Source organism: Pseudomonas sp., from assembly GCF_050739775.1.
Lineage (GTDB): Bacteria > Pseudomonadota > Gammaproteobacteria > Pseudomonadales > Pseudomonadaceae > Aquipseudomonas.
In genome coordinates this window covers 172,053-253,586 of the sequence record NZ_JBOICA010000002.1, presented here as the reverse complement: position 1 = coordinate 253,586, position 81,534 = coordinate 172,053, and the positions used below count along the sequence as shown (strand labels likewise).

Sequence of the window (81,534 nt, the reverse complement as noted above, 5' to 3'; positions counted from 1 at the left end):
TTTATTTTGAAGTTTTTCGTTCAAATTCAACTGCTTGACTCGCTACGATCTCTCGTCAGCGGGAGGCGAATTCTACAGCGTTTCAATCCGCTGTCAACCACCTTTTTCACCGCTGCCGATCTTTCGACCGAAGCCCCTCCGGCACCACCTGGAACATCTAACTCATTGAATCTCAAGGAGTTTTCCGTTCCGACTACGCCGGAAGTGGGGCGAATTATAGAGAGATCTGCAGGGGCGTCAAGGACTTATTTCAATAAAACTGCCATAAAGGTCAAAGTCCCCCTAAAACAAAAGGGGAGGCCTGCCGGCCTCCCCCTTCTTTACCGGCCTTACAGGCTAGGGAACGCGAACTGCGAAGCCTCATGGCTGGCACGCTGCGGCCAACGCTGAGTGATCGCCTTGCGGCGGGTGTAGAAACGCACACCGTCCGGACCGTATGCATGCAGGTCACCGAACAGCGAACGCTTCCAGCCGCCGAAGCTGTGGTAAGCCACTGGCACTGGCAACGGCACGTTGACGCCGACCATGCCCACTTCGATCTCGTCGCAGAACAACCGCGCCGCTTCGCCGTCACGGGTAAAGATGCAGGTACCGTTACCGTATTCGTGCTCGTTGATCAGGCGCATGGCTTCTTCCAGGCTATCCACGCGAACCACGCACAGCACCGGGCCGAAGATCTCTTCTTTATAGATGCGCATGTCCGTGGTCACGCGGTCGAACAACGTACCACCGACAAAGTAGCCATCTTCATTGCCGGCAACGCGGTAGCCACGGCCGTCCACCACCAGCTGTGCACCGGCAGCAACGCCGTCGTCGATGTAACCCACCACTTTGTCACGGGCTGCGGCAGTAACCAGAGGCCCCATGTCCAGGCCACAGGAAGTACCGGCACCGATCTTCAACGCCTTGATTTGCGGTTCCAGCTTGGCAATCAGAGCATCGGCGACCTGGTCACCCACACAGACGGCCACGGAGATGGCCATGCAGCGCTCGCCACAGGAACCATAAGCCGCGCCCATCAGTGCGCTCACTGCGTTGTCCAGGTCGGCGTCGGGCATCAGCACAGCGTGGTTCTTCGCGCCACCCAGTGCCTGGACGCGCTTGCCGCGCTTGGTACCTTCGGCATAGATGTATTCGGCAATCGGCGTCGAGCCGACGAAGCTCAGGGCCTTGACCTCTGGCGCATCGATCAGCGCATCCACGGCTTCCTTGTCACCGTGCACGACGTTCAGCACGCCTTTGGGCAGGCCGGCTTCGTGCAGCAGCTGGGCGATCAGCAGGGTCGAGCTCGGATCACGCTCCGAAGGCTTGAGGATGAAGCAGTTGCCACAGGCAATGGCCAGCGGGTACATCCACAGCGGCACCATGGCCGGGAAGTTGAACGGGGTGATACCGGCAACCACGCCCAGCGGCTGGAAGTCGGACCAGGCATCAATGTTCGGGCCGACGTTACGGCTGTACTCACCCTTGAGTACTTCAGGCGCTGCACAGGCGAACTCGACGTTTTCGATACCGCGCTTGAGCTCACCGGCAGCGTCTTCAACGGTCTTGCCGTGTTCTTCGCTGATCAGTTGGGAGATACGCGCTTCATTCTGTTCCAGCAGTTGCTTGAAACGGAACATCACCTGGGCACGCTTGGCTGGCGGTGTATTACGCCAGGCCGGGAAAGCAGCCTTGGCCGAATCAATGGCCTGTTGCACAGTTTGCTTGCTGGCCAGCGCGACCTTGTGGATAGCCTGGCCAGTAGAGGGGTTGAAGACATCAGCGGTGCGCTCGTCAGCAGCAACCAACTCGCCATTGATCAGATGTTGAACAGTGCTCATGCAAAACTCCAGAAAGGGGGCGTATCTGGACGCGAGCGCACTCGCGTCCTCTTCTTATATATAGGTGTGTAAATCAGCTGACCTGGTTGATTGCCTCACCGACCGCGTCGAACAGACGATCCAGTTCCTGCGGCTGGCTGTTGAAGGTCGGGCCGAACTGCAGCGTGTCGCCACCAAAGCGCACGTAGAAGCCGGCTTGCCACAGCTTCATGGCGATCTCGTACGGACGCACGATGGCATCACCGTCACGGGCGGCAATCTGGATGGCGCCAGCCAGGCCGTAGTTACGGATGTCGATGATGTTCTTCGCACCCTTGACGCCGTGCAGCACTTTCTCGAAATGCGGCGACAGTTCAGCAGCAGACTGCACCAGGTTTTCCTTCTCCAGCAGATCCAGGGCGGCGATACCGGCAGCGCAAGCAACCGGGTGCGCCGAGTAGGTATAGCCGTGCGGGAATTCCACAGCGTACTCCGGCGTCGGCTGGCTCATGAAGGTTTGATAGATCTCGCTGCTGGCAATCACCGCGCCCATTGGAATAGCACCGTTGGTGACTTGCTTGGCGATGCACATCAGGTCCGGGGTGACACCAAAGGCGTCGGCACCGAACATCGAACCCATACGGCCGAAGCCGGTGATGACTTCGTCGAAGATCAGCAGGATGTTGTGCTGGTCGCAAATTTCCCGCAGACGTTTCAAGTAGCCCTTAGGCGGCGGCAGGACACCGGCGGAACCGGCCAGTGGCTCGACGATCAGTGCGGCGATGTTCGAAGCATCATGCAGTTCGATCAGCTTGAGCATTTCATCGGCCAGGGCGATACCGCCCTCTTCCGGCATGCCCTTGGTAAAGGCGTTGCTGGCCAACAGGGTGTGCGGAATATGGTCAACGTCGAGCAACTGACCGAACAACTTGCGGTTGCCGTTGACGCCGCCCAGGCTGGTGCCAGCGATGTTCACACCGTGGTAACCGCGGGCACGACCGATCAGTTTGGTCTTGGTGGCCTGGCCTTTGAGGCGCCAGTAGGCACGCACCATCTTCACCGCAGTATCGGCACACTCGGAGCCGGAGTTGGTATAGAAGACGTGATTAAGGTTGCCTGGGGTCAGGTCGGTGATCTTCTCGGCCAGCTGGAACGACAGCGGGTGACCGAACTGGAAGGCTGGCGAGTAATCGAGCACACCCAACTGGCGCGACACCGCTTCCTGAATCTGCTTGCGGGTGTGACCGGCACCGCAGGTCCACAGGCCCGACAGCGAGTCATAGATCTTGCGGCCCTTGTCGTCGGTCAGGTAGCTGCCTTCGGCGGCAACGATCAGCCGTGGATCGCGCTGAAAATTGCGGTTGGCGGTGTAGGGCATCCAGTGGGCGTCCAGCTTGAGCTGGCTGGCCAGACCGACAGGAGCGTTTTCAGGCAGATTCATCGGGCAAGTCCTCGCAAGGCAATTGGGCAGCGATAAGTGTTGTTGCGACTAAGTTGTCACGGGGATAAAGTCTGGAAAACCCAACTTTTCTAATCTTCAGATAGACGACCACTAAACTATGAGCCGCCGCCCCGATCCCCTCGCGCAAGTCAGCGACTTTGATATCCGTCTACTGAAGATCTACCGCAGCGTAGTCGAGTGTGGCGGCTTTTCCGCGGCAGAGAACGTCCTCGGCATTGGCCGCTCGGCCATCAGTCAGCAGATGAGCGATCTGGAGCAGCGCCTGGGATTACGCCTGTGCCAGCGCGGGCGCGCCGGCTTTTCTCTGACCGAGGAAGGCCGCGAGGTGTATCAGTCGGCCCTGCAACTGCTCAGTGCCCTGGAGAGTTTTCGCACCGAGGTCAACGGCCTGCACCAGCACCTGCGCGGAGAATTGAACATCGGCCTGACCGACAACCTGGTGACCTTGCCGCACATGCGCATCACCCACGCCCTGGCCCAGCTCAAGGACCGTGGCCCGGATGTGCGCATCCAGATCCGCATGATCGCTCCCAGCCAGGTTGAACAGGGCGTGCTCGACGGTAGCTTGCATGTCGGTGTAGTACCGCAAACCAGCCCGCTGTCGGGCCTGGAGTATCAGCCGCTGTACAGCGAGCGCTCGTTGCTCTATTGCGCAGTTGGCCATCCGCTGTTTTATGCCGACGACCGTCAGCTGGACGACGAACGTCTGAATGCTCAGGACGCCATCGCCCCAACCTTCCGCTTGCCGGCCGATATCCAGGCGCACTACCAGGCACTTAACTGCACTGCCAGTGCCTCGGACCGCGAAGGCATGGCCTTTCTGATCCTCACCGGCCGCTACATCGGCTACCTGCCGGATCACTACGCCAGCTTCTGGGTGCAACAAGGAAGGCTGCGCGCGCTCAAGCCGGCGCAGCGTTTCTATGACCTGAGCCTGTGCTGGGTGACGCGCAAGGGGCGGCGCCCGCATCTGGTCCTGGAAAGCTTTCTGGAAAGCCTGGCGGCTACTCGCTGACGGCTAATGCTGGTAGGTTAGCCGATCAAAAGTGATACCCATTGCCTTGTCTGGAACCGCCCATGTCCTTCGAAGTCCCTGCGCATCGTGTCACCGCCCCGGGCAAGCCCGCCGGCCGCATTCGTCAGAAGAACGAGCAAGCCATCATCCAGGCTGCCGAAGACGAGTTTGCCCGTCACGGCTTCAAGGGCACCAGCATGAACACCATCGCCCTCAAGGCCGGGCTGCCCAAAGCGAACCTGCACTACTACTTCACCAATAAGCTCAGCCTGTATGTGGCGGTGCTGAGCAACATCATCGAGTTGTGGGACAGCACCTTCAATGCCCTGAGCGTCGAGGACGACCCGGCCCAGGCGCTGAGTACCTACATCCGTACCAAGATGGAGTTTTCCCGGCGCAACCCCCAGGCTTCGCGGATTTTCGCCATGGAGATCATCAGTGGCGGCCAGTGCCTGAGCGACTATTTCAGCCAGGACTACCGGGATTGGTTCAAGGGCCGTGCCGCCGTGTTCCAGGCCTGGATCGACGCCGGCAAGATGGATCCGGTCGATCCTGTGCACCTGATTTTCCTGCTCTGGGGCAGCACCCAGCATTATGCCGATTTCGCCACCCAGATCTGCCAGGTCACCGGCCGTAGCCGCCTGACCAAGCAAGATATGGAAGATGCCAGCAACAATCTTATCCACATCATTCTCAAAGGCTGTGGCCTGAAACTCCCCGACTGAACCTGCATTTATGCCTTTTACCCTGCTCGACACCTGCGAGTTTCGCGAAGAGATTCGCAAGAGCCGCTTCATTACCCTGGCAGCGCCGATCAGCAGTGCCGCCGAGGCCATGGACTTCATTGAACAACACAGCGACCTGGCCGCCACTCACAACTGCTGGGCCTGGAAGTTGGCTGCGCAGTATCGCAGCAGCGACGACGGCGAACCCGGCGGTACTGCTGGTCGTCCGATCCTGGCGGCCATCGAAGCCCAGGACTGTGATCAGGTCGTGGTGCTGGTGATCCGCTGGTACGGCGGTATTCAGCTGGGCACCGGTGGTCTTGCCCGTGCTTACGGCGGCGGCGCCAATAAATGCCTGCAGCAGGCAGAAAAGCGTCTGCTCGTCAGCCGCAGCGAAGTCAGTTGCAGCTGCAGTTTCAGCGAGCTGGCGCTGCTCAAGTTGCGCGTGGCCGAAGCAGACGGTTTGGTACTGGAGGAACACTTCACGGCCAATGGCGTCGACCTGCTGCTGGCCCTGGGTGAAGAACAGATCGAAGCGCTGCAACGCCAGTTGGCAGACCTGAGCCGGGGCCGGATCCTGCTGCAGCGACGCTGAACAATTGCCCACATTCACTGTGGGCCCGACTGTGGATAACCTCTGGGCATTCGTCTGCGTCCCTTGAGTTACGTGGCCTTCAGGCAAACGATCATATTTTGATCAAGATTTGATAACAGCACTTCAATCGTCGCAAAATCAGACAGTTACCCCCATTTATTACCCTCGGAAGGAAGCCTGCAGGCGCTTATATCCGCCTCTTGCGCTTGCTCACAGATCCTGTGGAGCAAGCTGTGGATAAGCCGTGTAACCCTTCACCAATAGCCTGCTCGGCCACGGTTTGACTAGACTGGTTATTCTTTGATCAACGACCAATCCATTGAAAGGAGTTCCTTCATGCCCTCGAACAAAACCGCGCTGATAATCGGTGCCTCGCGCGGCCTCGGACTGGGTCTGGTGCAACGCCTGGTGGAAGACGGCTGGAATGTTGTCGCCACGGTGCGCGACCCGGCCAAAGCCGAGACCCTCAGCACCCTGCCCCGAGTCCGGATCGAAACCCTGGAAATGAACAACATCCACCAGCTCGATACCTTGCAGGAACGCCTTGGCATGCAGACCTTCGACCTGCTGTTCGTCAACGCCGGAATCAAGGGACCGGACGACCAGAACCCGGAAAACGCCAGGCTTGCCGATATCGGCGAGCTGTTCATGACCAACAGCGTCGCGCCCATCCGCGTCGCCCAGCGCTTCGCCCCGCAGGTGCGCAGGAACACCGGGGTGATCGCCTTCATGAGCTCGGCACTGGGCAGCGTGAGCATCCCCAATGAGCCGGAGCTGTCCCTCTACAAAGCCAGCAAGGCAGCCCTGAACTCGATGATCAACAGCTTCGTGATGCGACTGGAAGACGTCCCGCTCACCGTTCTGGCCATGCACCCGGGCTGGGTAAAAACTGACATGGGCGGCGAAGGTGCCGACATTGACGTACAGACCAGTACGCGTGGCATGCTCGACCAGGTCAACGCCTGGAGCGGCAAAGGTGGCCTGCACTTTACCAACTACAAGGGCGACAGCCTGATCTGGTGAAATCGCTTGCGGTGGGTGTAAACTCGGCACCGCGCCCACCGTGGCGAACCTGGATCAGCAGACAGGGCAACACTGAGCTGGCTAACCTGAACCCACTTTCAGAGGAGCCGGCACCATGCCTGCGACCCGTATCTGGTTGAAAAACCCGCTTGCCATCTTCACCGCCAACAGCCTCGATGCCCGTGGCGGCCTGGTCCTTGAAGACGGCCGTATCACTGAAGTCCTGGCCCTCGGCGAAACGCCGTCCAGCCCCTGTGGACAAGTCTTCGACGCCCGCGAGCACGTGGTCCTGCCAGGACTTATCAACACCCACCACCACTTCTACCAGACCCTGACCCGCGCCTGGGCGCCGGTGGTCAATCAGCCGCTGTTTCCCTGGCTCAAGACCCTCTACCCGGTCTGGGCCCGGCTGACCCCAGCCAAGCTGGAGCTGGCCACCCGCGTGGCCCTGGCTGAATTGCTGCTGTCCGGCTGCACCACGGCGGCCGATCACCATTACCTGTTCCCGGATGGCCTGGAAAACGCCATCGACGTACAGGTCGAGGCCGTGCGCAAGCTGGGTATGCGCGCCATGCTCACCCGCGGCTCGATGAGCCTGGGCGAAGCCGACGGCGGTCTACCGCCACAGCAGACCGTGCAGCAGGGTGAAGTGATCCTGGCCGACAGCCAGCGACTTATCCACAGCTTCCACCAGCGTGGTGAAGGTGCACAAATCCAGATCGCCCTGGCCCCCTGCTCGCCGTTCTCGGTCACCCCGGAGATCATGCGCGCCAGTGCAAGCCTTGCCGAAGATCTGGATGTGCGCCTGCACACCCACCTGGCTGAAACCCTCGATGAAGAAGACTTCTGCCTGCAACGCTTCGGACTGCGTACCGTGGATTACCTGGACAGTGTCGGCTGGCTTGGCCCACGTACCTGGCTGGCCCACGGCATTCACTTCAACCCGGACGAAATTGCCCGCCTGGGCGCTGCCGGTACCGGCATCTGCCATTGCCCGAGTTCGAACATGCGCCTGGCCTCGGGTATCTGCCCGACCGTTGACCTGACCAATGCCGGCGCCCCGGTTGGCCTGGGTGTCGACGGTTCAGCCTCCAACGATGCCTCCAACATGATCCTCGAAGCGCGCCAGGCCCTGTACCTGCAGCGCCTGCGTTACGGCGCCGAAGCGATCACCCCGGAACTCGCCCTGGGCTGGGCTACCCGTGGGTCGGCGCAGCTGCTTGGGCGTACCGACATCGGTGAGCTGGCGGTGGGTAAACAGGCTGACCTGGCCCTGTTCAAACTCGACGAATTGCGTTTCTCCGGCAGCCACGATCCGCTTTCGGCGCTGTTGCTGTGCGGCGCCGACCGCGCCGACCGGGTCATGGTCGCCGGCCAGTGGCGGGTGATTGACGGCCAGATCGAAGGCCTGGACGTCCAGGGCCTGATCGCCGATCACCGCCAGGCTGCCGCGCAACTGATTGCCGGCTGAGGTTTCAGCGGCCAGGAAACGCCAGCATGATAACGGTGGCGAACAGCACGAAGTGGGTCATGCCTTCGATCGTGTTGGTTTCGCCATCGTTGATGGTTGATGGTTGATGGTTGATGGTTGATGGTTGATGGTTGATCGCGTCACTGTAGAAGCTTTACCGGATTTACCACCTGGTCAGCTTTCTCGGCCAGCAGCGGCCATCCCCTGTAGAATGCTACCAACCGCACCTGATGAGAAACAGACTTTATGTACGACTGGCTTAACGCGCTGCCCAAGGCAGAATTGCACCTGCACCTGGAAGGATCGCTGGAGCCCGAGTTGCTGTTCGCCCTGGCCGAACGCAACAAAATCGCCCTGCCCTGGAACGACGTCGAAGCCTTGCGCTCGGCCTACGCGTTCAACAACCTACAGGAATTTCTCGACCTCTACTACCAGGGCGCCGACGTGCTGCGCACCGAGCAGGACTTCTACGACCTGACCTGGGCGTACCTGTTGCGCTGCAAGGCGCAGAACGTGATCCACACCGAGCCGTTCTTCGACCCGCAAACCCATACCGATCGTGGTATTCCCTTCGAAGTGGTGCTCAATGGCATCAGCGGCGCGCTCAAGGATGGCCAGCAGCAGCTGGGCATCAGCAGCGGCCTGATCCTGAGTTTCCTGCGCCATCTGAGCGAAGAAGAAGCGCACAAAACCCTCGACCAGGCCCTGCCGTTTCGCGATGCCTTTATCGCCGTTGGCCTGGACAGCTCGGAAATGGGCCACCCGCCGAGCAAGTTCCAGCGCGTCTTCGACCGCGCCCGCAGTGAAGGTTTCCTGACCGTTGCCCACGCCGGTGAAGAAGGTCCGCCCGAGTACATCTGGGAAGCCATCGACCTGCTCAAGATCCAGCGTATCGACCATGGCGTGCGCGCCATTGAAGACGAGCGCCTGATGCAGCGGATCATCGACGAGCAGATCCCGCTGACCGTCTGCCCGCTGTCCAACACCAAGCTGTGCGTGTTCGACCACATGACCCAGCACAACATCCTCGACATGCTCGAGCGTGGCGTGAAGGTCACGGTGAACTCGGATGATCCGGCGTACTTCGGTGGTTATGTCACCGAAAACTTTCATGCGCTGCATACCCACCTGGGGATGACCCAGGATCAGGCTCGGCGCCTGGCGCAGAACAGCCTGGATGCGCGATTGGTCAAGCCGTAGAAATCATTGGCAGCATCGTGGGACAAGCCCGCTCCTTGGAGCGGGCTTGTTGTTTCTGGTCTCTAGCCCACGGACTTCAGTGCCATCGGTTGAGCAATCCGGTTGATTTGATGCAAACCTGCCGCGCTGATCTGCAACCTGCGTGAAGTTTCACTCTCGCAGATCCAGCCAGACTGCATGAATAGTTTCAGCAAGCTGCTGCCCAACGCTCCGCCCAAGTGCGGACGATGCTCACTCCACTCGCTGCAGCAGCGACAACTGCTGAAACTTCTGTGTTGATGCCGGGCCAGGGACTCAATGAAGATGCCATAGCGGGCAAACTGCAGCCGTCCCTCCTGGGTCACCGTGATTTGCTGCTCCATGCCCTCCAGCCAACCGGCGTCGAACAGGCGCTGATAAAGATCCGCAGCCAGCTCACCACCCAGGTGATCACCGCACAGGCGGGCTCGGCGCATGGACAATGGAATGCCGACATCCTCTCGGTCCTCCTCCACTTCCCGGGTAGTGACCTGAACACTGGCCAATGCTTCGACAGCAGCACCGACCTCAGGTCCGGCAAGCCTGAAATAACGCTTTCTCCCACGCGGCTCAAGTTTGAGCAAGCCACTGGCCGAAAGCCTTGCCAGGTGTGCGCAGGCAGAGGAAGGCGTCAGGCCGGCCATGTCTGCCAGCTCATCAGAGGGGCGTGCCACGCCGTCGATCAACGCCCAAAGCATCGCGCTACGCTTGGGGTCGGCAAGCAGGCTGGCAATCTGGCTGATACTTGTTACAGGTTTCATATCTCAACTCCCTGCGAGAACACATCTGAAATCGATTGAATAACCATGTCAGCAGCATTTACTGCGAGGTTCCCGATGCCAGAGCGGCTGGAAGTTTTAGTGATGACTCACCGGCAGTCAGCCCGCACTACGAACCAGGCAAAGTTAGTGTGAGAGCGATACTTGCCGGCCGTTGACATGGAAATTTCTCTCGCTGGAAACGACTGCTGGAATGATTATAAGCCGCCTCGGGGAAACAATTTCCAAGCCAGTATGTAGGCAATTTGGCAAAACAACCCAGCTCAGCAAAACCATGGCCATGACTCGCCCGGATAACTCGTAGGTTAACTTTCGATACGATTGTTGTAGAACCGCAGTCCATACCTGTTCGCTTCAAGTCACAAATAAATAGCGCTAAAAAAAACAGAAATTAAACCTACAACTAGCGTAATAAAAAGCCACAAATAAATCGGCAAGCTCTCAAATACCAAAACATGTTCTACGGGCTCACGCCCTTCAATTGCTCGAGCAGGGCCTGACAACGTTCCCTGAGCAGATTACGCAGCAATTGCACCGGTTTGCTCAACTGCGCTCGGTGTGTGCACATCAGGTTCAGCGGCGCGGACTCTCCCTCCAGGTGCCCCAACAGCACCTTCAAGTGCCCGGCCTGCACATCGAACGCCACATCCAGCCAGGACTTGTAGGCAATTCCGAGGCCTGCCAGCGCCCAGCGGCGAACCACATCGGCGTCGTCGCAGAAGCGGTCACCACTGACGGTCACACCCACTTCACTCGCCCCCCGGCCAAATCGCCAATGATCGTGAACGCGGCTGCCCAACTGATAGAGCAGGCAATTGTGCTGGGCCAGGTGGGCGATTTCCTTTGGCTCGCCATGACGGGCCAGATACGCTGGCGAGGCACACAGTACGCGCCGATTGTCCACACACAGCGGTAGCGCCACCAGGCTCGAATCTTCCGGCGTGCCATAGCGCAGGGCAATGTCCGCTGCCTGACGAAACAGGTCGGCGTTGCGGTCCCCCAACAACAGGCGTACGGATAATTTTGGGTGCTCGCGCTGCAGCTCATCCAGCCAGGGCAACAGGACATTGCGCCCGAAGTCCGATGGCGCCGACAACTGCAAGATGCCGCTGATGTCATCCTGCCCCTGCGCCAGCTGGCGCCGCCCTTCATCCAGGCTGGCCAGTGCACTGCGGGCGTGCAACAAAAAGCCTTCTCCTTCGGCTGTCAAGCGCAGGTTGCGGGTAGATCGGGCAAGCAATCGCGCACCCAACTGCTGCTCCAGGCGTTTCAGCGCGGCACTGGCCACCGCGGGGGAAAGGTCGAGCAGCCGCGCAGCAGCTGACAGGCTACCCAGTTCCGCTGTACGAACGAACAGCTGCAAGTCATCGAATCGCACAGGAGGGCCTCATCATTATCAAAAAAACATTGAAAGTATCTGTCGTTCTAGCGCCTTTTAACATGAAGTGAAAGCGCCAATCATGGCGGCCAACGATTTCCCCTTGAGGACGACCCACATGAAAGCCATCGCCTATTACCACTCCCTGGCCATTACCGACCCAGACGCCCTACAGGACGTCGAATTGCCAGCCCCCGAGCCGGGGCCACGGGACCTGCTGGTAGAAGTACGGGCCATTTCGGTGAATCCGGTGGATACCAAGGTCCGCCAGAACGTGCAGCCTGAAGCAGGTGCCGCCAAGGTACTGGGTTGGGATGTGGCCGGTGTGGTCAAGGCGGTGGGCAGTGAGGTCAGCCTGTTTCAACCAGGCGACAAGGTCTATTACGCGGGCTCTATCGCCCGTGCCGGGGGTAACAGTGAGCTGCATGTGGTGGACGAACGAATCGTTGGTCATATGCCCAAAACCCTGGGCTTTGCTGAAGCCGCAGCCCTGCCGCTGACGGCAATCACGGCCTGGGAACTGCTGTTCGAACGTCTCCAGGTTCCCGAAGGGCAGGACGACCTGGGTCAACGCCTGTTGATCGTCGGTGCCGCCGGTGGTGTGGGCTCGATCCTGACCCAATTGGCCAGCCAGTTGACCGGGCTCACTGTAATCGGCACAGCTTCCCGTCCACACACCCAGGATTGGGTCCGTGAACTGGGCGCCGACCAGGTGGTCGACCATAGCCAGCCGCTCGCCACCGTGCTCAAGGCGCAAGGCATCGAGCACGTCACCCATGTCGCCAGCCTGACCCAGACCGACCAGCATCTGGCGCAACTGGTCGAAGCCCTGGCGCCCCAAGGCAAACTGGCGTTGATCGACGACCCCAAGCAACTGGATGTCGGCCTGCTCAAGCGCAAGAGCCTGTCGTTGCACTGGGAGTTCATGTACACCCGCTCGCTGTTCGAAACCGCCGACATGATCGAGCAGCACAAACTGCTCAACCGGGTCGCCGAGCTGATCGATGCCGGCACCCTCAAGACCACCTTGGGCGAGCACTACGGCACCATCAACGCGGCCAATCTGCGTCGCGCCCACGCCTTGCTGGAAAGCGGTGCGGCCAAGGGCAAGATCGTTCTCGAAGGTTTTTGAGGCAAGGCGCCCACCCCGGTATCGGGGTGGGCATGACCGTCAGTCCGAGAACTGACCCAGGTCATTTCCCTGCCGTGAGGCAGCGCTACAATTCTTCAGCCAACGCTAAACGCAGGTATGCCACGATGATTATTCAAGTCAGTGCATCAGCCCAGAATCCCGGGTGCCCCTGGCAGGTTCGACTGGACCAGCACGTGGTGAGTTTTCGCAGCGAAGCTGAAGCCCGCGCCTTCGTCAGCACCTTGCAGGCCCGCTTGCAGGCACCGCACCCACTCAAACGGGTCGGCTAAGCTGTAAGCGACGCGTGTTCATCGACATCGCTACTGCTGCCAAGCCACATAAGCTGATGACCAGGGCCATGGGCACTGCACTGCCATCGTGCAAAACGCCCACCAATGCCGCTGCACCCGCTGCGACGCTGAACTGCAGGCAACCGAGCAGCGCCGAGGCGCTCCCGGCCCGTGCGCCTTGCCCGCTCATCGCACAGGCCGAGGCATTGGGGATGATGCAACCCAGGCTGGCAATACAGACAAACAACGGGATCAGCAGCGGCCATAGCTTGGCCGGATGCAAGGCGCTGATCGCCAGCAACGTCAACCCTGCCGCCAGGTACACCCACACTGCCCGTACCAGCAAAAACGCCGGCCCGCGCTTGGCCAGCAAGCGCGCATTGACCTGCGCCACCAGGATGAAACCTGCCGCGTTGCTGCCGAACAACCAGCCATAGTGCTCGGCGGGCACGCCATAGAGTTTGATGAAGACAAAGGGTGAACCAGCGATATAGGAAAACATCCCGGCAATAGCGATGCCACCGGTCAGGGCGTGACCAATGAAAACCCGATCCTTGATCAGGCGCCCGTACTGACGCAAGGCACCGGAGAGTGGCTGGCGTGGCTGGTTGGCCGACAGGCTTTCCGGCAAGCCCAAGGCAACAGCCAGGGCACACAGGGCACACAGGGCACACAGGGCACACAGGGCACTGAACAGGGTCAGGGCAACAAAGATCGATTGCCAGCCATACAGGTTGACCATCACCCCACCAAGCATCGGCGCCAGGATCGGCGCCAGGCCCATCACCAGCATCAACTGGGAAAACACCTTGGCCGAGGCCACCGCATCGCATTTGTCACTGACAATTGCCCGCGACAGCACCATGCCGGCACAACCTCCCAGGGCCTGGACGAACCGCGCCAGGATCAACGCATCCAGGTTGGGGGCAAAGGCACAGGCAAGGGATGCCAGGGTAAACAGGCAGACACCGACCAACAGCGGAATCCTGCGGCCAAAGCGGTCAGCCACCGGCCCATAGGCCAGTTGACCAATGGACAAACCAAGGAAGTAGGCGGCCAGGGTGGTCTGGATGTGTTTTTCGTCCGTACCGAAAGCCAGTGCCATCGCCGGAAAGCCCGGCAGGTAAAAGTCGATCGCCAGGGGCCCGAACGCACTCAGGGCGCCCAGAATCAGGATGGTTCGCAGGTTCATCGGAGATCCATAGCAGGCTAAGCAAGTCTGCTAGTCTAACCGCCCTGCCGGGGTTGCGCTGCGAAGAGTTGTGGCCGCGCCGTGAATCTTTGTATCCACAGCACGGCCCGCCAGGCTCAGAGCGCTTCGGCCTGGTAACCCTCTTCACGGATCAGCTGAAGAATCTCTGGGGCTTGCAACGAACTTTGCACTTTCACTTGTTTCTCGCCCAGATCGACTTCGATGACGGCCGCCGCATCCTGAGCCTGAACCGCGCGGGTCACGGCCTTGACGCAATGGCCGCAGGTCATTCCTTGAACGTTGAACACTTGCATGGGGACTGCCTCCTGTGGGGTTTTAGCCAGTCTCAAGCTTGCCATCGAGGCAAGGTCAAGTTCCTCTTCACGCTGCCGGGGTGGAAATCATCGTCCGGGTCGGCCAAGCTGCGAGCCTGACGATTGACGATGCAGGAGTTTCATTTCATGCGCAGGGCAGCTTTCGGCCTCTTCGGCCTGCTGGGTATTTTCGGCGTGCTTCCCCAGGCCAGCGCCGAGGGGCCAAGCGACTACAGCATTCTGATCATCTCCCGCGAACGCCTGGAAGTGGCGACCTCATGCGAGATCGGCGTATACATCAACGATCAACTGGCCGGACGGGTGTTCCAGGAACAATCAACCTCATTCAATCTGCCAGCCGGCGAACTCGATGTGCGTCTGCGCTACCTGCCAGGGCAGGCACCAGGTTGCCAGCCAGGCATCGAGAACCAACGCAGCACCCGACTGAAGCTGCAGGCCGGCCAGATCAATAAATACCGGGTTGCTGCCGATCAGAATGGCCTGAAGTTGATCAGAGCCGGCCTGGGCTATTGACCTTACCCAAATGGCAAGGTTGATGCTGGTGGCCTGTCCAAGGAGGAGTGCCCATGTCTGCATCTACCACTTTCGATCTGCCGATTGCCGGCATGACCTGTGCCAGCTGTGCTGGCCGGGTCGAGCGTGCCCTGCGCAAAGTCAGCGGCGCCGAGCAGGTCAGCGTCAATCTCGCCACCGAACAGGCGCGGATTCAAGCACCGGTCGATAGTCTGCCCGCCTTGGTCGAGGCGGTCGAACAAGCCGGCTACCACGTGCCGAGCCAGACGCTGGAGTTGCAAATTGGCGGCATGACCTGCGCCTCCTGTACCGGCAGGGTCGAACGCGCCCTGGCCAAGGTGCCCGGCGTCCAACAGGTCAGCGTCAATCTGGCCAACGAGCGAGCCCACATCCGAATACTCGGCCAGATCGACAGCACCCTGTTGATCGATGCCGTCATCCACGCCGGCTACTCGGCTAGCCTGCCGCAGAGCACCCAGGCCAATCAGGCCGATGCCGAACGCCGCCTGCACAAGGAGCGTTGGTCGGTGGCACTGGCCGTGCTGCTGGCCCTGCCCCTGGTGCTGCCGATGCTGTTGCAGCCCTTCGACGTGCACTGGATGCTGCCGGTCTGGGCCCAGTTCGCCCTGGCCACGCCCGTGCAGTTCATTCTCGGCGCTCGTTTCTATGTCGCCGCCTGGAAAGCCGTGCGCGCCGGCGCTGGCAACATGGACTTGCTGGTCGCCATCGGCACCAGCGCCGGGTACGGCCTGAGCCTTTATGAGTGGGCCCAGGCCAGCCCCGGGGTGATGCCACACCTGTACTTTGAAGCCTCCGCTGTGGTGATTGCCCTGGTGCTACTCGGCAAGTACCTGGAAAGCCGTGCCAAACGCCAGACCGCCAGTGCCATCCGCGCCCTCGAAGCCTTGCGCCCGGAGCGGGCGTTGCTTCTGGCCGATGGCCAGGAACGCGACGTGGCGATCAGCGAACTGCGCCTGCACGACCTGGTCGCGGTCAAGCCTGGCGAACGCTTTCCGGTGGATGGTGAGGTGATCGAAGGCCAGAGCCACGCCGATGAGGCACTGATCAGTGGCGAAAGCCTGCCGGTGCCAAAACAGCCGGGCGACAGGGTCACCGGTGGCGCAATCAACGGCGAAGGCCGCTTGATCGTGCGCACCCTGGCCCTGGGTACCGAAACGGTACTGGCGCGCATCATTCGCCTGGTCGAAGACGCGCAGGCGGCCAAGGCACCGATCCAGAAACTGGTGGACCGGGTCAGCCAGGTGTTCGTACCGGCCGTGCTGGTGCTGGCGCTGATTACCCTGGTCGGCTGGTGGCTGGCCGGCGCGCCGATTGAAACCGCCTTGATCAATGCCGTCGCCGTGCTGGTCATTGCCTGCCCCTGCGCACTAGGACTGGCCACACCAACGGCGATCATGGCCGGTACCGGTGTCGCCGCTCGCCACGGCATTCTGATCAAGGACGCCGAAGCCCTGGAGCGTGCCTATGCGGTCAACCGAGTGGTGTTCGACAAGACCGGCACCTTGACCTCCGGTAGCCCGCGCATCGTCCACAGCAAGGCTGCGCTCGGTGAGCAAGCCCACCTGCTGCAACTGGCCGGCGCCCTGCAACGCGGCAGCGAGCACCCGCTGGCCAAGGCCGTGCTCGATGCCTGTGAAGAACAAGGCCTGGCCGTCGCTGATATCAGCAACAGCCAGTCCCTGACCGGACGCGGTATCGCCGGTAGCCTGGACGGCCGCGAGCTGGCGCTGGGCAACCGCCGCCTGCTCGACGAGAGCGGTCTGCAAGCGGGTGACCTGCAAACCAGTGCCAAGGAGTGGGAGGCCGAAGGCCGGACCCTGTCCTGGCTGATCGAACGCAGCCCGCAGTTGCGTGTGCTGGGCCTGTTCGCCTTCGGTGACAGCCTCAAGCCTGGCGCCGGACAAGCCGTGCAGCAACTGGCCGACAAGGACATCAGCAGCCACCTGCTCACCGGTGACAACCGTGGCAGCGCCAAAGTCGTCGCCCAGGCGCTGGGCATCACCGACGTGCACGCCGAAGTGCTACCAGGCGACAAGGCCGCCCACGTCGCAGCGCTCAAGCAGTCGGGGGTGGTGGCAATGGTCGGTGACGGCATCAACGATGCCCCGGCCCTGGCCGCAGCCGACATTGGCATCGCCATGGGCGGTGGCACTGACGTGGCCATGCAGGCTGCGGGCATCACCCTGATGCGCGGTGATCCACGCCTGGTGCCGGCCGCTCTGGAAATCAGCCGCAAGACCTATGCGAAGATTCGCCAGAACCTGTTCTGGGCCTTCATCTACAACCTGATCGGGATTCCGCTGGCAGCCTTCGGCATGCTCAACCCGGTGCTGGCAGGCGCGGCGATGGCCCTGTCGAGTGTCAGCGTGGTCAGCAACGCGCTCTGGCTGAAAACCTGGAAGCCCGAAACCCCACCACAGGAGCACGCCCAATGAACATCGGCCAAGCTGCTCGCCGCTCCGGGTTGAGTGCCAAGATGATCCGTTACTACGAGTCCATCGGCCTGCTCCAGCCAGCCCTGCGCAGCGACAGCGGTTATCGCTTGTACCAGCAGGAAGACTTGCACCGCCTAGCGTTCATCAAGCGCTCGCGAGACCTGGGATTCTCCCTGGAGGAAGTCGCCCGTCTGCTGACCTTGTGGCAAGACCGCCAGCGCGCCAGTGCCGACGTCAAGGCCCTGGCCAGCCAGCATATCGATGACCTGAACCGGCGCATCGAAGAACTGGTAAGCCTGCGCGATACCTTGAGCGAGCTGGTTGCCCATTGCCAGGGCGATGATCGTCCCGACTGCCCGATCCTCAAGGACCTGGCAGCCGGCAGCAGCAGCTGTCACTAATGCTTTATTGCAGCCAGGGCGGTGCGGGCTCTTCTTCCTTGCTCAAACCCCGTTCGGCGTCCTCCCTGATGGCGCGCCGACGGGCTTCGTCGAAGCGCGCCGCATCGATCTCGCGCATGACCCCGGCGACATCGGCGCTGTGCTCGTCTAGCGCGAACTGACCGGTGAGTTCGCTTTCCGGCAACAGCTCGCCGGCTTGGTACAGGGCCCACATCTCCTGAGCATAACGGGTGTGCCTGAGCTCCGGGGCAAAACGCCCGAAATAGGCAGCCATGTTGCCGACATCGCGCTCAAGCATGCTGAAAGCGTGGTTGTTGCCCGCCGCGTCCACCGCCTGTGGCAGGTCGATGATCACCGGGCCCTCGGGCCCGAGCAGCACATTGAATTCCGACAAGTCGCCATGCACAAGGCCGGTGCATAACATCAGAACGATCTGGCGGATCACGAACGCGTGGTACTCACGCGCTTGCTCAGCTTCCAGGTACACATCGTTGAGCCGTGGGGCGGCATCACCATACTCGTCAGCTACCAGTTCCATCAGCAGCACGCCGTCGAGAAAGTCGTAGGGCCGCGGCACCCGCACGCCGGCATTGGCCAGACGGAACAGGGCCGCCACCTCGGCGTTCTGCCAGGCGTCCTCGGCCTCCTTGCGCCCGTATTTGGAACCTTTGGCCATGGCCCGGGCCTGGCGGCTGTTGCGCACCTTGCGCCCTTCCTGATACTCGGCCGCCTGGCGGAAGCTGCGCTTGTTAGCTTCCTTGTAGACCTTGGCACAGCGCAATTGCTGTCCGCAGCGCACCACGTACACAGCGGCCTCCTTGCCACTCATCAATGGTCGAAGTACTTCATCGACCAGTCCATCTTCAACCAGTGGTTCAATGCGTTTTGGAGTCTTCATCGGCTTTTGTCGGGGGTCCTGTTCTGCCAGACACGTGTTTTTTCTAGGTCACCGGTGCTGCACCGGCTTGTCGCTATAGCAAGACCGCACTGCGTTGTAACGGCAATCCGTCTGACTTGCCATAGTTTTTGTAAATGTTGGTGCACAATCGTTCACAAAAATCATCAGTATTCTTTACCGAACAAGCCCTTGAAGGCGGCAATCCAGGCCGAGGCGGAATCGTAACCGCAGCCCAGCGCGGCTTCGCTGACGCGGGTCAGCGCTCGATGATCGCCGTCACGCCTTGACCACCGGCGGCGCAGATCGAAATCAGGCCACGGCCCTTGCCGGCCGTAGCCAGCAGCTTGGCCATGTTGGCCAGGATACGCCCACCGGTGGCGGCAAACGGATGTCCGGCCGCCAGTGAGCTGCCCTTGACGTTGAGCTTGCGGCGATCGATCGCACCCAGCGGCTCGCTCAGCCCCAGCCGGCGCTGACAGTAGTCGGGATCTTCCCAGGCCTTGAGGGTGCACAGCACCTGGGCGGCAAAGGCTTCGTGAATCTCGTAGTAATCGAAGTCCTGCAGACTCAGACTGTTGCGGGCCAACAAGCGCGGCACCGCGTAGGCCGGTGCCATCAGCAGCCCTTCCTGGCCTTTGACGAAGTCCACGGCCGCGGTTTCGCCGTCGACCAGATAGGCCAGCACCTCAAGATTGTGTTCACGCGCCCAGTCTTCACTGCCGAGCAAGACCACCGAGGCGCCATCGGTCAGCGGTGTGGAGTTGCCAGCGGAGAGAGTGCCCTTTTCGCTACGTTCGAACACAGGCTTGAGGCTGGCGAGTTTCTCGAGGGTCAGGTCGGCGCGCAGGTTGTTGTCGCGGGTCAGGCCGAGGAAAGGTGTGAGCAGATCGTCATGCCAGCCCTCGGCATAGGCCGCCGCCATATGCTGGTGACTGAGCAAGGCCAGTTCGTCCTGATCCTTTCGTGGAATCTGCCAGGTCTGCGCCATCAGCTCGCAATGTTGCCCCATGGACAGCCCAGTGCGCGGCTCACCGTTGCGTGGCAGTTCCGGGATCAGATGCCCCGGGCGCAGCTTGAGAAACGCCTTGAATTTGTCCGCCGTGGTCTTGCCGCGGTTGGCCTGCAGCAGGATGCGGCGCAAGCCTTCATTGACCGCGATAGGGGCATCGGACGTGGTGTCGACGCCACCGGCAATGCCGCTGTCGATCTGCCCCAGGGCGATTTTGTTGGCCACCAGCAAGGCCGCCTCAAGGCCCGTGCCGCAGGCTTGCTGCAGGTCGTAGGCCGGGGTCTGCGCCGACAGGCGCGAACCGAGCACACATTCGCGGGTCAGGTTCATGTCCCATGAATGCTTGAGCACCGCCCCGGCGGCTACCTCGCCCAGTTGCAGGCCATGCAGCCGAAAACGCTCGATCAGCCCTTCAAGCGCGGCAGTGAGCATCGCCTGGTTGCTGGCCGTGGCATAGGCGCCGTTGGAGCGGGCGAAGGGAATACGGTTGCCGCCAATGATCGCGACCCGGCGCAATGAACGCATGCGTGACGTCCTCTCTCTACGAAGCATTGCGCTACAGCGTAGGTGTTTTTTCAGCGTTCGAACGACCAACGGCCAAAGATGGTCCACACTTTGAAGCTTATTTCAGGGAGAGCCGCACATGAGCGACCGCTATATCGACTTCGCCAACTCCAACCTTGGCCGCCGTCTGGTCGGCGCCGTCGGCTTGCCCAGCCCCGCTCGCCTGGAACGTTGGCAAGCCGGGCGCCTGCGGCCGGTCGAAGGCGCCCTGCTGCTCGGCGGCGGGCCCCTGGCAAACAAGATCGAGACGTTTGCCCAACGCCTGACCGATGATGTCTACAGCTTCGCCAGCCCCGACCTGAGCGCCACGCAATGGGTCGCAGGCCTTGGCCCCAAGCTCAAGGCGGTGGTCTTCGATGCCAGCGAACTGGACGACAGCGACCAGCTCAAGCAACTGCGCGAATTCTTCCAGCCGCTGCTGCGCAGCCTGGCGCCCTGCGCTCATGTGGTGATTCTCGGGCGCACGCCGGAGCAGCTCGATGATCCACTGGCGCAAGTCACTCAACGTGCCCTGGAAGGCTTCAGTCGCTCGCTGGCCAAGGAACTGCGCACCGGTGGCACCCTGCAATTGCTGTACGTCAGCGATAGCGCCGAAGACCAGCTCGAAGGGGTCTTGCGCTTTTTCCTCTCGCCCAAGAGCGCCTTTGTCTCTGGCCAGGTCCTGCGCCTGGAGGCCTGCGCCACTCAAGTTCAGGACTGGACCCGGCCACTGGCCGGGCGCAAGGCCCTGGTCACCGGAGCCGCCCGCGGTATCGGCGCGGCCATTGCCGAAACCCTGGCCCGCGACGGCGCCGAGGTCGTGCTGCTCGATGTACCCCAGGCCAAGACCGACCTTGAGGCCCTGGCCGAACGCCTCGGCGGACGCAGCCTGACCCTGGACATCTGCGCAGCCGACGCTGCGGCACAACTGATTGAAGGGCTCCCGGAAGGCATCGACATCGTTGTGCATAACGCCGGCATCACCCGCGACAAGACCCTGGCCAACATGACCCCGGAATACTGGGACTCGGTGCTGGCGGTCAATCTCAAGGCTCCGCAGCTGTTGACCCAGGCCTTGTTCGACAGCGGCGCCCTGCACGACAACGCACGCGTCGTGCTGCTGGCATCGATCAGCGGTATCGCTGGCAACCGTGGCCAATCCAACTACGCCGCCAGCAAGGCCGGGCTGATCGGCCTGGCCCAGGCCTGGGCGCCGAAACTGGCTGCGCGCGGGGGCAGTATCAATGCTGTGGCCCCCGGTTTCATCGAAACCCGCATGACCGCCGCCATTCCTTTCGCCCTACGCGAAGCCGGGCGGCGCATGAGTTCCCTGGGCCAAGGCGGCCTGCCCCAGGATGTTGCCGAAGCCATCGCCTGGCTGGTGCAACCTGGCAGCGGCGCGGTCAACGGCCAGGTGCTGCGCGTCTGCGGCCAAGCCGTGATGGGGGCCTGAGCATGACTCGACACTGGCAGGACCTGAGCAACACAGCGGCACTTTCCAGCCTCTACCTGCGCGCCGCACGCAAGCGCAAGATCAGCGGCGACACCTTGCCCGACATGGGTTTGCGCTGTTACCTGGAGGTCCAGCCGCGGCGGCTTGAGGCCTATCGCAAGCTCTGCCATTTCAGCGACGATGGACGCTTGCCGCCGACCTTCCCCCACGTGATGGCCTTCGCCCTGCAATTGCAATTGCTGACTGCCAAGGACTTCCCGTTCCCCTTGCTGGGCATGGTCCACCTGCACAATAGCATCCGCGTAGTACGTCCACTGGGCGGCATCAGCCAGCTGCGCTTCTGCGTGCATGTGGATAACCTGCAAGCGCACGAAAAAGGCGCCACCTGCGACCTGATCACTGAGGCCGAAGACGGCCTGGGCCTGCTCTGGTCCGAAACCAGCCGCATGCTCTGTCGCGGCGTGAAGCTGAGCCGGGAGCCCGCAGTCACTGAAGAGCCTGTCGGCGACCCCCTGGATGAACTGACCCGCTGGTACGCCGACAGCGATATCGGCCGCCGTTACGCCAAGACCTGCGGCGACTACAACCCGATCCACCTGAGCGCCACCAGCGCCAAGCTGTTCGGCTTCCCCACCGCCATTGCCCACGGCATGTGGAATAAGGCCATGACACTGGCAGCCTTGCGCGGCCATTTGCCCGTCAGTGGTTACCAGATTGCGGTGGACTTTCTCAAACCCGTGCGCCTGCCCAGCGAAGTAATCCTCAACGCTAGCCCCACCGCCGACCAGGGCCAGCTGCGCCTGGACGGTCATGGTGAGCTGGTGCACATGCGCGGAGCCTGGCGGCCACTGGACTGAAACGGCCCTCTTGCGTTGCGCAGGCGCCCGCTTGAAGCTATGCGCCTTGAGGAGAGCCTTGATGAACCTGCACGAACTGACCCAACGCCTGCACCGCATCCGTGACAACAACGACTGGCGCGGCTTCCACAGCCCGAAAAACCTGGCCATGGCCGCCAGTGTTGAAATGGCCGAACTGGTGGAGATTTTCCAGTGGCTGAGCGAAGACCAGTCGCGCCAGCTGGCACCTGAGCAACTGCAGCATGCCGGACAGGAGGTCGGCGATGTGGTGCTGTACCTGTTGCTGCTGTGCAGCGAACTGGGCCTGGACATGGAACAGGTGGTGCGCGCCAAACTGGCCGACAGCGAAAGGCGTTTTGCGCGATGAAAGACCGACATTTCGATGCCCTGGCCACCCGCTTTGCCGAGAAAATCTACGGCGGTGCCAAAGGTGCGATCCGCCTCGCGGTGCTGCAGGCCGACCTTGCCGAAACCCTGCCCGAACGTCCCTTGCGCGTGCTGGATATCGGTGCCGGCCTGGGTCACATGGCCCTGTGGCTAGTCGAACGCGGCCACCAGGTCACCCTGGCCGAGCCCGCCGCGCCCATGCTCGAAGGCGCTCGCGTGCGGTTTGCCGAAGCCGGCAAGCAAGCAACCTTCATCCAGGCGCCCTGGCAGGACCTGCTCGGACAACTGACCGAACCCTACGATCTGGTGCTGTGCCATGCGGTACTGGAATGGCTGGCGGAACCTGAAACCATCCTGCCGGTCCTGCACCAGCTGACCCGCAGCGATGGCCTGCTGTCGCTGGCGTTCTACAACCGCGATGCGCTGGTCTATCGCAACCTGCTCAAGGGCCATTTCCGCAAACTGCGACGCGATGACATGGCCGGTGAAAAGCAAAGCCTGACCCCGCAGAAACCACTTGATCCGCGCACACTCAAGGTGCAACTTGAAGATCTGTGGCAGGTCGAAACAGAAAGCGGTGTACGGGTGTTTCACGACTACATGCCCAGTGAATTCCAGGCCAAGGCCGAGTTGCTCGACCTGCTGGAAATGGAACTGGCCCATCGACGTCATCCAGCCTTTGCCGGGTTGGGGCGCTACCTGCACTGGATCTGTAGACCACGCTGAATCACGCCGGGAGGGTGACATGCCGTACCGTTTGACCCTGGGCCTACTATGCCTGGCCCTGGCAGGCTGCCAGAGCAGCAACCCCTATGTCGCCAGCTCCCGCCCACTGCCACCAGCCCCGCCTCAGGCGGCCACTACCTTCGATGCCAGCGCTTATCCTGCGTCACCACGGGATTTTGCCCGCTACCGCAGCTGGGCCTGGCGCAACGGCCAGTTGCCGGTCGGCGGCGCCCTGGCTGAACCCGCGCAACTGGCCGATACGGTCAGCAACGCCCTGGACCAGCGCGGCCTGCGTCCGGCGCGCAATGGCCAGGCCGGCGATCTGCTGGTCAGCGCCAACGTGCACCTGGAGCGCCGCCTGCGTCAGGCGCGCGAAGACTACTACCCCTACGATGCCTACCCCTACGGCGGTTATGGCAGCTATGGCCGTTACCGTAACGGCTATGGGGTCTATGGCAGCGTGCCGTTGGTACGCACCTACGAAGTCGAAGTGATGGTAGTCCGTATCGATCTTTATGACGCCCGCGATGGGCAGGCCGTCTGGAGCGCCAGCGCCGAGACCGCCAGCCAGGGTTCCCAGGGTGAACGCGAGGATGCCCTGCGTGAATCCGTAAAAAAGGCCCTCAACGGCTATCCTCCCAGCTAAAGGCAATTGGAGATTCATCATGTTGCGCCGTCTCGCTTTACTCTCGTTAGTGGTGTTGCTGGGCGCCTGCCAAAGCAGCAACGTAACTCAGGACTTCGATGCCAGCCGCAACTTTGCCGCTTACCGCAGTTGGGTCTGGCAGGAACCGGCGCTGCAGTACCGCCCCGACGATCCGCGGATCAAGAGCGACCTGACCGAACAACGCATCCGCCAGGCCGTCGCCGGCCAGCTTGATCAGCGTGGTTTGCGCCCGGCCCAGGGCAGCAGCAAGGGCGATCTGAAAGTGCAGACCTACCTGATCGTCGAGAACCGCCAGCAGCAGATCACCACCAACTATGGCGGCGCCTGGGGTGGCTACTGGGGGAACTACTGGGGCGGGCCGATGTACAACGAAACCCGCAGCGTTGACTACAAGGTGGCGACCATCCAGATCGACCTGTTCGACGGTAAGGATGGCAAGCTGGTGTGGCGCGGCAGCGCCGAACAGATCATGAACAGTTACCCGCCGGGCCCCGAAGAACGTAGCAGCGCGATCCAGAAGACCGTGACCAGTGCCTTGTCAAACTATCCGCCGCGCTGAAGGCGAATAGCCATTACCAGGACTACACTTCTGCTACATGGGTGTGAGTCTTGTCCCGCGATTGACGGCCTTGCCCGGCAAAGGAGTGCGCGTGTCCTCTCGCTTCCCCACACGACAACGCGGCGCTATAGGCCTGATGGCGGCCTTGACCCTGGGCATGGGGCTGGTGTTCATGCTGATGGTGGTCGACAGCAGCAGGCTCTACCTGGAGCAGCGCCGTTTGCAGCGGGTCGCCGACATGGCCGCGCTGGAGGCCGCAGGACAGAGTGCAGTCTGCTCGGGTAGCGGCCCACGGGCCGACGCCTTGGCCCGTACCGGCGCTCTTCGCAACGGCTTCGAGCTGGGTGCCGGGCAAACGCTGGACACCGCCTGTGGCACTCTACAGACCGGGGCCAACAGCTTGCGTCGCTTCAGTGTCGATGCCGCACGCAACGAAGCAATCCGCGTAATCGCCACGACCCAGGCCACCACTAGTGTCGCCGCAGGGGTGTGGGCCCTGGCCAGCGGCAACAGCGTGCCTGACACCACGACCTTGCGCGCCAGCGCAATCGCGGCAACGCCCAAGCCGCCCCAGGCCATGCTGCGTATTCGCAGCACACTGGCAACGGTCGATACGCGCCAGTCAGCACTGCTTAACGCATTGGTCGACCCCCTTGGCGGCCACGTCCAGCTCGACCTTCTAAGCTGGCAAGGCCTGGCCGACACCCAGATCAACCTGCTCAAATACCTGGACCAGTTGGCCATCAGCGTCGGCGTGAGCGCGGGCGACTACCAGCAGTTGCTGCGCGCCGACGCCACAGCGACCCAACTGATCGACGCCGCCGCCAAGGTCCTGCAAACAGGCGGCGCCGCTGTCGAGGTAGTGAGCAACCTGGGCAAGATTGCCGTCGGTTCCGACAACACCCGCTTGCTGCATCTGGGTGACATACTCGACCTGCAAAGCGGCACGACCAAAGCGGGTCTGGACGCCAGCCTGCAAGTGCTGGACCTGGTGCAAAGTGTTATCCTGCTGTCGACCAAGGACAGCGCGGCAACCGTTGAAATGCCGATCAGCCTGTTGGGGCTGGTCAATGGCAAGATTCGCCTCAAGGTCATCGAGCCGCAGCAGATTTCGGCCATCGGCAACCCGCAAACCGACGAGATAAAGGTGCACACCGCACAGGTTCTGGCGTTGATTTCCCTTGACCTGCCGGTGCTGTCCACCGTCGTCGGCCTGGTCAACGCCGTGCTGGACCTTGCCTCGCCCTTGACCAATATCCTCAATAACCTGCTTGGCCTTAACCTATTGGGGACCCTGGAGTCCTTGACCTGTGCCCTGGGTATTCCGTGCAAGGTCAGCGACATCCAGCTACTGCCAGGCACTGTCAGCCTGGATGTGGGTATCCAGGTGGCAAAAGCCACCAGCCAGGTCAGTGACTACAGCTGCGCCCCGGAAAAAACCTTGACCGCCGACACCCAGAGTTCGGCAGTGGACCTGGCGGTGGGCCAATTCAAGAATCGGGATGATTTCTTCAGTACGGGCGTGGCGGCGGTGACCCCGCTGCCGCTGATTGATATCGGCACCAATATCTGCAGCCGCCTACTGTTTCTTCCAGGCATCTGCGGCACCCGTGTGCCGTTTGCCGGTGGCGGTATCGGCCTGAAGATCAACACCTCCTTGCTGGCTAGCAACTCCACTGAGCTGAAATTTTCGCCCCCAGACCATACTCCGCCCGATATCGATCAGCCACCGGCATATCTAAGTACCACCGCCAGCAACATCATCAGCAGCCTGAACACCACCATCGCCGGCATTGAGCTCGAGGCCTACAAACCACTCAATGGCAACATTCTGGGCAGCATACTGACGTTGACGGCCGGCCTGCTGGACGACGTCAAGGCCATCCTTGAACCGCTGATCAAAGGCCTGCTCAGTCCCCTGGTCGATCCCCTGGTCGATGCCTTGCTGAAAACCTTGGGCATCGACCTGGTGAAGGTCGAGGTCGGTGCCAACCTGACCTGCTCCAGCAGCCGCACTCAGCTTGTACTGTGAGTGGGCAATTCGATACAGAACCGCGCCCCGTCGGCGCCGTTATCCACACTCAGGCAGCCGCCCATGGCATCAATGATCCCATAGCTGACCGACAACCCCAGCCCGGTACCGACACCCACCGGCTTGGTGGTGAAGAACGGTTCGAAAATGCGTTCGAGCAGACGCGGCTCGATCCCGCCACCGTTGTCCTCGACCAATAGACGCACCTGGTGCTCATCCATTTCCATGCGCAGGGCGATCCACGGCTGTAGCTCGCGATGCTGTTCGCGCTGGGCCAGCAACGCATCGCGGGCATTGACCAGCAGGTTGATCAACACCTGCTCCAGCTGGTCCTGATGACCACTGACCGCGCTCTGCTGTTGCGGGGTATCGACTCGCAACTCCACGCCTTTGCCACTCAAACCGTCGGCGAGCAGCGACAAGGCGCCTTCCACCGCCTGCCAAGGATCGAACAGTTGCTGCTCGAGCGCCGAGCGGCGCCCGAACACACGCATGTGATCCACCACCCGCGAGGCACGCAGCACCTGGGCGTCGATACGCTTGAGTTTGTCTTGCAGGTAATCGACCTGCACATCGCCGCTTTCCAAGCGCTTGAGGGCGTTGACCACCGCCATGCGCATCACGTTCAACGGCTGGTTGATCTCGTGGGCAAGGCCGGTGGCCATTTCGCCGAGCGTGGCCATCTTCGCGCTTTGCAACAGCTGCTGGTGGGTGCGCCGGACCTGGGTGTTGTCGCGGCCCACCGCCTGAATTTCCAGCAGCCGCCCCTGCTCGTCAAACAGGCCTCGATCTGCCCACACCCACCAGGCATGCTCGCGCCCCGGCAGTTCCAGGCAGATTTCCGCAGTGCTCACCGGCTGCTCCACAGTCAGCCCGGCCAGGCGTTCGACGAAAGCCTGACGCTGAGTTGCCGACAGCCACTGCCCCAGGTTCATTCCGGCCAGTTGCGCGGTCGAGCATTCCAGGTAGTCGGCCAAGGGCTGGTTACCGAACACCAGGTTCAACTCAGGTGTATAGCGACAGATCATTGCCGGTGAGTCCTCCACCAGCACCCGGTAGCGTTCCTCGCTTGCACGCATCCGCTCGGCGGCCTCGGTGGCCTCGGTGACGTCCAGCCAGATTCCCACCACCTCCACCGGCAGGCCGAGGTCATCACGCAGCAGGCGCGCCTCATCGAGCACCCAGTGATAACCACCGTGTCGGTCACACAAGCGATAACGGCTGCGCGCCTGCCCCTCGCGCAACAAGGTGCGGGTGCGCGCCAGCCACAGTGCCTGGTCCTCAGGGTGGACCCATTGGCCGGGCTGCAGGGGCGCTTCCCCCGTCTGCTCCCAGCCAAGCATTGGCTGCAGGCTGGCGCTGAAGAATTCCGCCTGCAGGGCACCCTCGGCATAACGCTGGATGTAGATTACCGCCGGCGAGCTGGCAATGAGGTTTTCCAGGCGCGCTTGGGCGGCGCTGGCCTGCAGCTGCTGGCACTTGATATCACTGATATCGAGCATGAAACCTTGCAGACGGCGTTGCTGGCCACTGCCGCGCACTTGCCCGCACAAGCGATACCAGCGCGGGTTGGCCGCCAGGTTGTTGTCGAGCAGACGCAGGCTCAGGTGCAAGGCACAGCCCTCGCGCTGCAGCTCGCCAAGGGCCAGCTGTGCCGCTTCCCGATCGGCCGGGTGTACGCGGCTTAGCCACTGGCTGATGGTCAACTGCATCGGCATCCCCAGGCTGGTCGCCAACCCGGGGGCCAATTGCAGGACTGCCTCGTTCAAACGCCACTGCCACCAACCGGCGCCCAGTTGCAGTTGCAAGCTGTCCAGGCGCTCGCTTTGCTGTTGCAGGTCGAACGCAGCCAAGCGGCTGACCAGCGGTTCGGCATAGGCGGCACAAGCATTGAGCGCATCTGCCGCAACCAGTGCTTCAAGTGGGCCGACACAAATCAACCAGGCCTGGACAATATGCCCCTGCGCATAGGGCAACAGGTACGTGTCGGCCTGCGGCAGCAGCAATTGTAAGCCTGCGTGCGTGGTGCTTGAGACCATCTGTCCAGGTGCCAGCCGATCCAACAGCGGCCCCATCATTTCATCGCTGGGCCAATGCAGCGGGTCACTGCTGCTGGCATAGGTTTGCCAGCCCTGCTCCCCTCGCAGCAGGATCCGTCCAGCATTGGCTCGCCAATGACGGACCAGCCATTGCAATTGCTCCTGGGCCACCGGCCCAAGGCGCTCGATGCTGCAATCGCGCAATTCGGCTGCCAGATGACTGCTCAGGTGGCGCTGGCGTTCTGCGCCCAGCGACTGCTGGCGGTGTTGCAACAGGTCGCCGATGTCGAACAACTGCAACAACCAACTGCCGGGCTGGCCCAACAACCAGCCGCGGGTATGCAAGGTGCCGCCACCGGCCGCCTTGAAATCCAGATCCAGGGGGTGCGCCTGCCAGTCCATTGGCTCACCTTCGAGCACCAACAGGCTGTAGGGCTGCACATAGTCCTGCAAACGCACGTTGCTATGCGCAGGCAAGGCCAATGCCGAACGCAACGGGCCGTCCAGGCGCTGCACCCTGGCCTCATCGTCAAGCCACAGCTGCAACCCTACGGCGGGCACACTGGGCGGCTGCTCAGGCTCCACAGCGACCGGTGTGGAAGGCCCACGCCAACGCCCGAACAACCGTTGTCCGCTATTCACAGTTGCAGGCTCGCTTCGGCCTTGAGGCTCGGGGGTAGCCGCGGCACTTCACCGATCACCGGCAGGTCAAGCACCGGCAGCACAGCGGTCAACTTGGCTTTGGCATAGTCGATCTTGACGGTCAACAGGTTGTCCGGCGTCAGGGTGACGCTGGCATCACTGGCCAGTTGGAAATCCAACGAGCCGGGCATCCACGCCAACTGTTCGCCGAGCACGTCCTTGGCCAGTTTGTCGACATCGCTGCGATAGGTTTCGCTGCCGGGATCCAGTGCCACGCAACGACGCACCGCTTCGCTGCTGGCCTGATTGAACGATTGCAGCATGAGCATGGGCAGGCCGTAGCTGACCACGCCATAGAACACCGCAAAAAAGATCACGAATACTGCCACGAACTCCAGCGCCGCAGCACCTTTTTGCCGTCTGACCAAGCTTGCTTTCATGATCGCGTCTACCCTGACAGTGACACCTGACTGACAGCATAGAATCATTCACCACAAAGGGATGCATTTCGCCAATGCAAAGCATTGTCCTGCTGTTGTGGCTTGCCTTGTGCGCTGAACAAGACATGCGTGAACGCCAGATCGCCAACACCCTGACCCTTGGCGCGGCGGCATGCGCCCTGGGCTATCTGTTCATTACCGGACACACCTGGATCGGTGCCGACGCCAGCGAAGGGGGCTGGGCGTTGGCCATCGTCATGCTCCTGACCCTGCCCGGCTACATGCTCGGCCGCTTCGGCGCCGGTGATGTGAAATTGCTCGCCGCCCTGGCCCTGGCCACCGATCGCATGTATGTCCTGGGCACCTTCATCGGTGCCGGGATTGCGGTGCTGATCTGGTTGTCCAGTCGCCGCTGGCTATGGTCTCTTTTAAGTCAAAAGGTTAAGAACCGACTCAAACAACTGACCGAAGAGTCGTCAAAAAAACAACCTTTTGCACCTTTCATTCTGGCTGGCTTTTTACTGGCTTGCGTATGGATTCGCTAGTCATCCTCGCGTGTATCTACGCCGTACAACGCTTGTACATATTCGCAAAGTACGACTACTTTCTACAGAGTCAGCAGCCGATTGCAAGACCCCAGGCTCCGGGAGAGAGGGGCTTATGAGCAGGCAGGGAGTAGCGTGTGGACAAGACCGTCAGTGAAGTGAAGGTGTTGGTGGTTGATGACCAGCCCTCGATCGTCGAAGAGTTGTGTGAATTTCTCGACAGCAGCGGCTACCGCTGCGTGCCCTGCCACTCCAGCACCCAGGCTATCGAAAGCTTTGCCGCCGACGCCTCTATTGCCCTGGTGCTGTGCGACCTGCACATGCCGCAGTGTAATGGCATCGAGCTGCTCAGGGCACTCAAGGTCATTGCCGGGCAACAGCGGATTTTCGAGGCCATCATGCTTACTGGCCGAGCCGACAAACAGGATGTGATCAAGGCCTTGCGCGAAGGTTTTGCCGACTACTACCAGAAGCCCGCCGACCTGAACGAACTGCTCGAAGGCGTTCAACGCCAGGAAGCCGCGATACAAGAGCGGCAGAAAAGCTTCCAGCACCTGGTTAAGCTGAACCAGAAGCTGCAGTTCCTGGCCGATTCGATCGACGACCTCTACCAGGACCTGGACAAGGCCCGTGGCCTGGGCGCACAACGTCGCGCCAGCGACGTCGAGAGCGAGCCGGACAACGAAAACCTTCCGGCCATCTTCGAGCAACTGTCACCGCGTCAACTGGAAGTGGCGCGCCTGGTCAGCAAGGGCAAGACCAACTACCAGATCGCCTGCGAACTGGGCATCACCGAAAACACCGTCAAACTCTATGTCTCCCAAGTGCTGCGTCTGACCCATATGCACAACCGCACGCAGCTGGCGCTGGCCCTGGCACCGGGCAATTCGCCGCTGCGTCTGCGGGTAACGGCGCACTAGGGCGCCGTTCCTGCCAATCATCCGTCTACCTGTCGGATGAGCCGACCTTCTCCCAGCGGTAGAAGTCCGGGATCACATACTTGTAGCTGTCCAGCCAGCGCTGCATGCTCTGCTCGCGCTCCTTGGGCGTGGCCGACTGCGGGATCTTCGAGGCCTGCATGTTACGGGCTTGCAGTTGCAACCAGGCTTCAGTGGTCTGTTGCGCCTTGGACGAGGGCCCCGCCTCCATCGCGAAGATTGTCAATGGCAGTGAACTCAAGGTAAGCAGTAGTAAACATGCGGGCTTCATAAAGACCTCACGGTTGCCTGAGTGTAGGGGCGGGCTCTTGCACCGCCGCGACCTGGTCGGCGCGTGCCGGCGCCGATTTGCCCGGTTTCTTCAACAGCTCGGCACGTGACCTGGCCTCGCTGAACTGGGTGGGACTGAGGTTGAAGCGCGACACCAGATCGGCCGCCTGCTGCCACTTGTCCTGATACAACAGCAAGCTGACCAGATTGACTGCCGCCAGGGCGTTGTTGTCTTTAAGCTCAATCGCGGTCAGAAACTCGAAACGCGCCTGTTCGACATTGCCAAGGTTGAGGTAAACCACGCCGAGGTCATTGCGTACTTTCTCGTCAGTAGGGGCCAGGCGAACCGCCCGCAACAGATGGCGCTGGGCCTGGAGATTGTCGCCACGTGCCGCCGACAACTGGCCCAGGCCATGCTCAGCCTCGGACGCCAGACAGCCGCCGAGCAGACTGCGGTACAAGGGTTCGGCATCGCTGCGCCCGAGCAGGCGTAGCACCTTGGCCTTGCGCAAGCGCACCTGGGCCAGGTCTGCCGGCAACGCCTCCAGGTGCGCCAGACTGGCATGCGGACGCCCTTCGCCAAGCATCTCGTCAGCCATGCTCAGGGCCAGTTCCTGACTTGAGTCAGGCTTGGCACAACTGGCGTTGCTGCCCTGTAGCGCCAGCCACGGCGCACCACCGTCAGTGGCACAACCGCCAAGCAACACCAGGCTCATGACTACCATGACTGCTTTCATCCATGCTCCTCCGTTCACGAGCCCATCGCCTTGGCCAATGCCGTGAAGCCGGGACCGGCGAGCACGATCAGCAAGGCGGGAAACAGAAACACCATCATCACCATCGACATCTTTGCCGACATTTTCGATATCCGCTCCTGCATCCGCGTCAGGCGCCGGTCATCAAGTAGCTGCTTGAGCGCCAACAGCGATTTCATCGCCCCACCACCCTGGGCGAGCAACTGCTGAAGGATCACGCAGGTATCGCTGAACTCGTCCACTGCCAGCAGCTGCGCGGTTTTCTCAAGCTCTGGCGCCAGGGCCAGGCCAGAATCGACCCGCAGCAAAATCATCCGCAACTCGTCGCTGAGCGCCGGCAGCAGCTGACGCGACTCCTGGCTCAACACCCGCAAGCCCTGCTCCACCGCCAGCCCCGACTCGAAAAGAATGCGCAGCAACGGAATGAAGGTTGAAACTTCGCGCACGATCTGTTGCTGACGCCGTGCCGCCGCCAGCGCCAGCAGGCGTTTAGGCAGCAGGTAGCCAATCCCCAGCGCACACATCGGCACCACCAGCCAGGCGGTCGGACTGTCGCGGTAGAAGGTCTCCTCAACCAGTACGCCAACACCCAAGGCCAGCAATGGCACACCGACCTGACAAGCCGCAAACAAGGCACGCTGACGGCTGCGCCGCCAACCGACACGATCGAGCAGCAGACGGCTTTCACCGTCGAGGTTCAGCAAGCGCTGGGCCACAGGGCTGTCACCGACTTGCTGCAACCAGTTGCGCAGGCGATTGTCGCTGGTCAACTGCCCTTGCAGGCGCTGGGCCACCAAGCGTTGCCTGCGCAGCTGGCGCAGGAACTGGCCCAGCAACAACACAAAGGCGGCGAAGAACAGAACGGCGCTGAGCATCAAGACCATTTCAGATACTCCGCAACATGCGCCACAGCGCCAGACAACCGACCACCTGCAAGCCGAAAGCGCCGAGTAACATAAATTGGCCGTGACTGTCGTGCCACATGGCTAGCAGGTACTTGGGATTACTGAACAGGAAATAACTGGCCATGCCCACCGGCAGCAAGCCCAGGACAATGGCCGTCATCCGCGTCTCACCGGTCATGGCGCGCAATTGCCGGGCGCCCTGCTCGCGCTCGCGGATAAGTTTGATCAGGTTCTCCAGCAATTCACTGGCATTGCCACCGTAGCGATGATTGATGCGCAAACCCAAGGCGAACAGCCGCAGTTCGTCCTGATCATAGAGTTCAGCCAGCTCCTGCATGGCATCGTCCAGGCCGATGCCCATCTGCACGTTGCGACGCACTCGTTGCATGGCGCCGTGCAACGGCTCGCGGGAGGCATCAATGGCACCCAGCACCGCATCGCTCAAGGTCCGGCCGGACTTGAGGCTGCGCACGCTGTGATCGAGCAGCACTGGCAATTGCTCGATCATGCGCTGCAAACGACGGCGGTAGCGCCAGCCCAGGTACAGGCGAAACAGCAGCGGACCGGCCAACAACAGGGCGGCCCCGACCAGCCAACCCAGCGCAAGAGCAGCCGGTAGCGACAGTAGCGTCCAAACGGCGAACCACGACAACAGGCGGTCATTGCGTCGTTCCAGACCCGCACGTTGCAACAGCCGGTCCAGCCAGTCGCGACCACTGGGCACCACTGGCGAAACGTCCTGCACCCGACCGAGCCGGTCCAGGGCACGTTCGGTTCCAGCCTTGCGCATGGCGCTATAGAACAACCGCAGGGATAAGCCCAGCAACCCCAGGCAGACAAGCCCAAGCAGCACGGCGATCATGGCTGCGGCTCGGAAAATACCCGGCGTAGTTTGTCTCCCGCCGGGTTCTGCGCTTCACGCAAAAAGCTCTCGCCGTTGCGTCGGTCGAGGCGGAACAAGGTGTTGGTGACATAGACATCATCACGCACCCCAACCACTTCCAACACTTCACTGACACAACGCCGGCCGTCGGCCAGGCGGGTCAGTTGGATCACCACATCGAGGGCGGCACAGATCATCTGGCGCAAGGTCTTTTCCGCCACCTGGCGCCCGGTCAGTCCGACCAGGGTTTCCAGGCGCAGCAAGGCATCCTGGGCAGTGTTGGCGTGCACAGTGCTCATGGAGCCGTCGTGCCCGGTGTTCATCGCAGTCAGCACATCGAGCACTTCCACACCACGAATCTCGCCCAGCAGGATACGGTCAGGACGCATACGCAGGGCGTTGCGAATCAGCTCACTGGACTTGATTTCGCCATGACCCTCGGCATTTGGCGGCCGGGTTTCCAGGCGCACCACATGGGGGTGGTCCAGTTGCAGTTCAGCGACATCCTCGATGCTCACCAAGCGCTCATGGGGGGTGATCAACTGGCTGAGGATGTTGAGCAAGGTGGTCTTGCCGGTACCGGTACCGCCACTGACCAGGATGTTGCAGCGCCGAGCCACCGCCAGTTGGAGAAAGTCGAGAATGGGCTGATCGATGGTGCGCGTGGCCAGCAGGTCGGCGCTCTTGAGCATGTCCTTGCGGAACTTGCGGATCGACAGGCAGGGGCCGTCCAGCGCAACCGGCGGGATGATCGCATTGACCCGGCTGCCATCGGGCATGCGCGCATCGACCATCGGCGAGGACTCGTCCAGACGCCTGCCCAAGGGTGCGAGTATGCGTTGCATGACCCGTTCCACATGGTGGGTATCGATAAAGCGCAGGTCGGTCTGTTGCAGCAACCCGCCCCGCTCCACGAACACTCGATGCGGGCCGTTGACCAGAATCTCGGTGACGCTGGTATCGCGCAGCAGCACTTCCAGCGGCCCGAAGCCGGTCAACTCATCGACGATCTCTTCGGCCAGGCGCTCCATCTCATAACGCGACAAGGCCAGGTGCAGACGGGAAATGTAGTCGCCCACCTGCTCCATCACAAACTGCGCCAGCGCCGGGCGCGACCCCTCCAGCAGGTTACGTCCGCTGTCTTCGATGGCATCGATGATATAGCGGTGCAATGCGCGCTTGAGTGCCTGGGGGTCGTTGCCCAGGTTGTGCCGCTGGCCACCGAACAGTTCGTCGACGCTGCTCATTTGTGCCTCCAGAGCCGGTTGAGCCAGTTGCCAGTGACAGGCGTGCTGTTCTCCGAGCGCCGGGCCAAGCGCTCACCCAGAGCCTTGAGGTGATGGGTGAGGTTTTCCCGTGGGGCCAGTTCGAACAGAGTCAAGCCCTGGTTCTTGGCATTCAGGCGTGCTTCAGGGCTGTAGGGCAGTACCACCAACAGCGGCAGGCCATAGCGTTTGGCCAGGGCTTCGGCATCGGGCGCCACGCCCTTGAGGAAACGATCAACCAGAAGGCTGGCATGCTCCAGCTTCATGCCCTTTTCCCGCCACATGGCCAGTACTTCGAGATTGCGCCGACAGTCCAGGATGTTCTGGTCGGTGTACCAGATCAGCTTGTCGCAATGACTGACAAAGGTGCGCAAGGCTTCACTGTCTGCCTGCCCGGTGAGGTTCACCACGATATGCTGGAAATGCTGGCGCAAGGCGCTGAGCAGCATGTACAACTCGGCGGCACTGGTGCGCTCCAGCGGCTCGTCGCCTTCGGCATAGGCCAGCAGGCGCAGGCCGGAGCTCTCACGGCTGAAGGCACTGTCGATCAAGGTGTTGTCCAAGCGGCGCAAGTGACGCAGGGCATCGCCAAAATGAAAGGATGCCTCAAGGCCCAGCAGGGCCAGGCTATCGCCGCGGGGCAAACCCAGGTCGAGCAGCAGGGTCTGCTGACCGCTGTTCTGTACCACCCGTGCCAGATGGGTGGTGAGCAAGGCGCCATCGGCCGCGCATTGGGCGCCGTACAGCACAGTCAGGCCTCCCAGGTTCGGGTTGTTGGTAACCGGTGGCAGACGTTTGCTCAGGCGTCGCACCAACCCGGCCACCTCGCTCGACCGCGAGCCATAGGCGACGAAATCACGGGCACCGGCGCGCATGGCGTTGAGCACCAGCTGGTTGTCCATGCCATCGCCCAGGGCGACGATCGCCAGCATCGGCTTGGCTTCCAGTACACCTTCGATCAGCGCGCATTGGTTGACCACGTGCTCACGGTCCAGGCCGACGAAGACCAGGCTGGCGAACGTCACATCAACCAGCGCCAGCAACTCGTCGAGGCTGCCACTGCCAGCGCCGACCACCTGCCCCAAAGGCGCCAGGGCGCCTTGCAGCCATTGCAGGTCAATACTGTTGCGGGTGATGGCAAGAAAGGTCTGGCTCAGGCTTTCGCTCATTGAGATAACCCGCTGCGACTTTCAAAATCGCCGTTTTCGAGAAAGAACAGCCGCCCCCAGCTCGGATCATAGTTGCGCAACCCCTCACCCGGCAGCGACGGCAGCTGGGCGTTGGCGGCCAGTGGCTGGACCAGGTGCGGGGTGACGATCATCAACAGTTCGGTTTCATCGCGCATGAGCCGCGACTGACGGAAAAACGCACCAATGATCGGAATGTTGCCAAGCCCCGGAAACTTGTCCACCGCAGAGCGCGTGGTGCTGCTGATCAGGCCACTGATGACGAAGCTTTCGCCATCGGCCAGGGAAATGCTGGTGTCGGTGCGCCGTACGGTCAGCCCCGGCACCAGGGTACCGGCGATGTTCACTGCGTTGACGAAGTCCAGTTCACTGACTTCCGGTGCGACCTTGAGGGTGATGCGATCACGGCTGACCACCGTTGGCGACAGGGCCAGGCGAATACCGAACTCCTTGTATTCGATCGACACGCTGTCGCTGCCGCTGCTGGGCACAGGAATGGGAATCTCGCCACCGGCCAGGAAGCTGGCGGTCAAGCCACTGAGCACCACCAGGCTGGGACGCGCCAGGGTGTAGGCAAAGCCGCTGTTCTCCAAAGCGTTGATGGCGGCCAGGAAGCGACTGCTGCCGCCGCCCCAGACGATGTTGAACACATCGTTGTCCAGCGGAACACCCCCTATCACATCTGCCACCCGACCAGGCCTGGCCAGGGTATTGAACGTTGTACCAGGCGAGCCGATCAGGGAGTTGTTCGAGCCTTTGAAGAACAGCCGCGCACCGGCCTCCTTGAACTTGGTGCGGTTGACCTCGACAAAGCGGATATCGGCCTGCACCTGACTGGGTAGCGACGGGTCCTGGGACGGAGGCAAAGCACTCTCGGCCAAGTCAGCGGTGGCCACGCCTTTGACGAACAGCATGGACTGCAACGGGGTCTTGGAACAGGCCGTCCAGAGCATCAGGCTGGTGGCGCCAGGGCTCATTGCCGTGAGCAATACCGCGTCGTCACCGCTGGCGAACACGTCGACAATTTTCGCATCACCCACCGCCACACGGGTGATGGGCACCTGCGCACGCAACTCCTGCTGCAGCCCCTGATCGATCTCGATCACCGCCGGCACTTGAGCCAGTCCAGCGCAACCACCTCCGGCCGCCTGGGCCACGGGCAGCGCAGGCCCGCCGCACAGCAGGGCGCACAGCACTTGTTTGATTACCCGCACGGAACGACTGCTCATTTAAGGGCATCCTTGCTTGGTCAGGGAGTTGGCTGGCTAGACTGATTACCGCGGATAATTTCCATGCCACGATGTGGCGTTGTACTGACGACAGACGGAGCGGCCGGTGTCTGGGCCAGCTGACTGAAGCGATAGAGTTCGCGGTTGGCGTTGTCCACCTCGCGGGCGCTGCTTTGCGGGTCGGCCCAGTAGCGGGCCAGGCGTTTCTCTTCGGCACTGCGCACAGCCAGGCGCAGACTGCCAGCCTGGGCAGCCAGTAACAGCCGGCTCGCCAGGGCTTCGGGCACCGCCAGCACCACGGTACGGGCAGCATTGCGCTGCTGTTCCTGGCGGGCTTTCTCATCCAGCCCTGGCTCTACCGGCTGACCATCATTGCCCAGGCCCAATTGCTTGCCGACACTGAGCAGACGCAGAGCCGGCAACAGCACTTGGGCGGTGGCCTGCGGGTTGTTGTTTTCCTCCCGCAGGTAAAGCAATACGTCCACGTAGTCGCCAGGGCTCAACTGCCCTGCCGCACCGACCACATCGTCAACCGCAAGGGCCAGGGCACGCTCATGAGGATGGATCATGCGTGCCAGCGGACCACCAGCCTCGAAGCTACTCGCCTGCAGCCAGGTACCGGCACTGAGCGCGCGCCAGCTGCTGCGGCCAAGCACTTGCTCCAGGGTCTGGAAGCTGCCGGAAGGCGCCACCTGCAAACGCTCCACCAGCAGATCATCGGCCGTCAGCGCAGTGTTGGGGGCAACATCCCGGCGCAGGACTACCACCGGCTGGCGCACCTCATCGGCAGCCTTTTCGACCACCTGCACAGCAGCGGGTGCAGGCGTTAGCGCTGCGGGAACGGCAACCGGCTCGGCGGGAGGGCGACTCAATAGCAAGCCCCAATAGCCGGCCAGCAAGGCGCCAATCAGAAAAAAGCCAGCGAGGATGATGGTAATGCGACTGCTCATGCCGGCACTTCCTCTACCCTTGTTCGTCCTTTGCATCCACCGGTGCTGTGAAGCAGCGCACAGCGTTGTCATGGGAAGTAACTATTTCGCTATTTGACGGTAGCTCAGCTAGGTCAAAATGCCATTACCCGTCAGTTTATTTTCCGTCGCAAAGCCGACATCCCCTGAATACAACGGGTTATTGGCGTCAGCCAGGCGCTATCACTTTCGGATTAATACCTTCTTACATTTGCCGGATATTCAGCCTTTGGCGATGCTGTGGTGGCAAAGGGGAATCACTGAGCAGTCCCCTGCCATCTGCGCCTTGCGCGCAAGGAGAAGTACCATGCGTGTTTCCCGAATTCTCAAGAGCTGCAAGGAATTCTTCTACCGCAAGGACGCGGCTTCAGGTATCGAGTACGCCATTGCCGCGGCGATGGTGGCGGCGGTGCTAAGCGGGTTTACTGGGCCCATTTCCGAAAATGTCACTACGATCTTTGAAAAGGTCAAGACCTCCATGGTAAACGCAGGCACCACTGGTGACCCCCAGTGACTTCCTAGACTGGAGCTTCATGGGCCGCGTTGCCTGACCTTTGACCTGTAACAGGAACACACCATGCCGACCTCTTCCCTGCGTCAACAGATTCTCCTGGTGGATGATGAAGAGGACGCCTTGCTGGAACTTGCCGAACTGCTTGAGGGCGAGGGTTTCTGCTGCCACACGGCCACCTCGGTAAAGCTCGCCCTGCAACAGCTCACCCGCCACCCGGACGTGGCCCTGGTGATCACCGACCTGCGCATGCCGGAAGAAAGTGGCATTTCACTGATCAAGCGCCTGCGCGAGCACACTGCCCGCCAGCACTTGCCGGTGATCGTCACCTCCGGTCATGCCGACATGGACGACATCAGTGACCTGCTGCGCCTGCAGGTGCTGGACCTGTTTCGCAAGCCGATCTTTCACACCCGCCTGCTGGAAACCCTGGACAACCTCTTTCCCAAGCCTCGTTTGCATCTGGTGAACTGATTGACCGCGGGGCAGCTACAGCTGGTAGCTGAAACTCAAGGTAAAGCGCGGCCGCCGGTTGAGGCTGTCCAGTGCGATGTCCGACATCGGCTTGGCAGCTTCGAGGGAGATGTTGAAGTAGCGCATATCGCCAAAGCGCAGGCCCAGTGCAGCCGAGGACAGGCGTGAATCACGCACCTCCAGTTCGTTGAACCAACTGCGAGCCGCGTCCACGACCACATAAGGCTGCACCACCTTGAACCAGTCGCTGGCACGCTTGAAGCTGTAGTTCAACTCATAGCCTGCTCCCCAGCCCTTGTCACCCGAGGCCTGGTCGCTGGGGTATCCACGGCCAAAGGTCTGGCCACCAAACACCGCCCGCTCGCTGTCAGGCAAGCTGTCGTTGCTCCAGTACAAAACCGCCGAAACCACGCCCTGCCAATTGTCGAAGTAGCGATCGCTCTGTAACCCGGACAAACGCAGGCGCAGAAAGTCCAGGTCGATATCGCTGTCGGTTTTCGCCCCCAGGTAGTCCAGGCCTTGATAGGCACCGGCACTGATGATGCGCAATTGCCGGGTATCGCTCTGACGCCAGTCACCTTCGAATGCCACAGCACGCAGGTCAGTCCGACTACTGATGCTGAGGGGCAAACCGACGGCTTCGTAATCGGTATTGTCATTCACCGCATAGAGGCGTCCGGCAATGCTCAGCCACTCGTTGGGTGCAGCAGTCAGCGTCTGGCTCAGGCCAATCGAATAGCGGTCGTTCTCACGATGCTGCCTGAGGTCGGTGCCATTGTTCAGGCGCACCAGCGCGCTTGGGTCACTGCGGTAGCGCGCGGCTGAAAGGTTCAGCTGGGTGCCTTCACCATCCACGTACTGGGCGTAGTCCAGGCGGTAGTAGTGCGCGTGGTCGTCACTGGGTGGAAATAGCGCACTGAAACTCACCTGCTCGGCCAGCGAAGTCTGGGCATTGCTGCTGCCCCCCAGAAGCGCCTGGATATCAGCCCAGCTGCCGTCGCTCAGGTTCAGCGTCGCGCTAACGGGTTTGCGCGAGGCCTGGGCGATCAATGTACTCGCGCCGTCGACGGTACCAGGCAGCACCTGCGCCTGGAACGTGACCCCGGGCACGCGGCTCATCAGTGCGGTGTAGCGTTCCAAAGTCTTGCGCGTCAGCGGACGCTCGGCTTTGAGCTTGGTAACCAACCGGTCCAGATAAGCTGACGCAGGTCCGATATCACCTTGCAGTTCATAGTCACGAATGTAGCCTTCGACCAGCACCACCTGCACCCGCCCGTCGGCAAAGTCCTGTGGCGGCAAGTATGCGTAGGACAACAGGTAACCGTCCTGCTGATAACGCCGGGTCAGGCGCTGGGTTGCCTCGATCAACTCGCCCAGGGTGATTTCGCGATTGACCAGGTCCTGATAATTGTCCCGCAGATCGCTCAGGGGGTAGATAGTGCCGCCCTCAAAGCGCACCTTGTGCAGCAAGATCCGGGTACTCGACATTAATTGCGGCGACTGAGGCGCTGGCGTTGCTACGTATAAGGCTAACGTGGTGGGTCGAAAGCTATCGGCGGGCAGGTTTGGCGCGGGTAGGCTGCGCTCGACTTCATTGCTATTGAGAAAACTTGGCAGAAGTTCGGCGCTCAGCCCGCTTGCCCATGAAAGACTGAGAATCGCGACGGCCAACGGACGCATTTGACGCTCCATGATCCCTACAGATACAAGAGCACCAAGACGGTTCCCTCGTCAGGTTCAAGCGTAGGTGGTGCCCGCCCTACCGTCTAATCAGAATTGGGGCAACTACTGAGCCCCATTCACTCACTAATCTGAAACTCGACCCGCGCGGTTTGACCGCTTTCATCCAGCGCGCTCAATTCCACGCGCCCGGTCTGTTCGAATCGGGCGCTCAAGTGCTCCTGACCCTGCGACTCACCCAACGGCGCGCCATTGAGGAACCACCAACGCCGACCACTGCCGCCCAATGCAGAAACCTCAAGGCGCAACGGCTCGCTGCTGGTGGCCGGACGGCGCAACTGATCGCCCTGTCGCACACCGTCGATGGATAACGGCGGGGCACTGGCCGGTACTTGTGGTGGGCAGTCCGGATCAACCTTGGGTAGCCGCGCTTCACGACGTTCCAGGCGCGGCAACCACGGCTCCAGCGGCGCTGGCCACAAGGCGATCTCCCGGGCCTGAGCACCTGGACAACTGGCATCGACCCGCTGCCCTCGGGTATTGACCCAAACCGTTTCGCGCAAGCCGACGCTCAAGGGTTGGTCGGCCGCCTGCAAGGTAGGCGGCGTGGTACCGTCCAGGGTCCAGGCAAAGCGCTGGCGCCGGCAATTGCTGTCCTGCCGGGCCAGGGGTTGGCCCAGCGGCCAGCAGATCGCGGCCACGCCGACATTATCCGGGACCGCCGCCACAGGCACGGCGATGCCGCGCTGGCTGTCACGGTTGCTCAGCACATCATGCACCTGCAGCATCAACGGCGCCGCCGACGCCAGGCCGAACTGCCCGGGCACCGGCGTGCCATCGGGCCGACCAATCCAGATGCCGATCAGATAACGCGGCCCGACGCCGATCGACCAGGCATCCCGGAAGCCATAACTGGTGCCCGTCTTCCAGGCCAGCAGCGGACGCTGCACCAGTTCAGCATGGGGATCACGGTCTGGACGCGCCTGGCCACTGAGAATGCGCCGGATGATCCAGGCGCTGCCTGGCGACAGCAGACGCCGTTCAAGCAGCGGCGCATCTGGCTGCAAGCGCATGGGAGCACTCAAGCCACCGCGAGACAGCGCACCATAACCTGCCACCAGGTCTTCCAGGCGACTGCCGGCGCCGCCCAGAATCAACGACAGGTTCGGCTCGGCCAGCGGCGGCAGGGTCAGCGGCACGCCACCATTGCGCATTTGCGCGGCAAAACGCTTAGGGCCATAGGCTTCGAGCAACTGCACTGCAGGCAGATTCAATGACAGCGCCAGGGCGGAGCTGGCCGCCACCGGACCGCTGAAGCCCATGGAGAAGTTTCCGGGCCGATAGTCGCCGTAGCGCCTTGGCACATCCTGCAGCAAGGACTCGGAATGAATCAGGCCATCGTCCATGGCCATGCCATAGAGAAACGGCTTGAGGGTCGAACCGGGGGAGCGTAGCGCAGTGATCATGTCGACATGCCCGAAGCGACGCTCATCGCTCAGATCGACCGACCCAAGGTAAGCGCGCACCGCCATGCTCTGTGCCTCCACCACCAGGATCGCCGCCGAAGTACGTTCGGGCAGCCGGGCGCGCCAGCCCAGCAGCAAGTCTTCCAGGCGACGCTGCAGCGCGGCATCGAGGGTGGTACGGATCAGCGGCGGACTGTGCGGCCGGTTCAAGCGCCGCGCCAGCAAAGGCGCCAAGGCCGGTTCCTGGCGTGGAGCCAGTAACAGCGGCTCCTCCATGGCCTCGACGATCCGCTGTTGTGGCCATATCTGATACTCAGCCAGGCGTTTGAGCACTTTGTCACGGGCCACCTGAGCGCGTGCCGGGTGACGGTCCGGGCGCAAGCGGCTCGGCGCCTGGGGCAATACCGCGAGCATTGCCGCCTCAGACGGCGTCAGGTGTTGGGGAGACTTGCCCAAGTAGGCCCAACTGGCCGCGGCCACGCCCTGCAAGGTGCCACCGAAGGGCGCACGATTGAGGTAGATCTCTAGAATCTGTGCCTTGGACAGGTGCCACTCCAATTGAGCGGTACGCAACAATTGGCGCAGCTTGCCAGGCACGGTGCGCGAATGCGGATCGAGCAGGCGGGCCACCTGCATCGACAGGGTACTACCGCCCGACAACACCCGACCATCACGCAGGTTCTGCCAGGCTGCACGGCCCAGGGCCAGCGGGTTGACCCCTGGGTGGTGATAGAACCAGCGATCCTCGTAGGTCAGCAGCGCCTGCAAATAAAAGGGCGAGACCTGATCGGCGCTGACTGGATAACGCCAGACGCCCTCGGCATCGGCGAAACGCCACAATGGCGTGCCGTCCTCGGCCAGCACCACCCGCGCCAGGTCGTCGGCCGGCAGCGGCAAAGGCCACAGGCGGTCGGCAACCCACAGCAGCGCGCAGCACAACAGCACGACAGCCGATACGACACTCAGGCGTTTAGCTAAGATGGGCATCAGGCCTCCGTGTCGCTGGCGGTGGACAGGGAACTGAGCAGGCCAATACACGGCCAAAGGTTTGGCAACGGCAGACTCGCCGACACGATCATCAGGAAGCAACTATGCATGTAGAAGGTTTTTTCGAGTGGCTCGGCCAGGCCTTGGGGGCACTGATCCGTTTTATCGTCGATGGTTTGAGCGGGTTGTTCAACCTGCTGGCCAACGCCGGTGGCAACTTCATCGATGGCCTGGCACGCACGCTGGGCATGGACACCTCGCTGGTCAGCATCATCGCCCTGATCATCGGCCTGATGCTGCTGTACTCGGCCATCCGTGCCTTCATGCGAGCCTCGATCATACTCGGCATCATCTGGCTGCTGCTGGGGTTGTGGGTGCTGAGCTGGATCATTCACTGACTAGCCCAACACCCACCTGCGCAATGGTTCAGCGGCCCTTGATCACCATCTCACCTGCCGACTCACCCACCGACTGCAAATTCGGCCGGTACATCGACTCCACCTGCGGCGGCGGCACACGGTAGGTACCGGGTGTCACCGCCCGCGCCAGGTACAACAAATGAGTGGTGCCATAGCTGTCCACAGGCAGCGCCGCCACATAGCGATCGTCGCGGAACTCCTGGTGCACGACGTTGGCGTTCTGCATCGACTCACGCCACTGCTTGACCGCGCTGCTGGCGTTTTCCAGGCTGGCCGCGCTCTGCGCCAGGTTCTGGTTTTCCAGCTCAAGGCCCGCGGGCAGCAAATCAACCACCAAAGCATCCGGCACTCGGGACGTAGCAGTCACGGCCAGGTGCACCAGCACCAGGTCGCCACTCTTGAGCGCCTGAATATCCAAGGCCTGGCCGTTCATCCCCAGGTACTCGCGGCGAATGCTCATACCTGTGTTGCTCGCCGCCGGGGCCTGGCGTGGATAGCCGGACAGGGTCAATTGCTGGTACAGCGTGTCGCTGCCTTGATTCTGCACGGTCAACGGTGAGGCCAGCAGCGACCCTTCAAGCTTCAGGCCTGACTGTGTACTATCCAGATCACGCAGTTCACCGGCACTGTCCAGACGCGCCGACCACTTGCCCTCCGGCTTGCTCAGCAGACCGCGACCGGCGAGGAACAAGGCGTTGCGTTCCTGGGTCGACAACCATTGGTTGGCCGCGACCTGATCGGACAGTTGGAACAGCCGTTGATCAAGAGTATTGCTGGCCAGGTTGTTTTCTTCGAGCAAGGCCAGGATCAATGCCTGGTCGCGCACCGGGCTGCCGTAGTCGCCGAGCCAGTCTTTAGCATCACGACTGACAGCCAAGCCCGCCTGCAAAGCTTGCTCGGCACGTGGTTTGTCACCCATTTTTTCCAGAGCAATGGCCAACTGCACCAACGGCAAGCCGGAGCGGGCATCGCTGCGCCGCTCGAACAGGCTGCGCAGCGCCCCCAGCGGCGCTTGCTGAGTACGGGCAAGCACCAGCGCGGCATAAGCCTGCACGGCAAAACGGCTGTGCTCGGCATTGTTGCTATAGTTGACTTCGATCAGGTTACGCTCCTGCAGATAACGCAGAAGACGCTCGCTGGCCTTCTTCAAGGCATCGGCAGGCACGGCATAGCCCTGCTCGCGAGCACGCAGGAGGAAGTCGGTGACATAGGCGGTCAGCCAGTACTCCTCTTCGGAATCCGAACTCCACAGGCCGAAGCTGCCGTTGTAGCGCTGCATGCCCAACAAGTGTTCGATGCCCATCTCGATCTTGCGCTTGCGCACCTCGGCCTGCTCGCCAGTGATGCCCAGACGCTTGAGGGTTGCGGCGTCGGCATACAGCGATGGGTACAGACCACTGGTGGTCTGCTCCAGGCAACCATAGGGGTAGGCTTCCAGGGCGCGGATCTGCTCGGCCAGGTTCAGCGGCGGACGGCTGGACAAGGCCAGCATTGCCTCCAGACCGGCCGGTTCGAACTCGGCCAGATCAGCCTCCGGCAGGCTCCACGGTTGATCGCTGAGTGCCACCCGGTAGTGCTTGAGCATGGCCGGATAGGCCGGGCGGATGCCCAGAGTCCATTCACGGCTGAAGGCCGTGGCCGTCTCCCCTGGCAGTTGCAGCCCCAGTACCTCGACTTTGACCTTGCCCTGGCCCAGACCACCGCTGGCCTGCACCGGCACCTGCAGGGTGACACGCTTGCCCTGGGTCAGATCCAGGGTTTGCTCGGCCGCACGCATCAGGCTCAATTGGCCTTCAGTGCTCAGCTGTACAGTGAGCTTTTGCGCCTGCCCGGAGAGGTTCGAGACATCCAGCGCCAGGGTGGTGCGATCACCTCCTGCGAGAAAGCGCGGCGCCGACAGCTCGGCGATCAATGGCGCGGCGACCACGGTCTTGCCTTCAGCCACGCCGTAGCGTTCGTCGGTCCAGGCTTGAGCCATCAAGCGCAGCTCACCGTTGAAGTCGGGAATATCGACGCTGGCCTCGCCTTCGCCGTTCTCGTTGAGGGTCACCGGCGCACTCTGCTGGGCGACGATGGTGACGCTGGTATTAGGTCGCTTGCCGCCCTTGGCCATGGCCGCATCACCACCGAAGGCCAGGCTAGCCAGACGGCCCTGACCGGCTTCGATCAACTGGCCATAGATGTCCAGTTGGTCGGCACCGTAAGCCTTGCGTCCGAACATGCCGGTGAAAGGGTCCGGGGTCGGGTAGTCGGTGATGTTGAGAATGCCCACGTCTACCGCGGCCAGCAACACGTGCACCTGTTTGGGCACACTGCCGTCGGCATTGCGGGCCTGGACCTTGACTGTCAACGGCTGTTTGGGACGCATCTTTTCCGGCGCGCTGAGGGTCACGTCCAGCTTGCGTTCGGCACGGTCCAGCGGCAGGTGCAGGACACCGACCGCACGTTTGGGCGTGGCGTTGACCTTGCGCTCGCCCGGACGAATCACCAGGGCGCTGACATACAAGTCATGCCGGGCCCATTTGCGCTCGAGGTTGATGGCGAACGTCTTGCCTTCGGCGGGCACGTCGATCTCCTGCCACCACAGCGGACCTTCACTGGACTCGACCATCAGGTAACCGTTACCGGCCGCAGGTGGCGTGACGGTGACATTGACGGTAGCGCCATCGGCGTAGGACGGTTTGTCCAGGGCAAGCTTGACCTGGTCCGGACGCACAGCACCGCCGTCGGCATTGTCCTGGGCACGATAGCCGGCCCAGAAGCGCTCGCTGGAAACCAGGCCGGTCTGCGGGTCTTCGACCTCGACGCGATACGGGCCCCATTCAACCTGGAAGTTGAGCCTAGCGGTGGAGCCGGCCTTGATGTTGACCGTCTCTTCGCTCTGGGTGAGGAATTTTTCGTTGAAGTTGTAGCTCCAGCCGTCACTCTGCGAGTAGTTCCAGTAGTAGTCACGACGCTCGCGAATCAAGCGCACCTTGAGGTCGTTGGCGGCCAGCTTATTGCCGTCGCGGTCGGCAACCAGCACTTCGAACTCCACGGGGCCATCGCTGTCGGTTTCTTCACCGTCGAACAACCCGCGCAGCCCCGGCAAGCGTTCGGCGGGCCAGATCGGCTGCTGCAGGCGCCGGGTGATCGGCCGACCACCAGACTCCTGCAAACTGGCCTGCACAGTCAGCTGCAGCGGCGAACGGGCCTCCGACCATTTGCTTTCGATGCTTATGGTCGTCTTGCCGTTGGCGTCCAGAGTAACTTCATCCAGCTCCAGGTCCTGGCTCAGCTCCGGCTCGGTGATCGAGCCGAACTGATAGCCCGGCAATGCCGGTACCGCTTCGCGCAGCGGGCGTACATAGGCCTGGCCGCTCAAGCGGTTGCCGGAGGCCGGGGCGCCGTACAGATAGCGGCCATTGACGTCGATCTCGGCGCTCTGCTCAGGACTCAGGGGCACATCGCTGCCTTTGAGTTCCAGGGCCAGGCGTTCAGGCAGGAAGTCTTCAACAAGAAACTCATAGATCTGCTTCTTGCCGCCGCCCAGGTCAAACAACAACTGCCAGCGCCCGGTCGGGGCTTCAGTGGCCAGTTGCAGCTGGTATTGGTAGAGGCCACTGCTGCCAGGCTCCCAGACAAACTTGCGGCTGACCTGTTCATCGGGCCGACGCACTTCCACCGTCACCGGCTGGGGCTTGAGCGGGCGACCATCCTGGTCGCGCAATAAGCCATTGAGCAGCACAGTCTCGCCTGGCCGGTACAAGTCGCGTGGACCGAACACGAAAAACTGCAGGGGGTTGGCCTGCGGGCCGGTAATGTCGAACTCCGCCAGGTCTAGCGCGGCACTGTTCAGGCGCAGCATGGTGGTATGCACGCCCTGGTGAGCCAGCAGGGTTTCAGCCTTCGGCGGCATCGGCAGTTGGGCATGGCCATCGCTGTCGGTCTTGCCTTGGCCCAGCACTCGGCCTTCGGCGTCGAGCAACTCAAGGGTGACGCCGCTCAGGGCCTGGCCACCTTCCAGCCCCTGGGTGAACACGTCCATGCGGTTCTGGTAACGGTGGGCCGAAACGCCGATATCGCTGAGCGTGAACAGGGTCGCCGGTTGCGAGTAGTCGTAGGTGCCCGAGGCGCGCATTACCGCCAGGTACACGCCTGGCTCCTGCAGCGGCTTGATCCCGGCGATCGGCAGCAACACGGTTTCACGGGTGTTGCGCGCCGGATTGAGGTCGAAACGACCGCTGTAGACCAGCTCGGCCATGTCCAGGGTTTCTTTCGACTGGTAGTAGTACAGGCTGCTGTTGCGGCCCCAGGCACTGAGAAAAGGCGAGAGCGATTCAGGCTTGATGCGGAAGAACTCGACATCGACCTTGTTGACGTTCAACGCGATCACCGGCAGCCCTTCGGCCAGGCGTGTCGGCAGCAGCGAACCACGGCTGGCGAAGCCGATGGTGGCCTGCATGTCGCGGGTCTCCAGGCGGCTTACCGACTCGGCAGCCAGACGCTCGCCATTGACAGCCTGCAGGCCAGCATCGATGGTCAGCACCAACTTGCGTTGCGGCTCCAGGTGGCGCAGGCGCAGCTCCATACCGTTGTCGGAGAGCTCCCAGGCACCATCCACCTTGCCTTTGACGGTATCGACCAAGTGTATCCGGTCGGCAAGATTCTGCTGCGCATCCAGAGGCACCGAGAAAGTCAGGGACAGGGCACTGGCACCATCGACTTGAACTTCCGAGACATCTACCACGCTCAGTTCGCGACCGGCATAACGCTTGGCCAGGGTTGCGGCGTCCTCACGGGCAGGCTTGGCCGTTTCCTGAGTCTGCGCGGGCGTGGTTGCCGGGGCCGGCTTGTCTGGTACAGACGAGTCGCAGGCACTGAGCAAGGCCAGCGCGCAGGCCAGCAACAATCCTTTGTTGAGCATGGAGGTAACTCTTTGGCAGCAGGTTCTGAGGGAAGAACTATATATCAACAACGTCGTCACCGTGCGCTGGCGCTACAATGTCCGGCTTGCCTGGAGCCGACATGTCCCGATTGCTGACCGACTGGCGCGACCGCCCGACCCACCGCAAGGTCTGGGCATTGGCCGCGCCGATGATTCTCTCGAATATCTCCGTGCCCCTGGTGGCGCTGGTCGATAGCGCCGTGATTGGCCACCTGCCCCACGCTCACCAGCTTGGCGCTGTGGCCGTCGGTGCCAGCCTGTACACCTTCCTGGCCTGGGTGATGGGTTTTCTGCGCATGGGCTCCACCGGTTTTGCCGCCCAGGCTGCCGGGCGCGCCGATGGTGCGGCCTTGCGTCAGGTATTGGTGCAAGGCCTGTTGCTGGCGCTGCTGTTCGCGCTGTTGCTGGGTTTGCTGGCCCTGCCCTTAAGTCACCTGGCTCTGCAATTGATGCAGCCGTCGGCGGCACTGGAACAATCGACTCAGGACTTCTTCCAGACTCGTCTGCTCGGTCTGCCTGCCGCCCTGGCGAGCTTCGCATTGGTCGGCTGGTTCCTCGGTACCCAGAACGCCAGGGCGCCCCTGGCGATTCTGCTGACCACCAACCTGCTCAACATCGCCCTCAATCTGTGGTTCGTGCTGGGTCTGGACTGGGGCGTGCTGGGTTCGGCACGCGCCTCGGTGATTGCCGAGTGGAGTGCCGCCCTGCTCGGCCTGGCCCTGACCCGGCCGGCCTTGCGCGCCTACCCTGGGGGGATCGCCTGGGCGCTACTCGCCCGCTGGCAAAGCTGGCGGCCACTGCTGGCCGTCAACCGCGACATCTTCATTCGCAGCCTGGCCTTGCAGGCGGTGTTCTTTCTGATCACCGTGCAGGGTGCACGTTTGGGTGAGGCCACCGTCGCCGCCAATGCCCTGCTGCTCAATGGTTTGCTGCTCACTGCCTACGCCCTCGATGGTCTGGCCCATGCGGTCGAGGCCTTGTGCGGCCACGCCATCGGCGCCGGTGATCGTCAGGCCTTGCGTCGTTCGCTGACCGTGGCCTGCGGCTGGTCGTTGCTGGCCAGTAGCGGCTTTGCCGTGCTGTTCCTGTTTGGCGGGCACCTGTTTATCAACATGCAGACGGACATCGAAAGCGTGCGTGCAACGGCGTACCAGTACTTGCCCTATCTGGCGTTATTGCCACTGGTGGCAGTCTGGAGCTATTTGCTGGATGGTCTGTTCATTGGTGCGACAAGGGCGCGGGAGATGCGCAACGGTATGCTGACCAGTGTGGCGCTGGCTTTGCCGGTGGCCTATGCCGCTCGGGATTTGGGCAACCACGGCTTGTGGCTGGGCTTTCTGCTGTTCATGGCCTTGCGCGGGGTGACCTTGGGGGTGATGGGCTGGCGCTTGCAGCGGCGGGATGGGTGGTTCGTTCGTCGCTAAAAGCATCGCGGGGCAAGCCAGCCCCCACAAACTCGGTGGGAGCGGCGGTGCAACGACTCGACTTGCCCCGCGATAGCGTCAGCTCGACAGGTAAGACGAACGCGTCAGCCCCAGACGCAAGGCATCGAGGAACTGGGTCTTCTCACGCGCGGTGATCTTGGCGCTGGCGCACTTGTCACGGTAGTGAGTCATCAACTCCTCCGGCGACAGGTGCACGTAGCGCAGCATGTCTTCGATGGTGTCATGGGTCTCGATACCGGCGTGGTACACGCTGCCGTTGGGGTTCTGGTAGATGTTCACCGAGTCGGTGTCACCAAACAGGTTGTGCATGTCACCGAGAATCTCCTGGTAGGCACCGACCAGGAAAATCCCCAACAGGTAGTCCTCACCCTCGTTGATCCCGTGTACCGGCAGGCTGGTCTCGATGCTCTGCTCGTCAACGTACTGATTGATCTTGCCATCGGAGTCGCAGGTCAGGTCCTGCAGCACCGCACGGCGCATCGGCTCTTCGTCGAGGCGATGCAGCGGCAGGATAGGCAGCACCTGGCCGATGGCCCAAGTGTCCGGCAAACTCTGGAACACCGAGAAGTTGCAGATGTACTTGTCGGCGAGTTTGTCGTTGAGTTCGTCCAGCACCTGACGGTGCGAGCGCTGACGGGCCTTGAGCGAGTTGTGCAGGCGACGGCACACGGCGAAGTAGCACTGCTCGGCCAGGGCTTTCTCGGCCAGGGTGATTTTGCCGTCGGCGTACTGTGCGGCGACGTCGCTCATGTAGTGCGTCGCACGCCAGTAAGTCTCGGTGACCATCTCGATATCGGTCGGGCCCAGCAGGTCGGCCAGCCATTGCACGGTCTCTGGCAGGCTTTCCTTATTCTCGATCTCCGGCACTTCGTCGTTGTGCTTCTCGACGTCGGTGACCTGCACCACCAGCACGGCGTGGTGGGCCGTCAGCGAACGGCCGCTCTCGGAGAAGATGTGCGGATGCGGCAGACCCTGGGCATCACAGAACTCCTTGAGCATACCGACCACGACACCGGCGTAATCGTCCATGTCGTAGTTGATCGAGCTGGCGTTGCGCGAATGGGTACCGTCATAGTCGACACCCAGACCGCCGCCGACGTCGATGTGATCGACCGGCAGGTTCAGGGCGCGCAGCTCGCCGTAGTAACGAATCGCTTCCTTGAAACCATGCTGGTAGTCAGCCAGGTTGGCGATTTGCGAGCCCATGTGGAAGTGCAGCAGGCGGATACCCTGGTCCAGGCCCGCATCGCGGAAGCGCTGGACCACCGAGATCAACTGCGCGGCCGACAAGCCGAACTTGGATTTCTCGCCACCGGTATCCGCCCATTTGCTCGACGCCAGCGACGACAGGCGCACGCGCAGACCGATCTGCGGCTTGACCTTGAGCTCGGCCGCTTCTTCGATCACCAGCGCCACTTCCGACTCTTTCTCGATGACGATGAACACGTTGTGGCCAAGCTTCTGGCCCATCAGCGCCAGACGAATGAACTCGCGGTCCTTGTAACCGTTGCAGACAATGGTGCCGCCTTTTGGCGCCAGGGCCAGTACCGCCAGCAGCTCAGGCTTGGAACCGGCCTCAAGACCGATGGACACGTTCTGGGTGGCGATGATGTTTTCCACCACCGCCTCCTGCTGGTTGACCTTGATCGGGTACAGCGCGGTGTACTGGCTCTGGTACTCCAGGCGCGCGATGTTGGCATCGAAGGCACCGGTCAGCTGGCGCACGCGGTCTTGCAGGATGTCGGGAAAGCGTACCAGCAACGGCAGCGACAGGCCGCTCTTGCGCAGCTCGTCGACCTCTTCGAACAGATCGATTGGCGCGCTGCCAGGCCCGTTAGGGCGAACTTCGACGCGGCCGGCCTCGTTGATTGCGAAGTAACCGGCCCCCCAATGGCGAATCCCGTAAACACTGCGGCTGTCCGCAACTGTCCATTGGCTGCCATCATCTTTGCGTGTGCGTCGTACGGACATTGAAGTCCCCTATATAAAAAGTCGAATAACACCGGCCCACGGACGGCGGGCGCAGTGTAAAACCTGGAAATGACGATTTTCCGTGTTCAGGGATAGACCCTTCCTACGGGAACGAGTTTAGAAAGCGAATTGCAAAAAATCGCGATGCGGTCTTCAACCGCCGGACTTTTTCGCTTTGAAGCCTTGTTTGATCAGCTCTGCCAACAACAGCTCGACGTGATCGCCCTGGATTTCGATGACCCCGTCTTTCAACGCGCCGCCGGTTCCGCAGCGGCGCTTGAGCGTGCTGGCGAGGTCCTTGAGCTGTTCCAGGGGCAGCGGTACACCGCTGATAGTCGTCACCGTCTTGCCGCCACGGCCTTTGCTTTCGCGGCGCACGCGAGCAATGCCATCGCCTTCGGGGATGAGCGTCTGTTTGCAGATGCAGGCATCTATGGGTTTGCTGCAGTCCGGACAATGCCGACCTGCATCGGTGGAGAACACCAGGCCACCAAGGGCGGCGAATGATGCGGCTTTTTTGGCCACTTTTGATCCTCGTACGGTGAGGACAAAAACTGGTCGATGCCCCGGGCAGGGTACCGACCGCGAAGCCCCACTCTGGCAGGGGCAGCGCAACTGCCGCACCCAGGGTACGGCAGCCTTAAAAGGCCGCGCAGTGTAACGATAAAATCCGCGGATGCTAAGTACAAAACTGCGCCATTTTACATGGGATTCGCGACGTCAGGCCCGACGGTCGATGTAACGTTGCAAAGCGGCCAGCGAATCGGGGCAGTAAGGCTGCAGCCGACTGTCGGCCAGGGCCTGTCCGAGCGGCAGGAAGCGGGCTTCGCTGACCTCCTCGGGCTGCAGGCGCAAAGGCCCGTCCCAGACCGCTGAAAACACCGCGCACCAGAGCCGGTTGCCAGGTTGATCGAAGAAAAAGCGTTCGTGGGCGGTCAACTCGACGCCGCTTACGCCAAGTTCTTCTTCCAGTTCGCGGGCGGCTGACTCGGCAAAGCTTTCATCGGCCTGGACCATGCCACCGGCGGCTACGTCCCAGTAACCCGGATAAATCGCCTTGCTCTCGGTGCGCCGGTGCACGCACAGCTCGCCGGCCGAGTTGAACAGCAGGATATAGGTACCGCGCCCGATCAGGCCCTTTTCACGCAACTCGGCGCGGGGCAAAGCCCCAAGGAGCTGATCATTCTCGTCTACCCAGGCGATCAGCTCGGCATCGGAGGCAGCGCGGTGCGCCGCCTCCTGCTTGGAAATAGCCACCGATCAGCCTTGCGACAGCAGCTGGCGCAGGTCGATCACCGCCGCGTTGGCGCGGGAGATGTAGTTGGCCATGACCAGCGAGTGGTTGGCCCACATGCCGAAGCCGCTGCCATTGAGCACCATCGGGCTCCACAGTGGCTCCTGGGAGGCCTCCAGCTCACGGATGATCTGACGCACGCTGACGGTGGCGTTCTTCTTCGCCAGTACGTCGGCGAAGTCCACTTCGATGGCGCGCAGCAGGTGCGACAGCGCCCAGGCCTGACCACGGGCTTCATAGAAGACGTTATCGATCTGCAGCCACGGGGTTTCGACCACTTCTTCATCCAGCTGCGGCGCTTGCCCTGCGGCGACGGTCTCGGTCTTCAGGGTGCTGTTGAGCTTGACCCGGCCGACGCTGGCCGAGAGCCGCTGCGACAGCGAGCCCAGGCGGGTGGCAACGTCGCCCAGCCAGTTGTTGAGGTTGTCAGCACGGGTGTAGAACAGCGCGCCCTGCTGATCCGGCGAGGCCAGGCGTTTCTGGTAACGGGTCAGGGAGTTGATGCCTTCCTGGAACTCCGACTCGCTCGAAGGCAGGATCCAGCTCTTGTTGTCAAAGTTGAAGCGCGGCTCGGCCTTGGCCAGATCTGCATCTTCAGCGGACTGCGACTGCGAACGGGCGAAGTCCTTGCGCAGCGCCCGGCTCAGGTCGCGGACCTGGACCAGCACGCCGTATTCCCAACTAGGCATGTTGTCCATCCACAAGCCAGGTGGAAAGCGGTCGTTGGAAATGTAGCCGCCCGATTTGTGGAGCAAGGTGCCAGCAACCGTCTTGAGGGTTTCTACCGTGGTATAGCCAACGACCATCTGCTGACCGGTCTTCTCGGCGGCAGCCTGGGCATTCTGCTGGACCGGGAACAGCTCCGGCTCAGCGCTCCAGTACCAACCCAGACCGATGCACACCAACAGGTACAGGCCAATCAGCGTGCCCAGGGCGCGACTAAAAAACAATCCGCCGAAGTAGCTGCGGGTAGCGGCACTGCGGGGCTCGATCCGCTCGCGCGTTTCGGCTTTGCCTGTACGGTTTTTCCAGTCCAGCATGGCGTTGTCCTTTCTGTCACGTCGGTTCAAGGGGTTCGACCGCAACCCCCGGGCTTCGTGCCAGCGCTGTGCAGTATTCCACTGAGCACTGCCTGCCGGGGTCGGCAAGTATCACAGCACTATAAATCAAGCGCGTCGGTTCGCATAAGCGACTATCGAGTCAGCAATTGAATAAAGAGACTTGTACAGTAAATTGATACAAGACACTCGATTGTCCGAAAAGTGGTGCTAGCATAGAGCCATCACTCGAACTGCCTCACCCCTTATAAGTAGTCAGGACATGACCGAGCCAGAAGACCCCAATCGTGAGCGCCTCAAGCAACATTTTGCCCAGCGGGTGATTCACCAGGCTCGGCAGATACTCGAGATCTGGCAGCGCCTGCAGCGCAGCGAGTGGTCGACTGGCGATCTGGGCGAACTGTGCGAGGCCAACCTGCGCCTGCAGCGCTACGCCACGCGCTTCGAACAACCGGAGCACAGCGAGCTGGCCGAGGCCATCGGCCAAACCCTGGACGCCGTCGAGGCCAACAGCGCCCGCTTGAGCAGTCACCTGATCAGCGAGCTCAACCGCCTGATGCAGCGCCTGTCGCGCACTGGCCTGCGCCAGGGTGACCAGCTCGAACAGGTGCCCTTGCCGCCCTTGCGCAAGCCAGTCTATATCATGCTCCAGGACCATGACCGGGCTGAGCGCCTGGCCCAGCAACTGGAGTTCTTCGGCCTTGGTGTACAAGCCTTGTACAGCGCCGATGCGTTTCGTGCCTCGATGAACGAACGGTTGCCAGCAGCCATCGTCATGGATGTCGACTTCACCGGCAGCGGTATCGGCCTGCAACTGGCTGCCCAGGCTCAACAAGGCCTGGAGCAGCGGGTGCCATTGCTGTTCTTCAGCCTGGATGAAACCGACACGCCAACGCGCCTTGCCGCAGTGCGCGCCGGTGGCCAGGAGTTTCTCACCGGCACCCTGGAAGCCTCGAGCCTGCTGGAAAAGGTCGAATTGCTCACCAGCGTCACCCAGTACGAACCCTTCAAGGTGCTGATCATCGACGACTCCCGGGCCCAGGCCATGCACACCGAGCGCCTGCTCAACAGTGCCGGCATCGTCACCCGGACCTTGACCGAGCCGATCCGCACCATGGCGGAGCTTGCCGATTTCCAGCCCGACCTGATCATCCTCGACATGTACATGCCCGATTGCACGGGCACTGAGCTGGCCAAGGTGATTCGTCACAATGACCGCTACGTCAGCGTGCCGATCATCTACCTGTCAGCCGAGGACGACCTGGACAAGCAGCTCGACGCCATGAGCGAAGGTGGCGATGATTTCCTGACCAAGCCAATCCGCTCGCGCCACCTGATCACCACCGTGCGCAACCGTGCCGCCCGCGCGCGCAACCTCAAGGCGCGGATGGTCCGCGACAGCCTGACTGGCCTGTACAACCACACCCATATCCTGCAACTGCTCGAAGACTGCAGCTTCCGCGCCCGCCGCGAAGAGCAGCCACTGAGCTTTGCCATGCTCGACATCGACCACTTCAAGAAGGTCAATGACAGCCATGGCCACCCCATGGGCGACCGGGTGATCAAGAGCCTGGCGCTGTTTCTCAAACAGCGCCTGCGCAAGACCGACTTCATCGGACGCTATGGCGGTGAAGAGTTCGCCATCGTCATGCCCAATACCGATCTGGCGGCCGCCCATAAAGTCCTGGATGAAATCCGCCGACGCTTCGCCGAGATCCACTACCCCGCCCAACCACGGGATCTGTCCTGTACCTTCAGCGCCGGGGTGGTGCAACTGAGTGATGGGCTCGATGCCTTGAGTATGGCTACCGCCGCCGACGAAGCCCTGTACCGGGCCAAAGGGGCCGGGCGCAACCGGGTGCAACGCGTCGACGATCCTAGGCAAAGTGCCACTTTTTTAGCTTCATACCCGACCTCGTCATAACACGGTCACAAAAACGCAATAACTTCAGTGACTTACCATTCGGCCGTTGGTAGACCCTGGACATGCGCCTGAAGCTGCTCACCAATTTCAACACCCTGTTGCTGGTCACCGTCTGTATCGCCCTGGGCGCCACCCTGTGGTGGTCGCAGCGCGCCCTGGAACGCCCCTATCAGATCATGGAACGCTACCTGTCGCTGTCGCAGCAGTTCCAGAACCAGGCGGCACGCAACATTCTCGACTACCTCAATAGCGGCGACGCCTTGCGCCACGCCACTGCGGTTCAGGCGACCAGCGCCCTGCAGGAGCAGTTGGAACAACTGCCGCCAGCGCTGGCAGCCTCTCTGCGTCCAAGCCTGGACAACCTGCAAGGCTTTACTGGCAACGAGTTGTTGGCTGCCGGTAAATTGGCCGGTGACCCTCAGGCCTTGTTGCTACAAGCTGAACGCGAGTTGGGGGCGAGCCTCGATCAACTGGCCAGCTACGCCCAGAGCAGCACCAGCAGCGATGCCGGGCGATATGCTGCGCCGCTGTTCCGGGCATCACTGTTCCTCTCTCGGCTGTCACTTGCCCGCGACAAGCTGGTCAGCAGTGGCCATAGCGAGCTGGCTGACGAGGTGGAGCGCGAGCTTCAGCAAATCGTCGCCCAGGCCCGGACGCTTGATGAACTGCCGCTGCTCGGCGTCACTACCGCCCGCGAATCGAACGCCGATGACTTTGCTGCCCTGATGGGCCTGGAGACGCAAAGCAACAGCAAAACCGAAGACAGCGGCGTCGTGCTCAAACGGGAATTGAACAGTCTGCTCAACCGCTACCCTGGCGAACTGCAACGCACCCGCGCACAGATCGAGCGCCGCAGTGAACTGGCCAACAGCACCCATCAGCAGATTGACGCGGTGCAACAGGCGATTGCCGCCCTTGAACCGCTAGTGCGCAGCCAGCACGCCACGATCCAGGGCGAAGTGCGGCTGATCCAGGGCTTGATGATTGGCCTGATCCTGTTGATCGCCTTGCTCATCGATACCTTGCAGCGGCGCCTGGCGCGGGTGCTGACCAATCTGGCGCCCGCCCTTTCACGCTGGACCGAGGGTGACTTCGGCCAGGCCATTGCCTTGGGCAAAAGCAACCGCGAAATGCATGACATCCAGGAGTCCCTCAACCGCCTGCGCCTGTACCTGGTGGAACTGGTCGGGACCATCCGCAGCAATGCTGAACAGGTGGCTGGCAGCAGTCATGCCCTGGCCGGCATGAGCAGTGCCCTGCATGAAGGTGCCGAGCGCCAGGCCGGTGACACCGCACAAATCCGCGATGCCCTGGGCGAACTGGAAGCCACCATCCTGCAAGTAGCCGGCGATGCCAGCCAGGCCGCCGACGCCAGCCGCGATGCCGGACGCGCGGTGGAGCAAGGCCAGGCAGTCATTGGTCAGAGCCTGACCGGCCTGCGCGCCCTGGTCGATGAAGTGCAAGGCAATGCACAAATGATCGAACAACTGGCCGAAGAGTCGGCCACCATCGGTGGTGTGCTCACGGTCATTCGCTCGATTGCCGAACAGACCAACCTGCTGGCCCTGAACGCCGCGATTGAAGCTGCACGCGCCGGGGAAATGGGCCGTGGTTTTGCCGTAGTGGCCGAAGAAGTACGCTCCCTGGCCCAACGTACCACGGGTGCTACCGGCGAGATCCAAGCCCTTATTGGCCGCCTGCAGCAAGCCGCCCGCGAGTCAGTGCAAGGCATGCGCGCCCAACTCGAACATGCCGAAGCCACCGCAGACCAGGCCCAGGCCGCCGACGGTGCCTTGGATGAAATCGTCGCGGCGATCCAGACCATCTCTGCCACTGCGGTGCGGATTGCCGACGTCACGGCACAACAGAGCGGCGCGGTGAGCGAGATTCGCGACCACAGCGAGCGGATTCATGGCCTGGGTGAAGACAACTTGCAACGTATTGGTGAAGGGCGTGAGCAGGGCGAGCACTTGCTCAGGCTAGGGGGCGAGTTGAACACGGCGGTGCGAGCGTTTCGGGTCTGAGTGCGCGATTGGGGTTATAGGGTCAGAAAGTCCGTTATCATGCAGGCACTTCTGTACTGCGAGACCGCCATGCGCCGCCTGCTTTGCCTCCTTTTCCTGCTCCTGGCCTTGCCCGCCGTTGGCGCCGGCCTGCTCGACAACCGTCCCAGCGCTACCCTGGGTGCGCCGTCGCTGAACAACAGCGCCGACTTCCTGCCGGTACACGAAGCGTTCAAGCTGAGCCTGGTGCAAAGCGATGCGCAAACCCTCAAGCTGCGCTTCGTCGCCGCCGATGGCTATTACCTGTATCGCCATCGCTTCCAGTTTCGTGCCGAGCCTGCCGACATCACCTTGGGCGCTGCACGGATCCCGCCCGGCGAAGCCAAGCACGACGAGTTCTTCGGCGATGTTGAGGTCTACCACGGCATCCTCGATATCGACATCCCACGCCCGGCCAACGACCAGCGCGCCTTCACCCTGCTGGTGGGCTACCAGGGCTGCGCCGACAAGGGCCTGTGCTACCCACCGGAAACCGAACGCCTGAGTATCGATGGCAGCGCTGTCGCGCCAGCAACCAGCGCAGCGGGGGCAAATGCAAAGGTCTGGACCTGGAAAGAACTGCTGCTGTTCTTCCTCGCCGGGGTTGGCCTGACCTTCACCCCCTGTGTACTGCCGATGCTGCCAATCCTCTCCGGCGTGGTCTTGCGTGGCCAGGTCGGTGGTCTGCGCGGTCTCAGCCTGTCGCTGGCCTACGTGCTGCCGATGGCCGCCTGCTTCGCCCTGCTCGGCGCCCTGATGGGCCTGTTCGGCGCGGGTATGAACCTGCAGGCACGCCTGCAGTCAGCCTGGGTGCTGGTGCCGTTCTCGCTGTTTTTCGTCCTGTTCGCCCTGGCCATGTTCGGCCTGTTCGAACTGAAGCTGCCGCACGCCATCAGCCATCGCCTGGAGCGCCTGGTCGGCCAGACCAAAGGCGGTTCGCTGCTCGGCGCGGCAATTCTCGGGGTGTTCTCAAGCTTGCTGGTATCGCCCTGCGTGTCGGCGCCGCTAGCCGGTGCGCTGCTGTATATCAGCGCCAGTGGCGACGCGCTGGGTGGCGCATTGAAACTGTTTGCCCTGGGCCTGGGCATGGGGGCCCCCTTGCTGCTGGTGGCCACTGGTGGCGCGGCCTGGCTGCCAAAGAGCGGCCCTTGGCTGGGCACGGTGAAGAATGCCATTGGCGTGCTGTTGCTGGGCTTGGCCATCGGCCTGCTCAGCCGAGTATTGCCCGGCCAGGTCACCCTGCTGCTGCTGGGTCTGTTGAGTGCTGGTGTCGCCGTATTCCTCGGCACCCTGGAATTCACGGTGAAAACCACGCTGCAGCGTCTGGCGCAATTGCTCGGCCTGTTGCTGTTGGTCTACGCCCTGGCTTGCTGGTATGGCGCACTGAGTGGCCAGACCGACCCGCTGCGCCCACTGCCTCAGGCCACCGTCTCCGACAGCGCTGCCAACGCCCAGGCCATAGCCCAAAACGACTGGCAGACCGTGACCACCCGCGCAGCCCTCGACAGCGCCCTGGCCCAGGCCAAGGCCGCCGCAAAGCCGGTGGTACTGGACTGGTACGCTGACTGGTGTATCAGTTGCAAGGTCATTGAGCGCGAGGTCCTGACCGCCCCCGCGGTCAAGCGCCAGCTCCAGGGCTACACACTACTGCGCTTCGATATCACTGAAAGCAACGCCGAACAGCGCGCCCTGCTCGACCGCTACCAACTGTTCGGGCCGCCAGCGCTGTTGTTCTTTGCTGCGAACGGCAGCGAAAAAACCGACGCTCGGGTGGTAGGTGAGACAAACGCCGGCGAATTTGCCGAGCATCTGACGCGCATTCGCGCCGATCTGGGTCTATAACTTCTTCTGGCTGCTGAAAAGCCATCATCGATGACCAAAATTAATAAATTAGTCATATATTTGGCGTGAATCTCGGTCATCGTGCTGGCTATTGCTGGTAACTAGACACTGCCCGGCGGTTTACGGCATAGTCGCCGCGCAACGTTTGTGCCTAACGATAAAAGGAACCACAGATGGCAACGCTACTGGTGCTGCACGGCCCCAACCTGAACCTGCTTGGCACTCGCGAACCAGGCGTCTACGGCGCCGTTACCCTGGCCCAGATCAACCAGGACCTGGAGCAGCGCGCCCGCGCCGCCGGCCATCACCTGCAGTACCTGCAAAGCAATGCCGAGTACGAATTGATCGACCGCATCCATGCCGCACGCGGCGAAGGCGTCGACTTCATCCTGATCAATCCGGCGGCTTTCACACATACAAGTGTCGCATTACGTGACGCATTGCTAGCAGTGAGCATCCCATTCATCGAAGTGCATCTATCCAACGTGCACAAGCGTGAACCTTTTCGCCATCACTCCTACTTTTCTGATGTCGCTGTAGGCGTGATCTGCGGCCTGGGCGCCAGCGGTTATCGGCTGGCCCTGGAGTCTGCCCTGGAACACCTGGCTGCTAACGCAAAGCCCTGATGACGAGAACCTGGCCTATAGGCCGGGGCTCACAAGAAACGTTTGCTAACACGTTTTTATATTTACGCCCCTGACCGAACCTTGGGAGTTGATGATTAATGGATATCCGTAAAGTCAAGAAACTGATCGAACTGCTGGAAGAGTCTGGCATCGACGAGCTGGAGATCAAGGAAGGCGAGGAATCCGTACGGATCAGCCGTCACAGCAAGACCCCGGCCCAGCAGTACTACGCACCGGCGCCAGTTGCCGCTGCCGCACCAGTCGCCGCTCCTGCTGCTGCCACAGCGCCAGCCGCCGAAGCACCAGCCGCGCCAAAACTGAACGGCAGCGTTGCCCGCTCGCCAATGGTCGGCACCTTCTACCGCAAAGCCTCGCCTAGTTCGCCAGCCTTCGTTGAAGTCGGCCAGAGCGTGAAGAAAGGCGACACCCTGTGCATCGTCGAAGCCATGAAGATGATGAACCACATCGAAGCTGAAGCCAGCGGTGTGATCGAGTCCATCCTGGTAGAAGACGGTCAGCCGGTTGAGTTCGACCAGCCGCTGTTCACCATCGTTTGAACCGCGGAGAGCCAACGATGTCTGCGAAGCTGGAAAAAGTCCTGATTGCCAACCGTGGGGAAATTGCCCTGCGGATCCTGCGTGCCTGCAAAGAGCTGGGCATCAAGACCGTCGCCGTACACTCCACGGCTGACCGCGAACTGATGCACCTGGGCCTGGCAGACGAGTCGGTCTGCATCGGTCCGGCTTCGGCCAGCCAGTCCTACCTGCACATCCCGGCGATCATTGCCGCTGCCGAAGTGACCGGCGCTACCGCCATTCACCCGGGCTACGGCTTCCTCGCGGAAAACGCCGACTTCGCCGAGCAGGTCGAGAACTCCGGTTTTGCCTTCATCGGCCCGAAAGCCGACACCATTCGCCTGATGGGCGACAAGGTATCGGCCAAGGACGCGATGAAGCGTGCTGGCGTTCCAACCGTACCGGGCTCCGACGGCCCGCTGCCGGAAGACGAAGAGACCGCACTGGCCATCGGCCGTGAAGTCGGCTACCCGGTGATCATCAAGGCCGCCGGTGGCGGCGGTGGTCGCGGCATGCGCGTAGTGCACAAGGAAGAAGACCTGATCGCCTCGGCCAAGCTGACCCGTAGCGAAGCCGGTGCCGCGTTCGGCAACCCGATGGTCTACCTCGAGAAATTCCTGACCAACCCACGTCACGTGGAAGTCCAGGTGCTCTCCGACGGCCAGGGTCACGCCATCCATCTGGGTGACCGCGACTGCTCGCTGCAGCGCCGCCACCAGAAGGTTCTGGAAGAAGCGCCAGCCCCGGGCATCGACGAGAAAGCCCGCCAGGAAGTCTTCGAGCGCTGCGTCCAGGCGTGCATCGAGATCGGCTACCGTGGCGCCGGCACCTTCGAGTTCCTCTACGAAAACGGTCATTTCTACTTCATCGAAATGAACACCCGTGTGCAGGTGGAGCACCCGGTTTCGGAGATGGTCACCGGTATCGACATCGTCAAGGAGATGCTCAGCATCGCCGCTGGCAACAAGCTGTCGTTCACCCAGGATGACGTGGTGATTCGTGGTCACTCCCTGGAGTGCCGGATCAACGCCGAAGACCCGAGGAAGTTCATCCCCAGCCCTGGTACCGTCAAGCACTTCCACGCCCCAGGCGGCAACGGCGTTCGCGTCGATTCGCACCTGTACAGTGGCTATGCGGTTCCGCCGAACTACGACTCGCTGATCGGCAAGCTGATCACCTACGGCAAAGACCGTGACGAAGCCATGGCGCGCATGCGCAATGCCCTGGACGAGATCGTCGTCGACGGTATCAAGACCAACATCCCGCTGCACCGCGACCTGGTGCGCGATGAAGGTTTCTGCAAAGGTGGCGTCAACATTCACTATCTGGAACACAAACTGGCTAACCAGGAGTGATCGCAGTGTAAGGTGAAAGAACCCCGGCCTGGTGCCGGGGTTTTTTATTGGATCAGCAGCTGAAACCCTCAATTCACTGCAGCGCCCCTGAAAACCTGCAGTGCCAGAGCTTGCGCTGTCGCCGGATGCCCTATCGAGTCCACCACGACACCGTCTGCGCGCTGGACCAAAGGCTCGCCCCGGACGCGCCGCAAGACCGCGTGCGCCTTACCCGGTATGCCGACGGCATTGAAGCTGAAGACCATCCACTGGCAGGACATCGCAGACTTCCAGCTCACCACCCTGCTCCACCCAACTGGCCCCCAGCAGGTCTGCGCTGGCAGTGCTCAGATGGCAGGCAGCGCTGCCATCGCCTGGCGCAGGTTATCGGTGCTCCAGCCGGTCAGCGCCTGATTAAAGGTCGCCTCGCATACCCCCCCCGGACACACCGCTGATCCGTCGCCTCAAGACGGTGTCAAGCAGGCCATTGATGAAGGACGGCGAAAACTCACCTTCCCTGAAGTAGGTCCGCAACTCCACCAGGAGATTGTCTTCAAGCACCTCCAGCCAAGTAGACTGGCCACGCAGATGAACATCGAAAGTTTCGGCCCAGGCGGTGAGCCTGAGCAAGGTCACGGCGGCGCTTTCGGCAGGTGGCAGTGCGAGTGGGTTGTAGTCCATTAGATGACCTCCTTGATTGAAGAGATCACTATGGCAGCGGCCGCAGAACCGGAGACGATACATAATGCTGGCCGGGGTTGCGGCGATTTATCCACTTTGTCGCCGTGCTGGCGTAAACTGCGCGTCTTCTGCAGCCTCAGGCTGCCCCTGTCGATTTACCAAAGGTGCCCGCCATGCCCTGGCTGCAAGTACGCCTGGCCATCAGCCCGGAACAAGCCGAAACCTACGAAGACGCCCTGCTTGAAGTCGGCGCGGTTTCCGTGACGTTCATGGATGCCGAAGACCAGCCGATCTTCGAACCGGACCTCAACACCACCCCGCTGTGGTCGCACACCCACCTGTTGGCGTTGTTCGAAGCCGATACCGACGCTGCTGCGGTGTTCGCTCACCTGCAACTGCTGACCGGCGCCGCACTACCGGAACACCAGACCGAAGTCATCGAAGACCAGGACTGGGAACGCAGCTGGATGGACAACTTCCAGCCAATGCGCTTCGGCCAACGCCTGTGGATCGTGCCGAGCTGGCACGCCGCACCAGAGCCTGAGGCAGTCAACTTGCTGCTCGATCCGGGTCTGGCGTTCGGCACCGGCACCCACCCGACCACCGCCCTGTGCCTGGAATGGCTCGACGGTCAGGACCTCAAAGACAAGCAAGTACTCGATTTCGGCTGCGGCTCGGGGATTCTGGCCATTGCCGCCCTGCTGCTCGGTGCCCGCGAAGCGGTCGGCACCGATATCGACGTCCAAGCCCTGGAAGCCTCCCGCGACAACGCTGGGCGCAATGGCATCGCCGACGAGCAGTTCGCCCTGTACCTGCCTGAACACATGCCGGCGATGCAGGCCGACGTGCTGGTAGCCAACATCCTGGCTGGCCCTCTGGTTTCACTGGTTCCACAACTGTCTGGGCTTGTGCGCCCGGGTGGTCTGTTGGCGCTGTCGGGGATCCTCGCCGAACAGGGCGAAGAGGTTGCAGTTGCCTACGCCAAGGACTTCGACCTGGACCCCATTACCGTTCGTGACGGCTGGGTACGCATCAGTGGTCGCCGCCGTTAAGTGCGCCTAGAATAACTATCTGTATAACCCGGACCGCCGCATGACCGACAGTTTCGTCACCCAGTGCCCGCATTGCCAGACCAGCTTTCGCGTCAGCCACAATCAGTTGAGCGTGGCCCGCGGCGTGGTGCGTTGCGGCGCCTGCCTACAGGTGTTCAACGCCGCCAAACAGCTGCTGGAACAAAGTGCAGCGCAACAGCCTGCGGCCGAACCTACGACCACTGAGCCCGCGCCTCCTGTGCCAGTGACGCCGGTCAGTCAGCACCAGTGGAGCGCCACCGAGCTGGACCTCGACCAGCTCGACCTGGACCAGGAATTGGCGCGTCTGGAGCAACGTGAAATCCAGCCGACCACCGAGTTCAAGGCCCGCGCCCCTCGTGAAGACAACCTCAGTGCCCACCGTGACGGGCCGGAAAGCGACGACCCGCAATGGCCCGACAGCCTGTTCAGCACCCCGGCCAGCGAACGTGAAACACAGACCGAGGCGCTCGATGAGTCACAGCCGCCGCTGATTGAACAAGAACCGCTGGACCTTGCTCCAGCGCCAGGCGAGCGCACCGAACCTTCGCTGTCTCTGGACCTGGACGTGCTGCACGACGACCTGGACGCCAAGCCCGATCACCGTCACCCAGTAGCGGCAGAAAGTGACGAACCGCCTGTCGAACACCTGTCGGCAAGGGAGCCGGAGGACGACCTCGACACCCCCGAGCCTGACCTCGACGAGCGCCGCGAGCCTGGCCTGGGTCCGGTCTCCAACCGCCCCACACGCAAGGAGCCGCTACTCGACCTGGTCGACGACCCGTTGCAGCTGGACTGGCAAAAGCCCAAGACCCACTGGGGTAAGCGCCTGCTGTGGATCTTCCTGGTCCTGCTGGCCGCCGCCGCCCTGGCGGGCCAGTACATCTGGTATCACTTCGACGAACTGGCCCGTCAGGACCAGTATCGCCCCTGGTTCCAGCAGATCTGCCCGCAGGTTGGCTGCAAGGTGCCTTCGCGCGTCGATATCGCCCGGATCAAGAGCAGCAACCTGGTGGTGCGCAGCCACCCGGACTTCAACGGTGCGCTGATCGTCGATGCGATTATCTACAACCGCGCGCCATTCACCCAGCCATTCCCGCTGCTGGAGCTGCGGTTTGCCGACCTCAATGGCCAACTGATCGCCAGTCGGCGCTTCAAGCCCGTCGAGTACCTCAGCGGTGAACTGGCCGGCAAGGGCGAAATGCCCAGCCAGGTACCGATCCACATCGCCCTGGATATCCTCGACCCAGGGCCCAAGGCGGTCAATTACAGCCTGAGCTTTCGCTCGCCGGAATGAGGCAGCTGCAAGCTGCAAGCCAAAGCTGCAAGACTGCAGCTGTTCAGATTTTATCCAAATCGATCTTTATCCGGTCACCGAGAGCGGGTATCATGCCCACCCTTTTTCGAACTCTAATGATCCGGCCCCACAACAGGGAACTCCTATGTCGGCGGTACGCATCGGCCCATACACACTGCAGAACAACCTGATCCTCGCCCCGATGGCCGGGGTCACGGACCAGCCATTTCGTCAGCTATGCCGACGAATGGGGGCAGGCCTGGTGGTGTCGGAGATGGTCAGCAGCGACATGAGCCTGTGGAACAGCCGCAAGTCGCGCCTGCGCATGATTCACCAAGGTGATCCCGAGCCACGCTCGGTACAGATCGCCGGTGGTGACGCACAGATGCTCGCAGCTGCAGCCCGGGCCAATGTCGAGGCAGGCGCGCAGATCATCGATATCAACATGGGCTGCCCGGCAAAAAAAGTCTGCAACAAGGCTGCAGGCTCTGCTTTATTGAAAGATGAAGCCTTGGTCAGTGAGATCCTCCACGCGGTAGTTGCCGCAGTGGATGTACCGGTCACGCTGAAGATCCGCACGGGCTGGGACCAGGCGAACAAAAACGGCCTGACCGTGGCAAAGATTGCCGAACAGGCCGGCATTCAGGCGCTGGCGGTACATGGCCGCACCCGTGCCGACCTCTACACCGGCGATGCCGAGTACGACACCATCGCTGCAATCAAGCAGGCGGTGTCGATCCCGGTTTTTGCCAATGGCGATATCACTTCGCCAGAAAAGGCTCGGGCCGTGCTTCAGGCGACCGGCGCCGATGGCTTGTTGATTGGCCGGGCCGCCCAGGGGCGACCGTGGATCTTTCGCGAGATCGAGCATTACCTGCGCACCGGCGAACACTCGCCGGTGCCGCAGCTGGAAGAAGTGGAACGTATTCTGCTGGAGCACCTGGCCGCGCTGCACGCCTTCTATGGCGAGGTGATGGGCGTACGCATCGCCCGCAAGCATGTCGGCTGGTACTTGGCAACGCTTCCAGGCGCCAGGGAGTTTCGCGCCCAGTTCAATCGTTTGGAAGATACACAAGCGCAATGCGCCAACGTTCGCGGTTTTTTCCGCGAGCGTGAACAGAGCCTTGAGACAGAGGACGGACAAGGGGTGGCCGCATGACGATGATGACCGAGACTTTAGTGAGTGGAACAACGCCCGTGAGCGACAACGTCAACCTGAAACAGCACCTGAATACACCGAGCGAAGAGGGCCAGACCCTTCGCGGCAGTGTGGAAAAGGCGCTGCACAACTATTTCGCCCATCTCGAGGGCGCGGCCGTCACGGACGTGTACAACCTGGTGCTCTCGGAAGTCGAGGCGCCGTTGCTCGAAAGCGTGATGAATTACGTCAAGGGCAACCAGACCAAGGCCAGCGAGCTGCTCGGACTCAACCGCGGCACCTTGCGCAAAAAGCTTAAGCAGTACGATTTATTGTAAGCAAGCATCCAAACCAGGAAAGGCGGCTCCCATTCGATGAGGTCGCCTTTTTTGCTGACTCCACCGCGTTATGGAATCTGAAATGACCGACCAGACTACCCGCCTGCCGATCCGCCGCGCCTTGATCAGTGTCTCCGACAAGACCGGGATCCTTGAGTTTGCCCGTGAGCTGGAACAGCTCGGCGTCGAGATCCTGTCCACCGGCGGCACCTTCAAGCTGCTCCAGGACAATGGCGTTACCGCGGTGGAAGTTGCCGACTACACCGGTTTTGCCGAAATGATGGATGGCCGGGTCAAGACCCTGCATCCGAAAATCCACGGCGGCATCCTTGGTCGTCGCGGCACCGACGACGCGATCATGGCCGAACACGGGATCAAGCCGATCGACCTGGTCGCGGTCAACCTCTACCCGTTCGAAGCCACCATCTCCAAGCCTGGCTGCGACCTGCCGACCGCCATCGAGAACATCGACATCGGCGGCCCGACCATGGTTCGCTCGGCAGCCAAGAACCACAAAGACGTCGCCATCGTGGTCAATGCCAGCGACTACGGTCAGGTTGTGCAAAGTCTCAAGGCCGGTGGCCTGACCTACGCCCAGCGTTTCGACCTGATGCTCAAGGCGTTCGAACACACCGCCGCCTACGACGGCATGATCGCCAACTACATGGGTACGGTTAACCAGGCTGCTGAAACCCTGTCGACCTCCGATCGCAGCGAATTCCCGCGCACCTTCAACAGCCAGTTCATCAAAGCCCAGGAAATGCGCTACGGCGAGAACCCGCACCAGAGCGCGGCGTTCTATGTCGAGGGCAAACCTGCCGAAGCCGGCATCGCCACCGCCGTGCAACTGCAGGGCAAGGAACTGTCGTACAACAACGTGGCCGATACCGACGCTGCGCTGGAGTGCGTGAAGAGCTTCGTCAAACCGGCCTGTGTCATCGTCAAGCACGCCAACCCGTGCGGCGTGGCCGTGAGCCCGGACGCCGAAGGCGGCATCCGCCAGGCCTATGAACTGGCCTACGCTACCGACACCGAGTCGGCCTTCGGCGGCATCATCGCCTTCAACCGCGAACTGGATGCCGAAACCGCCAAGGCCATCGTCAAGCGCCAGTTCGTCGAAGTGATCATCGCCCCGAGCGTCAGCGACGAAGCCCGCGCCGTGGTAGCGGCCAAGGCCAATGTGCGCCTGCTGGCCTGCGGCCAGTGGTCGGCTGAACGTGCCGCTGCCTGGGATTACAAGCGTGTTACTGGTGGCCTGCTGGTACAGAGCCGCGACATCGGCATGATCACTGCTGCGGACCTGAAGGTGGTGACCAAGCGTGCCCCGACCCAGCAGGAGATCGACGACCTGATCTTCGCCTGGAAAGTAGCCAAGTTCGTCAAATCCAACGCCATCGTCTACGCCAAAGGCCGCCAGACCATCGGTGTCGGCGCAGGCCAGATGAGCCGCGTGAACTCGGCGCGCATTGCTGCAATCAAGGCTGAGCATGCTGGCCTGCAGGTACAGGGTGCGGTCATGGCATCGGATGCCTTCTTCCCGTTCCGTGACGGTATCGATAACGCGGCTAAAGTGGGTATCACTGCGGTGATCCAGCCAGGCGGCTCAATGCGTGACGCCGAAGTGATTGCCGCGGCCGACGAAGCTGGCATCGCCATGGTCTTCACCGGCATGCGCCACTTCCGCCACTAATCGTCAAAACGGCCGCAATGCATACACAGCAGAAGCGCAGGAGGCTTTGCCTCCTGATTGAAGAATTAGCGTCATCGAGGTTTTGACATGAAAGTTTTGATTATCGGTAGCGGCGGTCGTGAACACGCCCTGGCCTGGAAAGTCGCTCAGGACCCACGCGTCGAGAAAGTCTTCGTTGCCCCGGGCAACGCCGGCACCGCCACCGAAGCCAAGTGCGAGAACGTCGACATCGACGTCACGGCCCTGGAACAACTGGCCGACTTCGCCGAAAAAAATGTTGCCCTGACCATCGTCGGCCCTGAAGGCCCGCTGGTTGCCGGTGTCGTCGATCTATTCCGCAGCCGCGGCCTGGACTGCTTCGGCCCGACCAAGGGCGCAGCCCAGCTGGAAGGTTCCAAGGCCTTCACCAAGGACTTCCTGGCCCGGCACAAGATCCCTACCGCCGACTACCAGAACTTCACCGAGATCGAGCCGGCCCTGGCCTACCTGCGCGAAAAAGGCGCACCCATCGTGATCAAGGCCGACGGCCTGGCCGCCGGTAAAGGCGTGATCGTCGCCATGACCCTGGCCGAAGCCGAAGACGCCGTGCGCGACATGCTCGCAGGCAACGCGTTCGGCGACGCCGGCTCGCGCGTGGTGATCGAAGAGTTCCTCGATGGCGAAGAAGCCAGCTTCATCGTCATGGTCGATGGTCAGAATGTATTGCCAATGGCCACCAGCCAGGACCACAAGCGTGTTGGCGACGGTGACACCGGCCCGAACACCGGCGGCATGGGCGCCTACTCGCCTGCCCCAGTGGTCACCGCTGAGGTGCACCAGCGCGTCATGGACCAGGTGATCTGGCCAACCGTGCGCGGTATGGCTGAGGAAGGTAACGTCTATACCGGTTTCCTCTATGCCGGTCTGATGATCGACAAGGCCGGTAACCCGAAAGTCATCGAGTTCAACTGCCGCTTCGGCGACCCGGAAACCCAGCCGGTCATGCTGCGCCTGGAGTCGAGCCTGGTGCTGCTGATCGAAGCAGCTTTCGCCAAGGCCCTGGACAAAGTCGAAGCGCAGTGGAACCCGCAACCAAGCCTGGGCGTGGTCCTGGCTGCCGGCGGCTACCCTGGCGACTACAGCAAGGGCGCCGCGATCAACGGCCTGGACGCTGCCGCCAAGCTGACCGGCAAGGTATTCCATGCCGGTACCGCCCTGAAGGACGGCCAAGTGGTTGCCAGCGGTGGCCGGGTACTCTGTGCCACCGCCATGGGCGAAACCGTAGAAGCCGCCCAACAACAAGCTTATCGTCTGGCTGCCGAGATCAACTGGGAAGGCAGCTTCTACCGCAAGGACATCGGCTATCGCGCTATTGCCCGCGAACGTGGTGAACATCAGCAGTAAAACCGCGCCTGGAAGCAGTGATGCCACAGGCGTCCTGCTTCCGGCTCGTCGACAGGGCCCGTCATGGGCCTTGCCTTCGCCTTGGCGCGCCGCGCATAGTTATCACTCGGCACTTTGCTAAGAAAGGATCTCGTCGTGCGTTGGCTCAGGATCGCCATTGGCCTCACCGTCAGCCTGCTGACCCTGCTCTGCCTGTTCCCGGCTTCGGCCGAACAAAGCAGTGGCTGGGCGGTTTTGCTCGACGAACAGGCCAACCTGCAGCTCAGTGATGTGCGCTCCGAACGCTACCGCAACCAATTCAGCCCCATCCAGCTGAACCAGCTCGATGCCGCAACACCGGACCAGGCGCTGTGGCTGCACTACCGCCTGGAACCCGGGCAGCATGAACAGCTGCTGCGGGTGTTCGCGCCGGATCTCTCCCGTCTTGACCTCTATGCCCTCGACGGCGACCAACTGATCCAACGCATGCATAACGGTCGTCCATCCGAAAGCGGCGAGCCGACCGTACGCAGCAGCGACCACCAACTGGCCTTGCCGAGCAGCTCGCGTACGCTGGATATTTATCTGCGCTTGGTTTCCGAGCATCAACTGCGTCCAAGCATCAGCCTGGAACCTGCCGCCCAGGTCGCCGCCGATCAGCGCCAGGCCCTGATGTTCGGCTTGCTGTTTGGCTGCCTGCTGATGCTGATGCTGCACAACCTCATCCGCTTTGCCTATTCGCGCTCCAGCACTAGCCTGAGCCTGGCGGTCTATCACGCACTGATGCTGCTCAGCGCACTGATTCTGCTCAACCTCAGCGGCCCCTGGTTGAGCCTCTGGCACTCGGCACAGACCCCTGCCGCCTATCTCACTGCCTTGCTGGCAAGCCTGGCCGGCCTGACCTTCACCCTGCGCTTTTTCAGCCCTTGTGAGCAACCACGCCTGAGCCGCCTGTTGCAGGCAGAAATGATCCTGATCGGGCTCTTTGGCCTGCTACTGCTATTCGTCGATACCCTGCCGCTCAACCTGATGACCTATGGGCTGTTCGCCCTGGGTATTCTGAGTATGCTGCTGGTCGCCAGCTACCACTGGTACAAGGGCTATGCACCAGCGCGCCTGTTTACCTTGTCGATGCTGGCCTTCAACATTGGTTGCCTGGTGGTACTACCCGCCCTGCTCGGTTTAACCCGTACGCCGACGCAATGGTTGCTGTTCATTCTCCTGGGCCTGACCAGCTTCAGCGGTCTGCTGCTCAATCTGTCGGTCAGCGAGCGCTTGCGCCGTATCAGTGAAGAGCGTTTCAGCGCCAGTTGCGCGCTGGCCGCCAGCAACGCCGAGATCAACGCCAAGGCCGAGTTCCTGGCCAAGATCAGTCATGAGATCCGCACGCCAATGAACGGCGTCCTGGGCATGACCGAACTGCTGTTGGGCACCCCGCTGTCGGTCAAACAGCGCGACTACGTGCAGACCATCCACAGTGCCGGCAACGAACTACTCACCCTGATCAACGAGATTCTCGACATTTCCAAGCTTGAGTCCGGACAGATCGAGCTGGACGACGTGCAGTTCGACCTTAACGCGCTGATCGAGGATTGCCTGAGTATTTTCCGCGCCAAGGCCGAGCAACAGAACATCGAGTTGATCAGTTTCACCCAGCCGCAAGTGCCACGGGTCATCAGCGGTGACCCGACGCGCCTGCGCCAGGCGTTGCTGAGCCTGCTGGAAAACGCCCTGAAGAAAACCGAGCAGGGCGAAGTCCTCCTGGTGGTGGCGCTCGACCAACGCGGCAGCGCGCCACGTCTGCGCATTGCCGTGCAGGACAGTGGCGAGGCCATCTCCCCAGGCGAACGCGAAGCACTGTTGCAGGCCGAGCTGCACAGCAAGCACTTTCTTTCCAGTAACAAACTGGGCGGGCACCTGGGCCTGGTCATTGCCAAGCAGCTGATTACCCTGATGCAAGGTGAGTTCGGTATCAAGACCAGCCACGGCATGGGCAACACCTTGTGGCTGACCCTGCCGCTGGATCCGCAGCGCCTCGAACAGCCTCCCGCCGACCTCGACGGCCCGCTGCGCGGCGCCCGGGTACTGGTGGTGGACGACAACGACACCTGCCGCAAGGTCCTGGTACAACAATGCAGTGCCTGGGGCATGAACGTCAGCGCGGTGCCTTCGGGCAAGGAGGCCCTGGCCTTGCTGCGTACCAAGGCGCACCTGCGCGATTATTTCGATGCGGTCCTGCTCGACCAGAACATGCCGGGCATGACTGGCATGCAACTGGCCGCCAAGATCAAGGAAGACCCGAGCCTGAACCACGATATCCTGCTGATCATGCTCACCGGTATCAGCAATGCGCCAAGCAAGGTCATCGCGCGCAATGCCGGGGTCAAGCGGATCCTGGCCAAACCGGTCGCCGGTTACACCCTCAAGACCACCCTGGCTGAAGAACTGGCCCAACGCAGCAAGGAGCAGCCTGTTTTCCCGGTACCTGCCAGCCTGGGCACACCGCTGAACTTACCCAGCGATTTCCGCATCCTGGTGGCCGAAGACAACAGCATCTCGACCAAGGTCATCCGCGGCATGCTTGGCAAGCTCAGCCTGAAACCCGATACCGCCAGCAATGGCGAAGAAGCTCTGCAAGCGATGAAAGCCCAACGCTACGACCTGGTACTGATGGACTGCGAAATGCCGGTGCTCGACGGCTTCTCGGCAACCCAGCAACTGCGCATCTGGGAAGTCAGCCAGCAGCGTAAGCGCACGCCCGTGGTGGCCCTGACCGCGCACATTCTGGCCGAGCACAAGGAACGCGCACGTCTGGCCGGCATGGACGGCCACATGGCCAAACCGGTCGAACTGTCACAGTTGCGCGAATTGATCGAGCATTGGGTCGCCCAGCGAGAGGCCGAATCCTCTCAGGTACCAACCCCGTAAACAGTCAGACCCCTGATACACTTGCTTCTCGTCCCCTGTCCGTCGCGAGCTCCGACCATGCTCCATGAGTTGTTCAGCGTCTACCTGAAAATGCTCGTGCTCTACAGCCCGTTCTTCGTCCTCTCCTGCTTTATCAGCCTGACCCGCGGTTACTCCAGCAAGGAGCGCAAGCAGCTCGCCTGGCGGGTAGCAATCGCCGTGCTGATCGCCAGCGTACTGCTGTATCTGTTCGGTCGGGCGATCTTCGGGGTATTCGGGATTACCGCCGACGCGTTTCGCATCGGCGCTGGCAGCGTACTGTTCATTTCTGCGCTGGGTATGGCTCAGGGCAAATCGGCAATACAGGCCGACAACATCCAGCAGGACGTGACCATCGTGCCGCTGACCATCCCCCTGACCGTCGGTCCCGGGACCATCGGCGCCCTGCTGGTGATGGGTGTCGGCCAACCGCACTGGGACGACAAGTTGCTGGCCATCGTCAGTATCGCCCTGGCCAGCTTCACCGTCGGCCTGGTGCTGTACCTCTCGCACCGTATCGAACGAATTCTCGGCGACCAGGGCTTGCAGATCGTCAGCCGGTTGATGGGATTGTTCGTCTGCGCACTGGCAGCGCAGATCATTTTCAGCGGGATCAAGGGTTACCTGGAGCTGTAATCGGAACTGCCTGCACATCCGTCAAGTTTTGTCGGGCATGTTCATCGTCGGCAAAAATGCCGTCAGGGCTTTTGACCGTACCACCGCGGCGTGTAGACCCACTGTTGCTGGCCCGGCCGATCGAAAGCGACGGTTGTAGAGGAGCCGATCAGCACCATGGTTCTCATGTCCACATCCTCCGGTGTCAACGCCTGCAACTGTAGGACCCGCAGTGTCTGCCCTGGCCGACCCACATCACGGCCAAGGACTACAGGCGTGGTCCCAAGACGATGCTGGCGTACGATCTCCAATGCCCGCCCCAGCTGCCAAGGCCGTGAACGCGAGATTGGGTTGTAGAATGCCAACGCCAGATCGGCCTGACAGGCCAGGTCCAAACGCTTCTCGATAATCGACCAGGGTTTGAGGTTGTCCGATAGCGACAGTACGCAGAAGTCATGACCCAGTGGCGCGCCGGCTTGTGCGGCGGTGGCCAGCGACGCGGAAACGCCAGGCAACACCTCCAGGTCAACGGCATGCCAGCGCGGATCGGTGGATTCGTGCAACGCTTCAAGCACTGCTGCGGCCATGGCAAATACGCCAGGATCGCCGGAAGATACCACTACCACCGAGCGTCCTTGTGCGGCCAGTTCGAAGGCATGCCGGGCACGTTGCATTTCTTCGCGGTTGTCAGTGCAGTGCATGACCTGGTCCGCCCGGAAAGGGCCGGCCATGCGCACATAGGTTTCGTAACCGAGGATATCGTTAGCCTGGGCCAGCTCCGCCTTGACCGCTGGCACCATGAACTCGGCGGCGCCCGGCCCCAGGCCGATCACTGCCAGGCGACCGCGGGCGCGGCCTATGAGCAATGGATCGATGGGTTGGTTGGAGACAAGAATCGCCAATCCTTCGCTTACCGGCTGCGGTGGCAACAACTGCGGCAACGCTTGTGCTGCCAGCGCACTGGCGCTTTCGGCGCCTGGCGCGAAACGTAGCGGGACACACAGTTCAGCGGCTGCCGCGTGCAAGGCCGGATCAGCCATCAGCGATTCGCTCGCCAATAGGCAGGCCAGTGCAGGTTCAGCGATGCGCGCATTACGCAACGCGTCACGCACCACCGTCGCCAGCTCCGGTCCTGCGGCAGTCACCGCAAACATGACGCAACGCGGATAGATCACCAGTTCGTAAGCCGAAACTTCCCGTGTGTCGCAGCCAACATGAATGGCCAATTGCGCCTGCTCGCTCTGCGCCAATTGTGCATCGGCGAGCCAAGGTGCCTCACCGTCGATACGCACCGACTCGCCCGCCAACAGGTCGCTAACAAAGCGCTTGCCCAGCTCCAGGTCGGCCAGGGCGTAGCCACTGGGCGGATTGAGCAGACAGGTACCGAAACGCAGTTCACCGCTGGTGGTGATTGCCGCCGCGACACCCAGGCCCGCCGCTATTTCCCGGGCCATGACATTGACCCCTCCGAGGCCACCAAGCAGTGGCACCACGGCGCTGCCATCCTCGGCCACGGCCAGCACCGGTGGCTCGACGCCCTTCTCCAGCAACAAGGTGGCGAGGGTGCGGATGACAATACCGGCTGCGCACAGGGCGATGATCGGCGTGTCCTGCTGATAGAGCTGACGCAAGGTGGCGCCGAACTCCTGATAGCTGCAATCGACCTCTTCAACCCGACCCGCCAAGCCGTGAATCAGTGCATCGGGATACAGCTGCTGGATCTTGCGGGCAGTGGCCAGGCTGCCTTTACCGAGAATGACGATGGCCGGAGCTTTGCACGTCATCAACCTTGCCACCTTTCACCCGGAACGATGATCAGCGAGAAATATGGCGACGACTGTGGATCGACCTCATCAAGGGCGACGATTTTCTGGTTAGCCATGGTCGCCCGCTCCACGTACAGGGCACGCTCGGCCAAGCCGAGTTCAGCCAGCACTTCACGGACCTTGGGAAAATTGCGCCCCAGCTTCATGATCACTGCCGCATCAGCATCGGTCAGGCGCCGCTTGAGCTCATCGTGCGGCAACACACCGGAAAGCACCGACAGGCTTTGATTGCGATAGACTAAGGGCGCGCCCAGTACCGACGCACCGCCGAGCATCGAACAGACACCCGGAATCACCTGAGCTTGGTAGCGTTCGGCCAGACGGTCGTGGAGATACATGTAGGAGCCGTAGAAGAACGGATCGCCTTCGCAGATCACCGCCACATCACGCCCAGCGTCCAGATGGGCAGCAACTTCCAGTGCGGCCTCATCATAAAAATCGCTGATCACCTGTTCGTATGACAGCGGTGCGGGCAACGCTTCGGTAGTCACCGGGTACACCAGCGGCAGTAGCGTCTGAGCTTCCTGCAAGTGCCCCTCGATAATGCCGAAGGCATTGCCACGCTTGCCCTTGGCGACGAAGTAAGCCACCACTGGCGATTCGTGCAGCAGCCGCAAGGCCTTGACGGTAATCAGTTCCGGATCGCCGGGGCCCACGCCCAGGCCAAGCAAACGTCCACGAGCTTGCATCATTCGACCTCCGTGGCCAGGGCATTGACCGCCGCAGCCGCCATGGCACTACCGCCCAGGCGACCCTGCATGATCACGAAGGGCACGCCGCGGCTATCGGCGGCGAGCATCGCCTTGGATTCGGCAGCACCGACAAAGCCCACCGGGAAGCCGAGAATCAAGGCTGGTTTCGGTGCGCCGGCATCAAGCATTTCCAACAGATAGAACAATGCGGTCGGTGCGTTGCCGATCACCACCACGCTGCCTTCAAGGTACGGGCGCCAGAGTTCCAGGGCCACCGCCGAACGGGTGTTGCCCAGTTCACGGGCTAGTTCAGGCACTTGTTCGTCACGCAACGTACAGATCACCGGGTTGTCCGCTGGCAGCCGTGCACGGGTAATGCCCTCAGAGACCATGCGTGCATCGCAGAGGATTGGTGCGCCAGCGGCCAAGGCATCGCGCCCGGCCTTGCCAGCGCCTGGCGAGAACTGCAGGCCATCGATCGCATCGACCATGCCGCACGCATGGATCACCCGAACCGCGAGTTTTTCCAGGTCGGCAGGAATACGATCGAGCCGCGCTTCCTCTCGAATGATCGCGAAGGAATTGCGATAGATCTCCTGACCATCGCGGATGTAATCAATCATCAAGGGGGCTCCGTGAGCAGGCGTCTAGCAGTGCGCCGGCTTCTTTCAGTGTGAGGTTGCGTGCACGCAGGCTGCCGAAACCCGGCTGGGCTGCGTCACGCAGATACAAGTCGTAGTGGCCCGGGCTTTGCGCCAGCAAGGTTGCCGGAGCGGCGTGGGCCATGGCGCAGGAACGCGGGCAGCCGCTCAGGTGCACACTGGCCGGGGCGCCGGTGGTGAGCAACGGGGCCAGCACGCGGGCATCGCCCTTGGTCTCGGCCTGGGCCTTGGCGCAACCGGCGGAGCCGGTGCAGGCAACCAGGCGGGCCAGCGGTTCATCGGCGGAGCAAAGCAGGCCAAGTTGGGCCAACCCGCTACTGACAGCGGCCACATGACATTGCGCGATATTGGGCAGTAACAGGCTCTGCCAAGGTGTCATACGCAGACTGCCGTCACCCAGTTCGCGGGCCAGCTGGGCAGCGCCGCGCAGCATCGATGGATTCAGACGGCCCAATGGCGCTGCGGCACCGACGGCGCTCAGGCCCGGTTGATGCTGTGGATAAATGCCCAGATAACCGCTGCCTGCCGTTGCTGTGCGGCGCCATTGCAAGACAGCCGTGTCACGGCGAATCGTCAGGCCTAGTCCCGCAACAAACGCTTCTGGCGAATACTCGGCCAGTAATTGTCGCATCCGCGCCTGCTCAGGCCGGGCCAGATCGAGAAAGCGATTGAGCACCGCCAACACCAGCTCATGCCCCCGAGCCAGGGGGACGGCCCCCAAGGGTGAATCCTGTGCCGGGCAACCTGCCAAGCCAAACGCCAGCCACAGCTCTCCATCCAGCTGCAGGGCACTGAGCCACAGGTCATGGGGGTGTTCGAGCATCGCCAGCGCTTCGCCGCCATCCACTTGCACGGCGAACTTGGCCGAGAGCTGATGCAAGCGCGGGGTGGTTTCAAGCGTCTGCAGCAACTGCTCCGCTAAAGGACGGGTATCAATCAGCATCCACGGATCAACGCCGGCCACAGGGCTGAGCATCAGGTTACGCACATCGTCACCCGCTGCATCGCGCGGGCCTAGGCCCGCCGCTAGCAACAATTCGATCAGTCCTGCCTGCTCGCTGCCAATGCCCCGGATCTGCAGGTTGCCCCGGTTGGTGGCCTCGATCTCGCCTGCGGCAAAACGCTCGGCGGCTGTGGCGACCGCGTCGGCCTGGTCGGCGGTAAGCACGCCGCCAGCCAGCTTGATCCGGCAGATCCCACCGTCTTTGGCCTGGACAATACGCAGCAACCCCGGGCAGGCCGAGGGACGCAGCGAAGCGTGGGGCTGGTGGGCCGATACAGGCTGGTTCAAAAGGTCACCCGACAATCGTGAAAAGGCACTTCAGTGTAGAAGGCGCGGTATTATGCCTGCTTTGTCCGAAGGCATGAAAAGCCTGCCGGTCGGATTGCTGGGTATTGAGGAAAATACATGTCGCCGTGGCTGACAGTAGTAGGTATCGGTGAGGACGGTTTCAGTGGTCTGGGCAGAAATGCCCGGCGTGCACTGCTGGGCGCAGCAAAGGTGTTTGGCGGCCAGCGCCAGCTGGATTTGCTGCCGCATTGTATCCGCAGCGAACGCCTGCTGTGGCCCAGTCCCTTCTCCCTGGCGCCAGTGCTGGCCCTGCGCGGTGAACCGGTATGTGTACTGGCCAGCGGCGATCCGATGTTCTTCGGCGTTGGCGCCAGCCTGGCCCGCCAACTTGCACCTGAAGAAATGCGTGTGTTGCCGATGCCTTCCTCCTGCGCTTTGGCCGCCGCCCGCCTGGGCTGGCCCCTGCAGGACGTGACGACACTGTCCGTGGTAGCCCGCCCCCTCGCCGCGCTCAATGCCCATTTCTACAGCGGCGTGCGCTTGCTGGTGCTGAGCAACGACGGCAGCAGCCCGGCAGCCATTGCCGCCCTGTTATGTGAGCGCGGTTTTGGCCCAAGCCGGATGCAAGTCTTCGAACACCTTGGCGCAAGTGCCGAGCGCTGCCTTGAGGGCACTGCCGAGCACTGGCCGCACACACAAATTGCCGACTTGAATCTGGTCGCCATCGAATGCCTGGCTGCACCCGATGCGCCGCGCCTGTCGCCACTGGCAGGCCTGCCTGATTCCGCCTTCCAGCACGACGGACAACTGACCAAGCGTGACGTACGTGCCATCACCCTCGCCCGCCTGGCGCCACAACCGGGGGAGTTGCTCTGGGATGTCGGCGCTGGCAGTGGCTCGATCGGCATCGAATGGATGCGCGCACATCCCAGTTGCCGGGCGCTGGCCATTGAGTCCGATGAGGGTCGCCAACAACTGATCGAGCACAACCGCGATACCCTCGGCGTCCCCGGCCTGCAACTGATCCGTGGCCGTGCTCCGCAAGCGCTGCACGGCCTCGAGCGCCCGAATGCCATCTTCATCGGTGGTGGCGTGACCCGTGAAGGTGTGCTGCAGCACTGCTGGGAGCAACTGCGCCCGGGTGGTCGTCTGGTGGCCAATGCCGTCACCCTGCAAAGCGAGCTGACCCTGGTCAGCTGGCGCGAGCAGCATGGCGGCGAACTGACCCGCATCCACATCGCCCAGGCCCAGCCCTTGGGCGAGTTCGATACCTGGCGCCAGGCCCTGCCGATCACCCTGCTAGAAGCGATCAAGCCCGCAGATGCGTGACGAAACCCAGGAACACCCCGCCCCACTGCGTAGCGGCCTGACCACCGGCAGCTGTGCCACCGCCACCAGTCTTGCGGCGGCACGCCTGCTGCTGATCGGCGCTCAGGACGACGCTGTACAGATCACCTTGCCCAAGGGCAAGCAAGTGCAGATGCGCCTTGAGTTCTGCCGCTTGTTTGAAGGCGGAGCCGAAGCCGGAACCCTCAAAGATGCCGGTGACGACCCGGATGTCACCCATGGCGCCCTGCTCTACAGTTGTGTGCGCTTGCTGGCCGAACCCGGCGTGCGCTTTGTCGCCGGCAATGGCGTTGGCACCGTGACCCGCCCCGGCCTGGTCCTGGCGGTGGGCGAACCGGCAATCAACCCGGTACCGCGGCGGATGATGACCGAGCACCTGCAGCGGCTTGCCGATGAGTGCGCTTACAACGGCGGTTTCGAAGTCACGGTGAACGTGCAAGACGGTGAACACCTGGCGCTGAAAACCATGAACCCGCGCCTGGGCATTCTTGGCGGTCTGTCGATTCTCGGCACCAGTGGCATTGTTCGGCCTTTCTCCTGCTCGGCCTACATTGCCTCGATCCACCAAGGCATCGATGTAGCCAAAACCAACGGTTACCTGCACATCGCCGCCTGCACCGGTAACGCTAGTGAAGACACCATGCGCCGGGTCTACAACCTGCCGGAAATTGCCTTGATCGAAATGGGCGACTTCGTCGGTGCGGTGCTCAAGCACCTGCGCAAGGTGCCAGTGGATAAACTCAGCCTGTGCGGCGGCTTCGGCAAAATCAGCAAGCTCGCTGCCGGGCACATGGACCTGCACAGCCGCCACTCCAGCATCGACTTGCCGCAACTGGCCGAATGGGCTGCGGCCATTGGTGCCGACAGTGACTTACAAGCCGCGATTCGTCTGGCCAACACCAGCCAGCAAGCCTTGGCCATGGCTAGCGCTGCGGGCATCGCCTTGGGTGATGCGGTCTGCGCCCATGCCCTGGCCTTTGCCCGTAGCGTGGTGCCTGCCCAGGTGCAGGTAGAAGTATT

Annotated in this window: 70 protein-coding genes and 1 pseudogene (1 of these 71 cut by a window edge); 41 read left to right on the top strand and 30 right to left on the bottom strand. The window is 61.9% G+C overall.

Translation table 11 applies throughout. The features are described from left to right. Positions 1–329: 329 nt before the first annotated feature. Both ACRESH_RS02680 and ACRESH_RS02675 read right to left on the bottom strand, forming a co-directional pair. On the bottom strand, positions 330–1,823 hold the full coding sequence (locus ACRESH_RS02680) for a CoA-acylating methylmalonate-semialdehyde dehydrogenase (protein ID WP_431740477.1): 1,494 nt from the start codon (positions 1,821–1,823) through the stop codon (positions 330–332). Between the two features lie 73 nt (positions 1,824–1,896). Beyond that, positions 1,897–3,243 (bottom strand): aspartate aminotransferase family protein, encoded by a 1,347-nt coding sequence (locus ACRESH_RS02675; protein WP_431740476.1) that lies wholly within the window; start codon positions 3,241–3,243, stop codon positions 1,897–1,899. 118 nt (positions 3,244–3,361) lie between these two features. Here ACRESH_RS02675 and ACRESH_RS02670 point away from each other — a divergent pair, with 118 nt between their 5' ends. The 6 genes from ACRESH_RS02670 (at position 3,362) to ACRESH_RS02645 (ending at position 9,293) form a co-directional block, all read left to right on the top strand. Next, positions 3,362–4,279, top strand: a complete 918-nt coding sequence (locus ACRESH_RS02670) for a LysR family transcriptional regulator (RefSeq protein ID WP_431740475.1) — start codon at positions 3,362–3,364, stop codon at positions 4,277–4,279. A gap of 62 nt (positions 4,280–4,341) precedes the next feature. Continuing rightward, positions 4,342–5,004: a TetR/AcrR family transcriptional regulator gene (locus tag ACRESH_RS02665; protein WP_431740474.1), complete on the top strand. Its 663-nt coding sequence runs from the start codon at positions 4,342–4,344 to the stop codon at positions 5,002–5,004. A gap of 10 nt (positions 5,005–5,014) precedes the next feature. Then, complete coding sequence (locus ACRESH_RS02660; protein ID WP_431740473.1) at positions 5,015–5,599, top strand: IMPACT family protein; 585 nt, start codon at positions 5,015–5,017, stop codon at positions 5,597–5,599. A 336-nt stretch (positions 5,600–5,935) separates the two neighbouring features. Beyond that, positions 5,936–6,622: an SDR family oxidoreductase gene (locus ACRESH_RS02655; RefSeq protein ID WP_431740472.1), complete on the top strand. Its 687-nt coding sequence runs from the start codon at positions 5,936–5,938 to the stop codon at positions 6,620–6,622. A 115-nt stretch (positions 6,623–6,737) separates the two neighbouring features. Beyond that, the gene (locus ACRESH_RS02650) at positions 6,738–8,093 is read left to right on the top strand and encodes an 8-oxoguanine deaminase (RefSeq protein WP_431740471.1); all 1,356 of its coding nucleotides are present in this window, start codon (positions 6,738–6,740) and stop codon (positions 8,091–8,093) included. A gap of 246 nt (positions 8,094–8,339) precedes the next feature. Then, positions 8,340–9,293 carry an adenosine deaminase gene (locus tag ACRESH_RS02645; protein ID WP_431740470.1) on the top strand — a complete coding sequence of 318 codons (954 nt, stop codon included), beginning with the start codon at positions 8,340–8,342 and terminating at the stop codon, positions 9,291–9,293. Positions 9,294–9,355: 62 nt separating this feature from the next. On the opposite strand, the gene ACRESH_RS02640 is transcribed toward ACRESH_RS02645, so the two are convergent. Both ACRESH_RS02640 and ACRESH_RS02635 read right to left on the bottom strand, forming a co-directional pair. Continuing rightward, positions 9,356–10,072: an ArsR/SmtB family transcription factor gene (locus ACRESH_RS02640; protein WP_431740469.1), complete on the bottom strand. Its 717-nt coding sequence runs from the start codon at positions 10,070–10,072 to the stop codon at positions 9,356–9,358. A 478-nt stretch (positions 10,073–10,550) separates the two neighbouring features. Next, positions 10,551–11,468 (bottom strand): LysR family transcriptional regulator, encoded by a 918-nt coding sequence (locus ACRESH_RS02635; protein WP_431740468.1) that lies wholly within the window; start codon positions 11,466–11,468, stop codon positions 10,551–10,553. 118 nt (positions 11,469–11,586) lie between these two features. On the opposite strand from ACRESH_RS02635, the gene ACRESH_RS02630 reads away from it, so the two are divergent. Both ACRESH_RS02630 and ACRESH_RS02625 read left to right on the top strand, forming a co-directional pair. Then, positions 11,587–12,600: a zinc-binding alcohol dehydrogenase family protein gene (locus ACRESH_RS02630; protein ID WP_431740467.1), complete on the top strand. Its 1,014-nt coding sequence runs from the start codon at positions 11,587–11,589 to the stop codon at positions 12,598–12,600. A 125-nt stretch (positions 12,601–12,725) separates the two neighbouring features. Further along, entirely contained in the window at positions 12,726–12,890 is a 165-nt protein-coding gene (locus ACRESH_RS02625) for a hypothetical protein (RefSeq protein ID WP_431740466.1), read from the top strand. Here the strand turns inward: ACRESH_RS02625 and ACRESH_RS02620 are convergent. Together ACRESH_RS02620 and ACRESH_RS02615 are read right to left on the bottom strand one after the other, a co-directional pair. Continuing rightward, positions 12,874–14,082 carry a multidrug effflux MFS transporter gene (locus ACRESH_RS02620; protein ID WP_431740465.1) on the bottom strand — a complete coding sequence of 403 codons (1,209 nt, stop codon included), beginning with the start codon at positions 14,080–14,082 and terminating at the stop codon, positions 12,874–12,876. The genes ACRESH_RS02625 and ACRESH_RS02620 overlap by 17 nt on opposite strands. A gap of 116 nt (positions 14,083–14,198) precedes the next feature. Then, entirely contained in the window at positions 14,199–14,396 is a 198-nt protein-coding gene (locus tag ACRESH_RS02615; protein WP_431740464.1) for a heavy-metal-associated domain-containing protein, read from the bottom strand. Between the two features lie 147 nt (positions 14,397–14,543). Between ACRESH_RS02615 and ACRESH_RS02610 the strand changes: the two genes are divergently transcribed. The 3 genes from ACRESH_RS02610 to cueR are packed head-to-tail and all read left to right on the top strand — an operon-like array spanning position 14,544 to position 17,787. Next, a complete protein-coding gene (locus ACRESH_RS02610) occupies positions 14,544–14,930 on the top strand; it encodes a hypothetical protein (RefSeq protein ID WP_431740463.1) in 387 nt (128 codons plus the stop codon). A gap of 53 nt (positions 14,931–14,983) precedes the next feature. Beyond that, positions 14,984–17,386 (top strand): heavy metal translocating P-type ATPase, encoded by a 2,403-nt coding sequence (locus ACRESH_RS02605; protein ID WP_431740462.1) that lies wholly within the window; start codon positions 14,984–14,986, stop codon positions 17,384–17,386. Then, positions 17,383–17,787, top strand: coding sequence for a Cu(I)-responsive transcriptional regulator (gene cueR / locus ACRESH_RS02600; protein WP_431740461.1), 405 nt, complete (start codon positions 17,383–17,385; stop codon positions 17,785–17,787). The genes ACRESH_RS02605 and cueR overlap by 4 nt, the downstream gene beginning before the upstream one ends. Before the next feature lie 4 nt (positions 17,788–17,791). Here cueR and ACRESH_RS02595 read toward each other — a convergent pair whose 3' ends face one another. Further along, a complete protein-coding gene (locus ACRESH_RS02595) occupies positions 17,792–18,685 on the bottom strand; it encodes a PA4780 family RIO1-like protein kinase (protein WP_431740460.1) in 894 nt (297 codons plus the stop codon). Positions 18,686–18,941: 256 nt separating this feature from the next. Then, entirely contained in the window at positions 18,942–20,219 is a 1,278-nt protein-coding gene (locus ACRESH_RS02590) for an acetyl-CoA C-acetyltransferase (protein WP_431740459.1), read from the bottom strand. Positions 20,220–20,337: 118 nt separating this feature from the next. On the opposite strand from ACRESH_RS02590, the gene ACRESH_RS02585 reads away from it, so the two are divergent. The 7 genes from ACRESH_RS02585 (at position 20,338) to ACRESH_RS02555 (ending at position 26,918) form a co-directional block, all read left to right on the top strand. Next, positions 20,338–21,690: a 3-oxoacyl-ACP reductase gene (locus ACRESH_RS02585; protein WP_431740458.1), complete on the top strand. Its 1,353-nt coding sequence runs from the start codon at positions 20,338–20,340 to the stop codon at positions 21,688–21,690. A gap of 2 nt (positions 21,691–21,692) precedes the next feature. Further along, positions 21,693–22,547: a MaoC family dehydratase gene (locus ACRESH_RS02580; RefSeq protein ID WP_431740457.1), complete on the top strand. Its 855-nt coding sequence runs from the start codon at positions 21,693–21,695 to the stop codon at positions 22,545–22,547. A gap of 61 nt (positions 22,548–22,608) precedes the next feature. Beyond that, positions 22,609–22,914: a MazG-like family protein gene (locus ACRESH_RS02575; RefSeq protein WP_431740456.1), complete on the top strand. Its 306-nt coding sequence runs from the start codon at positions 22,609–22,611 to the stop codon at positions 22,912–22,914. Then, the gene (locus ACRESH_RS02570) at positions 22,911–23,660 is read left to right on the top strand and encodes a methyltransferase domain-containing protein (RefSeq protein WP_431740455.1); all 750 of its coding nucleotides are present in this window, start codon (positions 22,911–22,913) and stop codon (positions 23,658–23,660) included. The genes ACRESH_RS02575 and ACRESH_RS02570 overlap by 4 nt, the downstream gene beginning before the upstream one ends. 19 nt (positions 23,661–23,679) lie before the next feature. Beyond that, positions 23,680–24,306, top strand: coding sequence for a DUF4136 domain-containing protein (locus tag ACRESH_RS02565; RefSeq protein ID WP_431740454.1), 627 nt, complete (start codon positions 23,680–23,682; stop codon positions 24,304–24,306). A gap of 19 nt (positions 24,307–24,325) precedes the next feature. Beyond that, positions 24,326–24,886 (top strand): DUF4136 domain-containing protein, encoded by a 561-nt coding sequence (locus ACRESH_RS02560; RefSeq protein ID WP_431740453.1) that lies wholly within the window; start codon positions 24,326–24,328, stop codon positions 24,884–24,886. A gap of 91 nt (positions 24,887–24,977) precedes the next feature. Further along, entirely contained in the window at positions 24,978–26,918 is a 1,941-nt protein-coding gene (locus ACRESH_RS02555; RefSeq protein WP_431740452.1) for a pilus assembly protein TadG-related protein, read from the top strand. Here the strand turns inward: ACRESH_RS02555 and ACRESH_RS02550 are convergent. Further along, on the bottom strand, positions 26,903–29,599 hold the full coding sequence (locus tag ACRESH_RS02550) for an ATP-binding protein (protein WP_431740451.1): 2,697 nt from the start codon (positions 29,597–29,599) through the stop codon (positions 26,903–26,905). The genes ACRESH_RS02555 and ACRESH_RS02550 overlap by 16 nt on opposite strands. Next, positions 29,596–30,039, bottom strand: coding sequence for a TadE/TadG family type IV pilus assembly protein (locus ACRESH_RS02545; protein ID WP_431740450.1), 444 nt, complete (start codon positions 30,037–30,039; stop codon positions 29,596–29,598). The genes ACRESH_RS02550 and ACRESH_RS02545 overlap by 4 nt, the downstream gene beginning before the upstream one ends. A gap of 74 nt (positions 30,040–30,113) precedes the next feature. On the opposite strand from ACRESH_RS02545, the gene ACRESH_RS02540 reads away from it, so the two are divergent. Then, a complete protein-coding gene (locus ACRESH_RS02540) occupies positions 30,114–30,584 on the top strand; it encodes a prepilin peptidase (RefSeq protein ID WP_431740449.1) in 471 nt (156 codons plus the stop codon). 137 nt (positions 30,585–30,721) lie between these two features. Next, entirely contained in the window at positions 30,722–31,504 is a 783-nt protein-coding gene (locus ACRESH_RS02535; RefSeq protein ID WP_431740448.1) for a response regulator transcription factor, read from the top strand. A 25-nt stretch (positions 31,505–31,529) separates the two neighbouring features. Here the strand turns inward: ACRESH_RS02535 and ACRESH_RS02530 are convergent, their stop codons facing one another. From ACRESH_RS02530 to cpaB, 8 genes are read right to left on the bottom strand one after another with little or no spacing between them, the layout of a single operon-like run. Then, a complete protein-coding gene (locus tag ACRESH_RS02530) occupies positions 31,530–31,748 on the bottom strand; it encodes a DUF3613 domain-containing protein (RefSeq protein ID WP_431740447.1) in 219 nt (72 codons plus the stop codon). A gap of 52 nt (positions 31,749–31,800) precedes the next feature. Next, the gene (locus ACRESH_RS02525; RefSeq protein WP_431740446.1) at positions 31,801–32,529 is read right to left on the bottom strand and encodes a tetratricopeptide repeat protein; all 729 of its coding nucleotides are present in this window, start codon (positions 32,527–32,529) and stop codon (positions 31,801–31,803) included. A 14-nt stretch (positions 32,530–32,543) separates the two neighbouring features. Beyond that, the gene (locus ACRESH_RS02520) at positions 32,544–33,431 is read right to left on the bottom strand and encodes a type II secretion system F family protein (RefSeq protein ID WP_431740445.1); all 888 of its coding nucleotides are present in this window, start codon (positions 33,429–33,431) and stop codon (positions 32,544–32,546) included. A 1-nt stretch (position 33,432) separates the two neighbouring features. Continuing rightward, positions 33,433–34,314: a type II secretion system F family protein gene (locus ACRESH_RS02515; protein WP_431740444.1), complete on the bottom strand. Its 882-nt coding sequence runs from the start codon at positions 34,312–34,314 to the stop codon at positions 33,433–33,435. Next, positions 34,311–35,582, bottom strand: coding sequence for a CpaF family protein (locus tag ACRESH_RS02510; protein WP_431740443.1), 1,272 nt, complete (start codon positions 35,580–35,582; stop codon positions 34,311–34,313). Before ACRESH_RS02510 ends, ACRESH_RS02515 begins: the two co-directional genes overlap by 4 nt. After that, positions 35,579–36,769, bottom strand: coding sequence for a pilus assembly protein (locus ACRESH_RS02505; protein WP_431740442.1), 1,191 nt, complete (start codon positions 36,767–36,769; stop codon positions 35,579–35,581). The genes ACRESH_RS02510 and ACRESH_RS02505 overlap by 4 nt, the downstream gene beginning before the upstream one ends. Continuing rightward, positions 36,766–38,016, bottom strand: coding sequence for a type II and III secretion system protein family protein (locus tag ACRESH_RS02500; protein ID WP_431740441.1), 1,251 nt, complete (start codon positions 38,014–38,016; stop codon positions 36,766–36,768). The genes ACRESH_RS02505 and ACRESH_RS02500 overlap by 4 nt, the downstream gene beginning before the upstream one ends. A 20-nt stretch (positions 38,017–38,036) precedes the next feature. Next, entirely contained in the window at positions 38,037–38,966 is a 930-nt protein-coding gene (gene cpaB, locus ACRESH_RS02495) for a Flp pilus assembly protein CpaB (protein ID WP_431740440.1), read from the bottom strand. Between the two features lie 325 nt (positions 38,967–39,291). Between cpaB and ACRESH_RS02490 the strand changes: the two genes are divergently transcribed. After that, positions 39,292–39,498, top strand: coding sequence for a Flp family type IVb pilin (locus tag ACRESH_RS02490; protein WP_431740439.1), 207 nt, complete (start codon positions 39,292–39,294; stop codon positions 39,496–39,498). 63 nt (positions 39,499–39,561) lie between these two features. Further along, positions 39,562–39,969: a response regulator gene (locus tag ACRESH_RS02485; RefSeq protein ID WP_431740438.1), complete on the top strand. Its 408-nt coding sequence runs from the start codon at positions 39,562–39,564 to the stop codon at positions 39,967–39,969. A gap of 15 nt (positions 39,970–39,984) precedes the next feature. Here the strand turns inward: ACRESH_RS02485 and ACRESH_RS02480 are convergent, their stop codons facing one another. Further along, on the bottom strand, positions 39,985–41,649 hold the full coding sequence (locus tag ACRESH_RS02480) for a ShlB/FhaC/HecB family hemolysin secretion/activation protein (protein WP_431740437.1): 1,665 nt from the start codon (positions 41,647–41,649) through the stop codon (positions 39,985–39,987). 119 nt (positions 41,650–41,768) lie between these two features. After that, positions 41,769–44,102: a peptidoglycan glycosyltransferase PbpC gene (gene pbpC, locus ACRESH_RS02475; protein ID WP_431740436.1), complete on the bottom strand. Its 2,334-nt coding sequence runs from the start codon at positions 44,100–44,102 to the stop codon at positions 41,769–41,771. A gap of 104 nt (positions 44,103–44,206) precedes the next feature. Here pbpC and ACRESH_RS02470 point away from each other — a divergent pair, with 104 nt between their 5' ends. After that, complete coding sequence (locus tag ACRESH_RS02470) at positions 44,207–44,500, top strand: hypothetical protein (protein WP_431740435.1); 294 nt, start codon at positions 44,207–44,209, stop codon at positions 44,498–44,500. Positions 44,501–44,528: 28 nt separating this feature from the next. On the opposite strand, the gene ACRESH_RS02465 is transcribed toward ACRESH_RS02470, so the two are convergent. Continuing rightward, a complete protein-coding gene (locus tag ACRESH_RS02465) occupies positions 44,529–49,427 on the bottom strand; it encodes an alpha-2-macroglobulin family protein (RefSeq protein WP_431740434.1) in 4,899 nt (1,632 codons plus the stop codon). A gap of 101 nt (positions 49,428–49,528) precedes the next feature. Here ACRESH_RS02465 and ACRESH_RS02460 point away from each other — a divergent pair, with 101 nt between their 5' ends. Then, positions 49,529–50,872 (top strand): MATE family efflux transporter, encoded by a 1,344-nt coding sequence (locus ACRESH_RS02460; RefSeq protein ID WP_431740433.1) that lies wholly within the window; start codon positions 49,529–49,531, stop codon positions 50,870–50,872. A 78-nt stretch (positions 50,873–50,950) separates the two neighbouring features. Here the strand turns inward: ACRESH_RS02460 and speA are convergent, their stop codons facing one another. The 4 genes from speA to ACRESH_RS02440 form a co-directional block, all read right to left on the bottom strand. Beyond that, positions 50,951–52,864, bottom strand: coding sequence for an arginine decarboxylase (speA, locus tag ACRESH_RS02455; RefSeq protein WP_431740432.1), 1,914 nt, complete (start codon positions 52,862–52,864; stop codon positions 50,951–50,953). Positions 52,865–53,017: 153 nt separating this feature from the next. Next, positions 53,018–53,389, bottom strand: a complete 372-nt coding sequence (locus ACRESH_RS02450) for a translation initiation factor Sui1 (protein WP_010221702.1) — start codon at positions 53,387–53,389, stop codon at positions 53,018–53,020. A 195-nt stretch (positions 53,390–53,584) separates the two neighbouring features. Further along, positions 53,585–54,121 (bottom strand): NUDIX hydrolase, encoded by a 537-nt coding sequence (locus ACRESH_RS02445; protein ID WP_431740431.1) that lies wholly within the window; start codon positions 54,119–54,121, stop codon positions 53,585–53,587. A gap of 3 nt (positions 54,122–54,124) precedes the next feature. Further along, a complete protein-coding gene (locus ACRESH_RS02440; RefSeq protein ID WP_431740430.1) occupies positions 54,125–55,198 on the bottom strand; it encodes a DUF2333 family protein in 1,074 nt (357 codons plus the stop codon). Between the two features lie 280 nt (positions 55,199–55,478). Between ACRESH_RS02440 and ACRESH_RS02435 the strand changes: the two genes are divergently transcribed. From ACRESH_RS02435 to ACRESH_RS02405, 7 genes are all read left to right on the top strand, one after another. Next, entirely contained in the window at positions 55,479–57,140 is a 1,662-nt protein-coding gene (locus tag ACRESH_RS02435; protein ID WP_431740429.1) for a diguanylate cyclase, read from the top strand. 62 nt (positions 57,141–57,202) lie between these two features. Then, positions 57,203–59,164, top strand: a complete 1,962-nt coding sequence (locus tag ACRESH_RS02430) for a methyl-accepting chemotaxis protein (protein ID WP_431740428.1) — start codon at positions 57,203–57,205, stop codon at positions 59,162–59,164. A gap of 69 nt (positions 59,165–59,233) precedes the next feature. Beyond that, positions 59,234–61,024: a protein-disulfide reductase DsbD gene (locus ACRESH_RS02425; RefSeq protein ID WP_431740482.1), complete on the top strand. Its 1,791-nt coding sequence runs from the start codon at positions 59,234–59,236 to the stop codon at positions 61,022–61,024. 173 nt (positions 61,025–61,197) lie between these two features. Further along, positions 61,198–61,650: a type II 3-dehydroquinate dehydratase gene (gene aroQ / locus ACRESH_RS02420; RefSeq protein ID WP_038615065.1), complete on the top strand. Its 453-nt coding sequence runs from the start codon at positions 61,198–61,200 to the stop codon at positions 61,648–61,650. Between the two features lie 98 nt (positions 61,651–61,748). Continuing rightward, positions 61,749–62,207: an acetyl-CoA carboxylase biotin carboxyl carrier protein gene (gene accB, locus ACRESH_RS02415; protein ID WP_431740427.1), complete on the top strand. Its 459-nt coding sequence runs from the start codon at positions 61,749–61,751 to the stop codon at positions 62,205–62,207. Between the two features lie 17 nt (positions 62,208–62,224). After that, positions 62,225–63,580 carry an acetyl-CoA carboxylase biotin carboxylase subunit gene (accC, locus tag ACRESH_RS02410; protein WP_431740426.1) on the top strand — a complete coding sequence of 452 codons (1,356 nt, stop codon included), beginning with the start codon at positions 62,225–62,227 and terminating at the stop codon, positions 63,578–63,580. A 216-nt stretch (positions 63,581–63,796) separates the two neighbouring features. After that, positions 63,797–63,973 carry a hypothetical protein gene (locus tag ACRESH_RS02405; RefSeq protein ID WP_431740425.1) on the top strand — a complete coding sequence of 59 codons (177 nt, stop codon included), beginning with the start codon at positions 63,797–63,799 and terminating at the stop codon, positions 63,971–63,973. Here the strand turns inward: ACRESH_RS02405 and ACRESH_RS02400 are convergent, their stop codons facing one another. Further along, the gene (locus ACRESH_RS02400) at positions 63,974–64,240 is read right to left on the bottom strand and encodes a hypothetical protein (protein ID WP_431740424.1); all 267 of its coding nucleotides are present in this window, start codon (positions 64,238–64,240) and stop codon (positions 63,974–63,976) included. Positions 64,241–64,413: 173 nt separating this feature from the next. On the opposite strand from ACRESH_RS02400, the gene prmA reads away from it, so the two are divergent. The 8 genes from prmA (at position 64,414) to ACRESH_RS02360 (ending at position 74,717) form a co-directional block, all read left to right on the top strand. After that, positions 64,414–65,292, top strand: a complete 879-nt coding sequence (prmA, locus tag ACRESH_RS02395) for a 50S ribosomal protein L11 methyltransferase (protein ID WP_431740423.1) — start codon at positions 64,414–64,416, stop codon at positions 65,290–65,292. A gap of 40 nt (positions 65,293–65,332) precedes the next feature. Further along, positions 65,333–66,607 (top strand): DUF3426 domain-containing protein, encoded by a 1,275-nt coding sequence (locus ACRESH_RS02390; RefSeq protein ID WP_431740422.1) that lies wholly within the window; start codon positions 65,333–65,335, stop codon positions 66,605–66,607. A gap of 145 nt (positions 66,608–66,752) precedes the next feature. Further along, positions 66,753–67,766 (top strand): tRNA dihydrouridine synthase DusB, encoded by a 1,014-nt coding sequence (gene dusB / locus ACRESH_RS02385; protein WP_431740421.1) that lies wholly within the window; start codon positions 66,753–66,755, stop codon positions 67,764–67,766. Further along, positions 67,763–68,083, top strand: a complete 321-nt coding sequence (gene fis, locus ACRESH_RS02380) for a DNA-binding transcriptional regulator Fis (protein ID WP_003186237.1) — start codon at positions 67,763–67,765, stop codon at positions 68,081–68,083. Before dusB ends, fis begins: the two co-directional genes overlap by 4 nt. 82 nt (positions 68,084–68,165) lie before the next feature. Continuing rightward, positions 68,166–69,773, top strand: coding sequence for a bifunctional phosphoribosylaminoimidazolecarboxamide formyltransferase/IMP cyclohydrolase (purH, locus tag ACRESH_RS02375; protein WP_431740420.1), 1,608 nt, complete (start codon positions 68,166–68,168; stop codon positions 69,771–69,773). A gap of 87 nt (positions 69,774–69,860) precedes the next feature. Then, positions 69,861–71,156, top strand: a complete 1,296-nt coding sequence (purD, locus tag ACRESH_RS02370) for a phosphoribosylamine--glycine ligase (RefSeq protein WP_431740419.1) — start codon at positions 69,861–69,863, stop codon at positions 71,154–71,156. Positions 71,157–71,291: 135 nt separating this feature from the next. Further along, positions 71,292–74,063: a response regulator gene (locus ACRESH_RS02365; protein ID WP_431740418.1), complete on the top strand. Its 2,772-nt coding sequence runs from the start codon at positions 71,292–71,294 to the stop codon at positions 74,061–74,063. A 57-nt stretch (positions 74,064–74,120) separates the two neighbouring features. After that, entirely contained in the window at positions 74,121–74,717 is a 597-nt protein-coding gene (locus tag ACRESH_RS02360) for a MarC family protein (protein ID WP_431740417.1), read from the top strand. Positions 74,718–74,779: 62 nt separating this feature from the next. On the opposite strand, the gene cobJ is transcribed toward ACRESH_RS02360, so the two are convergent. The 4 genes from cobJ to cobG are packed head-to-tail and all read right to left on the bottom strand — an operon-like array spanning position 74,780 to position 79,167. Then, the gene (gene cobJ / locus ACRESH_RS02355; RefSeq protein ID WP_431740416.1) at positions 74,780–76,480 is read right to left on the bottom strand and encodes a precorrin-3B C(17)-methyltransferase; all 1,701 of its coding nucleotides are present in this window, start codon (positions 76,478–76,480) and stop codon (positions 74,780–74,782) included. Further along, complete coding sequence (locus tag ACRESH_RS02350; protein ID WP_431740415.1) at positions 76,480–77,214, bottom strand: precorrin-2 C(20)-methyltransferase; 735 nt, start codon at positions 77,212–77,214, stop codon at positions 76,480–76,482. The genes cobJ and ACRESH_RS02350 overlap by 1 nt, the downstream gene beginning before the upstream one ends. Next, positions 77,211–77,837, bottom strand: a complete 627-nt coding sequence (locus ACRESH_RS02345) for a precorrin-8X methylmutase (RefSeq protein ID WP_431740414.1) — start codon at positions 77,835–77,837, stop codon at positions 77,211–77,213. Before ACRESH_RS02345 ends, ACRESH_RS02350 begins: the two co-directional genes overlap by 4 nt. Further along, on the bottom strand, positions 77,830–79,167 hold the full coding sequence (gene cobG / locus ACRESH_RS02340) for a precorrin-3B synthase (protein ID WP_431740413.1): 1,338 nt from the start codon (positions 79,165–79,167) through the stop codon (positions 77,830–77,832). Before cobG ends, ACRESH_RS02345 begins: the two co-directional genes overlap by 8 nt. A gap of 117 nt (positions 79,168–79,284) precedes the next feature. Between cobG and cbiE the strand changes: the two genes are divergently transcribed. Both cbiE and ACRESH_RS02330 read left to right on the top strand, forming a co-directional pair. Next, a complete protein-coding gene (gene cbiE, locus ACRESH_RS02335; RefSeq protein WP_431740412.1) occupies positions 79,285–80,496 on the top strand; it encodes a precorrin-6y C5,15-methyltransferase (decarboxylating) subunit CbiE in 1,212 nt (403 codons plus the stop codon). Then, positions 80,489–81,534 (top strand): annotated as a pseudogene (locus tag ACRESH_RS02330) (cobalt-precorrin-5B (C(1))-methyltransferase); its annotated part runs 37 nt beyond the window's last position; the annotation flags it as partial. The gene cbiE and the pseudogene ACRESH_RS02330, both read left to right, overlap by 8 nt.

Excerpts from the sequence above, each read along its gene's own strand:
- ACRESH_RS02680 (WP_431740477.1), bottom strand. The coding sequence starts at position 1,823 with ATGAGCACTGTTCAACATCTGATCAATGGCGAGTTGGTTGCTGCTGAC.
- ACRESH_RS02675 (WP_431740476.1), bottom strand. The coding sequence starts at position 3,243 with ATGAATCTGCCTGAAAACGCTCCTGTCGGTCTGGCCAGCCAGCTCAAG.
- ACRESH_RS02670 (WP_431740475.1), top strand. The coding sequence starts at position 3,362 with ATGAGCCGCCGCCCCGATCCCCTCGCGCAAGTCAGCGACTTTGATATC.
- ACRESH_RS02665 (WP_431740474.1), top strand. The coding sequence starts at position 4,342 with ATGTCCTTCGAAGTCCCTGCGCATCGTGTCACCGCCCCGGGCAAGCCC.
- ACRESH_RS02660 (WP_431740473.1), top strand. The coding sequence starts at position 5,015 with ATGCCTTTTACCCTGCTCGACACCTGCGAGTTTCGCGAAGAGATTCGC.
- ACRESH_RS02655 (WP_431740472.1), top strand. The coding sequence starts at position 5,936 with ATGCCCTCGAACAAAACCGCGCTGATAATCGGTGCCTCGCGCGGCCTC.
- ACRESH_RS02650 (WP_431740471.1), top strand. The coding sequence starts at position 6,738 with ATGCCTGCGACCCGTATCTGGTTGAAAAACCCGCTTGCCATCTTCACC.
- ACRESH_RS02645 (WP_431740470.1), top strand. The coding sequence starts at position 8,340 with ATGTACGACTGGCTTAACGCGCTGCCCAAGGCAGAATTGCACCTGCAC.
- ACRESH_RS02640 (WP_431740469.1), bottom strand. The coding sequence starts at position 10,072 with ATGAAACCTGTAACAAGTATCAGCCAGATTGCCAGCCTGCTTGCCGAC.
- ACRESH_RS02630 (WP_431740467.1), top strand. The coding sequence starts at position 11,587 with ATGAAAGCCATCGCCTATTACCACTCCCTGGCCATTACCGACCCAGAC.
- ACRESH_RS02625 (WP_431740466.1), top strand. The coding sequence starts at position 12,726 with ATGATTATTCAAGTCAGTGCATCAGCCCAGAATCCCGGGTGCCCCTGG.
- ACRESH_RS02620 (WP_431740465.1), bottom strand. The coding sequence starts at position 14,082 with ATGAACCTGCGAACCATCCTGATTCTGGGCGCCCTGAGTGCGTTCGGG.
- ACRESH_RS02615 (WP_431740464.1), bottom strand. The coding sequence starts at position 14,396 with ATGCAAGTGTTCAACGTTCAAGGAATGACCTGCGGCCATTGCGTCAAG.
- ACRESH_RS02610 (WP_431740463.1), top strand. The coding sequence starts at position 14,544 with ATGCGCAGGGCAGCTTTCGGCCTCTTCGGCCTGCTGGGTATTTTCGGC.
- ACRESH_RS02605 (WP_431740462.1), top strand. The coding sequence starts at position 14,984 with ATGTCTGCATCTACCACTTTCGATCTGCCGATTGCCGGCATGACCTGT.
- cueR (WP_431740461.1), top strand. The coding sequence starts at position 17,383 with ATGAACATCGGCCAAGCTGCTCGCCGCTCCGGGTTGAGTGCCAAGATG.
- ACRESH_RS02595 (WP_431740460.1), bottom strand. The coding sequence starts at position 18,685 with ATGAAGACTCCAAAACGCATTGAACCACTGGTTGAAGATGGACTGGTC.
- ACRESH_RS02590 (WP_431740459.1), bottom strand. The coding sequence starts at position 20,219 with ATGCGTTCATTGCGCCGGGTCGCGATCATTGGCGGCAACCGTATTCCC.
- ACRESH_RS02585 (WP_431740458.1), top strand. The coding sequence starts at position 20,338 with ATGAGCGACCGCTATATCGACTTCGCCAACTCCAACCTTGGCCGCCGT.
- ACRESH_RS02580 (WP_431740457.1), top strand. The coding sequence starts at position 21,693 with ATGACTCGACACTGGCAGGACCTGAGCAACACAGCGGCACTTTCCAGC.
- ACRESH_RS02575 (WP_431740456.1), top strand. The coding sequence starts at position 22,609 with ATGAACCTGCACGAACTGACCCAACGCCTGCACCGCATCCGTGACAAC.
- ACRESH_RS02570 (WP_431740455.1), top strand. The coding sequence starts at position 22,911 with ATGAAAGACCGACATTTCGATGCCCTGGCCACCCGCTTTGCCGAGAAA.
- ACRESH_RS02565 (WP_431740454.1), top strand. The coding sequence starts at position 23,680 with ATGCCGTACCGTTTGACCCTGGGCCTACTATGCCTGGCCCTGGCAGGC.
- ACRESH_RS02560 (WP_431740453.1), top strand. The coding sequence starts at position 24,326 with ATGTTGCGCCGTCTCGCTTTACTCTCGTTAGTGGTGTTGCTGGGCGCC.
- ACRESH_RS02545 (WP_431740450.1), bottom strand. The coding sequence starts at position 30,039 with ATGAAAGCAAGCTTGGTCAGACGGCAAAAAGGTGCTGCGGCGCTGGAG.
- ACRESH_RS02540 (WP_431740449.1), top strand. The coding sequence starts at position 30,114 with ATGCAAAGCATTGTCCTGCTGTTGTGGCTTGCCTTGTGCGCTGAACAA.
- ACRESH_RS02525 (WP_431740446.1), bottom strand. The coding sequence starts at position 32,529 with ATGAAAGCAGTCATGGTAGTCATGAGCCTGGTGTTGCTTGGCGGTTGT.
- ACRESH_RS02520 (WP_431740445.1), bottom strand. The coding sequence starts at position 33,431 with ATGGTCTTGATGCTCAGCGCCGTTCTGTTCTTCGCCGCCTTTGTGTTG.
- ACRESH_RS02515 (WP_431740444.1), bottom strand. The coding sequence starts at position 34,314 with ATGATCGCCGTGCTGCTTGGGCTTGTCTGCCTGGGGTTGCTGGGCTTA.
- ACRESH_RS02510 (WP_431740443.1), bottom strand. The coding sequence starts at position 35,582 with ATGAGCAGCGTCGACGAACTGTTCGGTGGCCAGCGGCACAACCTGGGC.
- ACRESH_RS02505 (WP_431740442.1), bottom strand. The coding sequence starts at position 36,769 with ATGAGCGAAAGCCTGAGCCAGACCTTTCTTGCCATCACCCGCAACAGT.
- ACRESH_RS02500 (WP_431740441.1), bottom strand. The coding sequence starts at position 38,016 with ATGAGCAGTCGTTCCGTGCGGGTAATCAAACAAGTGCTGTGCGCCCTG.
- cpaB (WP_431740440.1), bottom strand. The coding sequence starts at position 38,966 with ATGAGCAGTCGCATTACCATCATCCTCGCTGGCTTTTTTCTGATTGGC.
- ACRESH_RS02490 (WP_431740439.1), top strand. The coding sequence starts at position 39,292 with ATGCGTGTTTCCCGAATTCTCAAGAGCTGCAAGGAATTCTTCTACCGC.
- ACRESH_RS02485 (WP_431740438.1), top strand. The coding sequence starts at position 39,562 with ATGCCGACCTCTTCCCTGCGTCAACAGATTCTCCTGGTGGATGATGAA.
- ACRESH_RS02480 (WP_431740437.1), bottom strand. The coding sequence starts at position 41,649 with ATGCGTCCGTTGGCCGTCGCGATTCTCAGTCTTTCATGGGCAAGCGGG.
- pbpC (WP_431740436.1), bottom strand. The coding sequence starts at position 44,102 with ATGCCCATCTTAGCTAAACGCCTGAGTGTCGTATCGGCTGTCGTGCTG.
- ACRESH_RS02470 (WP_431740435.1), top strand. The coding sequence starts at position 44,207 with ATGCATGTAGAAGGTTTTTTCGAGTGGCTCGGCCAGGCCTTGGGGGCA.
- ACRESH_RS02465 (WP_431740434.1), bottom strand. The coding sequence starts at position 49,427 with ATGCTCAACAAAGGATTGTTGCTGGCCTGCGCGCTGGCCTTGCTCAGT.
- ACRESH_RS02460 (WP_431740433.1), top strand. The coding sequence starts at position 49,529 with ATGTCCCGATTGCTGACCGACTGGCGCGACCGCCCGACCCACCGCAAG.
- speA (WP_431740432.1), bottom strand. The coding sequence starts at position 52,864 with ATGTCCGTACGACGCACACGCAAAGATGATGGCAGCCAATGGACAGTT.
- ACRESH_RS02440 (WP_431740430.1), bottom strand. The coding sequence starts at position 55,198 with ATGCTGGACTGGAAAAACCGTACAGGCAAAGCCGAAACGCGCGAGCGG.
- ACRESH_RS02435 (WP_431740429.1), top strand. The coding sequence starts at position 55,479 with ATGACCGAGCCAGAAGACCCCAATCGTGAGCGCCTCAAGCAACATTTT.
- ACRESH_RS02430 (WP_431740428.1), top strand. The coding sequence starts at position 57,203 with ATGCGCCTGAAGCTGCTCACCAATTTCAACACCCTGTTGCTGGTCACC.
- ACRESH_RS02425 (WP_431740482.1), top strand. The coding sequence starts at position 59,234 with ATGCGCCGCCTGCTTTGCCTCCTTTTCCTGCTCCTGGCCTTGCCCGCC.
- aroQ (WP_038615065.1), top strand. The coding sequence starts at position 61,198 with ATGGCAACGCTACTGGTGCTGCACGGCCCCAACCTGAACCTGCTTGGC.
- accB (WP_431740427.1), top strand. The coding sequence starts at position 61,749 with ATGGATATCCGTAAAGTCAAGAAACTGATCGAACTGCTGGAAGAGTCT.
- accC (WP_431740426.1), top strand. The coding sequence starts at position 62,225 with ATGTCTGCGAAGCTGGAAAAAGTCCTGATTGCCAACCGTGGGGAAATT.
- ACRESH_RS02405 (WP_431740425.1), top strand. The coding sequence starts at position 63,797 with ATGCCGACGGCATTGAAGCTGAAGACCATCCACTGGCAGGACATCGCA.
- ACRESH_RS02400 (WP_431740424.1), bottom strand. The coding sequence starts at position 64,240 with ATGGACTACAACCCACTCGCACTGCCACCTGCCGAAAGCGCCGCCGTG.
- prmA (WP_431740423.1), top strand. The coding sequence starts at position 64,414 with ATGCCCTGGCTGCAAGTACGCCTGGCCATCAGCCCGGAACAAGCCGAA.
- ACRESH_RS02390 (WP_431740422.1), top strand. The coding sequence starts at position 65,333 with ATGACCGACAGTTTCGTCACCCAGTGCCCGCATTGCCAGACCAGCTTT.
- dusB (WP_431740421.1), top strand. The coding sequence starts at position 66,753 with ATGTCGGCGGTACGCATCGGCCCATACACACTGCAGAACAACCTGATC.
- fis (WP_003186237.1), top strand. The coding sequence starts at position 67,763 with ATGACGATGATGACCGAGACTTTAGTGAGTGGAACAACGCCCGTGAGC.
- purH (WP_431740420.1), top strand. The coding sequence starts at position 68,166 with ATGACCGACCAGACTACCCGCCTGCCGATCCGCCGCGCCTTGATCAGT.
- purD (WP_431740419.1), top strand. The coding sequence starts at position 69,861 with ATGAAAGTTTTGATTATCGGTAGCGGCGGTCGTGAACACGCCCTGGCC.
- ACRESH_RS02360 (WP_431740417.1), top strand. The coding sequence starts at position 74,121 with ATGCTCCATGAGTTGTTCAGCGTCTACCTGAAAATGCTCGTGCTCTAC.
- cobJ (WP_431740416.1), bottom strand. The coding sequence starts at position 76,480 with ATGACGTGCAAAGCTCCGGCCATCGTCATTCTCGGTAAAGGCAGCCTG.
- ACRESH_RS02350 (WP_431740415.1), bottom strand. The coding sequence starts at position 77,214 with ATGATGCAAGCTCGTGGACGTTTGCTTGGCCTGGGCGTGGGCCCCGGC.
- ACRESH_RS02345 (WP_431740414.1), bottom strand. The coding sequence starts at position 77,837 with ATGATTGATTACATCCGCGATGGTCAGGAGATCTATCGCAATTCCTTC.
- cbiE (WP_431740412.1), top strand. The coding sequence starts at position 79,285 with ATGTCGCCGTGGCTGACAGTAGTAGGTATCGGTGAGGACGGTTTCAGT.